Raw genomic sequence first — 115,343 nt, 5'->3', positions numbered from 1 at the left:
CGCTGAAATGCAGGGCGCCGTCAGTGTGCAGGTCCAGGACATCCCCGCCGGACGTCCGACCCGCATCAGGCAAGGCGCTGGTGAGGCGCATGAAAACACGCCGTCTCACTGCGACTTCAGCATAGCGTTTGCCGACCCGACGCTGACCGCCAGGCCGCTGCCCCCTGCCACTGCTCTGGATAACACGTTGATCCGCGAGCTGGGCGACCCGACCGCGATTGCCGAGGGTGAGCGCTGGGCGGGCGAGTACGGGTTCGTCCTTGACGAAAACCATACCTGGCTGCGCGTGGAAGCCGATGACTGGAGCGTTGACAGGCCGATGACGGCCATCCAGCAATCGCTGACCGATGCCACCTACGAAATGCCGCCGGATACCAGAACCACGCTGCATCGCCTGGCGAACTTCGAAAAGAAGGGGCTCGATATGGAGTATTTTTTTGAAGACATCGAACTCGACACTGTGCGCAATACGTTCGACCTGCGGCGCAAGAATCTGCAAAAGGACGCCGCCAGCATCAGTGCCGCGCAACTGCCGCCTCGCCCGACATTGCCAGCCATTGAACCCCAGACAAGCACTGCCGGGCTGCTTGAAACCCTGTATCGCCATACCGAAGGCCTCGTCATTGGCGAGTCACACTCTTCGGTCGCCAGCAAAAAGCTGATTATCGACAACCTGCCGTTGCTGTCGCAGCAGAACGTCAAAACGCTGTACATGGAGCACCTGCTGAGCGATCTGCATCAGGCGGACCTGGATCGTTTCCTCGAAACCGGGCAGATGAGCAAAACCCTGCTGCATGACCTGAAAACCCTGGACCGCGGGCATCACACCGACCCGAACGGCGTCTACACGTTCGAACAGCTGGTCATCAGGGCGCGGCAGCAGGGCCTGGAGATTCGCGCCATCGATTGCGCAAGCAGTTACCACCTCAAAGGCATCGCCGAGGACGAGCCCCTTATCCGCCAGCAAATGATGAATTACTTTGCCTCACGCACGATCCGCAGGCATCAGGACGTGATGGGCTCGCACAAGTGGATCGCGCTGGTTGGCAACAGCCATTCCAATACCTACCAGGGCGTCGTGCCTGGCATTGCCGAACTGGAAGGAGGAATCGGCCTGCGGGTCGTCGATGTGGCTCCGGGCCATTCGAGGGGTATAACGCTGGATCAGGGAGAGCTCGTCTCGGGTGGCATAGCGGATGACAAGGTCTACATCAAAGCTGATTATCGAGTGGAGATGGAGGTGCCGCGTCCACAGCCGGCCCGGCTGCCGAGCATCGAGAAACGCCTCTCCCGTCCGGGCATGTTTCTGGTGCAGGAGGGTGAAGGCAACCTGCAAACCATCGTCCATCGCGCGCGCGACACCTGGATTCACCGCACGCCAGTGCTGCGCAATGCCGAAGGCAAGCTGTACATCGAACGCCTGCGCTGGCCGCGCATCCACCTCAAACCCTTCGACGACATCGATGCACTGGTGGCGGCACTCGAAGCGATGAACCTCACGCGCGCTACCTGAGGATGCAGACGCTCCGCGTCACACAGAGGACGCGGAGCGTCCGGAACTGCATGCCAACGCAGAGCATTGGCACGAGAATCAGTCAACTGCATGCCAACGCGGAGCATTGGCACGAGAGTCAGCCACTACCGATGAGCGCTCCGCGCTGGCACGAGAGTCAGGTGGATTCAGTCTGACGCGAGCTTCGGCAAGCGCTGTTCCAGCAACTGGTGCAGCGCGCTGTGCGCGGGCCAGTTACGCATGAAGCGGGCCCGGTCACGGGCGTAGGCCGCCGCGAATGACGATTGCGAACTGTGCTGCTGCATGGCGTCCAGGTCGATCATCGCCCAGCGATCGACGTGCCAGAACAGGTTATGCCCCTTGAAATCGCCATGGCTGATGCGCGCCTGGATAAGCTGCACAAAAAGCCGATCCAGCGCCTGCAGTTCGACCTCTGGCGCATCACCGCTTTCAACATAGGGGGCGAAGCGTTCGATGATGTCCGGCCCATCGATGAATTCGGTCACCAGCCAGGCCTTGCTGCGCAAGCCGAGAAAGCGCTTTTCCTGCACGGCCAGCGGTTTGGGTGTGGCGATACCGAGGAACTTCAGCCGATTGCCTTCGCGCCACGAATGCCAGGCTCGGCTGGGGCGCCAGAAGCGCTTGAGCCAGTGGCTGAAATTCTTGATGTTGTAGCGCTTGATGACCAGCGGACGACCACTGACCTCAACCCGCCCGACACTCGCAGCGCCCCCGGTCTTGTACAGATGCCCCTGGTCGAGCAAGGCATCCGCCTGACTCAGCACCGGCAGCATTGCGGATTCTTCCTCGCGACGAATGGCGCGGAACACCGAAGCGCTGTCCTCGACGCTGAACAGACTGCAGTCGCGCACGGTCTTGCTCATGAAGTCCTTGAGCCGCCAGCTGCGAACCTTGTCAATCTGCTTTTGCAGCGCTTCCATCGGCAAACCATGTTCGGCATTGCTCAACAGGTAATGCACCAGCAGCTCTTCAGTAAACGGTTCGAAAGACCTGGGCAACTGGGCAAAGAACACGCCGAGGTTTTCCAGCACCTTTTGCCGGGACAACGGCGTACCGGCCTGTTCAGCACGAATCCCGGCGCCATCGATCAGGTACAGCTGCCCGTTGTGGCGCAGCAGGTTGTCCAGGTGCAGGTCTTCCTGCCACAGGCCTTTTGCGTGCTGCCGGGCAATGGCCGATAGCGCCTCGCCAAGCACCGCTTGCTGCTCGTCTGCCAGCGGTGGCAGGTGCTGAACGGCGTTCCAGGCATCGCCCAGGCTTGGCGCCTGTTCGAGAAACTCGAACAACAGCCAGCCACCCTCGCCGTCCTGTAAACCGTCGGCCAGCAGCAGCGGTGTGGTCAGGCCCTGTTCGGCAAGCAGCCTGACCCCGGCCAGCTCACGCTGAAAGTGTCGGGCCGCCTTGTCGCCCACCAGCAGTTTTGCCAGCACCGTTCGGCCTCGCCAGACACCGGCCCCGACATAGCGCTGCCCCGGCAATACACGCAGCAGGGTCAGCAATTGCAGTTCAGCCGATCCGGCAGCATCGGCCAGCGTCAGGCTCATCGGCAACTCGAGGGTACGGCCGGCGGTCTTGAGTTCAGACAGGCGCATCAACGGGTCTCTTTATCATCGCTGTGTTGAAGGTCTCGTTTGTGAGCGCCGCGTTTGCCAAGGCGCGCACTCCAGGCGTCGACCAGCAGGCTGTTTGGCGTGGCGTGCAGATAAGCCGCCAGCAGCTCGCGCCGATCGGCCTCATTCCACATCGGCGCGCGGCGCAGCAGCGGTTCGAGGTCGCGGGCAAGGTCACGCTTGCCAAAAATCACCGGGCGGGTCTTTTCCAGGTCGATCAGTTGCGCCTGATACCCGGTACCGGCTGCCTGAAGAAAAATATGTTTGGGGTAGAAGCAGCCATGTACCTGTCCGGCGCGGTGCAGCGTGCGCGCCAGCTGGCCGCAGGCGTGCAGTATTGCCTGACGCTGAGGGGCCTCCATCTGGTTCCACTGCTGCAACAGCTCGTCAAGATCGGTCCAGCCGTCCAGCGCACGCGTCATCAGGATCGCCCGGCGTTCGCCGTCGACCTTGCGCTCGCCATAGAACACCGCCTGCAACGCCGGAATCCCCAGCTTGCGATAGCGACTGATGTTACGAAACTCGCGCGAAAACGACGGTTCGCCAAACGGGTGATGCAACGTGTGCGTCAGGTAATTGCTCTGACGCTTGAGGTAAAAACCCTGACCGTCCAGGTCGAGGCGGAACACACTGCTCCAGCCGCCGCGCCCGGTATTGGGCTCATCGACCGCATCAAGCCTGATGTTCCAAAGCGATTCAAAATCAGCCAGGTTGTGACGCGCCAGTAAAGGCTGGTCGGCACTGGCAATAAAAACGCTCATTCACGGCCCTCGAAAAAGCTGACGATATGTCGAATACGTTTCTTGTCGGAGGCGTTCAAACGCGTTCGCTGGCGGTATTGCAGGTAGAAGCGCAGGCGCTGGGTGGCTGACAAATGATACTTGGCGACCTTGTCCAGGCAGGCCAGATCCTTGGTGATCCGATAGCGCAGCATGAAGCTCCACCAGAATGCACCATTGGGGCAATCGATGAAAAACAGCTTGCCCTCGTTATCGACCAACAGGTTGCGCCATTTCAAATCGTTATGCGTGAAATGGTTGTCGTGCATGATCCGGGTAAAGGCAGCCAGTTGGCGACTGACTGCATCGACCCAGTGGCGGTCGGCCAGTCGCGGGTCCTTGCGTTGCGCCAGTGCCGACAAGTCTTCGGTGTTCGGCAAGCCTCGCGTGATCAGTGCGCCGCGATCATACGCCGCGCCGTTGCGCTCCAGCCCCCAGGCCACGACTTCTGCGGTGGGAATGCCCCATTTGGCAAAGCGCTTGAGGTTCTGCCACTCGGACTTGACCCTCGGCTTGCCCATATAGCGACGCAGGCCCTTGCCCGCGCCCACGTAGCGTTTGACGTAGTAGTAAACCCCGCCGCGCTCGACGCGAATGACGTCGGACAGCGGGTCGCGGGTCAACTGCTGTCCCTGCAAGGCAAATACGGCATCCAGGCTACCGAATTCCTGTTCCAGGAACGCGTACTCGGGCTCGAGCTTCCAGCCCGCCATCAGAGAGCGTCTCCGTAGCGCACTTTGCGCTGATACAACTTGTCGGCTTTTTTGTCCAGCCAGGTCAGCAACGTCGCTTCCTTGAGCAGGATTTCGCGCAACGGCTTCTGGAAATAGCCCTGGAGAAAACGCAGTTTGTCGCGGCGGGTCAGGCCGATGTCCAGCGCGGAGAAATACAACGCGGCCAGGTCCTTGTTGCGCCAGCGCGGCGTGATCGCACGGCGGGTCTGGGCACGGTGCAGGTCGATGACCGACAGTTTGAAATCGTCAGCGGTCACTGGCTTGTCGGTGTGCAGCAGAAAATGGCAGATGTAGCAGTCGCGATGATTGACGCCTGCGCGGTGCATCATGCCGACCATGCGGGCGACTTCGGCAATGAAGGCTCTTTTCAGACGCGGCTCGGGCGGCTCGCTGCGCCAGTTGAGGCTGATGTCTTCAAGGCTGATGGTCGGTGCCAGTTCTTCAGTGACGATGAACGAGTGCTGCGCGGCAGGGTTGCTGCCACGCTCACCATAGGCCACGGCGGTCATGGTCGGGACGCCGACTTCATGCAGACGCTCGATGGCGTCCCATTCCTTGCCCGCGCCCAGTACCGGCAGCTTGGCGGTTGCCAGGTTCTTGGCGATCTCGCCCCAGCCGATGCCGCGGTGGATCTTGACGAAGTAACCGCGCCCGTCGACCTCGGTGCGCAGCGTGCGGCGCCCTTCCAGTTCGCGGTAGACCTCACCGCTCAGGCCTTCGACCTCGACGAACGCATCGCGCTCCGCCCACAGGCTCTTGAACGGCTCAGCAAGGAACAGCTTCATCAATAGTGCTCCGCCAGAATCACATCCGCAGCGTGTTGCGGCATGCTGTAAAGGTCTGCCGTGTCGGCAAAGGTCAGGCCATTGCGCGACCACGCGCTGCGTGCGGCGTTGTCCTGAAGCATCTCCGACAGGTAGCGATTGAGCTGCGCCTGATCGAACGGCTCATCCAGCACCCGCCCGCAATCGGCCTCGGCAATATAGTGAGCGTAACCACAGACCGCGCTGACCAAAACCGGCAAACCGGCAACCAGCGCTTCGAGCAGCACGGTCCCGGTGTTTTCGTTGTAGGCCGGATGAATCAGCAGGTCGGCACCCAGTAGAAAGCGCGGAATATCGCTGCGCCCTTTCATGAAGGTCACCTGATCACCCAGGCCGAGCGCCGCGCTCTGCAATTGGAATACTTTGGGGTCGTCCTGCCCGATTACAAACAGTCGCGTGCGCTTCTTCAGCTCGGCGGGCAGAGCCGCGAGCGCCTTCAGGCTGCGATCCACGCCCTTGGTCTTGAAACCGGAGCCTATCTGCACCAATAACAGGTCATCGTCGGCAAGGCCGAATTCCTTGCGAAAGCCCGCGCGGATCTCAGGGGCATCCGGCGGCGCGCGGCGATCCTGGGAAATACCCGGCGGCAGCAAATGGAAGCGCGACGGCGGGGTGTCGTAATGCTTGATGAACAGCGGCTGCTGCACTTCGGAAATCATCAACACCTGGGTTTTCGAGTCCCTGGCAAACACTGCGCGCTCGTAGTCGGCAAAGTGGCGGTAACGGCCCCACTTGCGATAGAGCGGGCTGCGCAGGTTCTGCGCCTTGTCCTCGAAGCAGCCGTCGGCGGCGTAATACACATCCAGACCGGGCATCTTGTTGAAACCGATCAGGCGGTCCACCGGGCGTTTGGCCAGGTCCGCCTCCATCCAGGCACTGAGCTTTTCGTTGCGCCGATGGTTGAAGAACGCCTTGACCGGCGCCACCAGCACCTCGAAACCGGGCGGCACATCGCCTTCCCAGATCAGGGTGTAAACGCGGATCTGATGACCGCGCTGCTGACACTCCAGCGCGATGCGCATGAAGTCGCGTTGCAGGCCACCGAACGGGAAGTATTTGTAGAGTACAAAAGCCAGTTGCATCAGCCAGGTTCCTTTGCCAGCAACAGCGCGCCCAATTGGCTCGCTACTCGCTCGGGATTCAAACGAGTGAAGCACATCGGCCACTCGCGCTTAAGGTCGAACCGGCGCTGATCGTCGGCGCTCGGTTGGTACGTGCATTTCTTTTGCAGGCACGGCGTGCAGCCCGGGTAGTCGCTGGCCAGATGCACCTGCGATTTGCCGTAGGCCCCGGTCAGGCCCGGATTGGTCGGGCCGAACAGGGAAATGGTCGGCACATCCAGTGCCGCGGCCAGGTGCCCGATGCCGGTGTCTACCGCAACGCACGCCTGCGCGCTGGCCAGCACCCGCGCAACCCCTGCCAGATTCAGCTTGGGCAGCACGTGCGCGCTGCTCAGACCCTCGGCAATGCGCTCGGCGCGGGCCTTCTCTGCCGGATTGCCCCACGGCAACTGCACCTGCAGGCCGCGCGCGGCCATCAATTCGGCCAGTTGCCGCCAGTACAGCTCGGGCCAGTGCTTGGTGTCCCAGGTCGTGCCATGCAAGAACAGCACGAACGGGGCCTGCAAACTGTCATCCAGCGTCGCCAGCGGCTTGAGACCGTAATCGCCCATGCCGGACGGCTGTGGATAGCCCAGTGCCTGAGCGAACAACTGACGCAGCCGCTCGACCGCATGCTGCCCGCGTGCCACTGGAAAAGCGCGATCATAAAAGCGACTGGCGACCGGCTCGCGTGCCGAATCGCGGTCCAGACCGGCCACCGGTGCCTCGACATAGCGCGTCAGCCAGGCACTTTTGAACAGGCCCTGCGCATCAATCACCAGATCATAACGCTGTTCGCGCACCTGCTGCTTGAAGCGCCGCCATTCGCCGGACCTGAAGGTCTGCCAGAGGTGCTTGCGCCAGCGGCGGATCGCCACCGGGATGACCCTGTCGACCGCCGGATGCCAGGCGGGAATTTCCGCGAAGCCTTCCTCGACCACCCAGTCGAAGCGAATACCGGGCAGCGCGCGCGCCGCATCGGTCAGCGCGGGCAAGGCATGAATCACATCACCCAGTGAAGACGTCTTGATCAGCAGTACCCGCAAAATCAGGCAACCTCCACCGGCGTGCTACTCAGACGGCTCAGCGCCTGAGTCACCGCGTCCGGCTCAAGCAGACGCATGCAGTTGTAATGGCCGAAACGGCAGGTGCGCTCAAAGCACGGGCTGCACTCGATGCCCAGTCGCACCACCTCCACTGCGTCGGCCAGCGGCGGCGTGAAGCCCGGCGAGGTCGAGCCGTAGACAGCCACCAGCGGACGGTTCAGCGCGGCGGCCACATGCATCAGGCCGGAATCGTTGGAGACCACCGCGTCGGCGCACGACAGCAGGTCAATGGCTTCGGCCAGCGAGGTCTCGCCACTGAGGTTGACGGACTCCTCACGCAGGCCGGGAATCAGCTCCTGGCGAATGCTCTCACCGACCGGATGATCCTTTTTCGAGCCAAACAGCCAGACCTGCCAGCCTTCGCGAATGCTCGCGTCAGCGACCTGTGCGTAATGTTCGGCAGGCCAGCGCTTGGACTCGCCGAACTCTGCGCCGGGGCACAGCGCCAGTACCGGGCGATCCAGGGTGAGGCCGAATTTGCTCAGTGCGGCATCGCGCGTGGCCGGGTCGATGCGCAGGCTCGGTCGCGGGTAAGGACGCGGCAACTCGGCGCCCTTGTCGAAGGCCAGGGCCATGAAACGTTCGATCATCAGCGGGTAACGCTGTTTGTCGAGGGTCCGCACGTCGTTGAGCAGGCCGTAGCGAAACTCGCCGCGCCAGCCGGTGCGCTTCGGGATACCGGCAAAAAACGGCACCAGCGCGGATTTCAGCGAATTGGGCAGCAGGATAGCCTGATCGTATTGGCCAGCCAGGGACTTGCCGATCCGGCGACGGGTCGCCAGTTCCAGGGCACCGTGCCCCAGCGGAAAACTCAGCGCAGCGCGAACCTGCGGCATGCGCTCCAGTATCGGACGGCTCCATTCAGGGGCCAACACGTCGATTTCGCACTCGGGATGACGCTGTTTCAGACACTGGAACAGCGTTTGTGCCATCACCATGTCACCGACCCAGCTAGGCCCAACGATCAGAATTTTCATGTTCTATCCAAAAACGACCAGAAACGATCAGGGAGGCCGATCAGACTGCGTGACGTTCCCACACAACCTGTCGCCTCCCTGTCATAGCTTTATAGAGTGTTGCAGCGGAATGTGGCGTTGCCGTGAGGCTCAGCTCAACCCCATCTGCGTCCAGATCCGCATCACCTCACGCCGCTGGGCATGAAACTGATCGCCGCTGACCACGCCCGCCTGCTTCTGCAAGGCCTGGCGATGTGCCGCCGAGCGATACGCCTTATAGGCTTCGCGCAACAGGCCGGCATCCGTATCCGGCAGCAGCCCTGCCTCTTCCAGCCCTTCGAGAATCCGGATGTTGTCGGTGTATTGCAGCAGCGCGGGATGCTCTCTGGACCACGCCAAGGCGGCGTATTGCACCATAAATTCGATATCGACGATACCTCCGGCGTCCTGCTTGAGGTCGAATGGCACCGCCGCCTCGAAGGCATTGGCCGCCCTGCCAGCCGCTGTCACGCGGGTCCCGAGGTTGTCACGCATCTTGGCGCGCATTTCGCTGACTTCGGCGCGCAGCTTGTGCAGATCACGTTCGCGCCCCAGCACATCGGCACGGACTTTCTCGAATTGCTCGCCGACATCCCGGCTGCCGGTCATCACCCGCGCCCGGACCAGTGCCTGATGCTCCCAGGTCCAGGCTTCACTGGCCTGATAACGGGCGAAAGCGCCCAGAGAGCTGACCAGCAGGCCGGACGCCCCCGAAGGTCGCAGGCGCATGTCGACCTCATACAGCTGACCGGAGTTGGTTTGCGTGGTCAGCAAATGGATCACCCGCTGCCCCAGTCGGGTGAAGAACTGCGCGGTGTCGATCGGTTTGGCACCGTCGGTCTCGGCTTCCAGATCGCCATCATGAATGAACACCAGATCCAGATCGGAGCCGTGCCCCAGTTCGATGCCGCCGACCTTGCCGTAACCGACGATCACGAAGCCCGGATCGCACAACGAGCCATCCGGGCGTAACGGCGTACCGTGGCGGGCCACGCTGTAGCGCCAGGCCAGCGCGAGCACCTGATCGAGAATCGCCTCGGCCAGCCAGGTCAGGTAATCACTGACTTTCATCAATGGCAGGCTGCCGGATATCTCGGATGCCGCGACCCGCAGGCTGTGCGCCAGCTTGAAATGCCGCAGGGCTTCCATCTGTTGCTCGAGATCGTCCTCGGGGATACGAATCAGCCGTTCGCGCAGCTCGGCGGCGAGTTCCGGGGCCAGCGGCGGATTGAACAGGCGTCCCTCGTTAAGCAATTCATCGAGCAGCAACGGGAAACGCGCGATCTGTTCGGCAATCCACGGGCTGGCGGCGCACAGGGTCAATAGTTGCCGCAGCGCGTCGGGGTTTTCAGTGAGCAGCACCAGGTACGCCGAGCGCCGGGCGACGGCTTCTACCAGCGGCAGCACGCGTTCCAGGACCAGGTCGGGCTTCTCATGCTCCACCGCCTGAGCCAGCAGACGGGGGATAAACGCGTCCAGCCGCTCACGGCTCAGACGCTGCATCGAACGCAGGTTGGGGCTGCTGCGCAGGTTGGCCAGATTTTTCAGCGCCCTCTCGGCATCGACGAAGCCGGCCTGCAACAGTTGGCGACCTGCGGCTTCTTCGTCCTGGGACTCTTCCCACAACGGCAGCCATTCGCCTCCAACCACCACTTCGCCATCTTCATCTTGCTCGTCATCCGGATCGGCGTCGGGGTCAGCAATGACCTGGCGGAAATGCCAGGCCACACGGCCACGCCAGTACATCAGCCGTTCATGAAAGGCAGCCCAGTCAGCGAAGCCCATGATCAAGGCAACACGCGCCTGATCCTGTTCGTTGTCCGGGAGCATCTGCGTCTGACGGTCGGCAATCGCCTGAATGGCATGCTCGGTGTAGCGCAGAAACTCGTAGCCCTCGCGCAACTCTTCGGTCACCGCCGAGGGCAGATAGCCCTGCCCCTCAAGGGTTTTCAGCACTTTGAACAGCGGTCGCTGCTGCAGACTCAGGTCGCGGCCGCCGTGAATCAGTTGAAAGGCCTGGGCGATGAACTCCACCTCGCGAATGCCGCCGGCACCCAGCTTGATGTTTTCCGCCATGCCCTTGCGCTTCACTTCCTGCTGAATGAGCTGCTTCATGGTGCGCAGCGCTTCGATGGCCGAGAAGTCCAGATAGCGGCGATAGACGAACGGACGCAGCATCGCCAGCAATTCGGCACCGGCCGCCTGATCGCCCCCGACCACGCGCGCCTTGATCATCGCGTAACGTTCCCAGTCACGACCCTGGTCCTGGTAATACTGCTCCAGCGCATTGAAGCTGAGCACCAGTGCCCCGGACGAACCGTAGGGGCGCAGACGCATGTCGACCCGGAACACGAACCCGTCGACGGTCACCGGGTCGAGCGCCTTGATCAGCCGCTGGCCCAGACGAATGAAAAACTCCTGATTGTCCAGGGCACGCTTGGTGCCGACGGTTTCGCCGCCCTCCGGGTAGCCGAAGATCAGGTCAATGTCCGAGGACAGGTTCAGTTCGACCGCGCCGAGCTTGCCCATACCCAGGATGACCATGTGCTGCGGCTTTCCGGAATGACGACCGGTCGGGGTGCCGAACTGCTGGCAATGCCGGGCGTACAACCATTGGTAAGCCAGATCGATCGACGCATCGGCCATGTCCGACAGGTCACGGCAGGTTTCGATCAGGTTTGCCTGACGGGTCAGGTCGCGCCAGATAATCCGTACTTGCTGGCGTGCGCGCTGCCGACGTAGATTACGCCCCAATTCATCCTCGCTGGCGACGCTCGACAGCGCGTCGGCAAGCTGACCGCGCAATTGGCCGGCAGAGAAGCTACGCTCCAGCTCGCCCGAATCGGCCAGCTGCAGAAGCATCTGCGGATCACGGCAGACTTGTTCGGTTACAAAATCACTGGCGGCACAGACCCGGTCGAAGGCTGCCTGTCGCGACTCGGGCCAGGCCTGGAAAGAAGCCAGCGCGTCCTCGGAGAGGGCAGTCAGCGCAGCCTGAAACATCTGGCGGGCGCGGCTGATCGATGGCAGCAGAATGGCCGGAAATTCGGCCAGTAAAGGTAGGCTCATGGTCTATCCTTGATCGGCGTGCAGACGCCCGTCCGTCGTTACGGCGAGACGCGTCTGCCAGCACCGCTTGTCGAACAAAGGTTATAAATTGCTGGAAAAATCAAATTAGAAGCATAAAAATCCGCTTTTTCCCTGCAAGATATTCAATAGCGATCAACAGTAACGTTTTAAGCTACACGACAACAGGAGCGATTGAGTCGCTTCTCTGTAGTTTTACTACTGGGTCCGATACTCGGAGGGCTGAAATCGTCGTCGATTTGTAGTAAAACTACACGCCGCCGGATCCCACCCTCCGGAAATCCAAGAATTTATGTCGTCTGCCCACAAGGCCAGTCGCAAACTCAGGCAACCGATTCTGGAAGCCTTTCCGCCCTGGAGCAAGCCATGCAAGACCTCGATCCCGTCGAAACCCAGGAATGGCTGGACGCCCTGGAATCGGTTCTCGACAAAGAAGGCGAAGACCGCGCTCACTACCTGATGACCCGTTTGGGCGAGCTGGCCACCCGTAGTGGTTCGCAGCTGCCGTACGCCATCACCACGCCATATCGCAACACCATTCCTGTCACCCACGAAGCACGCATGCCTGGCGACCTGTTCATGGAACGCCGCATTCGCTCGCTGGTGCGCTGGAACGCATTGGCCATGGTTGTCAAAACCAACATCGGCGACCCGGATCTGGGCGGCCACATCTCCAGCTTCGCCTCCAGCGCCACGCTGTACGACATCGGCTTCAACTACTTCTTCCAGGCCCCGACCGACGAACACGGCGGCGACCTGATCTACTTCCAGGGTCACGCATCGCCAGGCGTTTACGCCCGTGCGTTCATGGAAGGCCGCATCACCGAAGAGCAAATGACCAACTTCCGTCAGGAAGTCGACGGCAATGGCCTGTCGTCTTACCCACACCCGTGGCTGATGAAGGATTTCTGGCAGTTCCCGACTGTATCGATGGGCCTTGGCCCGATCCAGGCGATCTACCAGGCGCGCTTCATGAAGTACCTGGAGCACCGCGGTTACATCCCGGAAGGCAAGCAGAAAGTCTGGTGCTTCCTGGGTGACGGCGAGACCGACGAGCCGGAATCCCTGGGCGCCATCGCCCTGGCCGGTCGCGAGAAGCTCGACAACCTGATCTTCGTCGTCAACTGCAACCTGCAGCGCCTCGACGGCCCGGTTCGCGGCAACGCCAAGATCATCCAGGAACTCGAAGGCGTGTTCCGTGGCGCCCAGTGGAACGTCACCAAAGTCATCTGGGGCCGTTTCTGGGACCCACTGCTGGCCAAGGACGTCGACGGTATCCTGCAACGTCGCATGGACGAAGTCATCGACGGCGAATACCAGAACTACAAGGCCAAGGACGGCGCGTTCGTCCGCGAGCACTTCTTCAACTCGCCTGAACTCAAGGCCATGGTTGCCGATCTGTCCGACGACGAGATCTGGAAACTCAACCGTGGCGGCCACGACCCGTACAAGGTCTATGCGGCCTACCACGAAGCCGTCAACCACAAGGGTCAACCGACCGTGGTTCTGGCCAAGACCATCAAGGGTTATGGCACCGGCGCCGGTGAAGCGAAAAACACTGCGCACAACACCAAAAAGGTCGATGTCGACAGCCTGCGTCACTTCCGTGACCGCTTCGACATCCCGGTCAAGGACTCCGAACTCGAAGCCCTGCCGTTCTACAAGCCGGAAGAAGGCAGCGCCGAAGCCCGTTATCTGAGCGAGCGTCGTGCTGCGCTGGGTGGTTTCGTGCCGCAGCGTCGTGCGCAGAGCTTCAGCCTGCCGACCCCGCCACTCGAGACCCTCAAGGCCATCCTGGATGGCTCGGGCGATCGCGAAATCTCCACCACCATGGCTTTCGTGCGCATCCTGACGCAACTGGTCAAGGACAAGGAAATCGGTCAGCGCATCGTGCCGATCATCCCGGACGAAGCGCGTACCTTCGGTATGGAAGGCATGTTCCGCCAACTGGGCATCTACTCGTCGGTCGGCCAGCTCTACGAGCCAGTCGATAAAGAACAGGTGATGTTCTATCGCGAAGACAAGAAAGGCCAGATCCTCGAAGAAGGCATCAACGAAGCGGGCGCCATGTCCTCCTTCATCGCTGCCGGTACTTCGTATTCCAGCCACAACCAGCCGATGATTCCGTTCTACATCTTCTACTCGATGTTCGGTTTCCAGCGTATCGGCGACCTGGCCTGGGCCGCTGGCGACAGCCGTACCCGTGGCTTCCTGATTGGCGGCACCGCCGGCCGTACCACGCTGAACGGTGAAGGCCTGCAGCACGAAGACGGTCACAGCCACATCCTGGCATCGACCATCCCGAACTGCCGCACCTTCGACCCGACTTACGGTTACGAACTGGCAGTGATCATCCAGGACGGCATGCGCCGGATGTTCGAAGAGCAGCAGGACGTTTTCTACTACCTGACCGTGATGAACGAGTCCTATGCACAGCCAGCCATGCCGGCCGGTGTGGAAGAAGGCATCGTCAAGGGCATGTACCTGCTCGAAGAAGACACCAAGGAAGCGGCGCACCACGTCCAGTTGCTGGGCTCGGGCACCATCCTGCGTGAAGTTCGCGAAGCAGCGAAGATTCTCCGTGACGAGTTCAACATCGGCGCCGACGTGTGGAGCGTCACCAGCTTCAACGAGCTGCGTCGCGACGGTCTGGCTGCAGAGCGCAACAACCGCCTGCACCCTGGCCAGAAGCCGCAGCTGAGCTATGTCGAGGAATGCCTGAACGGTCGCAAAGGTCCGGTCATCGCATCGACGGATTACATGAAGCTGTTCGCTGATCAGATTCGTCAGTGGGTTCCAACCAAGGAATACAAAGTCCTGGGCACCGACGGTTTCGGCCGTAGCGACAGCCGCAAGAAGCTGCGTCACTTCTTTGAAGTCGATCGTCACTTCGTGGTGCTGGCAGCCCTGGAAGCCTTGGCTGATCGTGGCGATATCGAACCTAAAGTCGTGGCGGAAGCCATCGCCAAGTTCGGTATCGATCCTGAAAAACGCAATCCACTGGACTGCTAAGAGTCTGCTTCAAGAGCGCTGATCAGAGCGTAAACAGCCGAGGATGCGGAATTTACTCGACGTAAATGAGCATCCAACGCTGTTTCGTTGTAACTGAACCAGCGTATTCGTGAGTGAACAGGTTCTCCTAAGGAGAGACATAGTGAGTGAGTTAATTCGTGTACCCGACATCGGCAACGGTGAAGGCGAAGTCATTGAATTGATGGTCAAGGTCGGTGATCGCATCGAAGCCGACCAGAGCGTTCTGACGCTTGAGTCGGACAAGGCGAGCATGGAAATCCCTGCTCCCAAGGCTGGCGTCATCAAGACCATGAAGGTCAAGCTGGGCGACCGTCTGAAAGAAGGCGACGAGCTGTTCGAACTGGAAGTGGAAGGCGAAGCGGCTGCGGCCCCGGCACCTGCTGCCGAACCTGCCGCTGCCCCTGCCCCTGCTGCTGCCGAAAAGCCGGCTGAAGCGGCACCTGCACCTGCGGCCGCCGCCGAGCCTGCTCCGGCAGCCAGCGCCAGCGTTCAGGACATCCACGTACCGGACATCGGTTCGTCGGGCAAGGCCAAGATCATCGAACTGATGGTCAAGGTCGGTGACAGCATCCAGGCCGATCAGTCGCTGATCACCCTTGAATCCGACAAGGCCAGCATGGAGATCCCTTCTCCGGCAGCAGGCGTTGTCGAGAGCATCGAAGTCAAGCTGGACCAGGAAGTCGGTACCGGCGACCTGATCCTGAAACTGAAAGTCGAAGGCGCCGCGCCTGCCGCTGCTCCGGCGCCTGCCGCCAGCGCACCCGCCGCGGCCCCGGCCAAGGCTGAGGCCGCGGCTCCAGCTGCCCCTGCTCCCAAAGCAGAAGCAGCACCTGCGCCAGCGGCTCCAGCGGCTCCGGCCAAAGACGGTGCCAAGGTTCATGCCGGCCCGGCCGTTCGTCAGCTGGCCCGCGAATTTGGCGTCGAGCTGAACGCTGTCAGCGCCACCGGCCCGCACGGCCGTGTGCTGAAAGAAGACGTTCAGGCTTACGTCAAAACCATGATGCAGAAGGCCAAGGAAGCTCCAGCTGGCGGCGCAAGCGGCGGCTCGGGCATCCCGCCGATTCCGGAAGTCGATTTCAGCCGTTTCGGCGAGATCGAAGAAGTACCGATGACGCGCCTGATGCAACTCGGCGCTTCCGGCCTGCACCGCAGCTGGCTGAACATTCCGCACGTCACGCAGTTCGACCAGGCCGACATTACCGACCTGGAAGCTTTCCGTGTGGCGCAGAAAGGCGCTGCCGAGAAGGCTGGCGTCAAGCTGACGGTCCTGCCGCTGCTGCTCAAATCCTGCGCCCACCTGCTCAAGGAGCTGCCGGACTTCAACGCTTCGCTGGCGCCTAGCGGCAAGGCCGTGATTCGCAAGAAGTACGTGCACATCGGCTTTGCCGTGGACACCCCGGACGGCCTGCTGGTCCCGGTCATCCGCGACGTCGACCAGAAGAGCCTGTTGCAACTGGCCGCCGAAGCCGCCGCACTGGCGGAAAAGGCGCGCAACAAGAAACTGACGGCGAACGACATGCAGGGCGCGTGCTTCACCATCTCCAGCCTCGGCCACATTGGCGGCACCGGCTTCACGCCGATCGTCAACGCGCCGGAAGTGGCGATCCTCGGTGTTTCCAAGGCAACCATCCAGCCCGTCTGGGACGGCAAAGCCTTCCAGCCGAAACTGATGCTGCCGCTGTCGCTGTCCTATGATCACCGCGTGATCAACGGCGCAGCTGCTGCCCGCTTCACCAAGCGCTTGAGCGAATTGCTGGCGGACATCCGCACAATCCTGCTGTAAGCCCTGCCGGCCCGTCCCCGGACGGGCCTTGCTGTACACCCTTGCGAGCTGCCACGCTCGAACCTCAACCCCGCCCTCCAGCGGGGATTTTTTTGCCCTGGATATCGCGCCCATGCTCCGCGCTCATTGCTGGATCCTGTGGGAGTGACCGGGGCGGCGATCCGCATTGCTCACGAAGACCATGGTCCAGACGCCCCATCTTCTGGGACTGTAAGGGCCCCTTCGCGAGCAAGCTCGCTCCCACGACCTTTATCGTCGGTGCCAGGTCTCACTGGCGGGTGATACACTGCGCGACATTTTTGTTTTGCAGGTCCACCGTCGTGACTAACACCGCTTTCAATTCCCTGCCTCTGTCCGCTGCCATGCTGGCTAACCTGGAGTCGCTTGGTTATGCCGAAATGACACCGATTCAGGCGCAGAGCCTGCCGGTGATCCTCAAGGGCATGGACCTGATCGCGCAAGCCAAGACCGGCAGCGGCAAGACCGCTGCGTTCGGCATCGGCCTGCTCAACCCGATCAACCCGCGTTTCTTCGGTTGTCAGGCACTGGTCATGTGTCCGACCCGCGAACTGGCGGATCAGGTGGCCAAGGAAATCCGCCGTCTGGCGCGTTCCGAGGACAACATCAAGGTCCTGACCCTGTGTGGCGGCGTGTCCTTTGGCCCGCAGATCGGCTCGCTGGAACATGGCGCACACATCATCGTCGGCACTCCGGGTCGTATACAGCAGCACTTGCGCAAGGGCTCGCTGGTCCTGGACGGCCTGAACACGCTGATTCTCGATGAAGCCGACCGCATGCTGGACATGGGCTTCTACGACGCCATCGCCGACATCATCGAGCAGACTCCGCAGCGCCGTCAGACCCTGCTGTTCTCCGCCACCTACCCGGTCGGCATCAAGCAGTTGTCCTCGAAGTTCATGCGTGATCCGCAGACCGTCAAGGTCGAAGCGCTGCACGCCGACAGCCAGATCGAGCAGATTTTCTACGAGATCTCCCCGGAGCAGCGCCTGGAAGCGGTGGTCAAGGTACTCGGCCATTTCCGTCCGACGTCCTGCGTGGCGTTCTGCTTCACCAAGCAGCAGGTCCAGGAAGTGGTCGATCACCTGACCGCCAAGGGCATGTCTGCCGTCGGCCTGCATGGTGATCTGGAACAGCGTGACCGTGATCAGGTACTGGCGATGTTCGCCAACCGCAGTACCTCGGTACTGGTCGCCACGGACGTAGCCGCGCGCGGTCTGGATATCGACGCGCTGGACATGGTGATCAACGTCGAGCTGGCGCGTGATTCGGAAATCCACATCCACCGCGTCGGCCGCACCGGTCGTGCCGGCGAGAAAGGCATCGCGGTCAGCCTCGTGGCCCCGTCGGAAAGCCAGCGCGCCCGTGCCATCGAAGAATTGCAGAAAGCGCCGTTGAACTGGCAGCAATACGACAGACTGAGCATCAAGGAAGGCGGCAAGCTGCTGCCCGCCATGACCACGCTGTGCATCGGCTCGGGCCGCAAGGACAAGCTGCGTCCAGGCGACATCCTCGGCGCACTGACCGGCGAGGCAGGCATTGCGGGCACTCAGGTCGGCAAGATCGCGATTTTCGACTTCCAGGCCTACGTTGCCGTCGAGCGCAGCATGGCCAAACAGGCCCTGGAGCGTTTGAACAATGGCAAGATCAAGGGCAAGTCGCTGCGCGTGCGGATTTTGTAAAGTTTATCGTTGACCCTGATAGTCCCTACACGCCGCGCCGAGCGTCATATACAGGCCCCGAAGGTCCTGAAAACGCGGTTTTCAGGCTTCTGCGGCCAGAATCAAAAACAGGCTTGTGCATAGCTTGGCGCGGAGCATGGGAACGATCGTGACCTGAAGATCGAGGAACCACGCTGTGCCCGTTACTGACGTTGTAATCATTGGCGCCGGTGCTGCCGGTCTGATGTGTGCGTTCACCGCTGCCGCTCGCGGGCGCAAGGTGATGTTGATCGACCACGCCAACAAACCCGGCAAGAAGATCCTGATGTCCGGTGGCGGGCGGTGCAACTTCACCAATATGTACACCGAGCCGGCCAACTTCCTGTCGCAGAACCCGCATTTCTGCAAATCGGCCCTGGCCCGCTACACCCAATGGGATTTCATCGCGATGGTCGCCAAACATGGCGTGCCTTATCACGAGAAAAAGCTCGGCCAACTGTTTTGCGACAACAAGTCCAGCGACATTCTGGAAATGCTTCTGGAAGAATGCCGACAAGCCGGTGTCAGCCTGCACATGGACACCGCCGTGCAGCAGATCGAAAAAACCGACGACGGCTACAGCCTGCAGACCACGCTGGGCACCCTGAACTGCCAGTCGCTGGTGATTGCCACGGGCGGGCTGTCGATTCCGACGCTGGGCGCCACCGGTTTTGGCTATCAGGTCGGCAAGCAGTTCGGCCACACGCTGCTGCCGACCCGTGCCGGGCTGGTGCCGTTCACCATCACCGATCAGCTCAAGGAGCTGTGCACCGAGCTGTCAGGCACCTCGGTGGATTGCCTGGTGAGCTGCAACGACACCAGCTTCCGCGAAAACATCCTGTTCACCCACCGCGGCCTCAGTGGCCCGGCGATCCTGCAGATTTCCTCGTTCTGGCAGCCCGGCGACACCGTGGAAATCAACCTGCTGCCCGATCATGACGTGCCCGCCTGGCTCAACCAGCAGCAGGCCGAGCGCCCCAACAGTGAACTGAAAACCCTGCTGGGCGAGATTTTCACCAAGAAGATGGCCAACCTGATCGCCGAACACTGGTTCGTTTCCAGACCGATGAAGCAGTACACCCACGCCGAACTGGCCGAGATCGCCGAAAAGCTGGCGAGCTGGCAGGTGGTCCCGGCGGGCACCGAGGGTTATCGCACGGCCGAAGTGACGCTGGGCGGTATCGACACCCGCGAAGTGTCGTCCAAGACCATGGAATCGCTGAAATCCCCCGGTCTTTATTTCGTGGGCGAAGTGCTCGACGTGAGCGGTCATCTGGGCGGCTTCAACTTTCAGTGGGCGTGGGCGTCGGCCTATGCTGCCGCACACTACGTGTGACGTAGTCGCTGATACGCAACATCACGACACTACAAACCGGTATAAATTTTGCGAGGCGGATGTACAGCCAGTCATTTGGTCTGTACATATCCTCCTGCACGATCGATCAATTGCGAACAGGGCCGTCAAGCTAACCCATGGCATCGAAATCTCTCCGTCATACATTCCGTCGATTGTGGGCGCTGGATAAATTCAGCTATAGCGTTCGAGTCTTTATCGCACTGACCGGCAGCATGGCACTGTGCTGGTATCAAAATGAAATGGCGTTACTGATCCCGCTGTTTCTGGGGATTATCGCCTGCGCCCTGGCCGAGACCGACGACAGCTGGCAAGGCCGACTCAACGCACTGGCGGTGACGCTGGTGTGTTTCAGCATCGCCGCCCTTGCCGTCGAATTGCTCTTCCCCTACCCCATCCTGTTTGTCTGTTCACTGGCGCTGGCCAGCTTCTGCCTGACCATGCTCGGCGCACTGGGTGAACGCTATGGCGCGATTGCCTACGGCACGTTGATCCTTTCGGTCTACACCATGATCGGCGTCGATCAGCGTGGCGGTGAAGTACTGGACTTCTGGCATGAACCGATGCTGCTGGTGGCGGGCGCAGCCTGGTACGGCCTGCTGTCGGTGCTGTGGCAGATGCTGTTTTCCAACCAGCCGGTGCAACAGGCGCTGGCGCGACTGTTTCGTGAGCTGGGCCAGTACCTGAAGCTCAAGTCGACCCTGTTCGAACCGATTCGCACGCTCAACGTGGAGGCCCGTCGCCTGGAGCTGGCGCAGCAGAACGGCAAAGTCGTCGCCGCGCTGAACTCCACCAAGGAAATCATCCTGCACCGCGTCGGCAGCGGCCGCCCCGGCTCCAAAGTCAGCCGCTACCTGAAGCTGTACTTCATCGCCCAGGACATCCACGAGCGCGCCAGCTCGTCGCATTACCCCTACAACTCACTGGCCGATGCGTTTTTCCACAGCGACGTGCTGTTCCGCTGCCAGCGCCTGCTGCGTCAACAGGGCGTGGCCTGCCAGGCGCTGTCGGAATCCATCCAGTTACGTCAACCATTCGTGTATGACCCAAGCTTCGCCGAAGCCATGGAAGACCTGCACGCGTCCCTTGAACATCTGCGCATCCAGAGCAACCCTGCGTGGCGCGGCCTGCTGCGTTCGCTGCGCGCGCTGGCCGCCAACCTTGGCACCCTGGATCGCCTGATCAGCGACGCCAGCAACCCGGACGCCGTGGCCGATGCCACCGACAGCAGCCTGCTGGACCGCTCGCCGCGCAACCTCAAGGATGTCTGGACGCGCCTGCGCCTGCAGATGACCCCGACCTCGCTGCTGTTTCGTCACGCCCTGCGCCTGCCGCTGGCATTGACCATCGGTTACGCGATGGTGCACCTGATTCACCCGTCACAGGGCTACTGGATCATCCTGACCACGGTGTTCGTCTGCCAGCCCAGCTACGGCGCCACCCGGCTCAAGCTCGGCCAGCGGATCATCGGCACCGCGATCGGCCTGACGGTCGGCTGGGTGCTGTTCGATCTGGTTACCAGCCCGATTCTGCAATCGATGTGCGCCGTGCTGGCCGGGGTGGTGTTCTTCGTCAATCGGACCACCCGCTACACCCTGTCGACCGCCGCCATCACGGTGATGGTGCTGTTCTGCTTCAATCAGGTCGGTGATGGTTATGGCCTGTTCCTGCCGCGGCTGTTCGATACATTGCTGGGCAGCCTTATCGCCGGTCTCGCCGTGTTCCTGTTTTTGCCGGACTGGCAGGGACGACGCCTGAACAAGGTGCTGGCCAATACCCTGACCTGCAACAGCATCTACCTGCGGCAGATCATGCAACAGTACGCCAAGGGCAAGAGTGACGACCTGGCCTATCGACTGGCGCGGCGCAACGCCCACAACGCCGACGCCGCGCTGTCGACCACGCTGGCGAACATGCTCATGGAGCCCGGCCACTTTCGCAAGGAGGCCGACGTCGGCTTCCGCTTTCTGGTGCTGTCACACACGCTGCTGAGCTACCTTTCCGGCCTCGGCGCGCACCGTGATACGCAGTTGCCGAGTGATGTCCGCGAACACCTGATCGATAACGTCGGTGCCACACTGGCCGCCAGCATCGACGAAATCGCTGCAGGGCTAGCCGAGAAGAAGCCGGTTGCGGTGCAGAGCGATGCCGAGGAAGGGCTGGCCGCGCAACTGGAGCAACTGCCCGAAGACATGGACGAAAGTCAGCGACTGGTGCAAGCCCAGCTGGCGCTGATCTGCCGCCAGCTGGCTCCGCTGCGCACCCTCGCCGCGCACTTGATCAAAGCTCCGGAGGTTGCTGCAACCCATGCAGTCTGAGCAGCTCATCGTAGGTGCCGTCGGCTTTCATGGCGGCAATTTCGCGATCAAAGTCGGCGACGATCTTGTCGTGGTGGGGATTTTTCAGGCTGACCAGAATATGCAGGCTGTTCTCGCTCAACGAGCCCGGTAGAAACTCGACCCGGTCACGCACCTCATCCGGTTCCATCGCCAGGTTGTAACGGGCTACGTACTCATCTTCCAGGGTCAGGTCGACACGCTCGGCGGCGAGCATGCGTATGGCGGTGGAGAAGTTCTGCACAGGGACCTTCTGCAACTGGCTGTCGCTGTCAAACGCAGGGGCATAAGCATAACCCCTGACCACCGCGATCACGTATTGGTGGAGCTGCTCATGGGTCAGGGTGCCAATGGGCGACTCCTTGCGCTTGATGAAACGTATCCGGTTGAGCAGGTATTCCGCAGAAAACTGGCCAATTTTCGTACGTTCATCGCTGAACCACGCATTGATCAGCACATCATGACGCCCTTGGCTCAAGCCCAGCATCGCCCGTGCCCAGGGCACTTGCTCATACAGCGTGGTGTACCCGGCACGGCGCAGCGCCGTATTGACGATATCGGTTGCCAGCCCGCCGTTGAGCAGCAGCGCGTCGGTAAAAGGTGGCCAGGGATCGGCGACAAGACGCAACTTTTCAGCTGCGTTGACGTGCGCCATCAGCAGAAAGACCAGCACCCCCACCGCTCGAAGCAACTGCGACATGCTCAGGTTCCTGAAAGGGGCGGCATGCCCGATTTAATCCTATCGGCAGGAAAACGCTCGCCCGTGAGGGCGCCTGCAGTTCTAATTGAAGACCTCAAGCAGGCAGTAGACAAGCCGGGCAGGCAACATGCTCAACCGGCGCAGCATTCATATCGTTGACGGCGTTTATTGGGAATGTCGCCGGATACGTTTAGACTTCGCTTCTGGTTTCCCTGCGAGTCTGCGACATGTCTATCAAATGGATCTGCAAACATCACACCGAGCTGAGCATCGAGCAACTCTATGCCGTGCTGCAACTGCGTGCCGAGGTGTTTGTGGTCGAGCAGCAATGCGTGTACCTGGACGTCGACGGACAGGACCTGATGGGCGACACCTGCCACCTGATGGCCTGGCAGGAAGACAAGCTGGTCGCCTACCTGCGTTTGCTCGACCCGATCCAGCAAGGCGGCGACGTGACCATCGGCCGGGTGGTGACTGCGCCTTCGATCCGCAGCAGGGGCATCGGCCATGAACTGATGGAGCAGGCCCTGGAAAACGCCGAACGCAAATGGCCCGACCAGCCCATCTACCTATCGGCCCAGGCCCATCTGCAAGGCTATTACAGCCGCTACGGCTTCAATCCGGTGGGCGAGGTCTACCTGGAAGACGACATTCCGCATATCGGCATGCGTCGCGATCTGGACTGAAAGCCGCTCAGGGATACTCCAGCACGGCCTTGATACGCGGCAGATTGTCGGCAATCCAGCCCTTGTCAACGGCGCCCCAGTCACGGATCCGGTAGCTGCCGGCGTGATTGCGGCCGCCTTCGAGCTGCTCGAAATCACACACAATGTCCAGATCGGCAAGCGCACTGATAGTGTCCTGCGCGGTCCGACGCGGCATGCCGGTTGCCGCTATCAGCTCCGGAACACTGCTGGCGATCTGTGAATCGATCAGATACGCCACGTACAGGCGGCGATAGAAACTGCTTTTGGTCTTGCTGACCTGCATCGTCGAATCCTTTTTCAGTGCCTGGCTCAGCATGGCGCTCGCGCGGCCTGCAGATCGCGGTACGTCAGGTACACGCGCAAATCGAACTCCAATTGGTGATAACCGGGCAACATGTGCTCGCACAACTGGTAGAAGGCCTTGTTGTGATCCGACTCACGAAAGTGAGCCAGCTCGTGCACGACGATCATTTTCAGAAACTCTGGCGGCGCTTCCTTGAACAGCGCGGCCACACGGATCTCGTTACTGGCCTTGAGCTTGCCGCCCTGCACTCTGGATATCTTGGTGTGCAGGCCCAGCGCGCGGTGGGTCAGGTCGAGACGATTGTCGAAAAGAACCTTCTTGATGGCTGGCGCGTTGCGCAGGTGATCCTGCTTGAGCGCCAGCGCATAGGCGTAAAGGGCCTTGTCGCTCTGGACCTGATGCCGCGCGGGGTAGCGCTGCTCAAGGTAATCCGCCAGACGATCCTCGGCAATCAGCTGCTGCACCTGATCCTGCAGGGCCTGCGGATAGGCCTGCAGGTATTTGAGCGGAGCAGGGCTGGATGCAGTCATGGGGCCTTTGCATGAGATCGAAAAACGCCATTCTACAACAATCTGGTTTGCCTGAAGCCCGCCACATCAAAGTGCCCGGGAAAGCGCAACGCATCTTCTGGCAACATCGGATGAGCGATCAAAAAGCCCTGCATGACCTGACAGCCGTTGTCTGCCAGCCACTGGTATTGCTCGGCAGTCTCGACCCCTTCGGCAATAACCAGCATATCGAGGTTGCGGCTCAGGTCGATGATACTGCTGGCCATCGCCGCCTCGCGCTTTGACCCTGCAATATTGGCCACAAAACGCCTGTCCAGCTTCAAGGTGTCGAGTTGCAGATTGCGCAGGTGCGACAGCGAGCATTCGCCGGTACCAAAGTCGTCGAGCGCAATGCGCACACCGACCTCATGCAACAACTTCAGCTGTTTGTGGCTGTGCGTCAGGTTGTTGACCAGGGCGGTTTCAGTGATTTCCACCTCTATCTGCCCCGGTTTCAGCTCGAAGCGATCCATGGCGCGTTTCAATTCCGAGGCCAGATTGGGCAGGCAGAATTGTGTGGGGCTGACACAGACACTCAGCACCATGTCGGGCGCGAAGATGTGGCTCCATGCCTGACGCTGCTCGGCGCCCTGATCAAAGATCCAGCTGCCGAGCCGATTGATCAGTCTGGTCTCTTCCAGCAGCGGAATGAACAGCGCAGGCGGGACCTCTCCGACCGCTGGATGCTGCCAACGCAGCAAGGCCTCGAAACCACGCAAGCGACCATCCGCCACGTGAATCTGGGGCTGGTACACCACTGAAAAATCCCGACCGTCGATGGCCGTACGCACGCTTTCCTCAAGCATCAGTCGCGAGCGGGCGCGCCCGTTCATGTTCTGATCATAGAACCGGTATTGTTGCCGCCCTGCACGCTTGGCCTCGTACATGGCGATATCTGCCGCGCGCAGCAGACCGTCCAGATTCGAGCCGCAATCCGGAAAGGTCGCAATGCCGACGCTGGCACCCAGGGTGATCTCGACACCGTCGACCTGGCGTCTTCCGGATACCCGCTCGATGAGCTTTTCGGCGATCTTGGCCGCCTGTTCGGGGTAATCAAGCCCGTCGATTACGACGGTGAACTCGTCGCCGCCGATGCGTGCCAGCACATCATAGGGGCGCATGCTGTCCTTGAACTGCTCGGCGACCCAGAGCAATACCTGATCACCGGCCTCGTGGCCCAGCGTGTCGTTTATCTGCTTGAAACCATCCAGATCCATGAACAGCACGACCAGGTATTTATCCGCCCGCTCGTTGCGCAACAGCATGCTTTCAACGGCCTGATAAAGTCCCCGGCGATTGAGCAGGCCTGTCAATGCATCGGTGACGGCCTGTTTTTCCAGCTGCTGATAAAGATCACGAACCACCGACATATCGAGAACCGTCAGCACCATTGCCTTCTGTTCGGCAGGCAGCGCCGCACAGGACAACGCCACTGGCAGTTGCGTGCCTTGCGCCGTACGCAGAATGGCGTCGTGCACCCGATAGGTGTCGGACTTGCGATAGTGCTGGTAAAAGCCCGAATCCAGCCAGTGGCCTACCTTCGGTTCGATGATGTAGTCCAGCACCTGGGTGCCGCGCAGGTGATCGACGGAGGTGTTCAATAACTGACAGATAGCCGGGTTGGCAAAGCTGATGGTGCCTGCTTCGTCAACGACCAGAATGCCTTCGGCGACGTTGGCCAGCACCGATGCGTTGAACGCACGGGCCGACTCCAGCTCCAGTGACAGCTGTTGCAGCGCACGACGATTGCGCTGTTGCTCAAGCAGGGTCTGCACCTTGGGCTTGAGCACATTCGGGTCGAAGGGTTTGAACAGATAGTCCGTCGCACCATTCGCATAGCCCTTTTGCACCGCATCCTGGGTCTGCTCATTGGCGGTGAGAAAAATAATCGGCGTAAGGCGGGTGCGCTGACTGCCACGCATCAGTCGCGCGACCTCGAAGCCGTCCATACCCGGCATCTGCACATCCAGCAAAACCAGGTCGACTTCCTGCTCGAGAAGTACGGTCAATGCTTCTATTCCGGAACTTGCAGTCACAATGTGCCAGTCCGTTCTTTGCAGAACAGCGCACATCGTCACCAGATTTTCCGGGTAATCGTCTACAACAAGTAAAACTGAAGAGCCATCATCTGGCTGGTTTGGCACGCGTTCCATGCTGCTTCTCTGTGTGGGCATGACGCCTGAGACTCAGGACGACCGTCATACTTTGGAATAACTCTAGCCTCGTCTCGCCAAAAGCAGAAGCAAGGCGCCTCTTCCCTACTGTCAAAGTTCGATCTAGCCGACTAACGGTCATTCTCTGCACCCCTTACAGGCTCTGCCCTGCAGAAGAAGTGACAGCACTTTGACGCCATCCGTTCGACATTTTTTTATTAACAAATTGTCCTACAAGCCGTATAAAAGCTGGCTGAAGCCTCGTGCCAGAGGCTTTCTCTATGAGCGATACAAAGACATTTACGGACGGAGACAAAATGGTAGATCTTGGATCGTGGAATCTCAGCATCCCGGTGGGGTCGCCCCCCAAGACCATCGAAACCGCTCAGTTAGTAAAAGGCTACGACGGTAAATATTTCAAATCCAAAACCGACGCCATTGTGTTCTGGTCGCCCGTCACCGGCACTAAAACCGAGAACGCCAAATATTCCCGAAGCGAACTTCGGGAAACGTGGTCCGATGGTTCGCTGCATAATTGGGTGTACCCGGATGCCGACAACTTTCTGAATGCCAAACTGGAAGTCGACCAAGTACCTTCCTCAGGCAAGATTGTCATCGGACAAATACACGCATACGAGAGCACAGAGCCGCTCCTGAAAGTCGAGTTTCAATACAAGGAAGACACCAAGACCGGCGATATCGTTGCAAAAGTCCGCAACCGCTATGACGACGATGAAAGCAAGGTTTACACCATCGTAGAGGGTGTGAAGCTCAATGAGACATTCAATTACGTCATTCACCTGAGCAAGGGCGGAAAACTGTCCGTCAGCGCCAAGGATCAGGACTGGAGCACGCGCATCAGTGAGACCTGGCGCGACAAGCCTCTGTACTTCAAGGCGGGGGTGTATACCCAGGACAATACCGGGTACACCTCGGAGGGTGGCAAGGCGACGTTCTACAACCTCGACATCGATCACAACCAGAGCTGAGCGGCACGCAGCTCTCAGCCTGAATACACAACGGCCCGCGCTTCACTAAGAAGAACGGGCCGTTTGTGTTTCAGTCAGACCTGTCAGCGGTTGGCTTTGAAATCCTGTTCGGCGGCCAGGAAACGGGTCTGCATGGACGCAGAAGCAGGCTTGCCGATCAGGCTGAATACCACGATGGCGATGCTGGCCAGGATGAAACCGGGGATGATTTCATACAGCCCCATCGTACTGAATTGCTTCCAGAGCACCACGGTGGCCGCACCCATAATGACCCCGGCCAGAGCGCCGTTGCGAGTCATGCCCTTCCACAGTACCGAAATCAGTACCACAGGGCCGAAGGCTGCGCCGAAACCGGCCCAGGCGTAACTCACCAGGCCCAGCACGCGGTTTTCAGGATTGGCTGCCAGCAGAATGGCAATGATCGCGATCAGCAGCACCATTGCCCGACCTACCCAGACCAGCTCGACCTGCGAAGCGCCCTTGCGCAGATAAGCCTTGTAGAAGTCCTCGGTCAACGCGCTGGAGCACACCAGCAACTGGCAGCTCAGCGTACTCATCACCGCAGCCAGAATGGCCGACAACAGCACGCCGGCAATCCACGGATTGAACAGCAGCTTGGCCAGCTCGATGAACACCCGCTCCGGGTTCTCGGTAACCGGCCCGGCGACCTCAGGGTGCGCGGAAAAATAAGCGATGCCGAAGAAACCCACCGCCACGGTGCCGCCCAGGCACAGGATCATCCAGGCCATGGAGATGCGTCGGGCGCTGGCAATCGACTTGACCGAATCGGCCGCCATGAAGCGCGCCAGGATATGTGGCTGACCGAAATAACCCAGGCCCCAGCCGAGCAGGGAAATGATGCCGATGAATGTGGTGTTCTTGAACATGTCGAAGCTGGTCGGGTCTTTCGCTTCGATCGCCAGAAAGGTGGTGTCGACGCCGCCCGTTGCCAGCAGAACGATGACCGGCGTCAGGATAAGGGCGAAGATCATCAGCGTGGCCTGCACGGTGTCTGTCCAGCTCACCGCCAGAAAACCACCGACGAAGGTGTAGGCGATGGTCGCCGCAGCGCCGGCCCACAGGGCGGTTTCGTAGGACATGCCGAAGGTGCTTTCAAACAGACGCGCGCCCGCAACGATGCCAGAGGCGCAATAAATGGTGAAGAACACCAGAATCACGATGGCCGAAATGATGCGCAGCAGGCCACTGTTGTCTTCGAAACGGCTGCTGAAGTAATCCGGCAGCGTCAGTGCGTCACCGTTGTGCTCTGTCTGCACACGCAGACGGCCGGCCACGAACAGCCAGTTCAGGTAGGCGCCGATGATCAGACCGATGGCGATCCAGCTTTCCGACAGGCCGGACATATAGATGGCACCGGGCAACCCCATCAACAGCCAGCCGCTCATGTCCGAGGCTCCTGCTGAAAGAGCGGTGACCACGCTGCCGAGGCTGCGTCCGCCGAGAATGTAATCCGAAAGGTTGTTGGTAGAGCGATAGGCCATCAGGCCGATCAATACCATTGCCGCTATATAGATCACGAACGTGATCAAGGTAGGGTTGCTGACACTCATGAGTTCTGCCTTGGCATTGTTTTTATGTTGGCACCCGATGCCAAAGGGAATAGCGACCGATATTCGGCACATCCCTGCTTTTGCACCCGACACCGCGTTGACTGATCGCTCCGCAAGGATCGGCAATCAATGACTGGCGGTTGCACCGCGGGAACGAATCCTATTAAACAATCCAAACAAGGTGCAACCCATTTCATCCTGCAAGTTGCACCTGTTACAAAAAACTCGTGACACATGCATTTACGCGCCATTTTAGGGCGCTTTCAGCGCAATCTACAAAAAATCACGCACCAGCACCGAGCGTAGCGCCATTTTTATCAGCCGCTCACCCGGAACGTCACAAAATATTCTGCAAATCGGGTTGCACCCGGTTGCACCCCACCCTGTCCCGAGGCTAATCTGCGCCAAAGCCGATGCCACTTCCACGTGGCTATAAAGAGGACAACACATGGCCACCACCACTCTGGGCGTCAAACTTGACGACCCGACCCGCGAGCGTTTGAAAGCCGCAGCTCACTCCATCGACCGTACGCCGCACTGGTTGATCAAGCAGGCGATTTTCAATTACCTGGAAAAGCTCGAGAGTGGTGCAACCCTGCTGGAGCTCGACGGTGCTGCCGGCAAGGACAACGAAGACCGCGGCGAGCTGGCAGAAGAGGCGGGGCTGCAATGCTTTCTGGATTTTGCCGAGAGCATTCAACCGCAGTCCGTGTTACGTGCAGCCATCACCTCCGCTTACCGCCGCCCCGAGCCGGAAGTGGTGCCTATGCTGCTCGAGCAGGCGCGCCTGAGCGCCCCGGTTGCCGAAGCCACCAACAAGATGGCCGCGTCGATTGCGGAGAAACTGCGTAACCAGAAAAGCGCCGGCGGTCGCGCGGGCATCGTTCAAGGCCTGTTGCAGGAGTTTTCACTGTCGTCCCAGGAGGGCGTCGCGCTGATGTGCCTGGCCGAAGCGCTGCTGCGTATTCCGGACAAGGGCACCCGCGATGCCTTGATTCGCGACAAGATCAGCAACGGCAACTGGCAGCCGCACCTGGGCAACAGCCCGTCGCTGTTCGTCAACGCCGCCACCTGGGGCCTGCTGCTTACCGGCAGGCTGGTTGCCACTCACAATGAAGCGGGCCTTACATCCTCGCTGAGCCGCATCATCGGCAAAAGCGGCGAACCGATGATCCGCAAGGGCGTCGACATGGCCATGCGCCTGATGGGCGAGCAGTTCGTCACCGGCGAAACCATCGGTGAAGCATTGGCCAATGCCAGCCGTTTCGAAGCCAAGGGCTTTCGCTACTCCTACGACATGCTGGGTGAAGCGGCGCTGACCGAACATGACGCGCAGAAGTACCTGGCGTCCTACGAGCAGGCCATCCACTCCATCGGCAAAGCCTCGCACGGTCGCGGCATCTACGAAGGTCCGGGGATTTCCATCAAGCTGTCGGCGCTGCACCCGCGCTACAGCCGCGCCCAGTACGAGCGGGTGATGGATGAACTGTACCCGCGCCTGCTGTCGCTGACCCTGCTCGCCAAGCAGTACGACATCGGCCTGAACATCGACGCCGAAGAAGCCGATCGCCTGGAACTGTCGCTGGATCTGCTCGAGCGCCTGTGTTTCGAACCACAGCTCACCGGCTGGAATGGCATCGGCTTCGTGATTCAGGCGTATCAGAAGCGCTGCCCTTATGTGATCGATTACGTGATCGACCTGGCGCGCCGCAGCCGCCATCGTCTGATGATCCGTCTGGTCAAGGGCGCGTACTGGGACAGCGAGATCAAGCGCGCCCAGGTCGAAGGCCTGGAAGGCTATCCGGTGTACACGCGCAAGGTGTACACCGACGTGTCCTACATCGCCTGCGCCCGCAAGTTGCTCGCGGCACCGGAAGTCATCTATCCACAATTTGCCACACACAACGCCCACACCCTGGCGGCCATCTACCAGATCGCCGGGCAGAATTATTACCCTGGCCAGTATGAATTCCAGTGCCTGCACGGCATGGGCGAGCCGTTGTATGAGCAGGTTGTAGGCAAAGTCGCCGACGGCAAACTGAATCGTCCTTGCCGCGTGTACGCCCCGGTTGGCACCCATGAAACGCTGCTGGCCTATCTGGTGCGTCGCCTGCTCGAAAACGGCGCCAACACCTCGTTCGTCAACCGGATTGCCGACCACTCGATCTCGATTCAGGAACTGGTCGCCGATCCGGTCAGCCAGATCGAACGCATGGCGACCCAGGAAGGCGGTTTCGGCCTGCCGCATCCGCGCATTCCGCTGCCACGTGACCTGTACGGAACCGAACGCGCCAACTCCAGCGGCATCGACATGGCCAACGAACATCGTCTGGCTTCGCTGTCTTCGGCCCTGCTGGCTACCGCGCACAACGACTGGAAAGCCGCCCCGATGCTGGGCTGCCCGGCCAGCGCAGGCACGTTGAGTGCTGCCTTGAACCCATCGGACCTGCGTGACGTGGTCGGTCATGTACAGGAAGCGTCCCTGCAGGATGTCGATAACGCCATCCAGTGCGCCTTGAGCGCCGGTCCGATCTGGCAGGCCACTCCGCCTGTCGAGCGCGCTGCGATTCTGGAGCGTGCCGCTGACTTGATGGAGGCTGAAATCCAGCCGTTGATGGGCCTGCTGGTCCGTGAAGCGGGCAAGACCTTCGCCAACGCCATCGCCGAAGTGCGCGAAGCCGTGGACTTCCTGCGTTACTACGCCGTGCAGGCGCGCAACGACTTCACCAACGACGGCCACCGTCCGTTGGGGCCGGTGGTCTGCATCAGCCCGTGGAATTTCCCGCTGGCAATTTTCAGTGGTCAGGTAGCTGCTGCACTGGCTGCGGGTAACCCGGTGCTGGCCAAACCTGCCGAGCAGACGCCGTTGATCGCCGCACAGGCCGTGCGCCTGTTGCTTGAAGCGGGCATTCCGGAAGGCGTAGTGCAATTGCTGCCGGGTCGCGGCGAAACCGTAGGTGCAGGGTTGGTCGGCGACGAGCGTGTCAAAGGCGTCATGTTCACCGGCTCCACCGAGGTCGCCCGCCTGCTGCAGCGCAACGTCGCAGGTCGCCTCGACTCACAGGGTCGCCCCATTCCGCTGATCGCCGAAACCGGTGGCCAGAACGCGATGATCGTCGACTCTTCGGCGCTGACCGAACAGGTGGTGATCGACGTAGTGTCTTCGGCGTTCGACAGCGCCGGTCAGCGCTGCTCGGCACTGCGCGTGCTGTGCCTGCAGGAAGATTCTGCCGACCGCGTCATCGAAATGCTCAAGGGCGCGATGGCCGAGAACCGCCTCGGCAATCCGGAGCGCCTGTCGGTAGACATCGGCCCGGTGATCGACGCAGAGGCCAAGGCCGGTATCGAAAAACACATCCAGGCCATGCGCGACAAGGGCCGCACGGTCTATCAGGTGGCCATCGCCGACAGCACCGAACTCAAGCGTGGCACTTATGTGATGCCGACCTTGATCGAACTGGAAAGCTTCGATGAGCTGCAACGCGAAATATTCGGCCCAGTGCTGCACGTGGTGCGCTACAAGCGCAAGGAGCTTGGCCTGCTGATCGATCAGATCAATGCCTCCGGTTATGGCCTGACCCTGGGCGTGCACACGCGCATCGACGAGACCATCGCCAAGGTCATCGACAACGTCAATGCCGGCAACGTCTACGTCAACCGCAACATCGTCGGCGCCGTGGTGGGTGTTCAGCCATTCGGCGGCGAAGGCTTGTCCGGCACCGGCCCCAAAGCGGGTGGCCCGTTGTACCTGTATCGCCTGCTGTCGACGCGTCCGCAGGATGCTATCGAGAAATCGTTCGTCCGCAGCGACGCGCTGTCTGCGCCGGATACCCGCCTGCGTGAAGCCCTCGGCAAGCCGTTGCAGGCATTGAAGGCCTGGGCTGCCAGCAACCAGCAAAGCGACCTGGACGCGCTGTGCAGTCAATACGCCGAGCAATCGCAAAGCGGCATCACCCGCCAGTTGGCAGGCCCGACCGGCGAACGCAACAGCTACGCGATCCTGCCGCGTGAACACGTACTTTGCCTGGCTGACGACGAGAACGACCTGCTGATTCAACTGGCAGCCGTACTGGCGGTCGGCAGCTCTGCCGTGTGGCCGGAAACCGACATCAGCAAACCGCTCCGTGCTCGCCTGCCAAAGGACGTTCAGGCGCGCATCAAACTGATACCTGACTGGGCCAAGGACGAAGTCATCTTCGACGCCGTCCTGCACCATGGCGACTCCGATCAGCTACGTGCCATCTGCCAGCAGATCGCACAACGCAGCGGTGCCATCGTCGGCGTCAACGGCCTGTCCCACGGCGAAACCAACGTACCGCTGGAACGTCTGGTGATCGAGCGGGCATTGAGCGTCAACACTGCGGCGGCGGGTGGCAATGCGAGCCTGATGACGATCGGCTGATGCCGCTCGGTAACAGATGACGCAGAGCGTCACGACAGGCATTCCCACGCTGGAGCGTGCGGAACGAGAGGTGCCTGAAAGACACCGACCGTTCCCATGCTCTGGACGCTCTGCGTCCGCTCTCGATGCACCCTCACCCACGCTCGACCATCACCCGAATCAATCTTGCTACCCTCGCCCCTCAACCCGACCTAGACTTGAGCCATTCCAAGAACAGGTACGCCATCATGTCCGAGTCGCTGCTCAGTTCCCGAAATCTGGCTTTCGAGCTGTATGAAGTGCTGGACGCCGAAGGTCTGACGCGTCGCGAGCGCTTTGCCGAGCACTCGCGGGAAACCTTTGATGCGGCGCTGGGGACGGCGCGCGTCATTGCAGAAAAGTACTTTGCACCGCACAACCGCAAGGCTGACGAAAACGAGCCGCGCTATGAAAAGGGCGAGGCGATTCTGATCCCGGAGGTCAAGCCTGCGGTGGATGCGTTTATTGCGGCGGGCTTTCTCAACGCATCGCGTGATTTCGACGTGGGTGGCATGCAGTTGCCTACCCTGCTGTCGCAAGCCTGCTTTGCCCACTTCCAGGCCGCCAACGTCGGGACCACGTCCTATCCGTTTCTGACCATGGGCGCCGCAAACCTGATCGAAAGTTTTGGCAGTGACGAGCAGAAGCAACGCTTTCTGCAACCGATGATCGAGGGGCGCTTTTTTGGCACCATGGCGCTGACCGAGCCCCATGCGGGTTCATCATTGTCAGACATCCGCACACGCGCCGAACCGGCAGATAACGGTACGTATCGGCTGCGCGGCAACAAGATATTCATTTCCGGGGGCGATCATTCGCTGTCGGAAAATATCGTGCACCTGGTGCTGGCGAAACTGCCAGATGCGCCAGCCGGGGTCAAAGGTATCTCGCTGTTCATCGTGCCCAAGTTTCTGGTCCACGACGACGGCAGCCTCGGCAAACGCAATGATGTGCTGCTGGCAGGTCTGTTTCACAAGATGGGCTGGAAAGGTACGACCTCTACAGCGCTGAATTTCGGCGATAACGGCGAGTGCGTTGGCTATCTGGTCGGCAAGCCTCATCACGGTTTGAGTTACATGTTCCAGATGATGAACGAAGCGCGTATCGGCGTTGGCCTGGGCGCTGTCATGTTGGGCTACGCCGGTTATCTGTATTCGCTGGATTACGCCCGGGATCGACCTCAGGGTCGCCTGCCCGACAGCAAAAGCCCCGAGAGCACGCCCGTGCCGATCATTCAGCACGCTGACGTGCGGCGCATGCTGCTGACCCAGAAGGCTTACGTAGAGGGCGCGTTCGACCTGTGTCTGTATGCCTCACGGCTGTTCGACGACACCCAGACCGGAGAAACCGAAGACGTCCGCAAGCACGCCCATGAGCTGCTGGACCTGCTGACCCCCGTCGTCAAATCCTGGCCTTCGGAGTTCTGCCTGAAGGCCAATGAACTGGCGATTCAGGTGCTCGGCGGTCATGGTTACACCCGCGAGTACCCCGTTGAGCAGTACTACCGTGACAACCGGCTCAATCCGATTCATGAAGGCACTCACGGCATCCAGTCACTGGACCTGCTCGGGCGCAAGCTGGCGCAGAACGGTGGCACCGGCCTCAAGCAACTGCTGCGCCTGATCGCCAACACCTGCGAGCGCGCACAGGCTCACGAGTCACTCGTTGAACTGCGCCAGCCTCTGGAGCAATTGATTGCTCGCTTGCAGGCTGTCACTCTGGGGCTGCTGGGCGATCTGGCGCAAGGCAGGATCACCAGCACACTGGCCAACTCGGCGCTGTACCTCAAGGCATTCGGTCACACGGTAATCGGCTGGCGCTGGCTGGAACAGGCAATCCGCGCCGAGGAAGGCCTGGGCAAGGGCAATTCGGCCGACAGCGACTTCTACCACGGCAAACTGCAAGCTGCCCGGTATTTCCTGACGTGGGAAGTACCGGGCTGCCATCATGAACTGACGATTCTGGAAAACCGCGATGACACCTGTCTGGCAATGCGCGATGACTGGTTCTGATCAAAACCAGGCTGGCTGTTGATCAGCGCGGGCTGAACAGGTCTGTCATTGGATTCTGCGGAAAAAACCGGTCGACCAGTACCTTGGCATCTGTCCCCAGCTTAAGCGCGTACTGCTCTCGACTGAATGGCTCGCCCGTGCGCATATCGTAAAGCGCCCGCCCCTGGATTGGACGATCGACCTCCTGCATCTGGACTTTCATGATGCGATAAAACTCACCGCTCACTTCTTCGATGCTGTCGATCTGAAAGTAGCATCCGGGCAAGAAGATCGATTCGGCCTCATCGGGCGAGGCCGAGAATGGCGCAACAGGCGTGGCCCGCAGATAACGCCCTTTGGGCAAAACGAAGACCACCGAGGTGTCATCGAACGTGACCGGCCCAAGCATGGCGCTAGCGGGCGCACCGGCCCGACTGCTGGCAAAGGCGCTGACCACATAGGGGTTTTCGCTGAACGAGGTGACATCGGTATTGACCAGCACGTCGCCGACCTTGATCTGCCCGCTGCGGAACACGGCACCCGAGGTGCCCCGATCACCACTGCCGCCACGGTACAACTCGACATCATTGTTGTACCCCACCACATGGATGTCATCGGCCAGGCGTTCGATGGCTCTGACCTGGTTTCGGCCCAGGCTCTCACCGGTACGCAGGAACCTGTTGAATTGCGCATCATCCTGGGTATACAGCGTGATGTTGGCGGCGTAATAGTCGTCATCACCAAGCTTGAAAACCCGATGTTTGCCCTGCCAGGGGTCCCTGTATACCTCGTTGCCATCGGGCGAAGAATCGGACTCCAGGACATCCTCCGGGGTCGCGTCCCAGATTGACATGACCTGTTTCTGCCGGGCCAGAGCTGTTTCTGCAAAGTGCTGCTCATTGAAAATGTCAGTTTGCAAATACCGGTCCCAGAACGAGGAACCTACTGTCGCATAAGGTTTGCCAACCGGGGCAGATGCGCTGCCTGACGGAATCTGCACATCCATAGGAGAGCCGCCCTGCAAGCCGGGCGACGCCATCAGCGTCCATTTCCCTTCGGCGTTCAGACGAACCGGCTTGCTGCCGATGAACGCAAACGGGTTATCAGGATTGACGACCATCCAGCACTGCTGTTGCTCATTGAACATTACGCGATAAGGCAAGTGCGCCAGCTTGATCCAGGTTTCGCCGTTACCCAGCGTGTAGACGCCGCGCAACCTGCCCTCTTCGGCTGAGGGCGTGAGGGTGTCGAGCAGCAGGTTGCCTTCCATGTTATCCAGCGGGTCGGCAAGCACGCTGCCGCCCTCCAGGGCCTCACTGGAGATCGATGCGACGTCCGTTGTCGTTACCTGTAAAGGCTGGGGAGCGACACGTATGGACATCAGCAGAGGAAGATTGAAGAGTAGATAAAGCGTGTTGAGAATCGCGCCCAGCACACCAGCCTTGCGTTGCGCAGGGGTTTTGCCATTGACCGCCTGATCAATATTCAACCCGGTATTGGCAAGACTTGCCCCGACAAGCGTCAAAGCAACCGGCCAGCTCAGCGGCGCAAGCCCGCCAAACGCCCGCAGGAATGCGCTCAGATAGCCGATCCATATCTGCTTGAGCAGGTCGGTATTGGACGTCAGGATCTCGCGTGCATCGGCGCTCATTGCCTGCCGGGCAACGTCACGCAAGTAAATAAAGGGATCACCCGCAATAGGCGCTTGCGACTGGTTGATGAGTCGAACGTCAGCACGCCAATCGTGCGCGAGCAAATCGCTCACCGCGCGCGCAAACCTGGCGCCATCTTGTGTCCGGGACGCCTCACCACGCAGGAAATGGCCTGTCATCGCCTTGGCTGCCTGCTCGCCCATGAACTGTTCCTTGAGCCAGTGGTACAAGGCGCGCTCGCTGTCGAACGCCATAAAAGGCTGTTCGGCATCAGGCCAGTAAATCACCTCCCGCCCACCGGCAATGACGATACGCAGCAGGTCATGGGCCTTGATGCCGTCGATATCCAGCGTATGTACCGACACACCGGGCGGCAACGGCAGCGGCTCCTGCAACGCTTTCAGCGTAGGCGTTTGCAATGGATCGGCAATCACGATGCGGGTGACCTGTTTGAAATCGTCGGGTGACAGTTGGCCCTTGCGCAGGCAATGGCCGGCGGCAACCAGATATTGCGCCTTGGCCAGAATGCAAAAGTTGTCACTGTGGGTGTTCCAGAAACGCTCCATTCGGCGGCTGTACAACGAACTGAAATCAAGCGTCCACATGTCGTTGAGCACATCCTGAGGCAGCATGGGCACCTCATTGCGCTCGTCGAAAAACCCGTGGTCCGGGCCATCGGTATAAAAACCACCGTACAGGGAGAGCTCATCGCTGGCTTCCTGGTCGTGGGCGCTGAAGTGCTTCATGAGCAGCTCGATCAAAGTCATCGACTGCACAGGCTTTCCGGAATGCTGCCAGCCGGTGAAGGTACGCGGGCTGCTGCTGGCGGAACCGAAACGATGCCAGTACACCTTTTCAGGATTGAACATCCTGTGGGTGTGTTGAAGAATGATCTTGCTGGCTGCGATATAGGCCAGATCGTGCAGATCGGGATAGTCGAGAACAAACTGCTGCGCACGTTCGCGCAGCAGTTGCTGATCGGTTTTGGAGGCTTGCGAGGGTGGAGGTGACATGACGTCTTCCTGTGTGAGAGAGTTCATGCACGTAATCACCCATCGCAGTGTTCATGGCACTAACTATCTATGCCGTCACGCGCCTGTCGATGGTTCGGGCTCAGCCACTGGACTGTCCACTGAACGCTACCACTCGTTCGCAGAGCCTGGAGTAATCTTCGCCGTGGCCTTGAAGGGGAAATAGAAGTCCACGGTATCCTTCAGATAGGCCTCGTATATGACGGACAGGACTTGATCAGGCGGAAGATAGGAGCGCGCCAGCAAATCGAAGCAGTCAGGTCGCAGCCTTCGCAAAACATCTGACATCAGCTTGGGGCCGGTCAGGTCCGAAATACGTGTCATATAAGGCGTCATCCTGGCTTTTGATGCGGCTTTCGTGGCGTCGTCGGTACGGTCGATGTAGGGCCTGCGGGTGCTGAAGAACGCTTCGTTGGTCTGCTTCTCGCTGTCGAAACGTACCTTTATCTCCTTGAGCATCCGTTTTAAAACAGGATTGTTCGGGTGACTGCCGAAGTGACTGTTTCCCGGCCCTTTATAACCCAGATGCTCCGCCTGCAGTTCCCTTCCCAGCAGTACGTCATTCGGACCGGCTTTCAATGGAAATTTTGCGAAAGGGACGTTGATCGTGTCGTCGCAATCGACATAGATACCGCCATACTCGTCAATCAGCCGATAGCGCAAAATATCCGAGGCAGCGGCGTAATTACGGTTATCCGAGTGCCTGAAGTAATTGAATGCCTCGCCGTTTTCGCCGCTCAGGAAGTCTGGATAGAACGCTTCTTCCTTGAGGCGGGAAATATGCATTTGCGGCTGTTCAAAAAAGTAATCGAACAACTGCTGGTCAGCTGCCGGGTCATCGATATCTATGTGCAGTTGAAAGCGCAAATCCGGACTGGTGCGCATGTTGCTCAGCATCTTTTCCAGGAGGTCTGCACCCGGCGTTCGTTCCCCCATCCAGATGTGGTGAACGATGCGGCTTATGGGTTTGGCGTCTGCCGGCAGGCTCGGTACACGAGGAAAAGTATAGAACTCGAAACGCTGGCTCTGTGGCAGATTTGCCTCAAGTTTCTGGAATGTGTCTTTGGAACCGCGGTTCCACACCCCGTCGCGATCCAGCCACACCAAGCCGTCCCTGTCAGATGGGTCAGTTCGCCAGCAACGAATATCGGGGTCGTAATAGACATTCGTCTTTTCCCCCCTCACCTGAACGAAATACTTCTCTATGACGGTCCCTCTTGATTGACTCAGTACCTCCTCGATGCTGATACCGTCCATAGGCAATTCGACCTGCAACTTGGGGGCCCAGCGCTGGACTTCGATTTTCGGCTCGCCGGGCACCACCGGTACTACGACGCTTTCTGCTTCACTGGCAGGCGGCAACTGCGTACCGTCGAAACTTTCCCCGCCGCGCAGCCCCAGCTTGAGGTCCAGGTCCCAGTAGCCGGTGTCGACAGTCTTCACATAGGGCCCCCACACACGAGGATCCGCGGCGGAGCGAATTCGGTACTGTTTCTCCTGCGGCACCCACTCCACCCGGAACGCACGATCATGCAGTTCGATGTAGCGTTTGCCTTCGAGCGGATAGATACCCGCCACTTCGCCCGACGCAAGTCCCGGCAGTTCCTGAGGCGCCTCAAGCGCGCGCAACAGGCGGCGCATTTTCTTGTCAAGCGAGCGCAGTGCCGGGGGTTCCGGCCTGAAAACCGGGGCTGGCTCAATATCGATGACAGGGTCGATCTCAGTCGATGACCCTGGCACCTCATAGCCGCCACCCGTCTCGTCAACCAGCCCTGTTTCAACTCCGGCCTCGACCGCCTCACCCTCCTCGCCAAGAATCGGCAGCGCGTTCAAGACGCCGAAGGCAATCCGCCCAAGCCCAGCCTGACGCTCCTCCAGCGTGTGACCATTCACGGCGGCGTCAACACCCAACCCGACCAGCGCGAGAGACAGCCCTGCGACCACCGGCATCAGCTCGGGAAAGACGATGGCAACGCCACCCAGAACGGACACGCATTCGCTCAAACCGCTGCTGGCTTCCTCTTTCCAGTAGTCGCCATGGCTGCGGATTTTTTGCAGCGCATCGATTTCGGACTTTGCCCTGACCCGAGTCTTGAAGTGCGAGAACGGCCAAGGCTGCAGAGGTTCGCCAAACTGCACCAGCTTTCGGGGGTTCCATGCCCCCGTCGCGGAGTCCAGCAGCTTCGGGTAGACGGCAAAGCCTTTCAGGGCAGTGGCCACACCGCTGTAGAAAAAGCCATCCAGGTCATCGGCAGCACTGAAGTGCGCCTCCAAAGAACGGCGCTTGCCGGGGTCCCTGCACGTCAGCGCGACCCAGTCCTTGAGCTCGTCTGCGTTCTTGAAGGCATGAATGGGTGACGAATTACCGGGTATATAGAGCAGCACGGTCGGCGAATCGGCGCTGCGTATGACCATGATGTCGACGGCACTGTAACCGTGGACCAGCAGCTCGGAAATCGTCACACGGGTGGCAATCGGGGCAGCGACAAAATCGTCGAAACTCAGCGTTTTCCAGCCCTGATCGCCGGGCAGGCCAAGCGCCTCAAGTACCATGGCCTTGTGCTCGGCCTTGAGGGTATTTTCGTCGGCTTGCAGCCAGGCTGCCTTGAACAACCCGGCCTTTAGCATCAGGTTGTAGTCTTCGCCATGCGCGTGCCAGAACTGCTTCAGATAAGCGATATACCCTGATTGCAGATTGTGATCCCAGATGTATTGCTTGAATGCCTCGGCATTGATGCCAAGTTGTGTCGTTGCGTCATAGCGCTGCGGGCTGGTTTTTCGGTAGATGGCCTCGTAAGCGACGCAGTCGGAAGCGAGCAGCTTCTCGTCCACGACCTGGCAGTCGAAACCGCCATCACTGTGGGGTTGCAAATGCCCGAGGTGATCAAACCAGTTGCCATTGCCCTTTTGCTGCCAGTTACGCAGCAGCGCCTGGGTCAGTGTCATCGAGTGAACGACATTGGCGCGGTGAGGTGCGGGGTAGAGCCTCGGATCTTCGATATACAGAGTGGCGATCAGGGTGTCGTCCGGATCAATCTCGACGCCCCACCGCGACTGGCATTCCTGTGCCACATCACGCGCAGCCAGGGCGGCAGGTGACTGCAGGTTGATCGGGTTGAGCCGGAAGTAATCGCTGACCGAAAAGTCTTCGTCTACCCGTTTCCGGAACGCTGCGTCAGAGTCATCATCGCCAGCCCTGTCGGCATCGTCGAAGTCGTAATGTGCTGCAAACTCATCATCCATGATGAAAACCTTCTTGGTGGTAGGAGCCCCGACAGTAGTGAGCAAGAAGGTCTGGTCTGCGGTATATAGCTATGCGTCAGCCGCTGGATTGCAACCAATCGTGAGCCCGGGAGCGCCGCTCTGGGTCAATCGCCCTAAATTGATCTTTGACAGCCAAGCAATTCAACAGGTTAAATCGCTTGGCATGCGGACTGCATGGTCAGTTTTCGCCCCTCTCGTTGCAATTCAGTTTTCTACGGAGTACCGCCCTTGGACGCCACCACCATCAACAGCCTGTTCCTGATCGGCGCGTTGCTGGTAGCCGCAAGCATCCTGGTCAGTTCTCTTTCGTCGCGCCTGGGCATTCCGATTCTGGTCATTATTCTGGCCGTAGGCATGGTTGCAGGCGTCGATGGCGGCGGGATCATCTTCGACAACTACGCGACCGCCTACCTGGTCGGCAACCTTGCGCTGGCGGTGATCCTGCTCGACGGCGGGCTGCGAACGCGGGTGGCCAGTTTCCGGGTTGCACTGTGGCCGGCCTTGTCGCTGGCGACGGTGGGCGTGCTGATCACCACGGTACTGACCGGCATGATGGCTGCGTGGCTGTTCAATCTCAGCGTTATTCAGGGCCTGTTGATCGGCGCGATCGTCGGCTCCACAGACGCCGCGGCGGTGTTCTCCCTGCTGGGCGGCAAAGGTTTGAACGAGCGCGTTACCGCCAGCCTCGAGATCGAGTCGGGGAGCAACGACCCCATGGCGGTGTTCCTGACTGTCACCCTGATCGGCATGCTCGCCAGCGGTCAGACCGGCTTGCACTGGGGACTGCTGGGGCACCTGATCCAGGAATTCGGGATCGGCAGCTTCATCGGTCTGGGCGGCGGCTGGATCCTGCTGCAACTGGTCAACCGCATCAATCTGGCCGCCGGCCTCTACCCGATTCTGGTGATTGCCGGTGGCCTGGCAATCTTCGCCCTGACCAACGCCATCCACGGCAGCGGCTTTCTCGCGGTCTACCTGTGCGGTCTGGTGCTCGGCAACCGGCCGATTCGCAGTCGCCACGGCATCCTGCACATGCTCGACGGCATGGCCTGGCTGGCACAGATCGGCATGTTTCTGGTACTGGGCCTGCTGGTCACGCCGCACGATCTGCTGCCGATTGCGATACCAGCGCTGGGTCTGGCGCTGTGGATGATTCTGGTGGCACGTCCACTGTCGGTGATGGTCGGCCTGCTGCCGTTCAAGGCCTTCCATGATCGCGAAAAAGCCTTTATCGCCTGGGTCGGACTGCGTGGCGCGGTGCCGATCATCCTCGCGGTGTTCCCGCTGATGGCCGGCCTGCCCAATGCGCAGCTGTACTTCAACCTGGCGTTCTTTATCGTGCTGGTTTCGCTGTTGCTGCAAGGCACTAGCCTGCCGTGGATGGCCAAACTGCTGAAAGTGACGGTTCCGCCTGATCCCGCGCCGATTTCCCGGGCCGCGCTGGAGGTACACGTCACCAGCGAATGGGAGTTGTTCGTCTACCGCCTGGGCGCTGAAAAGTGGTGCATCGGCGCGGCGCTGCGTGAGCTGAAGATGCCGGAAGGCACGCGTATCGCGGCACTGTTCCGCGGCCAGCAACTGCTCCACCCGTCCGGCAGTACAACCCTGGAAGTCGGTGATCTGCTGTGCGTGATCGGCCACGAACACGACCTTCCAGCGCTGGGCAAATTGTTCAGCCAGGCGCCGCAGCGTGGGCTGGACCTGCGTTTCTTCGGCGACTTCGTGCTCGAAGGCGACGCAAGGCTGGGTGAAGTGGCGGCCCTGTATGGCCTGAAACTCGACGGCATCGACCCTGGAATGCCGCTCAGCCAGTTCATCGTGCAGAAGAACCGTGGCGAACCGGTGGTCGGCGACCAGGTTGAATGGAATGGAACTATTTGGACGGTTGCCGTCATGGACGGGAACAAGATCCAGAAAGTGGGCGTCAAATTCCCCGAAGGAACCCGCCCGGGCCCCGGACTGTTCCTTTAAACTGCCAACCCACACGTATCATCATGCGACCGGTGTCTATGTTTTCCCTGCGTTCCTTTTGTGCTGCCGCACTGTTTGCGCTCTGCCTGTCTTCTTTCCCGGCGCTCGCCGCCGACCCGCCCAGCAGCGCCGCTGTTCAGCAAAGCCTCGACAAGATTGCCGACCGCAAGCTGCCTGATGCCGAGCAAAAGGCACTGCAACAGGTCCTCGAACAGACACTGGCGTTTCTGAACAGCAAGCAGGACAGCGAACAGAAACTCGAAGCGCTCAAACAGCAGCTCGCCCAGGCGCCAAAACAGACTTCGGAGAACCAGCGTGAACTGGCCCGCCTGAAAGAAAGCAAAGTGGTACCTGTGGCCCAGCGCTATGGCGGCCTCGATGTGCCGCAGCTGGAGCAACTGCTCAGTCAGCGCAGCACCCAGCAGAGTGATCTGCAGAGCGAACTCAACGACGCCAACAGCCTGGCCATTACCGCACAAACGCGGCCGGAGCGTGCCCAGACTGAGATCAGCGCCAACCAGACGCGCATCCAGCAGATCAACGCCATCCTCAAGAATGGCAAGGACAACGGCAAGCCCCTGAGCGCCGACCAGCGCAACCTGCTCAATGCAGAGCTGGCCTCGATCAACGCCCTCAACCTGCTGCGCCGCCAGGAACTGGCCGGCAACAGCCAGTTGCAGGACCTGGGCAACAGCCAGCATGACTTGCTGACCGAGAAGGTCGCGCGCCAGGAGCAGGAAATTCAGGACCTGCAGACCCTGATCAACGACAAGCGTCGCGCCCAGTCGCAGAAAACGGTTGCCGACCTGTCCCTGGAAGCGCAGAAGTCAGGCGGCAGCAGCCTGCTGGCGACCGAAAGCGCTGCCAACCTCAAGCTCTCGGACTACCTGTTGCGCGGCACCGATCGCCTCAACGAACTGACCCAGCAGAACCTCAAGACCAAGCAGCAGCTCGACAACCTGACCCAGACCGATCAAGCCCTCAGCGAGCAGATCAACGTGCTGAGCGGTAGCCTGCTGCTGTCCAAGATTCTCTACAAACAGAAACAGGCGTTGCCGCACCTTGAGCTGGACAAGGGTCTGGCCGATGAAATCGCCAACATTCGCCTGTATCAGTTCGACATCAACCAGCAACGCGAACAGATGAGCACGCCGACCGCTTACGTCGAAAAGCTGCTCGCTACCCAGCCGCCTGAAAACGTCACCCCGCAACTGCGCCGGACGCTGCTGGACCTGGCCATCACCCGCAGTGACTTGCTGGAGCGCCTCAATCGCGAACTGAGCGCGTTGCTCAACGAATCCATCACCCTGCAACTGAACCAGAAGCAACTGACCAGCACTGCTCAGGGGCTGCGCGCCACACTCGACGAGCAAATGTTCTGGATCCCCAGCAACAAGCCGCTGGACGTGGAATGGTTTCAGAATATCTGGCCGCGTCTGCAAAAGCAGGTCGCCACCCTGCCGTGGACATCCAGCCTCAGCGAACTGTCAGACGGCCTGACCCAGCGGCCGCTGCTGTTCCTGCCCTTGCTGCTGTTGATCGGCATACTGACCTGGCGGCGCAAGGCGCTGTACCAGAAGCTCAATCGCCTGCACGCCGACATCGGTCACTTCAAGCGTGACAGCCAATGGAAGACGCCACTGGCGCTGCTGATCAACGTGCTGCTGGCCATGCCCGTCGCACTGGGGCTGGCGCTGTGCGGTTACGCGCTGCAGATCGACGCCCGCGGTCAAAACGCCAATCTGGGCGAGGCCTTGCTGCAGATCGCCCTGGCCTGGCTGGTGTTCTACACCGCCTATCGCGTGCTTGCGCCGTCTGGCGTTGCGCAGTTGCACTTCCGCTGGGAGACGGCGCAAGTCGAGTTCCTGCGTGGCTGGGTGCGGCGCCTGGGGCTGGTGGTCCTGGCCCTGGTGGCGGTAGTGGCCGTCGCCGAACACCAGCCTGCCGCACTGGCCGACGACGTGCTGGGAATCGGCGTGGTGCTGACCTGTTACGCCCTGATGACCTGGCTGCTTGGCCGCCTGCTGATCTCCAGCCCCACGCATCACAATGCCTCACTGTTCCGCAAAACCGTCGGCGTTTTGTTCACGGCGTTGCCCGTCGCGCTCTTCCTCGCAGTCTGCTTTGGCTACTACTACACCGCGCTCAAGCTCAGCGACCGTCTGATCGACACCCTGTACCTGATGATGATCTGGCTGATGGTCGAGGCGACCTTCGTCCGCGGGCTGAGCGTGGCCGCCCGGCGCCTGGCCTATCAGCGTGCGCTGGCCAAGCGTCAGGCAGCCAGAGAAAACGGCGACAGCGACATTCCGGTCGAAGAACCCAAGCTGGACATCGAACAGGTCAACCAGCAGTCGCTGCGTCTGATCCGTCTGGCCCTGCTGGCCGGTTTCGTCGGTGCGCTGTATCTGGTGTGGGCCGAGCTGATCACGGTGTTCGCCTACCTGGACAACATCATTCTCTACGAATACACCAGCGGCACCGGTGCCAACATGAGCATGGTGCCGATCAGCCTGAGCGACTTCCTCGGTGCGGGGGTGATCATCGTCATCACCTTCGTGCTCGCCGGCAACCTGCCCGGCCTGCTGGAAGTACTCGTGCTGTCACGCATGAACCTCGCGCAGGGCAGTGCCTACGCGACGACCACACTGCTGTCGTACACCATCGCCGGTGTCGGCTTCGTCACCACGTTGTCGACACTGGGCGTGAGCTGGGACAAATTGCAGTGGCTGGTCGCGGCGCTGTCGGTGGGACTGGGCTTCGGCATGCAGGAAATCTTCGCCAACTTCATTTCCGGCATCATGATCCTCTTCGAACGTCCGGTACGGATCGGCGACACCATCACCATCGGTGCCCTGTCGGGGACGGTCAGCAAGATCCGCATCCGCGCCACGACCATCACCGACTTCGACCGCAAGGACATCATCGTCCCGAACAAGACCTTCATCACCGGCCAGCTCATCAACTGGTCGCTGACCGACACCGTCACCCGCGTAACCCTCAAGCTGGGCGTGGATTACGGCTCGGACCTGGACCTGGTGCGCTCCCTGCTGCTACAAGCCGCCCGGGAAAACCCGCGGGTGCTCAAGGAGCCAGAACCGATTGTCTACTTCCTGAACTTCGGCGAAAGCACCCTCGACCACGAACTGCGCATGCACGTACGCGACCTGGGCGACCGCAACCCGGTACTCGACGAGATCAACCGCTTCATCAATCGCGAGTTCAAGAAGCAGCACATCAACATCTCGTTCCGCCAGATGGAGATCTACCTCAAGAATACCCAGGGCCTGGAATACAAACTGGTGCCCGCCGAACCAAGCGACAAGGGCAATGCGCCGACCGGAAAAACCACCCTGCAGCCGGTGAACACTACCGTAACCCCGGCGACCAAGGATGCGCCCGAGCCGCCTGAGTTGCGGCTGGATTGAGAAGACTGACAGTGTGCGTCAGCCGCCCCCACGCGGCTGACGCACATTAACGATCAAGTCAGGCCTCAACCCGCCCAATCACCACCTTCGCCTCCAGATACCCCCCAGGCTCCTTGCTGATCTGCACGGTTCCGGCACACGGTGCCAGTATCGATGTTTCCATCTTCATCGCCTCCATGATGGCGATCACCTGTCCCTTCTCTACCATCGCACCGTCTTCAACCGCCCAGGCATGCAAGTTGCCCGCGACCGGCGTCAGGACTGCGTGCGGGTCCGGGGTGTCGGCGACTGGCTGGCTGGCGTCAGCCGGGGCGGCAGCGTTCAGGCTCATGCCGGCCAGCAGCGCAGCAGGCAGGCCCAGTTCGTGGCGTTTGCCGTCGATTTCAACAAAGGTGCGCAGCACGCCCGGATCGACCGGCTCTGCGTTGCGTGGGGCGATGGTGACGTGCTCGGCGAAGTCGGTTTCGATCCAGCGGGTGTGGACGGCGAAGGTATCGGCCGCGGTGAAGTCGGCATGGTCCATGACCGCCCGGTGGAACGGCAGCACGGTGGCCACGCCTTCCACCTTGAACTCGGCCAGCGCACGGCGGGCGCGGCTGATGGCCTGTTCGCGGGTGGCGCCGGTGACGATCAGCTTGGCGATCATCGAGTCGAAGTTCGGTGAGACCCGTGAGCCTTCTGCCACGCCGGTGTCCAGACGCACGCCCGGACCGGACGGCGGCTGAAATAAAGTGATAGACCCTGGCGTCGGCAGAAAGCCGTTGCCCGCGTCTTCGGCATTGATGCGGAATTCAAAGCTGTGACCGCGCGGCACAGGCGTGCCATCGAACGACAGCGGCAGGCCGTCGGCGACGCGAAGTTGTTCGATGACCAGGTCCACACCGCTGGTTTCTTCCGTCACCGGGTGTTCGACCTGCAAGCGCGTGTTGACCTCCAGGAACGACAGGGTGCCATCGCCGCTGAGCAGGAACTCCACCGTACCGGCACCGACATAGCCCGCTTCGGCGCAGACCGCGCGGGCCGACTCGTGAATGCGCTGGCGCAGTTCGTCATTCAGATAAGGCGCTGGCGCTTCTTCGATCAGCTTCTGGTTGCGACGCTGCAACGAGCAGTCACGGGTGCCGACCACAACCACCCGGCCATGACGGTCGGCGATGATCTGCGCTTCGATGTGCCGTGGGCGATCCAGGAAGCGCTCGACGAAGCACTCGCCACGACCGAACGCGGTCACCGCCTCACGCACTGCAGATTCGTACAGCTCGCTGACTTCATCGAGCTTCCAGGCGACTTTCAGGCCGCGCCCACCGCCGCCAAAGGCAGCCTTGATGGCAATCGGCAGGCCGTGCTGCTCGGCAAATGCGACCACCTCAGAGGCATCGTTTACCGGGTCTTCCGTACCGGCCACCAGCGGTGCGCCGACTTTCAGGGCGATACGTCGGGCCTGGACCTTGTCGCCCAGTGCGTCGATGGTCGCAGGATCGGGGCCGATCCAGATCAGACCGGCGTCGATCACCGCGCGGGCGAATTCGGCGCGCTCCGAGAGGAAGCCGTAGCCCGGGTGAACCGCGTCGGCACCGGCACGCGCGGCAACCGCCAGCAGCTTTTCGATGTTCAGGTAAGTGTCGGTCGGGCGCTCGCCCTGCAGCCCGTAGGCTTCATCGGCCTGACGCACGTGCAGCGCGTCGATATCGGCATCAGCGTACACCGCCACCGAGGCGACTCCGTAGTCACGGCAGGCACGGGCAATACGAACGGCAATTTCGCCACGATTGGCTATCAGAACCTTTTTCATCTGTTCTTGGTCTCGTCTGAAGTGGCGGGGCGCACTGGCTCGAAGGCGCTCAGCGGGTTGAAGCGAATGCGGGCATTGACCGGAATCTGCCCGGCCTTGTCCAGGTGGTAGGTGGCGACTGCGCCGATGACCGGATAACCACCGGTCAACGGGTGATCGGCCAGAAACAGCACCGGCTGGCCACTGGGCGGCACTTGAATGGCGCCGACTGTGGTGCCCTCGCTGGGCAACTCGCCATCGACGGCACGTTGCAGCGATTGCTCGCCCGCCAGGCGAATGCCGATACGGTTGGATTGCGGCGTGACCAGCCAGGTCTGTTGCGCCAGCAGTTGCTGTGCTTCGGCGCTGAACCAGTCACTGCGCGGCCCCATGACCACATCCAGGGTGATGACCTCATCGCTACGCGGCATCTCGAAGGCCGGTTGTTCGGCAGTCGATACTGAAAGGCCGCCGGTTCTGCGCGTGAAGCCCAGCCGGTCACCCGCTGCCAACGCGGCGGGCCCGACCTGGGCCAGCGTGTCGGTGGACAGGCTGCCGAGCACCGGCTCATGAATGAAACCGCCACGAACCGCCAGATAATTGCGCAGGCCGGCAGTCGGGGAACCGATGCTGACCTGATCGCCGTTCTGTAGAGAAAAAGGCGCATAAAGCAGCGGCCGCAATTTTTGCCCTTCGGCGGTCAGCACCTCGACGCTGACCTGAGCCCCGGTAATCGCCACAACGGTCTGCCCCTGACAGGTAAACGTCAGGCCGCCCATGAGATTTTCCAGGCACGCTGTCGCCGGATCGTTACCCACCGCGCGGTTGGCGGCGCGCAAGGCGCCGCGATCCAGCGCGCCCGATGCGGAAACACCCTGCCCCGCGCGACCGGGACGCCCCAGATCCTGAAACAGGGTTTGCAGACCTGGCGTCTCGATCTGCAGATAGTCTTCGTTGACCGTCGTCGCCTGCGGCCGGACAGGTGCGGCAACCTGCACACCGGTCTCCGGGAGCGGACCGGCATCCTGGAAACGCACGCGATAGCCGGGCTGGAGCAAGGCGGGCTCGTCGCGGCCCAGATCCCACATGGTTGAGGTGGTCACCCCGATGATCTGCCAGCCGCCGGGGCTGGCCTGTGGATAAATGCCACTGAAACCACCGGCCAGTGCCACTGCGCCAGCCGGAATACGCGTGCGCGGCGTGCTGCGCCGTGGCACCACGAACCCGGCGCCGCCGCTGAGGTAGGCAAAACCGGGCGCAAAGCCGCAGAACGCAACGTTGTAGTCGCTGCTGGTGTGGCGCTTGATGACTTCCTCGACGCTGATGTCCAGCTCGCGGGCGACATCGGCCAGGTCTTCACCGTTGTAATGCACCGGTATTTCGATCAGCTTGCCCGCCTCGCGCGCCTTGCCACGAATGTCGCGCGAGGCGATCTGTGTGGCCAGTGCTTCGAAACCGATGGCTGACGGACGAAAATGCACCAGCAACGTTCGGGCGGCCGGGACGATTTCCTCCACGCCAGCGATGGGCATCTGCTGTAACGATTCGAACAGGGCCAGGGTCTCGTCCAGATTCGACAGTTCAACCAGGAGTGCATCCAGGTTGGCCGGGTAGAAACGCATGAGCCTCTCCTATACGTGGTAGTAGCTGTCCGGGATATCGGTAATGAACATGTGGCCCGGCGCGTGGGAAATCGCAAACGGCACACGGGACGCCATGACCACCGCCTGCGGGGTCACACCGCAAGCCCAGAACACCGGAATCTCGCCGGGCCTGATCGTCACCGCATCACCAAAATCAGGGGTCGCCAGGTCGTTGATGCCGAGCAGTCCAGGCTCGCCGACATGTACCGGCGCGCCGTGCACACCGGGGTAGCGACCGGTGATGCGCGCCGCTTCGGCAACCCGGTCCGCGGCGATCGGGCGCATCGACACCACCATGTTGCCCTGCAGGCGTCCGGCCGGGCGGCAGACGCGGTTGCTGCGGTACATCGGCACATTGCAGCCTTCGCTGATGTGGCGCACATCGATGCCGGCGTGCATCAGGTCGGTTTCGAAGGTGAAACTGCAGCCAATCAGAAAGCTGACCAGATCAGTGTGCTGCGCCCAGATGTGGCTCACGTCACTCAGTTCTTCGGCGAGTTGCCCGTCGCGCCAGACCCGGTACAGCGGCAGGTCGGTGCGCAGATCAGCCTGCTCGGCCAACAGCGTGGTGTGGCTGCCGGGCTCGGTCACATCCAGCACCGGGCAGGCTTGCGGGTTACGCTGCGCGAACAGCAGAAAGTCATACGCCCATTCACGCGGCAGCGTGATCATGTTGCACTGGGTCAGACCGGGCGCTTGGCCAGCGGTCGGCGCGACGAATCCCTGGCGATAACGGGCACGGGCGGCGCTGGCTGCCTCGCGGGCGAGTTGCAGTGAATTCATGATCAGCCTCGATTGAATGCGCGGACAGTGACGCCTGCGTCGTGCAAACGGTCTTTCAGAATACGCGCGATGTTCACCGCGCCCGGGCTGTCGCCATGCACGCAGATCGAATCGGCCTGCAGGCTGATTTCGCGGCCATCTTCAGCCTCGATGACGCCTTCGCGCACCAGGCGCAGCATGCGCTCGGCGATCCGTTCGGCGTCGTGCAGCACGGCACCGGGCCGCGAGCGCGAGACCAGCGTGCCTTCAGCGGTATAGGCGCGGTCGGCGAACGCTTCGGCGACGCAGGAAAGCCCGGCTTCGCGTGCCCAGTCGAGCAGCGGCGAGTTGGCCAGGCACACCAGCTTCAGTGCGGGATCAATGCGCAGCAGCGCCTGAATGACCGCCGCGGCCTGACGCTGATCACCGGCAATGGTGTTGTACAGCGCGCCGTGAGGCTTGACGTAGCTCACGCTCGTCCCGGCGCTGCGAGCCAGGCCCTGCAGTGCGCCGATCTGATAAATGACATCGGCGGTCAGCTGGTCGCTCGGGATGTCCATGTTGCGGCGGCCGAACCCTACCAGGTCCGGGTAGGCCACATGCGCGCCGATGGCAACGCCCCGGGCCGCAGCGGCCTCGAGGGTGCGCAGGATCCCGGCCGGGTCACCGGCATGGAAACCGCAGGCCACGTTGGCGCTGCTGACCACATCGAGAATCGCCTCGTCATCGCCCATGCTCCAGGCGCCGAAGCTTTCACCGAGGTCACTGTTGAGGTCTATCGCAGGCATTTTTTGTTCTCCGAAATCAGGCTGCATTGATGAAGGCAAAGATGGGACCGACTGATTTGAACGCCATGTACCACGACAGCAGACAGGTCAGCACGCCCAGCACTAATAGCCAGCGCGGGTAGTGGTAGCCGTCCATCATGTCGGACCGACGCCAGCCGACGTACATGAAAATGCTCAGGCCCAGTGGCAGGATCAAGCCGTTGAAGCCCCCGGCAAAGACCAGCAGCGCGGCCGGTGGTTTGCCCCACATGACGTATACGACCACGGTGATCAGGATAAAGCCGACAGTCGCGAGGTTGCGCGCGCGTTCGGTGATGCGCTTGGAAAACACCGTGATGAACGACATCGAAGTATAGGACGCGCCGATCACGCTGCTGATGCCGGCCGCCCAGAGCACCAGGCCGAACATGATCAGGCCGAAGTTGCCAGCGGCAGCGGTGAACGCCTGGGCTGCGGGGTTTGCACCCTTGCCGGACACATCGATGACGACGCCGCTGGCGACCACGCCGAGGATCGCCAGAAACAGTATGTAACGAACAACCCCGGTGACCAGAATACCGGTCAGCGCCGCCTTGGACACCACATCGATGTTCTCGACCCCGACGGTGCCGCGATCCAGCAATCGGTGAGCACCGGCGTAAGTGATATAGCCGCCGACCGTGCCACCGACAATGGTGGTGATGGCCGCGAAATCGACCATGTCCGGCAGGATGGTCTGGCGCAGCGCTTCACCCAGCGGCGGGTGCGAGGCAAAGGCAGCGAAGAGGATCAGGCAGACCTTCAGGGTGCCCAGCACCATCATGATGCGGTCCATGGCGATGCCGGCGCGGTGCGACGAGAAGATCGCAATGGCGATCAGCGCGCTCAAGGCGCCACCCCATTTGGGGTCAAGACCGGTCAACGCGTTCAAGCCCAGCCCCGCACCGGCGATGTTGCCCAGACTGAACACCAGGCCGCCGAAGATGACCAGTACCGCGAGCAGATAACCGCTGCCCGGAATCGCCGCGTTGGCCAGATCGGCCGCGCGCATTTTGGTCAACGTTACGATGCGCCAGACATTCAGCTGCACCACGAAGTCGATCAGGATCGAGGCCAGGATGCCGAAAGCGAACGCCGCCCCCAGCGTCGCAGTAAACGTAGCTGTCTGGGTCAGAAAGCCAGGACCGATGGCAGACGTCGCCATCATGAAGATCGCGGCGATCAATGAGGCGCGGCGCGCCTTGGTGAACTCATTGGCAGTCTGTGTCACGGCGGCATTCCTGAGATGAGAGGTAATCTGCTTGAGCAACGACCATGCCAAAGGTCATTCAAGCGCGCCAAGTTGTAGATACACAAAGATAATATTGTTGAACAATGTAGATGGTGTGGATCAACCATGTGCACCATGTTGTTACGCAGGGACTCAGGTGTGCTACCTGATGAAGCATCTGTTGACCTTCGTCCTTGCCAGCCAATCAGCTGTCGTGGAATATCGACCTGGCTTTTCTTTCTCTGGACCTTTTATGAACGACGCTGCTTCTACCCTCCCTCGCACCCTCGGAGAATCAATCACCACTGAGCTTCGCAGAATGCTGGTCGAGGGCGAGCTGGTGCCTGGTCAGCGCCTCTCGGAAGCCGCTCTGGCCGAGAGTCTGGATATTTCCCGTAATACCCTGAGAGAAGCCTTCAGAGTACTGACCCGCGAAGGACTGCTGACCCACGAGCCCAATCGCGGCGTCACCGTGGCCAAGCCTGATATGGCGTCGATCATCGATATCTACCGAATTCGGCGCTTCATCGAGTGCGGGGCGATTGCCCAGGCTTACCCACAGCATCCCGGTGTGCTGCACATGCGCAATGCGGTCGAGGCGGGCGTGCAGGCGCGTGAAGCGAAGGACTGGATTGCCGTGGGCACCGCCAACATGATGTTTCACAAGGCCATCGTCGAGCTGTCCGACAGCCCGCGACTGGTGGCGTTTTATGCGCAGATATCGGCAGAGTTGCGACTGGCCTTCGGCTTGCTCAACAATCCGGAACTGCTGCATTCGCCCTATCTGGACATGAATGCTGCGGTACTCGGGCGCCTGGACGCGGGCAAGACCGATGAGGCAACGCGCATGCTCGAGGATTATCTGGTGCAATCGGAACGAACGATTCTGGCCGCCTTCGAGCGAAGCCGGAACCGATAGTCCGGGCGCAGGCCTGATCACCAGAACTACCACCCTGGGACCCGGTCTACGGGTTCTGACCGTTGCAACACGCCCGACGAGCCAGGCAGGCCGCCGCTTCGTTGAAAGCCTGAAATTCCCCTCTGGAGGCGATACGCTTTGAAAGCACTCGACGAACTCATTTTCGACAACCGCTTTGCCCGTCTGGGCGATGCGTTTTCTACTTCCGTGCTGCCTGAGCCCATCGATGCGCCGCAGCTTGTGGTTGCCAGCCAGTCAGCACTGGCACTGCTGGACCTGGCCCCCGAACAGGCCGATCTGCCGTTGTTCGCGGAAATCTTCAGCGGCCACAAGCTGTGGTCCGAAGCAGAGCCTCGGGCGATGGTGTATTCCGGGCATCAGTTTGGCTCCTACAACCCGCGCCTGGGGGATGGCCGTGGCCTGCTGCTAGGCGAGGTGTACAACGACGCCGGCGAGCACTGGGACCTGCACCTCAAGGGCGCCGGCCGCACGCCGTATTCGCGGATGGGTGACGGGCGCGCCGTACTGCGCTCTTCGATCCGCGAGTTTCTGGCTTCCGAGGCTCTGCACGCACTGGGCATCCCCAGCAGCCGCGCGGGGTGTGTGGTCAGCTCCAGCACGCCGGTATGGCGCGAAACCCAGGAACATGCCGCTATGGTGCTGCGTCTGGCACAGAGTCATGTGCGCTTCGGCAGCCTGGAATACTTCTTCTACACCAAGCAGCCAGAGCAGTTGAAGACCCTCGCCGAGCATGTGCTGACGATGCATTACCCGCATTGCCAGGAGCAGCCGGAGCCGTATCTGGCGATGTTCCGGGAAATCGTCGAGCGCAACGCCGAGCTGATTGCCAAGTGGCAGGCCTACGGCTTCTGCCATGGTGTGATGAACACCGACAACATGTCGATTCTGGGCATTACCTTCGATTTCGGACCGTTCGCATTTCTGGACGATTTCGATGAGCACTTCATCTGCAACCACTCCGATCACGAAGGTCGCTACTCCTTCAGCAATCAGGTGCCTATCGCGCAATGGAACCTCAGCGCGCTGGCACAGGCGCTGACCCCGTTCATCAGCGTGGAAGCGCTGCGTGAGGCCATCGGTTTGTTCCTGCCGCTGTATCAGGCCCACTACCTGGACCTGATGCGCCGCCGACTGGGCCTGACCGTTGCTCAGGAGCAGGATGAACAACTGGTCAGCCAGTTGCTGAAATTGATGCAGAACAGCGGCGTGGATTACACCCTGTTCTTCCGCCGCCTGGGTGATCAGCCAGCCGCCGAGGCGTTGCGCACGTTGCGTGACGACTTTGTCGATATCAAGGGCTTCGATGGCTGGGCGCAAGCGTATCAAGCGCGTATTGCCCTTGAGGACAACGGCACCGAGCAGGAGCGTCAGACCCGCATGCATGCAGTCAATCCGCTGTACATCCTGCGCAACTACCTGGCGCAGAACGCCATCGCTGCTGCGGAAAAAGGCGACTACGAAGAAGTACGCCGCCTGCATCAGGTGCTCTGCACCCCCTTCACCGAACAGCCCGGCATGCAAGGCTACGCCCAACGCCCGCCGGACTGGGGCAAGCACCTGGAAATCAGCTGTTCGTCGTGAGGCATTTGACCCCTATCGTGGCCATGCTCCAGCGTAGGCATGCCGTTCTGGACGCTCTCCTGTAACTATCGTGCGGCGCTCCGCGTCGCATGCAGTTCTGGACGCTCCGCGTCCTGCCTTGAGTGTGCGGTGCGGCGCAGATCTGTGACGCAGAGCGTCACGAAAGGCATTCCCACGCTGGAGCGTGAGGAACGATAGGCGCCCGCAAGAACACCATCTAACTATCGTGCGGCGCTCCGCGTCGCATGCAGTTCTGGACGCTCCGCGTCCTCTTTAACTACGACAGCCCTGCATCCACCAGCCATTGCTCCAGCCCTTCGAGGTCGGGAATGCGGGCTATGGTTTCGCCGATCTGTACGGCGGCCAGTTCCAGTTCGGCCAGCGGGACGTCGACGTAGCTCAACTGGCTGTCGACCTTGCACGAGCGCGGGATGCCCTGGGTCAGCAGGGCGATGAACCTGACGTCGTTGCGTCCGCCCAGTGCGTTGAGCACCACGATCCGGGCTCGGCCGCCGACACGTGTGCGGCCTCCGCAGGCGGCTTCGAAGCTGAGCAGCGGCAAGGTCAGTTCGCGCCAGATGATCGGCCCCAGATACCACTCGGGGGCGCCCGGCTCTGCGCTGCAATCCTGGTAATCGATCAACTCTGCGACCGCGACGTTGGGCAGCAGCAGATGCCGGTCACTCAACGGCACCAGCAAGCCGGTCAGGCTGGTCAGACGACTGGTCTGGAACGTGCCTTCAGACATGCGCCTGACTCCAGTAAGCGATGCTCTCCAGCAACACGGTTTCCTGATACGGCTTGCTCAGGTACTCGTTGACGCCTACCGCCATCGCCCGATCGCGATGCTTCTGGCCCGATCGGGAGGTGATCATGATGATGGGCAGGTCCTTGAGCTGTTCGTCCTGGCGGATCTGACTGGCCACTTCAAAGCCGTCCATGCGCGGCATTTCGATATCGAGCAGCATGATGTCGGGGGTGTGCTCCTGCAACAGGGTCATGGCATCAACACCGTCCTTGGCGGTCAGCACGTGCATACCGTGGCGTTCCAGCAGACGGCTGGTAACTTTGCGCACCGTCACCGAATCGTCCACCACCATCACCAGCAACGGTCTGGCGTGCTCGACTTCGTGATAGGCAGGCGCCATAAGCCCTCGGAAAGGCAAGCCCTGCAAGTTACGAATCTGCGCCATCAGATCAAGAATCAGCACCACTTGGCCGTCACCCAGAATGGTCGCACCGGAAATGCCCTGCACCCTGGAGAACTGCGGGCCAAGACTCTTGACCACGATCTCGCGCGAGCCTGCCAGCGCATCGACCTGCACCGCCACCCACTGATCCTGCAGATGCACCAGCAACACCGGCAGCGGCTGCAATTGCCCGGCCAGCCTGGGCGGACTGCTGCCCAGCAACTCGCCCAGATAGCGCAACTCGTAACTGCGCCCGCCATATTGATAGCGCGGCGGGCTGGTCTGGTAATAGCCGTCCAGCTCATTGGCCATGACGCGCACGATGCCATCGACGGTATTGAGCGGCACCGCATACTGTTCTTCGCCGCACGTCACCATCAACGCCCGGTTGACGGACACCGAAATCGGCAGGCGAATACGGAAGCGCGTGCCCTTGCCCGGCACCGAGTCGATGACCATCGAACCGCCCAGTTGCTTGACCTCGGCGTGCACCACATCCATGCCCACGCCACGGCCGGAAATCTGGGTGATGATCTCGCTGGTGGAAAACCCCGCCTGCAGAATGAACGGCAACACTTCATGGTCGGACAGATCGGCATCCGGATGGATCATGCCGCGCTTGATGGCCTTGCGGCGTACCGCAGCGAGGTCGACACCGGAACCGTCATCGCTCAATTCGATGACCATATCGCCGCCTTCGTACATCAGTTCCAGACTGATATGGCCTTGTTCCGGCTTACCGGCGGCGATGCGTTTTTCAGTGCTTTCAAGCCCGTGATCAACGGCGTTGCGCAGCATGTGCTCGAGTGGCGCGACCATTCGTTCCAGCACGTTGCGGTCCATTTCACCGTCGGCGTTGCCCACCTCGAAATGGACCTTCTTGTGCAGTTCCGAGGCCACCTGGCGCACCACGCGACGCAGGCGCGGCACCAGTCGCTCGAACGGCACCATGCGCGTACGCATCAGGCCTTCCTGAAGCTGAGTGTTGACCCTGGCCTGTTGCGACAGCAGCGTTTCCGCGTCGCGGGCGCGCGCGCCGAGGGTTTCCTTGAGGTCCATCAGGTCGGACGCCGATTCGAACAGGGCGCGTGACAACTGCTGCAACTGCGAATGACGGTCCATTTCCAGCGGGTCGAACTCTTCATAGCCCAACCGCTCGGCCTGGACCTGCTCACGGCTGAGAATGCGCCCCTGGGTTTCCATGTCCAGACGACGCAACTGATCGCGCATCCGCTCGATGGTGGTTTCCATCTCTACCAGGGCGATCTGTGAATCAATGATCTGCTGTTCGATACGTCCGCGGAAAATGGAGGTTTCGCCGGCCAGGTTGACCAGGTCTTCCAGTTGCTCGGCAGGCACCTTGACCATTTCCGGGCCACTGCGCTCGACCTCGCCCTCGGCGACCGGGGCCACGGCTACGACAGACTCCGGATGGACTTCCGGGTCCTGCGCAGCCAGCTGTGCGCCCGACGGCTCGTCGGTGGCCAGTCTGCGAATGCTCTCAATCAGCAAGGTCGCGTCAGGCAGCGGCTTGTCACTGCGCACGGCATCGAGCATGTCGGCCAGCACATCCTGACCGCTCTGCAACAGCCCCATCATCAACGGCGCGGGCTGCAGGCTGCCGGCGGAAAGCCCCTCGTAAAGCGTCTCCAGCTCGTGGGCCAGATCGCCTATCGGAGCAATTTCCACCATCCGCGCGCCGCCCTTGAGGGTGTGCAGGTCGCGCAGCAGGTTTTCGACTTCCAGCATGTTGTGCGGATCGGCCTGCCAGCGCGCCAATGCTGCGCCCGAGCTTTCCATGATGTCGAAACCTTCCTCGAGGAAGACTTCACGCAGCTCGGTGTCATGCTCTGGAGGATCTTCACTGGCGGCAGGCGAGGCCTGCACCTCGGGCCCGGCGCTCTCGAGCGTGCGGCAGCTGCGCAGCGCCTCGATCAAAGCCGAAGGGTCGCTGAGCGCTTCCTGCCGATACAGCTGCTCAAGCAGAATGGCCAGATGGTCGTGGCTCTCGTGCAGCAGCTCGGCCAGCGTCGGCGAATGGTTGAAGCGCCGGTCGATCAATCCCTCGTAGAGGTTTTCCAGTTCGTGGGCCAGGTCGCCCACCTCGGCCACCTCAGCCATCCGAGCACCGCCCTTGAGGGTGTGCAGGTCGCGCTGCAAGGAGGCCAGCGGCGCAGGGTTTTCCGGATCGGCCAGCCAACGCTGCAAGGCTTGACCGGCGCTGTCGAGGATATCGACGGCCTCTTCCAGAAATATCTCGACGATTTCGTCGTCCGGCCCGGCAACTTCAGTCTCAGTGTGCCCGGCCTCGCTGGCCAGCTGCGCGGTGGCGGCGTTGAGCTCGGTAACGCTCAAGGTGCGGTGGCCGTCGCTCTTGACCAGCCCGGTCGCCGAAGGGTCAAGCGCCTGATCCAGCAACTGGTTCAAGGCACGCACGCATTCGGGACGTGGCTCGACATCCTGGCCAGCGGCCACCTGATCAAGCATGTTGATCAGCGCTTCGTGAGCATTTTCTGCCACATCGAAAAAGCGCTCGCTGACTGCCAGACTGCTTTCCTCAACCGCGCCGTAGAGGTCGAGCAAGGCTTCGCACAGCTCATCGACCTGCGGCAGGTCGGCCAGATGCGCGCCATGACCGAGGGTGGTCAGCTCGTCGAGCAGCGCGCTCAGTTCCTGGCGTTCGCCGGGGTGCTGCCGCCAGCCCCGCAGCAGGTTTTCCGCATCCAGCACGATGTCCATGCCTTCGGCCAGAAAACTGGCGAGCAGCGTGGGGTTGCGCTTGATACGCAGGCCGCTGTCCGACTCACGCAGCACCACGGTGAGGCGGTCGTTGAGCATCGCCAGGGCAGCCTCGATCAGCGGCGCGGCGCCCGGAATATCGGCCAGCGGCGTGCTGTCCAGTTGTTCGAGGCCCTTGTGCAGCAACGGTTCGGCGCTGCGCAGCAGGACGAGCTCCGGTGAACCGATATCGATCAGGTTAGCCTTGTATTCACGCACTAACTGGTCGAGCGGGCTGGCCAGTTCGGCAATCGGCAGCACCCCGGCCATGTGCGCGCTGCCCTTGAGCGTATGCAACGCACGCAGCACCGCGTCGCTGATCGCCGGCGACGCTGATTGTTCGGCATTGTCGAGGAAGCGGCCGAGGGTATTCAGATGGCCGAGCGCTTCCTGACGGAAAATCTCCAGCAACTGTGGATCGAGCGGTTCGTCGGCAACAGGTTTGCCTGGCGCAGGATCATCCACGGCCGGCAGCGTCGGTGGCTCCAGCCCATTGGCCAACGCATGGGCGCGAGCCGCCAACAGGTCGACATCGTCGCGCTGGCACTGCGCATCTTCGGCAAAATCGCGGATGACCGACGGCAGCAGCGCCTGCACTTCACTCATCAGTTGCTGCACTTCCAGGCCCGGCAGCACATCGCCTTCCAGCACCCGGTTGAGCAGGTTTTCCACCGACCAGGCCAGTTCGCTGAGGATCAGCGCACGCACCATCCGGCCGCTGCCCTTGAGGGTATGAAACGCACGACGCACTTCGGTCAGCGCCGTGCTGTCCCAATGGCCGTCGCGGCCGAGCGAGGTGAACCAGCGCGGCAGGTACTCGCGCAGCGCGTCGAGCACCTCGTCGGCCTCTTCGAGAAACACATCGCGCAACTCGTCGTCCACCGCCTCTTCCCCGGCCGAGGGCGGCAACAGGCTGGTGGGGACGTTACGGGCGGGCGGGTTAACGGCCGAGACCGGGCTGGCGAGGACCTGGGCAATGGTTTGCGTGGGGCTGACTAGCGCCTTGCGGTCATCCAGTTCCAGCAACTCGTCCTGAGTGATGATCTCTTCGAGCAACGGCACTTCGAGGGTGTCCGCAGCAGGCGTATAGCCCAGCCGTGCCAGGCTTTGCTGGGCCATGTCCAGCACTTGGTCGCCCGGCGCCTGATGGTCTTCGAGCATGCGCTCCAGGTAATACTCGATACCGGTGATGGTGTCGGCCAGGCAATCGAGCTGAACCCAGGTGGGACGGGTTTCGTCCACCAGCAGGTGTTCCTGAATGTATTCGTTGCAGGCAGCCAGCAGGCTGGCAGCACGGGCCAGCGGGATCATCGCCAGCGCGCCACGAACCTGGACGATCAGCGCGCACAGCGGATCGAGGCGCTGTCGGTCCCACGCGCCGTCGATGTAATCGAGGATCACGTCCTTGGCCTGCTGCAACACCGTGCGGGCTTCGCGAATCACCAGTTGATGAATCTGCGTCAGGTCGGTGGTCGGCAGGCGGCTTTCCTCGCGGCTGACCTGCTCGTGACTGCCCGCCATGCCGGCAAGGGTCGATTCGACGTAGAGCAAGGCCCCCGCGACATCCATCAGCGCCGCGTCGCTGGGCTCGCGCTGCCCCTGCGCCAGACCGAGGACGACGGAAAGCTGGTCGATGATCACCTTGCGCGGCTGGCCGAAACCCAGCACCGCCAGGGTATCGGCAATCTGCCGCAACGGCGGCAGCAACGCGTTCAGCTCGCTGACATGCTGACGGTCGCCGCGCACGAACACGTCGAGCCGCTCCTTGACCCTGACCAGCCCTTCGCACAAGGCCACGATCACCGAACGCATGGCGTCACGGTCCGGACCGGCCATGCGGGCGCGCTCTTCGTTGACCACGTCGTTGCCGGGCAAGGCGTCGGCCAGCGCGTACTGATCCTTGAGGTCGAGCATCTTCGGCGCCAGGCTGTCGGACTTGGCGATATAGAACAGCAGGCTTTTCAACAGCTCTTCGGGGGCGGGCTGATTGATGCCGGTGACGCCCTGCTCGGCCAGACGCTTGAGTTCCTTGTCGGCGTCCTTCAACAGGCTGCGCAGCGCCGGGCTGTTGGTGAAGTTGCCGTTGAGCATGGTTTCGACCAGTGCCGAGGCGATCCGCCAGAGCGCACCGAGCGGCGCGTCTTCGCACAACTGCTCAAGCCGGGCAAACACCTTGGCCATGTAGCCGAGCTGGGTCTGCACGCCCTGCTCGCGCATCAGGCCGGCCAGCGCCGCCTGCAGGGTCTGGCGCAGTTTGCGCAGCAGGTTGGGCAATTCCGGGGTATTGCGCCGCGCCAGCTCTTGTTCATCAAGCGCCGGCACGACGACCAGTTGCGGGGCGAACAGGCTGGTTTCCGAGAGCAGACTTTCGCCCCGCGCACTGCGCAGGTCATTGAGCAGTGGCAAGACCACCAGCGGCAGGTCGCGGCGCGCGGAATGAATGCGTTCCAGGTAAACCGGCAACTGACTCATGGCCTGAATCAGCAGTTGCTCGGACTCGATCGGATGGCTGACGCGGTTCTGCTGGACCGCCAACGCCAGTTGCTCGATTTCCTCGGCCAGCAACGCGGCGCCATAGAACTCGATCATCTGCAGACTGCCGTGAACCTGATGCACCAGGTTCAGGCACTCGGCCATCGCCGCAGCGTTGGCCGGGTCTTCGATGAACCCGTCCAGCGCCTGACGGGCCTGGCGCAGCGTTTCGGCGATTTCGCCCTTCAGCCATTCAAGAGCTACGTAATCGTGACGATCAGCCATGACGAGTACCGTCCGTTACCCAATCAAGGTTGTTCATGTGCGGTACATCATCCGGCTTTCTTCGATGACGGCAGGGCAAAACCCGATACCGAGCGGCGCATTTCGCTGGCCATTTTCGCCAGGTTGCCGATGCTTTCGGCGGTGGCCGATGTGCCCGAGGTGGTCTGCGAAGTGGTCTGCTGAATGACGGTCATGATCTGCGAAATCTGCCCGGCAGACTCGGCCTGCTGGTGGGCAGCGTCGGTGATACTTTCGATCAGTTCGGCCAGCACCCTGGACACCCCTTCGATTTCCCCCAGCGCCACACCGGCGTCCTGCGCCAGCCGGGCGCCGCGCACCACTTCGCTGGTGGTCTGCTCCATGGAGATAACCGCCTCGTTGGTGTCGTTCTGGATGGCCCGGACCAGCGTTTCGATCTGCTTGGTCGCAGACGACGAACGCTCGGCCAGGCGCTGCACTTCGTCAGCCACCACGGCAAACCCTCGTCCGGCATCACCGGCCATCGACGCCTGAATGGCGGCGTTCAAGGCCAGGATATTGGTCTGGTCGGCAATGTCGTCGATCAGGCTGACGATGTCGCCAATCTCCTGGGAGGACTCGCCCAGACGCTTGATGCGCTTGGAGGTGTCTTGAATCTGCTCGCGAATGTTGTCCATGCCGTGAATGGTGTTTTGCACGACCTCGTTGCCTTTATTGGCAATTGTCACGGAGCGCTCCGCAACGGCCGAGGACTCCGAGGCGTTGGTCGAAACCTGATCGATGGACGCGGCCATGTCGTTGATCGCCGTCGAAGCGGCACTGATCTGCAACGCCTGGTGCTCAGAGGCAGCCGACAATTGCATGGCCGTCGCCTGGGTTTCGGTCACCGCAGCCGCCACTTGCTCGGCGGTCAGGTTGATGGTCACCACCAGCTCGCGCAACTGGTCAATGGAATAATTGATGGAGTCGGCAATCGCCCCGGTGAAGTCCTCGGTCACCGAGGCGGTGACCGTCAGGTCGCCGTCGGCGAGGTTCTCGATCTCGTCCAGCAGGCGCATGATCGCTGTCTGGTTGCGCTCGCTTTTCTGCGCGGTTTCGCGCAGCTGGCGATTGGTCTCGCGCACCATGACCAGACCGATGAGGATGATCGACGCCAGTGCCAGCAAGCCCAGCACATAGCCGCCGACGGTGTTCACGGTGCGGCGCTTGGCGAGGTTTTCCAGGCTGTTGGCGAGTACCGAGGTTTCATCCAGCAGGGTCTGTGAGGTGTTGAAGATGTTGCCCGACGCCTCGCGCACCTGATACAGCTCGGGCGAAGTCTCGAGAATCTCGTCCACCGAGCCTGAGACGAATTCGAACAGTTCGGCGATCTCCGCCAGCCGCGCGCGCGCATCGCGGTCTTCGACCTGGGATATGCGCAGCGTGGCGTTGCCCTCCAGCATGCCGTTGAGCACACGACCGAACTGGCTGGCGTCGCGGCCAAAGGCATCGGCGGCCTGCACAGCCGTTTCATCACCGGCCAGCACGGTATTGACCGAGCCGAGAATCCGTTCTGCGAGCAGCGCTTGGCGCTGCGCAACCACCACCTGTGCGGCAGGAGCACGGCTTTGCAGCAGGCTCTCGACGACTTTTTCGTATTCGGCCTGCAATTGCGGAATGGTTTCGGCCAGCGTTGCCGCCACCTGATGCAACGACAGGACGGTCTGTTCACTGGCCAGAATCACGTCGGTGCTCTTGCGCAGCCCTTCCCAGTCACGTTGCACGGTGCGCAATTCGTCGCGTATCAGCTCGGGTGCCGCAGGCAGGCCGGTGGCCGGGTCGCCTTTTCTCAGGTAGCCCCAGCGCACGTCGAAATCGTTGCGCGCATCGGCCAGCAATTTGAACGCCTGGGTTTTGCCGGCAGCCGCTTCGGTGGCGTTTTTCGCGATGCGTTGCGACAGCACGCGCAGCTCACCGGCATGCCCGATGTACTGTTTGTCGTAGTTGGACTGAGTGTTGAGGTAGGCGAAGTTGGCGAACAGCAACATGATGAAAACGATAAGCGCCACGAACAGCAGAATAATCTGCGTCCGGCTTCTTGCGCCTTCCCTTGACCGGTCTGTACTACTCATTAATCAGGCCCCCGCCTGGATCAATTGTGAAACACACCAGGCCCGACATGCTAGGAAGCCAGGTCCATGAAATCCGCAGACTGCACCAGCGCCCACGGGCTGAAGATCAGCCACGCCTGCTCGCGGATAAACTGCCCGCGCAGGAACGGCACCATACGCTGATCCATGTCCTGCGGGGTCTGGGGTATGAGGCTCAACTGACTGAAACGTTGCATGCCGAACACTTCATCGACCAGCAGACCGGCAAATACATCATGGTGCTCGACCACCAGCACCCGTCGCTGTTTGCGCACCGGCACCAGTTCGTGGCCGAAAAACCCGCACAGATCCATGAGTGGCAACAACCGACCGCGCAAGTTGGCAATACCGGCCACCCAGAACTTCACACCGGGCATTACCGCATGATGGGGTTCGTGAAGGATCTCGGCGATCTCGCCAATCGGCGCGACAAACCGTTGCTCGCCCATACGAAAGCCGATGCCGACCCAGTCCTGCTGATGGGCTTCCTGCAGCGGCAGGCCCGCCGCCAGCGAACGACAGCGTCGATCCATATCCAGAAGCAGTTCAAAAGCGGTGCGCGGCTCGGCCATGGCGATTCCGGCGATCAGCCGGCCAGCACCGCATTCAGGGTTTTCATCAGGGTTTCTTCGTCCACCGGCTTGGTCAGGTAATCCCGCGCGCCCTGGCGTTTGCCCCAGACCTTGTCGGTTTCCTGATCCTTGGTGGTGATCATGATCACCGGAATATTGGTGGTGTCAGGATCCTTGGTCAGCTGGCGTGTGGCCTGAAAGCCGTTGAGCCCCGGCATGACGATGTCCATCAGCACGGCATCAGGCTTTTCCTGACGGGCCAGGGCCACGCCATCAGCGCCGTTTTCGGCCTTGAGCACTTCATGACCGTGCTTTTCCAGCATGCCGGTGAGTTTGTACATTTCAGTCGGCGAGTCATCGACGATCAATATTCGAGCCATGGGTGTTCCCCGTCAGATTACGAGCGCGCTACATCAGGCGCGGGCGTCATGATATGTGTTGTTCTGCTGCAACGAAGCCCGGCACATGAGCCTTGATCGCGCTGAGCAGTTCTTCCTTGCTGAAAGGCTTGGTCAAAAACTGATCGGACCCGACAATCCGCCCCTTGGCCTTGTCGAACAGGCCGTCCTTGGAGGACAGCATGATGACCGGCGTCGACTTGAATGCCCGGTTGTTCTTGATCAGCGCGCAGGTCTGATAACCGTCCAGACGCGGCATCATGATATCGACGAATATGATTCGCGGGTGGTTATCGGCAATCTTGGCCAGCGCGTCGAAACCGTCTATCGCAGTGATGACTTCACAGCCTGCGTTCTTGAGCAGTGTTTCGGCGGTGCGGCGGATGGTCTTCGAATCATCGATGACCATGACCTTCAGGGCGGAGGCGTGTTGTTCCATAGCTGCTCTTCCATCGCCGCAGCGAATTTTTGCGCATTCTGCGAGGCACTGGGAGCCTGACCGTATCGCTTCGTTGATCGACTGGGACCGAAGACCGGATGCCGAGCCTTTTTAGCACACTCTCCAGACGCAATCCATAAAGTGCACCCTGGTGCATCGCGGCAGGCCTGCCCCTTGACCGGGAGCAATCGGAGCGCCACCCTGATGCCAATTTTACGGCCGTTGCGGCCCTTACCGATCAGAGGATATTGCCCATGAGCGTTCGCCTAGGGATTGTCATGGACCCCATTGAGCGCATTTCCTATAAAAAGGACAGCTCGCTGGCCATGCTGCTTGCCGCCCAGGAACGCGGCTGGTCACTGTTCTATATGGAACAGAAAGACCTGTATCAGAACGCCGGCCAGGCCCGCGCACGCATGAAGCCGCTCAAGGTGTTTGCCGATCCGGCCAAGTGGTTCGAGTTCGAAGCCGAAGTCGACGCAGGTCTCGACGATCTGGACGTGATCCTGATGCGCAAGGATCCGCCGTTCGACATGGAGTTCGTCTACGCCACCTACCTGCTGGAGCAGGCCGAGCGTGCCGGCGTCCTGGTGGTCAACAAGCCGCAGAGCCTGCGCGACTGCAACGAGAAGCTGTTCGCCACGCTGTTTCCGCAGTGCACGCCGCCGACGCTTGTCAGCCGCCGCGCGGACATCATTCGCGAATTCGCCGAACAGCACGGCGACGTGATCCTCAAGCCGCTGGACGGCATGGGCGGCGCATCGATCTTCCGCCATCGTGCGGGCGATCCGAACCTGTCGGTGATCCTCGAAACCCTGACCGCCCATGGCACGCAGCAAATCATGGCACAGGGTTACCTGCCCGCCATCAAGGACGGCGACAAGCGCATTCTGATGGTCGATGGCGAACCGGTTCCGTATTGCCTGGCGCGCATCCCGGCAGCCGGCGAAACGCGTGGCAACCTCGCGGCAGGCGGACGTGGCGAGGCCCGTCCATTGAGCGACAAGGACCGCTGGATCGCCGAACAGATCGGCCCGACCCTGCGTGAAAAAGGCCTGCTGTTCGTCGGACTCGACGTGATCGGTGAGCACCTGACCGAAATCAACGTCACCAGCCCGACCTGCATCCGCGAGATCGACAACGCCTTCGGCACCAACATTGGTGGCCTGCTGATGGACGCGATCGAGAAGAAGCTGCAAGCGCGCAAGGGCTGATCTGCCGCTGACGCCGCTGGCCACGGGCAACACCGTGCGCCACGGCGTCGGATCGATTCCCTTCGTCCGATCCGCAGCAGAGCGGCGCGGTACATTGCGTTATCATGCGCCACCTGTAACACGACACGGATTTTGACATGCAGGCTGACGAGATGCTGAACCGCCAATGACATCCATGGCCAACAACGACCTCCCCCTGGAACTCGCCAACGCCGGTGTGCGCCCTGCCGATCGCCTGGGTTTTACCATGATGATCGCGGCGCTGATCCACCTCGCGGTGATCCTTGGCGTGGGGTTCACCTATGTAAAGCCGGAGCAGATCTCGCAGACGCTGGAAATCACCCTGGCCACCTTCAAAAGCGAAGAAAAGCCCAAACAGGCTGACTTTCTGGCGCAAGACGATCAGCAGGGCAGCGGCACCCTGGACAAGGCCGAAACGCTCAAGACCACTGAGCTGGCGCCCTATCAGGACACCAAGGTCAACAAGGTCACCCCGCCGCCAGCCAGCAAGCCGGTGGTCAAACAGGAAGCGCCAAAGACGGCCGTTGCGACCACCGCGCCCAGCCAGCAGAAAACCGTTGCCAAGCGCGATGAGGTCAAGCCCGAGCCCACCACCAAGGCCGCACCGACCTTCGACAGCTCGGAACTGAGCAACGAAATCGCCAGCCTCGAAGCCGAACTGTCGACCGAACAGCAGCTTTACGCCAAGCGCCCGAAGATCCATCGCCTCAATGCGGCCTCGACCATGCGCGACAAAGGTGCCTGGTACAAGGATGACTGGCGCAAGAAGGTCGAGCGGGTCGGAAACCTGAACTATCCTGAGGAAGCACGACGCAAGCAGATCTACGGTAATTTGCGACTTCTTGTGTCAATCAATCGGGACGGCTCGTTGTATGAAGTGCTGGTGCTCGAATCTTCAGGACAGCCTTTGCTGGATCAGGCCGCACAACGAATCGTGCGTCTGGCGGCGCCTTTTGCGCCGTTCACCGGTGATCTGGCGGATATCGATCGACTGGAGATCATTCGCACCTGGAAATTTGCACGCGGAGACAAGCTGTCAAGCAACTGAACTTTTTGCCAGCCGATGCTCGACACCCACACGTGTCAGTTGTCAGCCGGGCAAGGCAACGCCAAACTAGGGCTCATGAAAAAAGTCTCTCCGAGTTATCTCAAGCATCATTTCCTCATCGCCATGCCTCACATGCACGATGAGAACTTTGCTCAGACCTTGACCTACATTGTCGAGCACAACGCCAATGGCGCCATGGGGCTGGTGATCAACCGCCCGCAAAGCCTGACCCTGGCCGATGTGCTCGAACAACTGCGACCGGAACTGCCGGCGCCGAGACACTGCCAGGACATCGTCATTCATACCGGCGGGCCGGTGCAGACCGATCGGGGCTTTGTCCTGCATCCCAGCGGCCAGACCTTTCAGGCAACGGTCAATCTTCCGGGCGGGATTTCCTTGTCGACCTCGCAGGATGTGCTGTTCTCCATCGCCGATGGCTACGGGCCTGATCAAAATGTGATCACTCTGGGCTACGCGGGCTGGGATGCCGGTCAACTGGATGCTGAAATGGCCGACAACGCCTGGCTGACCTGCTCGTTCGACCCGGCCATCCTGTTCGATGTCGACAGCGACCAGCGTCTGGAGGCTGCCGCCAGACGCCTGGGTATCAATCTCAACCTGATCTCGACCCAGGCAGGGCACGCTTGATGGCCGCCTTACGGCTGCTGCTGGGCATTGATTACGGCACCAAACAGATCGGCGTTGCGGTCGGCCAGGCGATTACCGGTCAGGCGCGTGAACTCTGTACGCTCAAGGCGCAGAATGGCGTGCCGGACTGGGACAAGGTCCAGGCGCTGATCAACGAGTGGAAACCTGATGCGATCGTGGTCGGCCTGCCTTTGAACATGGACGGCACGCCCAGCGACATGAGCGCGCGCGCGGAAAAGTTTTCGCGCAAGCTCAACGGACGCTTTGGTGTAACGGTCTACACCCATGATGAACGCCTGACCACCTTCGAAGCCAAGGGCGAGCGCATGGCGCGCGGCGGCCAGAAAGGCAGCTATCGCGACAACCCGGTGGATGCCATTGCCGCTGCACTCTTGCTGCAAGGCTGGCTGGACGAGCACCCCGAACTGTTGAATGTGTGACTTTTTCTGCCTTTATCGCTTCGAGATACCCGGATTCCACGTTATCGCTTGAGCATCGCGCCACGGACCGACGCTGCCCGAGCCTCTAAGGAGCAACCATGAGCCTGCCCGATCCCGCCGAACTGATTCGTCAGATGGCCACTGACCTGAACGCTCACCTGAGCAAGCGCGGCATCAGCGACCCTCGTTTCATCGGCATCCGCACTGGCGGTGTCTGGGTTGCCCAGGCGCTGCTCAAGGCACTGAACAACCCCGCTCCGCTGGGCACCCTGGACGTTTCGTTCTATCGCGATGATTTCAGCCAGAACGGCCTGCATCCGCAAGTGCGCCCTTCTGAACTGCCGTTCGAGATCGAAGGCCAGCACCTGGTGCTGATCGATGACGTGCTGATGAGCGGCCGTACCGTCCGCGCTGCACTCAACGAACTGTTCGATTACGGCCGCCCGGCCAGTGTCACGCTGGTCTGCCTGCTGGACCTGGACGCCGGTGAACTGCCGGTACGTCCGAACGTGGTCGGCGCCACCCTGTCGCTGGCACCGAATGAACGCATCAAGCTGTCCGGCCCCGAGCCGCTGGCGCTCGAACTTCAAGACCTCTCCACCGCCCTTTAAGAGTCCATTGCGATGACGCCTCTCGACGCCAAGCGCCCGCTGCAGCTCAACCACCTGGGCCAGCTGCGCCATTTCCTGTCTCTGGACGGCTTGCCCCGCGAGCTGCTCACCGAAATTCTCGACACCGCCGACTCGTTCCTCGAAGTCGGCGCCCGGGCGGTCAAGAAAGTCCCGTTGTTGCGCGGCAAGACGGTGTGCAACGTGTTCTTCGAGAACTCCACGCGCACCCGGACCACCTTTGAACTGGCGGCCCAGCGCCTGTCAGCCGACGTGATCACGCTGAACGTCTCGACCTCGTCCACCAGCAAGGGTGAAACGCTGTTCGACACCTTGCGCAACCTCGAAGCGATGGCCGCCGACATGTTCGTCGTGCGCCACGCCGACTCGGGTGCGGCGCATTTCATTGCCGAGCACGTGTGCCCGGACGTCGCGATCATCAACGGCGGCGACGGCCGCCATGCTCACCCGACCCAGGGCATGCTCGACATGCTGACCATCCGCCGTCACAAGGGCGGTTTCGAGAACCTGTCGGTGGCCATCGTCGGTGACATCCTGCATTCACGGGTGGCACGCTCGAATATGCTGGCGCTCAAGGCGCTGGGCTGCCCGGATATCCGCGTGATCGGGCCGAAAACCCTGCTGCCGGTGGGCGTCGAACAATACGGGGTCAAGGTCTACACCGACCTCAACGAAGGTTTGAAGGACGTGGACGTGGTCATCATGCTGCGTCTGCAGCGTGAGCGCATGACCGGTGGCCTGCTGCCCAGCGAAGGCGAGTTCTACCGCCTGTTCGGCCTGACCACCGCCCGTTTGGCGGCGGCGAAGCCGGATGCGATTGTCATGCACCCCGGCCCGATCAACCGCGGCGTGGAAATCGAATCGGCAGTGGCCGACGGCGCGCATTCGGTGATTCTCAATCAAGTGACTTACGGTATCGCGATCCGCATGGCGGTGCTGTCCATGGCCATGAGCGGACAAAACGCACAACGCCAATTCGAACAGGAGAACGCCCAGTGAAGCTCAGCATCCTCGGCGCTCGCGTCATCGACCCGGTCAGCGGGCTGGATCAAATCACTGACCTGCACCTCGAAGCAGGCAAACTCAGCGCCATCGGTTCGGCCCCGGCGGGTTTCGAGCCCACGCAGACCATCGACGCTACCGGGCTGGTCGCAGCACCGGGCCTGGTCGACCTCAACGTATCCCTGCGCGAGCCTGGCTACAGTCGCAAGGGCAGCATCGCCAGCGAAACCCGCGCGGCGGTGGCAGGCGGCGTGACCAGCCTGTGCTGCCCGCCACGTACCAAACCGGTGCTCGACACCTCGGCGGTGGCCGAGCTGATCCTCGACCGCGCCCGTGAGGCCGGATTCAGCAAGGTGTTCCCCATCGGAGCGCTGAGCAAGGGCCTGGACGGCGAACAGCTGGCAGAGCTGATCGCCCTGCGCGACGCAGGTTGCGTAGCCTTCGGCAACGGTCTGAGCAGCTTCAGCAACACCCGCACGCTGTGCCGGGCGCTGGAATATGCGGCGACCTTTGACCTGACGGTGATTTTCAACTCGCAGGATCGTGATCTGGCCGAAGGCGGTCTGGCGCACGATGGTCCGACGGCCAGCTTCCTGGGCCTGGCGGGCATTCCCGAGACGGCCGAAACCGTGGCGCTGGCTCGCGACCTGTTGCTGGTCGAACAGAGCGGTGTACGCGCGCACTTCAGCCAGCTGACCAGTGCGCGTGGCGCGGCGCTGATCGCCCAGGCGCAGGCACGCGGTCTGCCGGTAACGGCGGATGTCGCGCTGTATCAGTTGATTCTGACTGACGAGGCGCTGATCGACTTCTCCAGCCTCTATCACGTCCAGCCGCCGCTGCGCACCCGCGCTGACCGCGATGGCCTGCGTGAAGCGGTGAAGAGCGGTGTCATCCAGGCGATTTCCAGCCATCACCAGCCGCACGAACGCGATGCCAAGCTGGCACCGTTTGGCGCTACGGAGCCGGGCATCAGCAGCGTCGAACTGCTGCTGCCGCTGGCCATGACGCTGGTGGATGACGGCCTGCTGGACCTGCCGACCCTGATCGCCCGCCTGAGCAGCGGCCCGGCCGCCGCGCTGCGCCTGCCGGCCGGCAAGCTGAGCGCAGGAGCGCCTGCCGACATCGTCCTGTTCGACCCGGCCGCCTCGACGGTTGCCGGCGAGACCTGGCTGTCAAAAGGCGAAAACTGCCCCTTCATCGGCCACTGCCTGCCCGGCTCGGTACGCTACACACTGGTGGATGGACGGATCAGCTACAGCCGCTGAGCCCGCTCCGGGCTCTCGCTCCCGCACAGAGCGCTCATCGTTATGCACAAGTCCGCTTTTGATTCTGGCCGAAGGCCGTGGGAGCGAACTTGTTCGCGAAGGGTTTCGACTACCGTGCGACGCTCCGCGTCGGCATGCCGTTCTGGACGCTCTGCGTCCGGTCTTGAGCATGCGGCGCGGCGCAGATTTGTGACGCGGAGCGTCACGACAGGCATTCCTAAGCAGAGCGTGAGGAACGATAGGTGTCCGGGCCGCGCTCTGCGTCAGCCCTTCGTCCCAGCCTCACCCGCGTCGGGCGTTCTTCATCGAGATCTGGTCATTCAATGTCCAGAAGTCATAAAGGATGCCGACCAGAAACAACCCGCCGGTAAACAGGTAGATGATCCCGGTAATCCACTTGCCCTGGTACATGCGGTGCACGCCGAACAGGCCGAGGAAGGTCAGCAGCACCCACGCCACGCTGTAGTCGGTGGAGCCGGGTGTGAAGCGCAGGTCGGCGTCACGGTCCATCGACGGGATCAGGAACAGGTCGATCAGCCAGCCGATGCCAAACAGACCGAACGTGAAGAACCAGAGGGTCCCGGTGACCGGTTTGCCGTAGTAGAAGCGATGCGCTCCCAGGACCCCGAAAATCCACATCAGGTAGCCCATGACCTTGCTGTGTGTGTCTGAACGATAGGCGTTCATTTTTGCCCTCTTTGCGCTGATAGAAAAAAATACATAACAAAATTGTGACTTGGTTTCCCTATTCCGACGTATGGCACATGAGGCGGTTTAATGCCGCCAAGCCCTTGTCGCTAAAGGGATTAGCCCGAAAAAAGAAAGAGTCTGTCGCATAAAACGCAATGATGCCACTGTGATGCGCTCGACAAATGGGGTCAGTTTTTTTGAAAAAGCTGTTATAAAGTTGCGCGCTGACCACCATGAGCCCTGCCGAATGCGTCCTTTTTTCAAGACATGGCTAACCATTTGCCTATTTATGCCTCTGGCCGCCCACGCCACCAATCGTGAGCAACAACTTCCTGCGAGCTTCTCGGGCTACACCGCCAAAAGCCACTCTTCACCGGCACTCGCGACTCGCAATGCCCCCCAGGAAGCCACCACCACCCGAACTCAGTACGGCGCCACCGCTGCCGTCCAGAAGCCGCTTTCACGCAAGAACGCCAAGAAAGTCGCGGCCTTGCAGGCTTCCGCCCCCGCCAAGCAAGGCAGCGCCGTTGTAAAGCGCGCCTTGCAGGCTGTGGGCACGCCTTATCGCTGGGGCGGCACCACGCCTGGCAAAGGCCTGGACTGCAGCGGACTGGTCAAATACGCCTACACGGATGTCCGTGAGGTCGACCTGCCGCGCACCTCCAATGCCATGGCCCAAGGTCATGGTCAGACCGTGGATCGCAAGGACCTGAAGCCCGGTGATCTGCTGTTCTTCAACATCAAGAGCCGCAACATCAACCACGTCGCCATTTACCTGGGCGACAACAAGTTCGTTCATGCGCCGCGCCGTGGCAAGGCCGTAACTGTCGATACGCTGAACAAACCGTATTGGAACAGCCACTACAAGATTGCCAAGCGTGTGCTGCCCAAGCAGGCAGGGCAGATGCGTGTGGTTCAGCGCTGATCCTGGCCTGAATCTGCGCTCTGCAGGCTGCATCTGAAAAAGGGGTCTTGAACGCGTTCAAGACCCCTTTTTCGTTCCTGCAGCATCCCTGTGATCAGAAGTTATCCGGCACCTTGGCGCGTTCGCGTGCGCTTTCGCGGGTGATCAGCCCCTTTTTCACCAGATCGGCCAGGCACATGTCCAGCGTCTGCATGCCCATCGAGCCGCCCGTCTGGATCGACGAATACATCTGCGCCACTTTGTCCTCGCGGATCAGGTTACGGATCGCCGGGGTGCCCATCATGATTTCGTGCGCCGCCACGCGTCCGCCGCCGACCTTCTTGAGCAACGCCTGCGAGACCACGGCGTGCAGCGATTCGGAGAGCATCGAGCGAATCATCGATTTTTCCTGAGCCGGAAACACGTCGACGATCCGGTCGATGGTCTTGGCGGCTGACGTGGTGTGCAGCGTGCCGAATACCAGGTGGCCAGTTTCAGCAGCGGTCAGCGCCAGGCGGATGGTCTCCAGGTCACGCATTTCACCGACCAGAATCACGTCCGGGTCTTCACGCAACGCCGAGCGCAGCGCCTCCGAGAAGCCCAGCGTGTCGCGGTGAACCTCACGCTGGTTGACCAGGCACTTCTTCGACTCGTGGACGAATTCGATCGGGTCCTCGATGGTCAGAATATGGTGATGCTTATTGTTATTGAGGTAGTCGATCATTGCCGCCAGGGTGGTCGACTTGCCTGAGCCGGTCGGCCCGGTAACCAGAATCAGGCCGCGCGCCACGTCGGTAATCTTGCGAAACACATTGCCCATGCCCAAGTCTTCCATGCTCAGGATTTTCGAGGGAATGGTCCGGAATACCGCGCCAGCACCGCGGTTCTGGTTGAAGGCGTTGACCCGAAACCGCGCCACGCCCGGCACTTCAAAGGAAAAGTCGGTTTCCAGCCGCTCTTCGAAATCCTGCCGTTGCTTGTCGTTCATGATGTCGTAGATCAGCGCCTTGACCTCCTTCGCGTCCAGCGGGGGCAGGTTGATACGCCGCACATCGCCGTCGACGCGGATCATCGGCGGCAGACCTGCAGAGAGGTGCAAGTCCGACGCGCCCTGTTTGGCACTGAAGGCCAACAGCTCGGTAATATCCATACAGCTCCTCAATCACATAGAATGCCGCAGACCTTAGCCTGACTGGCGCAAATCAATGTCCACGATAGCAGCTAACATTTCAACGCTCGAACAGCGAATTCGCGACGCAGCGCTTGCCGCCGAGCGCGATCCGGCGTCCGTCGGCCTGCTGGCGGTGAGTAAAACCAAGCCTGCCAGTGACCTGCGTGAAGCTTACAACGCAGGCTTGCGCGATTTTGGCGAAAATTATTTACAGGAAGCGCTGGGCAAACAGCTCGAACTGAGCGACCTGCCCTTGTGCTGGCACTTCATTGGCCCCATTCAATCGAACAAGACGCGAGCTATCGCCGAGAACTTCGACTGGGTACATTCCGTGGACCGCCTGAAAATCGCGCAACGCCTGTCCGAGCAACGCCCCGAAGCGCTTGAACCGCTGAACATCTGCATTCAGGTGAACGTCAGTGGCGAGGCCAGCAAGTCGGGCTGTACGCCTCAGGACCTGCCTGCGCTGGCCGCTGCCATCATCGCCCTGCCGCGACTCAGGTTGCGCGGCCTGATGGCCATCCCCGAGCCCACAGACGATCCTGCGGCGCAGGACGCATCCTTCGCCGCCGTACGCGCGCTGCAGGAGCAGTTGAACCTGGCGCTCGACACACTTTCCATGGGCATGAGCCACGACCTGGAAGCCGCCATTGCACAAGGCGCAACCTGGGTGCGCATCGGCACCGCTCTTTTTGGCGCCCGCGACTATGGCCAGCCATAACCTCTTCACAAGGACCCCTTCATGAGCAAGACCCGTATTGCCTTCGTCGGTGCCGGTAACATGGCCGCCAGCCTGATCGGCGGCCTGCGCGCCCAGGGCGTGGAGGCGGCACTGATCAGTGCCAGTGCGCCGGGTGCCGAAACCCGCGAACGCATTGCCAACGATCACGGCATCCAGGTATTCGCTGACAACGCTGACGCCATCAAGGGTGTCGACGTGGTGGTACTGGCAGTCAAGCCGCAGATGATGAAAACCGTCTGTCAGGCCTTGAAGTCCGGTCTCGAACCTCACCAGCTGATTGTTTCGGTCGCGGCCGGCATCACCTGCGCCAGCCTGACGCAATGGCTGGGCGAGCAGCCGGTGGTGCGCTGCATGCCCAATACGCCCTCGCTGCTGCGTCAGGGTGCCAGCGGGCTGTACGCGACCGACAACGTCACGCCCGAGCAGCGTGAGCAGGCCGAGGCGTTGCTGGCCGCGGTCGGCATCGCGGTCTGGGTCGAGCAGGAAAAACACATGGACGCTGTCACGGCCGTTTCCGGCAGTGGCCCGGCGTATTTCTTTCTGATGATGGAAGCGATGACAGCGGCAGGCGTGAAACTGGGTCTGCCGGAGGACATCGCTAAAAAGCTGACCCTGCAGACAGCGCTGGGCTCGGCCCTGATCGCGACTGGCAGTGATGCAGGCGCGGGCGAACTGCGTCGTCGCGTCACTTCGCCGGGCGGGACCACCGAGGCGGCTATCAAGGCATTTCAGGCGGGCGGCTTCGAGGCACTCGTGGAAACGGCACTGACCGCCGCAGACCATCGTGCAGCCGAGCTGGCTGAACAACTGGGCAAATAATTTTCGGGTTTTCTGGAGCAGATCGATGATCGGATTGAACACCGCTGCAATTTACGTCCTGCAGACGCTTGGCAGTCTTTACCTGCTGATCGTACTGTTGCGCTTTGTCCTGCAACTGGTACGGGCCAACTTCTACAACCCGCTGTGCCAGTTCATCGTGCGCGCCACCCAGCCGCTGCTCAAGCCGCTGCGGCGCATCATCCCCAGCCTGTTCGGGCTGGACATGTCGTCGCTGGTGCTGGCGATCATCGTGCAGATGATCCTGATGGCCCTGACCCTGCTGCTGATGTTCGGCACCACGGGCGACCCGCTGCACCTGCTGCTGTGGTCGATCATCGGCGTGACCGCGCTGTTCCTGAAGATCTTCTTCTTTGCCCTGATCATCAGCGTGATTCTGTCGTGGGTCGCACCGGGCAGCCACAACCCCGGCGCGGAACTGGTCAACCAGATCTGCGAACCGGCACTGGCACCGTTCCGCAAGATCGTCCCGAATCTGGGCGGCCTGGACATCTCGCCGATCCTCGCATTCCTGGTGCTCAAACTGCTGGACATGCTGGTCATCAACAACCTCGCCGCTATGAGCAACATGCCGGATGTGCTGCGGTTGTTGATGTAAGCACTCTTGTTCCAACGTTCCAATGCTCGACGTTACACACAAGTCCGCTTTTGATTCTGGCCGTAGGCCGTAGGAGCGAACTTGTTCGCGAAGGGGTAGGTACATCCAAAGAGGATATATCGACCCAAGCAACGCCTTCGCGAACAAGTTCGCTCCTACAACAGCCTTAACTATCGTGCCGTTGATTTGCGTCTCACAATATCCCTTATTGCCGCTGCACCCCGCGGTCTTTAGACTTACGCCTCATTTATGCGAGAGCAGGGTCGATGCCCACGGTATTCCCTCACGATTCTGTCGGACTGGTCACGCCGCAAACGGCGCATTTCAGCGAGCCTCTGGCGCTGGCCTGCGGGCGTTCGTTGCCAGCCTATGACCTGATTTACGAAACCTACGGTCAACTCAACGCCGCACGCAGCAATGCCGTGCTGATCTGTCATGCGCTGTCCGGGCATCACCATGCCGCAGGCTTCCACAGCGCTGACGACCGCAAACCCGGTTGGTGGGACAGCTGTATCGGTCCCGGCAAGCCGATCGACACCACTAAGTTTTTCGTCGTCAGCCTCAACAATCTGGGCGGTTGCAACGGCTCGACCGGGCCGAGCAGCATTGACCCGGACACCGGCAAGCCGTTCGGCGCCAATTTCCCGGTGGTGACCGTGGAAGACTGGGTCAACAGCCAGGCCCGGCTGGCCGATCTGCTCGGCATCGACACCTGGGCTGCGGTGATTGGCGGCAGCCTGGGCGGCATGCAGGCGCTGCAATGGACCATCAGTTATCCGAACCGCGTACGCCATTGCCTGGCAATTGCCTCGGCGCCCAAGCTGTCGGCACAGAACATCGCGTTCAACGAGGTGGCCCGCCAGGCCATTCTCACCGACCCGGAATTTCACGGTGGCTCGTTCCAGGAACGCGGCGTGATTCCCAAGCGCGGCCTGATGCTGGCGCGAATGGTCGGGCACATCACCTACCTGTCGGATGACTCGATGGGCGAGAAATTCGGCCGTGGCCTGAAGAGCGAAAAACTCAACTACGACTTTCACAGCGTCGAGTTCCAGGTCGAAAGCTACCTGCGCTATCAGGGCGAAGAGTTTTCCGGGCGTTTCGACGCCAATACCTACCTGTTGATGACCAAGGCACTGGATTACTTCGACCCTGCGGCAAACTTCAACGACGACCTGGCCAAGACCTTCGCCAACGCCACCGCCAGGTTCTGCGTGATGTCGTTCACCACCGACTGGCGCTTCTCGCCGGCCCGCTCGCGGGAACTGGTGGACGCGCTGATGGCCGCGCGCAAGGACGTCTGCTACCTGGAAATCGATGCACCGCAGGGCCACGACGCCTTTCTGATCCCGATTCCGCGCTACTTGCAGGCTTTCGGTAATTACATGAACCGAATTTCGTTGTGAGGACGCCATGAGAGCCGATCTGGAAATCATTCAGGAATGGATTCCCGCAGGCAGCCGCGTGCTCGACCTGGGCTGCGGTGACGGCGAATTGCTGACCTGGCTGCGTGACCACAAACAGGTCACCGGCTACGGGCTGGAAAACGACGCGGCCAACATTGCCGAGTGTGTTGCCAAGGGCATCAACGTTATCGAGCAGGACCTCGACAAGGGGCTGGGCAACTTTGCCAGCAACAGCTTCGATGTCGTGGTCATGACTCAGGCCCTGCAGGCGGTGCATTACCCGGACCGCATCCTCGACGAGATGCTGCGCGTCGGTCGCCAGTGCATCATCACCTTCCCGAATTTCGGTCACTGGCGCTGCCGCTGGTATCTGGCGAGCAAGGGCCGCATGCCGGTGTCCGAATTCCTGCCGTATACCTGGTACAACACGCCGAACATTCACTTCTGCACCTTCGGCGACTTCGAAGAGCTGTGCCGCGAGCGCGATGCGCAGGTGCTCGACAGGCTGGCGGTCGATCAGCAGCACCGTCACGGCTGGGCCAGCAAACTCTGGCCTAATCTGCTCGGCGAGATCGGCATCTATCGCGTCACAAGCCCCGGGCTGACGGACCACAGGATTGCCGTTTAATCGACCGTTTCCAAGCACCACGACAGGCCAACCATGAACCTCACACAACTCGTACTGGCCAGCCACAATGGCGGCAAACTCAAGGAACTCCAGGCCATGCTCGGCGACAGCGTAACGCTGCGCTCGGTCAGCGAGTTCAGTCTGGTGGAGCCGGAAGAAACCGGCCTGTCATTCGTCGAGAATGCGATCCTCAAGGCACGCAACGCCGCGCGCCTGTCCGGCCTGCCTGCGCTGGCCGACGACTCGGGGCTGGCGGTGGACTTTCTCGGCGGTGCGCCGGGTATCTATTCGGCACGTTACGCCGATGGTCAGGGCGATGCCGCCAACAACGCCAAGCTGCTGGAGGCGCTCAAAGACGTGCCGGACGACCAGCGTGGTGCGCAGTTCGTGTGCGTATTGGCACTGGTACGCCACGCCGACGACCCATTGCCGATCCTCTGTGAAGGGCTGTGGCACGGGCGCATCCTGCACGCTGCCAGCGGCGAACACGGCTTCGGCTATGACCCGCTGTTCTGGGTACCGGAGCGCAACTGCTCGAGCGCCGAACTGGGCCCGACCGAAAAAAACCAGCTCAGCCACCGCGCCCGCGCCATGGTCCTGTTGCGGCAACGCCTGGGTCTGCAATGACCCACGATTCGCCTGCGCAGCCGCTGTTTCTCGGCGAGAGCGGCTTCTCGTCAGAGAGCCCGCGCCCTGCGCTGCCGCACCTGCCGCCGTTGTCGCTATACATCCATATTCCGTGGTGCGTGCGCAAATGCCCGTACTGCGACTTCAACTCGCACACCGCCAGCCCGGTGCTGCCGGAACAGGAATATGTCGACGCCCTGCTCGCCGACCTCGACCTTGACCTGCCGCACGTCTACGGCCGCGAGCTGCAATCGATCTTCTTTGGTGGCGGTACGCCGAGCCTGTTCAGCGCCGATGCGCTGGGGCGCCTGCTGCAAGGCGTCGAACAGCGCATCCGCTTTGCCAGCGACATCGAGATCACCCTGGAAGCCAACCCCGGCACCTTCGAACAGGCCAAGTTCAGCGCCTATCGCGGCCTGGGCATCAATCGGTTGTCGATCGGCATTCAGAGCTTTCAGGAATCCAAACTCAAGGCGCTGGGCCGCATTCACAACGGCGACGAAGCGATTCGCGCCGCCGACATGGCGCGCCGGGCCGGTTTCGACAACTTCAACCTGGACCTGATGCACGGCCTGCCGGATCAATCCCAGGACGAAGCACTGGCCGATCTGCGCCAGGCCATTGCCCTCGCGCCGACCCACCTGTCCTGGTATCAACTGACCCTGGAGCCCAACACGGTGTTCTGGAATCAGCCACCGGTGCTGCCCGAAGACGACATTCTCTGGGACATTCAGGAAACCGGACAGCAGTTGCTGGCCACTCATGGCTACGCGCAGTACGAAGTGTCGGCTTATGCACAGCCCGGGAAACCGGCGCGGCATAACCTCAACTATTGGGCGTTCGGTGATTTCATCGGCATCGGCGCAGGCGCACACGGCAAGCTGAGCCACCCGGACGGGCGCATTGTCCGTACTTGGAAAACACGGCTGCCCAAGGATTACCTGAACCCGGACAAGCCGTTTCAGGCCGGTTCCAAGCTGTTGCCGCTCGATGAATTGCCGTTCGAATTCCTGATGAACGCACTGCGACTGACAAATGGTGTGGACGCTGCGTTATTTCGCGAAAGAACCGGTCTAAGCCTCGATTCGCTGGCCGAGGCGCGTCGACAGGCTGAACAAAAGGGCTTGCTGCACCAGGACCCGACACGCCTGATCGCCACGCCACAAGGCCAGCTGTTCCTCAATGACCTGCTGCAATACTTTCTGATCTAAGGACCCTGCATGGATTTCGTACTCGACTTGCTCGCCACCGTTTCGCGCTGGAGTCGCAGCAATCTCTCGGAAATCGCGCTCGCGCTGGTGGGCTGCCTGCTGGTGCTGTTCGGCTCGGACATCAAAGGCTGGCTGGAACAGCGAATCAGCGGCATTACCGGCGCCCTGCGCATCCCGCTCATCGCCCTGCTGTGCGCCGTGGGCAGCGGCGCGGCGCTGATCTACGCCACACCGTGGGTAGTGCGCGGCCTCAGCCAGTTCAACAACTACAGCCTGGCACCGGTGCTGTTGGTGGTGCTGGTGCTGATCGGGGTGATTGCCGACCGCAAGTAAGCGCTGCTTTTTCAAACGCAGCAAAAAGCCCGGCATCTCTGCCGGGCTTTTGCTTTTACCTTCTACCGATGCGGATCAAGGTACCAGTTTGTCCAGCAACGCCTTGTCACGCACCGCGCCCTTGTCGGCGCTGGTCGCCAGCAGGGCGTAGGCCTTGAGGGCGGTGGTCACTTTGCGCGGACGCGACTCGACAGGCTTCCAGCCTTTCTTGTCCTGTTCGGTGCGACGCTCGGCCATCTCGGCATCGTCGATCAGCAGGTTGATCGAGCGATTGGGGATGTCGATCAGCACCTTGTCACCGTCGCGCACCAGACCGATCGCGCCACCTGCCGCCGCTTCCGGCGAGGCGTGGCCGATGGACAGGCCGGACGTACCGCCCGAGAAACGGCCGTCAGTCAGCAGCGCGCAATCCTTGCCCAGCCCCTTGGACTTCAGGTAGGACGTCGGGTAGAGCATTTCCTGCATGCCCGGACCGCCTTTCGGGCCTTCGTAGCGGATGATGACAATGTCGCCCGCCTTGACTTCGTCAGCGAGAATCCCGCGCACCGCGCTGTCCTGGCTTTCGAAGATCTTCGCGTTGCCTTCGAAGACGTGGATCGACTCGTCGACACCGGCGGTTTTCACCACGCAGCCGTCCAGGGCGATGTTGCCGTATAGCACGGCCAGGCCACCTTCCTGCGAATAGGCGTGCTGGACGCTACGGATGCAGCCGTTTTCACGGTCGTCATCCAGGCTGTCCCAACGGGTCGACTGGCTGAACGCGGTCTGCGTCGGGATGCCCGCCGGGCCTGCCTTGAAGAAGGTGTGCACGGCTTCGTCGTCAGTCTGGGTGATGTCCCATTTGGCGATGCCTTCGGCCAGGGTCTTGCTGTGTACGGTCGGCAGGTCGGTGTGCAGCAGGCCGCCACGCGCCAGCTCGCCGAGGATGCTGAAGATCCCGCCCGCGCGGTGCACGTCTTCCATGTGGTACTTCTGGATGTTCGGCGCGACCTTGCACAGCTGCGGCACCTTGCGCGACAGACGGTCGATATGGCGCAGGTCGAAGTCGATCTCGGCTTCCTGGGCCGCTGCCAGCAAGTGCAGGATGGTGTTGGTCGAACCGCCCATGGCGATGTCCAGCGTCATGGCGTTCTCGAACGCCTTGAAGTTGGCGATGTTGCGCGGCAACACCGAATCATCGTTTTCCTTGTAGTACTGACGGCACAGGTCAACGATGGTGCGGCCGGCCTGCAGGAACAGTTGCTCGCGGTCGCTATGGGTGGCGAGTGCGGAACCGTTGCCCGGCAGGGCCAGGCCCAGTGCCTCGGTCAGGCAGTTCATCGAGTTGGCGGTGAACATGCCGGAACACGACCCGCAGGTCGGACAGGCGCTGCGCTCATACTCGGCGACTTTTTCGTCACTGGCTGTCGAGTCGGCGGCGATGACCATCGCATCGACCAGATCCAGGCCGTGGCTGGCCAGTTTGGTCTTGCCCGCTTCCATCGGCCCGCCGGAGACGAAGATCACCGGAATGTTCAGGCGCAACGACGCCATCAGCATGCCGGGGGTGATCTTGTCGCAGTTGGAAATGCACACGATGGCGTCGGCGCAATGCGCGTTGACCATGTACTCGACCGAGTCGGCAATGATCTCGCGGCTCGGCAGCGAATAGAGCATGCCGTCGTGGCCCATGGCGATGCCGTCGTCGACCGCAATGGTGTTGAATTCCTTGGCCACGCCACCGGCGCGTTCGACTTCACGCGCGACCAGCTGGCCCATGTCCTTGAGGTGGACGTGGCCCGGTACGAACTGGGTGAAGGAGTTGGCAATGGCAATGATCGGTTTCTTGAAATCTTCGTCCTTCATGCCCGTGGCGCGCCACAGGGCACGGGCGCCGGCCATGTTGCGGCCGTGGGTGGAGGTTTTCGAGCGGTAATCAGGCATTGGAGCACTCCGGCAAAAATAAGGCTGAATCAGGAAGGGAGTGAGCTTCTATTGACGTCGCGGACGAGCGGCAGTGACCGCAGGCAGCGAAGAAACCGAACACCACGGGATCACCGTGTACTCGGCCTGAGCTCATAAACCCGCCGGGGATGACTGGCGATGAATAGCGCCGATTCTACACCGCCGGGTGGTTTGGTGGGGTCCGAATATCGGTCTTGGCACGGCGTTGCAGATCCCGATGGACAAAAGGCTATCAGCCCATCTATCTTCCTCGCCAGGCCGCCTCATGTGGCCACGTCGCTCGGACGGTTCCGGGCGCTTACGTACGCGAGATACTCATGGCAGACCAAGGTTCGCCGCGCCGCTTTGCGCGCATCGATCGACTCCCCCCTTACGTGTTCAACATCACCGCCGAGCTGAAAATGGCTGCTCGTCGTCGCGGTGAGGACATTATCGACCTGAGCATGGGCAACCCCGACGGGGCCACACCGCCGCACATCGTCGACAAGCTGATCACCGTCGCCCAGCGCGAAGACACCCACGGCTACTCCACCTCGCGCGGCATTCCACGCCTGCGCCGGGCGATTTCCAACTGGTACAAGAAGCGCTACGAGGTCGACATCGACCCTGAAAGCGAAGCAATCGTGACCATTGGTTCCAAGGAAGGCCTGGCCCACCTGATGCTCGCCACACTGGACCAGGGCGACACGGTGCTGGTGCCCAACCCCAGTTACCCGATCCACATCTACGGTGCCGTGATTGCCGGCGCCCAGGTGCGATCGGTGCCGCTGGTGCCTGGCGTGGACTTCTTCGACGAGCTGGAAAAAGCCATTCGCGGCTCGATTCCCAAGCCGAAGATGATGATTCTGGGCTTTCCGTCCAACCCGACTGCGCAATGTGTGGAGCTGGACTTCTTCGAGCGCGTGGTGGCCCTGGCCAAACAGTACGACGTGCTGGTGGTGCATGACCTGGCGTACGCCGACATCGTCTACGATGGCTGGAAAGCCCCGTCGATCATGCAGGTGCCGGGTGCCAAGGACATTGCCGTGGAGTTCTTCACCCTGTCCAAGAGCTACAACATGGCCGGCTGGCGGATTGGTTTCATGGTCGGCAACCCCGAACTGGTGAATGCACTGGCGCGGATCAAGAGTTACCACGACTACGGTACCTTCACGCCACTGCAGGTGGCGGCGATTGCCGCGCTGGAAGGCGATCAGCAATGCGTGCTCGACATTGCCGAGCAGTATCGCCAACGCCGCAACGTACTGGTCAAGGGCTTGCACGAACTGGGCTGGATGGTCGAGAACCCCAAGGCCTCGATGTACGTCTGGGCGAAGATTCCACAGGCCTATGCGCACCTGGGTTCGCTGGAGTTCGCCAAGAAGCTGTTGGCCGAAGCCAAGGTGTGTGTCTCGCCGGGCATCGGTTTCGGTGAGTACGGCGACGATCATGTGCGCTTCGCCCTGATCGAGAACCAGGACCGCATCCGCCAGGCCGTTCGTGGCATCCGCAGCATGTTCAGGGCCGACGACAAGCTCAAGTCCTGAGCCCCCACTGAGACACCGCGCCTGCTGACCGACTGCGCTCGGCAGGCGCGGACGCTGCAGCCGACTGCCTCCCCACACCTGACCGACAGTCGCTTCGGCAATTTTTGATTTCTGCAAATCGCTGCAGACCGGTATGATCGCGCGCCCCGATACACCCGGAAGCCTGACCTGAAATGAAACCCACCTTGATCGCCGCCGCAGAACTCGATCGCATCGACACCTGGGCCAAATACTCCAGCCACATGTGCGGGGGCTGCGTGTCCAGTTGCTGCACGTTGCCGGTAGAAGTGAAGATCAAGGACCTGATCCGCATCGGCATCGTCGATGAGTTCGAACGCGGCGACCCGGCGAAGAACATCGCCAAGCGTCTGCAGAAAGAAGGCATCGTCGAGCGCTACAACCAGAAGTCCGAGATCTTCACCTTGCAGCGCATGAGCAACAACGACTGCCTGTACCTGGACCGCAAAAGCCGCCTGTGCACCATCTATGACAAGCGCCCGGACACCTGCCGCAACCACCCGAAAGTCGGGCCGCGCCCCGGTTATTGCGCGTACAAGCCCAAAGAAGTCGTGCGTCAGGAAAGCGGCTCACTGCGAAACGCCACCAGCGCGCCAGTGCCGAAATTCTGATTCGTGAAAGACGGCGCAGCACGCCGAACATCATGGTTTTCAATCAAGCCCCGCACAGGGGCTTTTTTGTGCGCGATGGAAAAAGCCTATCGATGTTAAATTTTGTGAAAAATAAAAATACTTCACATTATTTACTCATTGATTCACTATCCGATTCACAGATCAGAACAATAAAGTCCGAATGTCGGCTTCACAGGCATCGGCACTGACTTCGAGGATTACTGCATGACTGGCAAAAACGTTGGCGTTATCGGCCTGGGTGCGATGGGTCTGGGCATTGCTCGCTCGTTGCTGCGTAGCGGCTTCACTGTGCATGCCTGTGATGTGCGCACCAGCGTGACCGAAGCATTCGCCCAGGAAGGCGGGGTGGCCTGTGATTCTCCGGCCAGCATGGCCGCTGCCTGCGATGTGATCATCACAGTCGTAGTCAATGCCGAGCAGACCGAAACCGTGCTGTTTGGCGAAAACGGCGCCATTGCCGCGCTGCGTCCGGGCTGCCTGGTCATCGGTTGCGCCACCGTCGCGCCCACCTTCGCCGTCGAACTGGGCGAGCGTCTGGCTGCACAGAACCTGCTGTACCTCGATGCGCCGATCTCCGGCGGTGCCGCCAAGGCGGCCGCTGGCCAGATGACCATGATGACCTCCGGCCCGGCCGAGTCCTACGCCAAGGCAGAAGCCATCCTCAACGGCATGGCCGGTAAGGTCTATCGCCTGGGCGACGTCCACGGTCTGGGCTCGAAAGTCAAAATCATCAATCAACTGCTCGCGGGCGTACACATCGCCGCCAGCGCCGAAGCCATGGCTCTGGGCCTGCGCGAAGGTGTCGATGCTGACGCGCTGTATGAAGTGATCACCAACAGTGCCGGTAACTCGTGGATGTTCGAGAACCGCGTGCCGCACATCCTCAATGCCGATTACACGCCGCTGTCGGCCGTGGACATTTTCGTCAAGGACCTCGGCCTGGTGCTGGATACCGCACGCAGCAGCAAATTCCCGCTGCCACTCTCGGCCACCGCGCACCAGATGTTCATGCAGGCATCCAGCGCCGGCTTCGGTCGCGAGGATGACTCGGCCGTGATCAAGATTTTCCCGGGCATCGAGTTGCCGAAAGCCAAGCCAGAAAAAGCCTGAGGAGCGCCTGATGAGCCTGAATAACGCTCGCCCGCTGCTGGGCTGCATTGCCGATGACTTCACCGGCGCCACCGACCTGGCCAACATGCTGGTGCGGGGCGGCATGCGCACCGTGCAGAGCATTGGCATCCCCAGCGCCGAGATGGCGGCCGGTCTGGACGCCGACGCGATTGTCATCGCCCTGAAATCGCGTACCACGCCCAGCGCCGAGGCGGTGGCTGAATCCCTGGCGGCTCTGGAATGGCTGCGCGAGCGCGGCTGCGAGCAGATCTTCTTCAAGTACTGCTCGACCTTCGATTCCACTGCTGCAGGTAACATCGGTCAGGTCAGCGAAGCACTGCTGGAGCAACTGGGCAGCGATTTCACCCTCGCCTGCCCGGCCTTCCCGGAAAACGGCCGCACGATTTTCCGTGGTCACCTGTTCGTGCAGGACCAGTTGCTCAGCGAATCGGGCATGCAGAACCACCCGCTGACGCCCATGACCGACGCCAATCTGGTGCGTGTGCTGCAAGCGCAGACTAGCCACAAGGTCGGCCTGTTGCGCTATGACAGCATTGCCCAGGGCGTCGAAGGCGTGCGCAACAGAATTGCCGAGCTGCGCGCCGAAGGTGTGAGCATGGCGATTGCCGATGCCCTGTCGGATGCGGATCTGTACACCCTCGGCGAAGCCTGCGCCGACTTGCCGCTGCTGACCGGTGGCTCGGGGCTGGCGCTGGGCCTGCCGGGCAACTTCCGCAAGGCGGGCAAGCTGCGCGATATCGATGCGGCCAAACAGGTCGCCATCAGTGGCGGCGAAGTGGTACTGGCGGGTAGCGCATCGGTCGCCACCAATGGTCAGGTCGCGGCCTGGCTGGAAGCCGATCGCCCTGCGCTGCGCATCAATCCGCTGGAGCTGGCCGCTGGCAAGCCAGTGGTCGAGCAGGCGCTGGCCTTTGCCAGAGACGCCGGGCAGACCGTATTGATCTACGCCACCAGCACTCCGGACGAAGTCAAAGCCGTGCAGCAAGAACTGGGCGTCGAACGCTCCGGCGCTATGGTCGAAGCTGCACTTGGTGAAATCGCCAAAGGGCTGCTGGACGCAGGCGTGCGCCGTTTCGTGGTTGCCGGTGGCGAAACCTCCGGTGCCGTGGTTCAGGCACTGGGCGTGCAGTTGCTGCAAATCGGCGCGCAGATCGACCCGGGCGTTCCCGCCACAGTGAGCAGCGGCACACAACCGCTGGCCCTGGCCCTCAAATCCGGCAACTTCGGTGCGCGCGACTTCTTCGCCAAGGCGCTCAAGCAACTGGCGGGGGCTGCCTGATGATCGATGAAAACGCACTGCGTCAGGAAATCTGCGACGTCGGCCGTTTGCTGTATGGCCGCGGCTATACGGTTGGCAGCGCCGGCAACATCAGCGCACGACTCGACGACGGCTGGCTGATTACCCCGACCGACGCCTGCCTGGGGCGCATGGACCCGGCCGATATCGCCAAGGTCAATCTGGCCGGTGAATGGGTGTCCGGCAGCAAGCCGTCCAAAACCCTGGCCTTGCACCGCGAGGTCTACGACCGCAATCCGCAGGTCGGTGGTGTGGTGCACACGCACTCGACGCATCTGGTCGCCCTGACCCTGGCCGGGGTGTGGCAGGAAGACGACATTCTGCCGCCGCTGACGCCGTATCAGGTCATGAAGGTCGGGCATATCCCATTGATCCCTTACGAACGTCCAGGCTCGCCGAAAGTCGCCGAGCGCGTGGCGGAACTGGCCAACAGCGTGCGCGGCGTGATGCTCGAGCGCCTCGGCCCGGTGGTCTGGGAAAGCTCGGTGGCCAAGGCCTGCTATGCCCTTGAGGAACTGGAAGAGACTGCCCGTCTGTGGCTGATGAGCAACCCCAAACCTGCACCGCTGGCCCCGGCGGCGCTTGAAGAGCTGCGTCAGGTGTTCGACGCCAGGTGGTAACGGACACACGGTGATCGCGAGGCGCACTGCGCCTCCCGGTCGAAAACAATAACAACAGGAATCGAGAGCATGACTCATCCCTACCCCGCTGTTTCGTTGTCAGTCTTTACCGCCATTGACCGGAGTGCACGGGCATGACGCCGCTCATGTTGATGGTCGTGGCCGGTGCGGGCATCGCACTGCTGTTGTTTCTGGTGCTCAAGTACAAATTCCAGCCGTTTGTCGCCCTGATGCTGGTGAGCATTATCGTGGCGCTGGTCGCCGGTGTTAAACCGGCCGATCTGGTCGCCACCATTGAAGGCGGCATGGGCAAGACGCTCGGCCATATCGCGATCATCATCGCCCTGGGCGCAATGATCGGGCGCATTATCGAGCTGTCCGGCGGGGCCGAAGCACTGGCCAAGACCCTGATCAACCGCTTCGGCAACAGGCGCACGCCTCTGGCGCTGACCGTTGCCGGTTTCATGGTCGGCATTCCGGTGTTCTTCGAGGTCGGCGTGATCATTCTCATGCCGCTAGCCTATGGCGTGGCGCGTGCGGCACGCAAGCCGCTGCTGATTTTCGCGCTGCCGATGTGCGCCGCATTGCTTGCCGTGCATGCGTTTCTGCCGCCGCATCCTGGCGCTGTCGCCGCCGCCAGCCAGTTGGGCGCGGACCTGGGCCGGGTGCTGATGCTGGGCATCCCGATCGTTGCCGTGCTATGCATGATCGGCTACTTCGTCGCGGGGCGCATGACCCGCAAGACTTACCCGATGACCGATGACATCCGCGCCGAAGTCTATGGCCCGCACGTCACCAACGAAGACCTGGAAGCCTGGGCGCGCAACGATTACTCCGCGGTGCGCGAAGCGAGCGAAACCCGAACAATGGGCGTCGAAGAAAGCGCCAGCAGCCTGGCAAGCAAGCTGCCGCCCGCGCCCGCACCGGGTTTCGGACTGATCATCGCGCTGATCCTGCTGCCGATCGTGCTGATTCTGATGGGCACGCTGGCCACCACCATGTTGCCGGACACTTCCACGCTGCGCGCGGTGCTGACCGTGCTGGGCGCGCCTCTGGTTGCGCTGCTGATCGATACCCTGCTGTGCGCCTGGCTGCTGGGCTCGCGTCGCGGCTGGAGCCGTACCCAGGTGTCCGATGTGATCGGCTCGGCCTTGCCGGGTGTGGCGATGGTGATCCTGATTGCCGGCGCCGGTGGCGTATTCGGCAAGGTGCTGGTCGACACCGGCATTGGTGCCGTGGTCTCCGAGGCGCTGCGCAACACCGGTCTGCCGGTACTCGCGCTGGGCTTCCTGCTGACCCTGCTGCTGCGTGCCGTTCAGGGCTCGACCACCGTTGCACTGGTCACCACCGCAGGCATTCTCAGCCCGCTGATCGCCACACTGGACCTGAGCGCCAACCACCTGGCCCTGCTGTGTCTGGCCATGGGCGGTGGCGGCCTGGCCATGTCGCACATCAACGATGCCGGTTACTGGATGTTCACCAAGCTGGCGGGCCTCAACGTCGCCGACGGCTTGCGCACCTGGACCGTACTGGTCACGCTGCTCGGCACACTGGGCTTTGTGATCACCTTGCTGCTTTGGCCATTCGTCTGACCCTTTGAAGACTGGAGTTAACATGCCTCGTTTTGCCGCCAACCTCAGCATGCTGTACCCGCAGCATGATTTTCTTGAGCGCTTTGCCGCAGCCGCTGCCGACGGTTTCGGCGCGGTCGAGTACCTGTTTCCTTATGCTTACACGCCGCAGGAGCTCAAGCAGCGCCTGAGCGACAACGGTCTGGTGCAGGCGCTGTTCAACGCTCCACCGGGCGACTGGGACGCGTGCGAGCGAGGCATTGCCACCCTGCCGGGCCGTGAAGCGGAATTTCGCAGCGGTATCGAGCGGGCACTGGAGTATGCGCAGGTGCTGGGCAATGACCGTGTGCATGTCATGGCCGGTCTGCTGCCCAACGAAGGGTTGCGTGAGCGTCATCAGGCGGTCTATCTGGAGAATCTGGCGTTCGCGGCTGAGCAAGCCAAGAGCGCAGGCGTCACGATCCTGATCGAGCCGATCAACACCCGCGACATGCCGGGCTTCTTCCTCAACCGCCAGGATCAGGCGCAGGACATCTGCAAGCTGGTGGGCGCCGACAACCTGAAAGTGCAGTTCGACTGCTACCACTGCCAGATCGTCGAAGGCGACCTGACGACCAAGCTGCGTCGTGACTTTGCAGGCATCGGCCACATCCAGATCGCCGGGGTGCCGGATCGCAACGAACCGGACCTGGGCGAACTGAACTACGAGCACCTGTTCAACGTCATCGACGAACTGGGCTACAGCGGCTGGATCGGTTGCGAATATCGCCCGAAAGGCGATACCAGCGAAGGTCTGGCGTGGTTGCGCGAGTTGCAGGCCAAGGGCTGAACCCTGCTTTTATGGATGACGCGGAGCGTCATGAAAGGCATTCCCACGCGGAGCGTGAGGAACGATCACTCTGTAACTGTCGTGCCCAGGCACGGCAGGTTTGCGCAAGAACACTATCGTGCCCATGCTCCGCGTGTTCAGCGACCTGAGCATCAGTCCTCTACGTCGAACTGGTCCTTGATGTAGCGAATTTCAGTCCGGCCATGCGGCGCAGGCTGGCCGTCTTCGTCGAGGTTGACGAACACGATCTTCTCGACGGTCAAAATGCTTTTGCGGGTGATCTTGTTGCGTACCTGGCATTTGAGGGTGATCGAGGTGCGGCCGAACTCTGTAGCGGTGATGCCCAGTTCGATGATGTCGCCCTGACGCGAGGCACTGACGAAGTTGATTTCCGAGATGTACTTGGTGACCACCCGCTGATTACCCAGCTGAACAATCGCGTAGATCGCCGCCTCTTCATCGATCCAGCGCAGCAGGCTGCCACCGAATAACGTGCCGTTGGGGTTGAGGTCTTCGGGCTTTACCCATTTGCGGGTGTGGAAATTCATGGTCACTCCTGAGCGTCTGGCCGATGGATAGCTGCATGATGGCAGAGCCGGCGACCCGCGCCCATGCCTGCGTCATAGCGACTGTGCATCGACCCTATTACAGGCAGATGGCAATTGGATGGCCTTTAAACCGACAGAAAGTCTTGGGAAGAATCGCGAGCACCGCTATACTGCCAAACGTTTCAAAACGGTCATCTACACTTGATACCGTTCCCGCCACCTGTCCGAGGGGCGCTGCAGCAGGTTTTCCCTGTCAGGCTCGGATGGGGCGTTGTTTGCCAGGACGATCCTCGACCGGCAAACCTTAAACGCACAACGGCGCCCATTCGCATTTTTATGGAATGGAGACTCTCAATGAGTGCTGTAATGACGCCCGCAGAATTCAATGACTACAAGGTTGCCGATATTTCCCTGGCCGCCTGGGGTCGCCGCGAAACCATCATCGCCGAATCCGAAATGCCTGCCCTGATGGGTCTGCGTCGCAAATACGCCGGTGATCAGCCGCTGAAAGGCGCGAAGATTCTCGGTTGCATCCACATGACCATTCAGACCGCCGTACTGATCGAAACCCTGGTTGCCCTGGGTGCCGAAGTTCGCTGGTCGTCGTGCAACATTTTCTCGACTCAGGACCAGGCTGCTGCGGCCATCGCTGCTGCCGGCATTCCTGTGTTCGCCTGGAAAGGCGAAACCGAAGAAGAATACGAGTGGTGCATCGAGCAGACCATCCTCAAGGATGGCCAGCCATGGGATGCCAACATGATCCTCGACGACGGCGGCGACCTGACCGAGATCATCCACAAGAAATACCCGGCAATGCTGGACAAGATCCACGGCGTCACCGAAGAAACCACCACGGGCGTGCACCGCCTGCTGGACATGCTGGCCAAGGGCGAGCTGAAAATCCCGGCCATCAACGTCAACGACTCGGTGACCAAGAGCAAGAACGACAACAAGTACGGCTGCCGTCACAGCCTGAACGACGCCATCAAGCGCGGCACCGACCACTTGCTGTCCGGCAAGCAGGCGCTGGTGATCGGCTACGGCGACGTGGGCAAGGGCTCGGCCCAGTCCCTGCGTCAGGAAGGCATGATCGTCAAAGTGACCGAAGTCGACCCGATCTGCGCCATGCAGGCCTGCATGGACGGTTTCGAGCTGGTTTCGCCGTTCATCGACGGTGAGAACGACGGCACCGAAGCGAGCATCGACAAGGCACTGTTGGGCAAGATCGACCTGATCGTGACCACCACCGGTAACGTCAACGTTTGCGACTCCAACATGCTCAAGGCGCTGAAAAAGCGCGCTGTGGTGTGCAACATCGGTCACTTCGACAACGAAATCGACACCGCTTTCATGCGCAAGAACTGGGCATGGGAAGAAGTGAAGCCACAGGTTCACAAGATCCACCGTACCGGCCCAGGCTCGTTCGACGCACAGAACGACGACTACCTGATCCTGCTGGCCGAAGGCCGTCTGGTCAACCTGGGTAACGCCACTGGCCACCCAAGCCGCATCATGGATGGCTCGTTCGCCAACCAGGTTCTGGCGCAGATCTTCCTCTTCGAGCAGAAGTACGCCGACCTGGCACCCGCCAAGAAATCCGAGCGTCTGACCGTTGAAGTACTGCCGAAGAAACTCGACGAAGAAGTGGCCCTGGAAATGGTCCGCGGCTTCGGTGGCGTTGTGACCAAGCTGACCAAGACCCAGGCCGATTACATCGGCGTGACCGTCGAAGGTCCGTTCAAGCCAGACGCTTATCGCTATTGATAGATAGCTGCAAGCGATAAGCTTCAAGCTGCAAGCAAGTGCATTTCTCTTGTTTGCAGCTTGAGCTTGACGCTCGTTTCTTTATCGTTATTACACAGCCGTGAGCGGTAAGCATGAGGCTGCGGAGCCAGGCATACAGCCCTCTTGCAGCTTGTAGCTTGCAGCTAAAAGCTGGAGGCCTCCTCCCCCATGTCTCAAGAACGCCGCTTCAGCTTCGAGTTCTTTCCTACCAAGACCGACGCTGGACATGAAAAGCTGCTGACCGTTGCTCGTCAGCTCGCTACGTACAACCCCGATTTTTTCTCCTGCACCTATGGTGCCGGTGGCTCGACCCGCGACCGCACGCTCAATACCGTGCTGCAGCTGGAAAACGAGATCAAAGTCCCTGCTGCGCCGCATTTGTCCTGCGTAGGCGACAGCAAGGATGACCTGCGCAACCTGTTGGCGCAGTACAAGGATGCGGGCATCAAACGCATCGTGGCACTGCGCGGCGACCTGCCATCCGGCATGGGCATGGCCAGCGGTGAACTGCGTCACGCCAATGACCTGGTGAGCTTCATTCGCCAGGAAAGCGGCAGCCACTTCCACATCGAAGTCGCCGCCTACCCGGAAATGCATCCGCAGGCGCGCAATTTCGAAGACGACCTCAAGCACTTCGTCAACAAGGCCAATGCCGGCGCCGACAGTGCGATCACTCAGTACTTCTTCAACGCCGACAGCTATTTCAACTTTGTCGAGCGTGTCGAGAAGATGGGCGTCAGCATTCCGATCGTGCCGGGCATCATGCCGATCACCAACTACAGCAAGCTGGCGCGTTTCTCGGATGCCTGCGGTGCGGAAATCCCGCGCTGGATTCGCAAACAGCTGGAAGCCTACGGCGATGACGTGCAAAGCATCCAGGCGTTTGGCGAAGAAGTCATCACGCAGATGTGCGAACGACTGCTGCAAGGTGGCGCTCCCGGCCTGCACCTCTACACCCTGAACCAGGCGGAACCGAGCCTGGCGGTGTGGAACAACCTGCAACTGCCACGCTGAAAACGGCTGCGGCACCGCGATCCGACCGGCAGTTTCCGGGGGATCGCGGCCTCATACACCGTTGGGCAGCAGGAAAGCGGCGTATTGCGCTCGCTCTGTTATACTCCAGCCTTCCCGCCAGGCTTACGCCCGGACGCCCGGTCTTGCAATCGTCATCCGTTCACGCCAACAGCGCAATTTTCATCAAGCGCAGACGTCACGGAATGCACTGAAGACCCGGCAGGACCGGACGGGATCGCGTTGTCTTTACACGCCATTCGCGCCAGGCAAGACATCCCTTGAGCTTAAGCTCCAACAGAACAGGATTACTCATGTCCTTTGCTTCCCTCGGTCTCTCCGAGGCTTTAGTCCGCGCCATCGAGGCAGCCGGCTATACCCAGCCTACCCCCGTGCAACAGCGGGCCATTCCCGCCGTGTTGCAAGGTCGCGACCTGATGGTTGCGGCACAGACCGGTACTGGTAAAACCGGCGGTTTTGCCCTCCCTATTCTGGAGCGGCTGTTTCCCAATGGTGTTCCGGACAAATCCCAGCGTCACGGCCCGCGTCAACCGCGCGTTCTGGTCCTGACCCCGACCCGCGAACTGGCCGCACAGGTGCACGAGAGCTTCAAGCTCTATGCCCGCGACCTGAAGTTCGTCAGCGCCTGCATCTTCGGCGGCGTCGGCATGAACCCGCAGGTTCAGGCCATGTCCCGTGGTGTGGACGTCCTGGTGGCCTGCCCCGGCCGCCTGCTCGACCTGGCCGGCCAAGGCAGTGTCGACCTGTCCCACGTCGAAATCCTGGTGCTCGATGAAGCAGACCGGATGCTCGACATGGGCTTCGTGCATGACGTCAAGAAGGTCCTCGCGCGGCTGCCGGCCAAGCGTCAGAACCTGCTGTTCTCGGCCACCTTCTCCAATGACATCACGTCGTTGGCTGGCAAGCTGCTGCACAACCCCGAGCGCATCGAAGTCACGCCGCCGAACACCACGGTCGAGCGTATCGAGCAACGGGTTTTCCGCCTGGCAGCCAACCACAAGCGTTCGCTGCTGGCGCACCTGATTACCGTCGGTGCCTGGGAACAGGTGCTGGTCTTCACCCGCACCAAGCACGGCGCCAACCGTCTGGCCGAGTACCTGGACAAGCACGGCCTTGCGGCTGTCGCGATCCACGGCAACAAGAGCCAGAACGCCCGTACCAAGGCCCTGGCTGACTTCAAGGCAGGTGATGTACGCATCATGGTCGCGACCGATATCGCCGCACGCGGCCTGGATATCGATCAGTTGCCGCATGTCGTCAACTTCGAGCTGCCCAACGTCGACGAAGACTACGTGCACCGTATCGGTCGTACCGGCCGTGCCGGTCGCTCCGGTGAAGCCATTTCGCTGGTTGCGCCGGACGAAGAGAAGCTGCTCAAAAGCATCGAGCGCATGACCAAGCAGAAGATCGCCGACGGCGACCTGATGGGCTTCGACATCACCGCAGTCGAGGCTGAGAAGCCGGAAGTGCGTGAGCGTCCGGATGTTCGCAACTCGCGTGGCGCACGTCCTGCACGTGGCGATGGCGACAAGAACAACGGTGGTCGTCGCGACAAGGGCAAGGATAAAGGCAAGGAAAAACCTGCCGCTGCATCCGCCACTGGCGAACGCCCTGCAAGGCAGCCACGCGAAAAAAAACCTCGTGAGGGCACGCCTCGCAGCGAACAGCGTGCATCGCAACCCGCCACACCGCGTCCGGCAGCCGATCGTGCACCGGACGAGTTCCGTGACGACGAAGTAGACAACTTCGGCAACCGCGCTGACTACGTCAGTCCTTATCAGGGCAAAGGCCAGAACCGTGGTCGTCGCCCTGCCGCCGCGCCTGGCGCAGCCGCACCGGCCGCTGGCGGCGCAGCTCGCCCGGCCAATCCGGGTCGCCCTGCCGGTGGCGCTCGCAACGGCTCCGGCAGTGGCGCACCAAAGCGCAACGGCTCGGGCTCATCGGCACCACGCTCGCGCGATGGTCAGCCACGTGGCCGTCGCCCGGCACGTGAAGAGCAACCCTTGCCACGTGAAGGTCAGGAGCCGGTCGCACGCGCACCCCGCGACGGCCAGCCTCAGCCGAAGATCGTGCACAAGGAATCCAAGATCGACCGCTTCCCGTCTGCCGAGCAACTGGACCAGTTGCCAAGCCGCCCACGCGGTGAAAAACCGGCCCTGCTGACCCGCAACCGCGACAGCTGACAGCCACGCAACACTGAAAACGCCCCGACTTGCTCGGGGCGTTTTTGTTTGTTGTATCGATGATCGTCGTGCGAGATGATCGCTCCCGCACTCTGCGTATACGTAAATCTGTTTTTGATTCTGGCCGAAGGCCGTAGGAGCGAACTTGTTCGCGAAGGCTTCAGCTCAGACGATGCATTTTCGGTGAATATACAGGCCCTTTCGCGAACAAGTTCGCTCCCACGCCCTGCGGGCAGAAACCTGAAAGCGCCGTCCTCCGAGCTTTTCAGGGCTTGTATATGAAGATAAGCGCTCCGCGTAGTAGCGCAGCCTTGGACGCTCCGCGTTCGATCCTGGGCAGCACCAACAAAAACGCCGACCCAAGGGTCGGCGTTTTGTCGATCAAGCGTGCAATTACTTCTTCTGTACGCCTTCGAAGCTGATGTCCAGATCCAGCGTCTGCGACGTAGGGCCTGGGCCCTTGATGCCGAAGTCGTTCAGGTTCAGCGTCGAAGTACCGTTGAAGCCGGCACGGTAGCCGCCCCATGGATCCTTGCCTTCGCCGTTGAAGGTTGCCTTGATGACGATTGGCTTGGTTACGCCGTGCAGGGTCAGGTCACCAGTGACGTCAGCCGTTTTCTCGCCAGTCGATTTGACTGCGGTGGAAACGAATTTGGCTTCCGGGTATTTGGCAACGTCCAGGAAATCCTTGCTGGAGATGTGCTTGTCGCGCTCAGCGTGGTTGGTGAACAGGCTGGCGGTTTTCAGCTCGACATTGATCTTGCTGGCTTCAGGCTTGGCAGCATCGAAGCTGAACGTGCCGTCCCAGTCCTTGAAGGTACCGTGGATGAAGCTGTAGCCCAGGTGGCTGATCTTGAAGTCAACGAATGCGTGTTGACCTTCCTTGTCGATTACGTAGTCGGCAGCCATGGCCTGGCCAGCAGACAACAATGCGGTACCCAGAGCCAGAGCGGCGAGAGACTTCTTCAACATGCGTTTATTCCCGTTTTGGTTGAACAATCAATTACGACCCAGCATACGCTTGAGGGTCACATCGCGATCGATGAAGTGGTGTTTCAATGCAGCAAAACCATGGAGCCCCGCGAATATCACGATGACCCAGGCCAGATACAGGTGAATCCAGCCAGCCGTTTCTGCCTGATCAGGAAGGCCCGAAACCAGCGCGGGCACATCGAACAGGCCGAATATCGGAATCCCCACGCCGTCGGCGGTGGAGATGAGATACCCGGCGAACATCACGGCAAACAGTGCGACGTACAAAAACAGATGGCCGAATGCGGCACCGATGCGCGTCAACTTACTGTAGCTGGTCAACGGCGGTGGTGGCGGACTGAGCAGGCGCCAGACCACACGGATCAACATGACTGCAAACAACGTGATGCCGATGCTCTTGTGCAGATCAGGGCCCGCCTTGCGCCACGTATCGTAGTAATCCAGCCCGACCATCCACAGCCCCAGCGCAAACATTCCAAACACGACAGCAGCCACACCCCAGTGCAGCACCATGCTGACCAGACCGTAGCGAGAGGATGAATTACGTAGCTGCATTACCAGTACCTTGTCAGAAGTGTTACCAGACTAGCTTTTTATCTATCGAATGAAAGCGCAAAATTTCGCTCGGACGTATCGAACAATACGATAGGTCTGGTGGACAGCTCGTACTTCGATTCTGTTGCTTTCCCCAACACCTGAACCCCTGTTCAGCGGTGTCAGGCTGTCCTCGCTGCAGCAGCATCCCGATAATTGGCCGCCAGTAACACTTTGCAATGACCATCGGCGTTTCGATGCCGATGAACGGCACGCCGAGGCCCGACAAGGTCAACCCACAGGGATAGAACGAATCGAGCGTGCATAAAAAAAGGGATGCGGTATGAACCGCATCCCTTTCAGTCAGCCATCGGCTGGTCAGTTGTTGGCGTCTGCAGGCGCTGCGTCAGCAGGGGTCTTGGCTGGAGCCGGTTTGCTCTGAGCCTTTTTCGCGGCCTCTTTTTTGGCCGCTTCCTTCTTCGCAGCCTCTTTTTTAGCCGCTTCTTTCCTGGCCGCTTCCTTGCTCTGCACTTTCTTCGCAGGCTCAGCCTTGGTCGCTGGCTTCTTCGCTGGCTCGGCTTTTACCGGCGGTTTGGCAGGCTGAACAACCGGCGCAACCACGGGTGCCGGAGCGGCAGCCGGTGCAGGCGCTGGAGCCGGCTCTACCGCTTTCTCAACCGGAGCAGGTGCCGGCGCCGGTTGCTCACCACCGCCGAACATGCGCGAGAAGAAGCCTGGCTTGTCAGCCTGCGGCTTGGCAGGTTCGGCCGGTTTGTCGGAGGAACCGCCGAACAGATTGCTGAAGAAATTACCTTCGGATTTCTGCGCAGCCGGGGCCGGAGCTTTCGGCGGCGCAACCTTGACCGGTTCGAACGACTTGCCAGCGGCCAGATCCTGCACCTGACCGGCTGCACGCTGCCCACTGCGCAGGGCGCCTTCCAGGGTGCCGGGGTACAAGGTGTCGGTGTGCTCGCCAGCAAAGGCTACGCGCAGAATCGGCCGCTCCCACAGACGCCAGTACTTGCTGATCTGACCGGGGCCGAACGCCAGGTAAGAACCGCCAGTGGAGGGATCGACGCTGTAGCGGCGGATTTCATAGCCGGTGTACGCACCGCGAGCTTCAGGGTAGAACGCATGCAGACGGATCAACACCTGATCGACCATCTGCTTGTCACCGAAGGCCTGCATGATGCGCGCGTTGTCGCCCGACAGATTGATCACCACGTTGGCGCCACCCTTGAGCGCGGGCTCTACCCACAGCATGCCCAGACCGGTGTTACTGAACACTTCACCGGACATGCGCGCCTTGCTGTCCCAGACCGGGGTCTTGAACTTGAGCATGATCTGGTCGCGCCAGCCGTAGTTGGTGCTCTTGATCGCGCCCATGTGCTGAGCGTCCAGTGCAGGCGTCATCTGGATCTTGCCCAGCGAACGCAACGGCACGGCCATGACTGCGTAGTCGGCTGTATAGCTGGTCGCGCCAGCCTTGACGGTGACCTTGTCCTTTTCCTGAATGACTGCCGTCACCGGCGAGTTGGTCTTGACGGTCTTGAGTTGCTTGACGAACGCCTGGGTCAGCACCGCGCTGCCACCGGGCAGGCGCGCAGCACGCAAGTCACGCTCGTCGACCGAGCGATAAACCCGCGATTGCTGGGCGAGGTACAGCAGCGACAGGCGCGAAGGCTCGTCGTAGCGGGTACGGATCTGCTGATTGATCAACTGACGCGCCGTGACAGGCAGGTTCAGGCGGTCCAGCCAGTTGGCGACGTTGATCTGGTCCAGCGCAAACAGCGTGCTGTTGGACGCCGGGTTTTCCGGGTCGTCCACCGAACGCGCGAGGTTATCCAGCGTGTCGTTGTAGCGCTTGATGGCTTCGGCGGTCGCCGGCTGTTTGACGGCCAGGTCAGCCTGGGTGAAGTACACCCCGTCGATCAGGTAGCTGGGCGTGCGCACGAATTCAGGCGCAGGCACAGTAGGCAGCTTGAAGCTGTCCAGGTAGCGGTTCAGCACAGGCTGAGCCTTGGTGTTGCCGATCCACTCGCTGGTCGCCAGACCGGAGCGTCCGCCCAGGCTCGGCTTGGCTTCCAGCAGCGTCACCTGCCAGCCTTTGGCCTGCAGTTCATAGGCAGCAGTCAAACCTGCCAGACCACCACCGACGACAATGGCGGTTCGTTGTTTTTCATCGGCGAGCGTCGAAACGCTGACCAACCCTGCCACTATCAGCGCACAGGCGCGCAGCCAACCAGAAAGCATTCGGCGAACTCCAGAAAACATAGGGAAGATAGGGCAAGTCAGCCCGACACATCGACTCGCTGCGCAGGATACGCGAGCCATCAAATAGCCGCCAGCAATGTCCATCGGCCGTTAAAACTGCATCAAAGGTTGTTCCGCAGCCGGGCATTGCATAGGCTTGCGCGATTGTTCGTCCTCGCATCAGGCGAGTCGCTACCCGGAGATTGAAAATGGGCCTCAATGACCAGTGGATGCAACGTGACCTGAAGGTCCTGTGGCACCCCTGCACCCAGATGAAAGACCACGAAAATCTGCCGTTGATACCGATCAAGCGTGGTGAAGGCGTATGGCTTGAAGACTTCGAGGGCAAGCGCTATCTGGACGCTGTCAGCTCCTGGTGGGTCAACGTTTTCGGACACGCCAACCCGCGCATCAATCAGCGCATCAAGGATCAGGTTGACCAGCTGGAGCACGTGATCCTCGCCGGCTTCAGCCATCAGCCGGTGATCGAGCTGTCCGAACGGCTGGTCAAACTCACGCCTGACGGCCTGACCCGCTGCTTCTACGCCGATAACGGCTCGTCGTGCATCGAAGTCGCGCTGAAAATGAGCTTTCATTACTGGCTCAATCGCGGCCAGCCGGACAAGAAACGCTTCGTCACCCTGACCAACAGCTACCACGGCGAGACCATGGCGGCGATGTCGGTCGGTGATGTGCCGCTGTTCACCGAAACCTACAAGGCGCTGCTGCTCGATACCATCAAGGTGCCGAGCCCCGATTGCTACCATCGCCCGGACGGCATGAGCTGGGAAGAGCATTCGCGCAACATGTTCGCCGCCATGGAGCAGACCCTCGCCGAGCACCACGCCAGCGTTGCAGCGGTGATCGTCGAGCCGCTGATCCAGGGCGCGGGCGGCATGCGCATGTATCACCCGATCTACCTCAAGCTGCTGCGCGACGCCTGCGACCGCTATGGCGTGCACCTGATCCACGACGAAATCGCTGTCGGTTTCGGCCGTACCGGGACCATGTTCGCCTGCGAACAGGCCGGCATTCGTCCGGACTTCCTGTGCCTGTCCAAGGCGCTGACCGGTGGCTACCTGCCGCTGGCCGCCTGCCTGACCACCGATGATGTGTACGACGCGTTCTACGACGACTACCCGACCCTGCGTGCGTTTCTGCACTCGCACAGTTACACCGGCAACCCGCTGGCCTGTGCGGCGGCGCTGGCGACCCTGGATATCTTCGAGCAGGACAACGTCATCGAGAACAACAAGGCCTTGGCACAACGCATGGCGACGGCCACTGCGCATCTGGTCGATCACCCGCACGTCGCGGAAGTGCGTCAGACCGGCATGGCCATCGCCATCGAAATGGTTCAGGACAAGGCGACCAAGACCGCCTACCCGTGGCAGGAACGCCGCGGCATGAAGGTCTTCCAGCATGCGCTGGAACGTGGCGCACTGCTGCGCCCGCTGGGCAGTGTGGTGTATTTCCTGCCGCCGTACGTGATTACGCCGGAGCAGATCGACTTCCTCGCCGAGGTAGCCAGCGAAGGCATTGATATCGCGACGCGCAGCAGTGTCAGTGTTGCCGTGCGCGAGAACTTTCATCCGGACTTTCGCGATCCGGGTTAAGGGCTGAAATTGCGGCGTCATGACTGACGCCTTCGCGGACAAGTCCGCTCCTACAGGGGCCTGGCTGCACATGCGGGAGCGAGCCGGGTGACGACACCCTCACAGAATGAACACCGGAACCGAGACACACCATGAGACTGTCGCGCTTTTTTACTGAAACGCCGCTGAGTCTGGGCGAGCATGAACTGCCTGAGGCCCAGGCGCATTACATCAGCCGCGTGCTGCGCATGACCGAAGGTGACGCGCTGCAACTGTTCGACGGGTCGGGCCAGGAGTTTCGCGGCACGTTGCTGGAAGTCGGCAAGAAGCGCGTGCATGTGCAGCTCACCGAAAGCTTCGCGGGGCAGGTGGAGTCAGGCCTGCGCATTCATCTCGGTCAAGGCCTGTCGCGCGGCGAGCGGATGGACTGGGCCATTCAAAAAGCCACCGAGCTGGGCGTCAGCGAAATTACGCCGATTGTCAGCGAACGCTGCGAGGTGCGCCTCAAGGACGAACGTGCCGAGAAGCGCCAGGCACACTGGCAGCAGATCGCGATCAGCGCCTGTGAGCAATGTGGTCGCTCCGTGGTGCCGGTGATTCATGCACCGATGCCGCTGGCCGAGTGGATCAAGCACACCGAAGCCGACCTGAAACTGGTCCTGCACCCGGTGGCCGAACCCCTGACCAGCCATGACAAGCCCGCCAGTCTGGCCTTTCTGATTGGTCCGGAAGGCGGTCTGAACGATGCGGAAGTCACTCAGGCGCAAGACGCAGGCTTCCACGCCGCGCGCCTCGGCCCACGCGTGCTGCGCACTGAAACCGCTCCCGTGGTCGCGCTCAGCGTGGCACAACAGCTGTGGGGCGATTTTTGATCATTTGATGCGTCCTCAAACGCGCTGCACGCTCAGAGTCAGACACCGGCTCGCTCCCACAAGGATTTGCATTTACACAGCCATTGAGGCCTGAACCTGGCCACTTTCACAGCACATAAAAACAGATCGCCACAAAGTGCATCAAACTGCCGGCAATGACGAACAGGTGCCAGATGCCGTGAAAGTGGCGGATCTGGTCGTAGGCGAAGAACAGGATGCCGACGGTGTACAGCACGCCGCCTCCGGCCAGCCAGATGAAACCCGATACACCGAGCGCAGCCAGCAGTGGCTTGACGGCCACCAGCACGATCCAGCCCATCACCGCGTAAATCACGATGGACATGATTCGCGCTTCGGAGCGCGGTTTTATCTCTTGCAGGATGCCGATCAGCGCCAGCCCCCAGACAATTCCGAACAGGGTCCAGCCCCACGCGCCGCGCAATGTCACGAGACAGAACGGGGTGTAGCTGCCGGCAATCATCAGGTAGATCGAAAAGTGGTCGACCTTCTGCATGATCGATTTCGAGCGTCCCTTGACGCTGTGGTAGACCGTCGAGACGCTGTACAGCGTCACCAGACACACACCATAGATGGCCATGCTGACCACTTTCCAGACATCGCCATGCAGGCTGGCCATGACCAATAGCCAGATCGCACCGACGGCCGCCAGTACGGCGCCAACCAGGTGCGACCAGGCGTTGAATTTTTCTCCGTAGTACATCCGCTTATTGCCCTCGCCTAGAGAAAATACTGATGACAGACGCTCCCGGTTATTGAAACAAAGAGCAACGTATCTGTCATTACAGGGCACAATCAGCGCACCTCAACCATAAGCGCCACGACATGCAGATCGATGACGAACTGACGCTCAAGAAACTGGAAATATTTCTGGCCTTCATGCGCACCGGCAATCTGGCGCGGGCGGCGGAGGAGCTGCAGACCAGTAACGTCAGCGTGCACCGCGCCATTCATTCGCTGGAAAGCGCGCTGCGTTGCCCGCTGTTCAAGCACGAGGGACGCAACCTGACGCCGCTGGAAAGCGCGTATGTGCTGGAAGAACGTGCACAGAAACTGGTCCAGGATGTGCTCGCCACGGTGGAACTGACCCGTCAGGCAGCAGGCTTTTCAGCGGCGCGGTTCAGGCTGGGGGCGTTGTATTCGCTGACGGTCAAGACGGTGCCGCAGTTGATCATGGGCCTGAAGATCCGCCGCAGCGAGCTGAATATCGACCTGATTCTGGGCTCGAACATGGACTTGCTCTACAAGCTCAAGAACATGGAAGTCGATGCGATGCTGGTGTCGCTGGATGAAAGCACCCATGACCCGGACTGCGAGCATCTGGCGCTGTTTTCCGACGACATCTTTCTCGCCGTCCCCACCGACTCACCGTTCGCCGAACACCCTGAAGTGGACCTGAGCGACCTGCGCGAAGCGACGTTCATCACCCTGACCCAAGGCTTCGCCACGCACCGCGACGGGATCCGCGTATTCCAGCAGGCCGGTTTCGAGCCCAAGGTGGCGATGCAGGTCAATGACATCTTCACCCTGCTGAGCATGGTCAGCTCCGGCGTCGGCTATGCACTGCTGCCGGGAAGAATCGCCGCGGTCTATGAAAACCGCGTGCGCCTGATCCCGTTGCAGAGCCGCTACCGGATGCAACAACACATCGGCATTGTTTTTCTCAAATCCAAACAGCGCGATCCCAACCTGCTCGCGCTGTTGGCCGAGTGCCGGATGTACACCAACCGGCTGCTGGAACAGACGACCTGAGCTAGGCTCTGTACGAAAAGTCGGCGAGCGAAGGTCAGGCGAGGCAAAAACAGGCGAGGAACGGCCGGGGTCGCGTTCGACTCTACGTGTTGTAAATGAGCATTCCGATTGGACTCGCATCCGAGCCTGTTTTTAACGAAGCATCACCGAGCGCAGCCACTTTTAGTACAGAGCCTAGCCGACGATGGCGCGCACGATGAAATACAGCACCGATGGCCCGAGCAGGCAGCCCAGACCGGTGTGGAACGTGGCGGTCAGCGCGCCGTAGGGCACCAGACGCCGGTCGGTTGCTGCCAGCCCTGCGGTAACGCCGCTGACAGTCCCCGCCAGACCACCGAAAACCATCGCCGAGCGCGGATTGTCCAGCCCCATCCAGCGCGCCGCCATGGGCGTGCCGACCATCACCAGAATCGCCTTGATCAGGCCGGTGGCAATCGACAGCGCCATTACATCGGAGGTGGCGCCCAGCGCAGCACCGGTCACCGGGCCGACAATGTAGGTCACCGCCCCTGCACCGATGGTGGTCATGCTGATCGCATCGCGATAGCCAAACATCCAGGCGATGCTCGCGCCGACGATAAACGGCAGAATCGTGCCCAGTAGCAAGGCGATTACCCCGATCAGCCCGGCCTTGCGCGCTTCGGTGGCCTGCACTTCGAAGGCGGTGGCCACGATGGCAAAGTCACGCAGCATCGCCCCGCCCATCAGACCGATGCCGGAGAACAGCGTGATATCGGCCAGCCCTTTCTGGCCACCGGTCAAGGTACCGCCGACCCAGGCCAGAATCAGCCCGATGACAATCGCAATGGCCGAACCATGCACCCGGCCGAACGTCAGGCGCCTGGAAAGCACTACCGAGACCCACATGATGATGCCGACGAAGGCGAAGGCGGTGATCAGGCCGTTGTGTTCAAGTCCCTTTTCGATGAGGTCCCACATATCAGCGACCTCCGGCAGGGGCGATTTCAGGCGTCAGCAGCGGCTCTTCCTTGGGCAATGGCTCGCCCCGGTTGGTACGGCTGATCAAAGCAATGGTGCAGGCACACAACACCACCGAACCGACGGCGGCCAGAACGGCAACAGGCCCTCCTTTGAGCGCGGTGACGACATTCTGTTGCGCAGCCATCGCCACCACCACCGGGATGTACAGCGCGCCCCAGAAACCCACGCCCATTTCGCAGTCCTTGCTCATGCCGCCGTGTTTTTCCATCCACAGGCGCGCGCAGATCAACAGGATCATGGCGATCCCGACCCCGCCCACATTGGATTTCACACCCAGCAGAACGCCGAGCATGTCGCCGAGAATCACGCCCGCAAGCGTGCAGATGGCCAGTAGTGCAACACCGTAGATAATCATTGTTGTTATTCCTCTGTTTGCATTGCTGAAGTTGTTGTTTTTGTCCTTCGTAGCAGCTGCACGGCGGCTCTATGGGGTGCGGCGACCCTCCTCGCGCGACAGCGCGACCAGGCTGTCCAGGCGCGCAGCCTGAAAAGCCAGCGCGCTGCCCTGCTGGAATACCTTGCGTGCCAGCCCGGTCAGCACACTGCCGGGCGGCAATTCGATGTGCAGGCGCACGCCCCGCTCCCAGGCGGTTTCCACGGTGCTGCGCCAGTCGATGACCCGGCACATGTTGAAGGCCAGGTCGTCACGCAGCTTCTCGGCACTCAGCACCGGCCGCGCCGTGCTGCCGCTGAGGTAACGTAGCGTGGGTGCCTGCAGCGCGACCCTTGAAAAGGCCTCGGCCAGTTGTTGCGCGGGAGCGTCCAGCAAGGCGCAATGTGACGGTACGCTGACCGCAAGACGCTTGACCGCTGCCGCTCCGGCAGCCTTGGCCAACTGACCGACCTGATGCATCGCCTCGGCACTGCCGGAGATCACCATCTGGTTGTCGGCGTTGATATTGGCGAGAAATACCGGTGTCTTCGCGCTGTGTACCTGCCCGATCAGCGCTTCTACCTGTGTCTGGTCCAGGCCGATGAGCGCGGTCATGCCGTAACCCTGCGGCCAGGCGCTTTGCATCAGCTCGCCACGCAACGCGACCAGGCGCACGGCGTCGTCAAAGGCCAGCGCCCCCGAAACCACCGCTGCCGGATAAGCACCGATGGACAGCCCGGCCAGGTAGTCCGGCACACAATCACGCGCCTGCAGCACGCGTGCGCATGCGACGCCCGCGATCAACAGGCAAAGCTGAACGGCACGCGTGGCTTGCAGCGCCCCGGCGGTGTCCAGCGCCAGCACGTCTTCGCCCAGCGCATCGGCGGCTTCCTGCAGGCAGTCGCGCACCACGGCCTCGTCCGGCAACTGATGCAGCATGCCGGTTTGCTGCGAACCCTGGCCGGGAAACACCCACAGGCTGCTCATGCGCACACCTGACCCAGGTGCCACGGGTCTGCAACCAGCCGCGCGCCGGTGGCGGTCTTGAGCAGCACCCGCCCCGTTGGCCGCGCCCACTCACGCAGCGCCACGGCACCAGACTCAAGTTGCAGCTGGACGTCGACCCGACAGACCGAGGTTTCCAGCGCTTCGACCAGCTCGGCGGCACAGCGGCGATTCAAGCGTCCGGGGGTGCGCAGAATCAGATCCAGATCGCTGTCCTGATGCAACGCCGCAATACCGCTGGCCAGCTCGAATCCGGCACTGCCGCCGACGCCCCAGTCCAGCTCCAGCGCCTCCATGACCGGACGGATCTGGCGCAACGCCTGCAACGCCGGCCATTGCTGATGAATCTCGGTCGGGGCGTCGATCAACTGCTCGGGCATGACCCTTCGGCAGACCTCAGCCAGCGGCATGCTCGCGGCATAGCGCTGCTCCCGACCGCGACCGCGCAAGCCCACCGCCACCTGCCCGGCGGGCATTGCCTGACGCCGCACCACCACCGGTTGCCCGGCCAGCACGGCCTCGACCGCCCATTTGGGCGCATCGTCCGGCAACGCAGTCAGCGGCATGCCCCACAACAAATCATGGGGCAGCACTGCACCCGTGTTGCTGATCACCATTGCGCCCGCAGCAACTGGCGCACATTGACCGACGCCGCACGGTTGCTCGCGCCGAGGCGGCTGCTCAGATCGACGCCGCGGGCCTGTACGTCCTTGATCGCACTGCTCAGCACGTTGCGCACCTGAGTCAGGTCATCCGCAGCGGGCTGTTCGATCTGCTTGACCGTCAGGGTTTCCCACAACAGACCGAGGCTGGCGTAGCTGTCAATGTCGTAAGCCATCGGCGGAATGCTGGCGGCGAGCTTTTCCAGATCCTCGACGCTGCGCAGGGTTACGCGGGCTGCCGAAGCCTTGCCCATCGCATGCACCATCACGCCGGGATCACGCAGCGCGATCAATCGATTGGCCTGATAGCCGTGGGCCAGAAATGCGCCGGACATCGCTTTGCCGACCAACAGGCCGATCACCGGATGCCCGGCCAGACGTGCTCGCGCATAACTGTCCACAGCCCCGGCCAGTGCCTGATGGATACCGAGCGCTTCCTCGCGACGCCCGTAGGCCTGGCTCGGGACGTCGACGATGGCAATCAGTGCGCGCTTTTCGGCGCGGTCGCGATCCTGCTCGATAGCCTCGTCCACCGCTTTGGCCAGGCCCCAGCCTTCCAGCAGGCCGACTTCGCCCTGGCGCGCCCGGGGAAAGCGGTTGTCGGTATCGGCAATCACGGCCAGAAAGCGCACCGGCTGTTCGCCCAGTACGCCATCCGCCACCTTGAGTGAGGCAGGCAGGCCAGTGACTTCACGGGCACCTGCGCTCAAGGCGTTGAACCAGTTCAAACCCCGCTGTGAATGACTCATGACCGGGCTCCTTGATAGAGGGTGCGCACGCTTTGCGGATCGATTTGCGGTTCAGTGTCGAGGCTGGCCAGGCGTTGCAGGAACAGTGGGTACTGACTGCTGCGATGCGTGTCGGGCACGCCCTGCTTGAGCCAGCCGCTGACCTGCTGGCGCACATCGGCGACATCATCGGCAGCAAAGCCATCCACCAGCGCGCTGGCAAAGCGTTGCTCGCCACCGGTCAGGCTCCAGATGAACGGACGGTCGCGGGAGTCGTATTCTTCGATGCCGGCTTCCTGCTCGATCACCTGCGGACCGTTCAGGCCCAGACGTGCTTCCTGAGTCACCAGCAGGTAACTGCACAGCCCTGCGGCGATGGACATCCCGCCAAAGCAGCCGACGCTGCCGGCCACCACGCCAATCACGGGCTGGTACTGACGCAGGTCGACTATCGCGGCATGAATCTCGGCAATCGCGGCCAGGCCCAGATTGGCTTCCTGCAAACGCACGCCACCGGTTTCCAGCAGCACTATCGCGGCGGTAGGAATGCCGTTGCGGTTGTCTTCGGCGGCCAGTTCCAGCGCGCCGGCCATCTTCGCACCGCCGACCTCGCCCATGCTGCCGCCCTGAAAAGAACCTTCGATGGCGGCGATGACCACTGGCCGACCATCGACAGTACCTTTGCCGACCACCACGCCATCATCCGCCTGGGGCACCACGCCCTGCATGGCCAGCCACGGCGACATGACCCGATCGAACGGACCGAGCAGTTCGCGGAAACTGCCGGCATCCAGCAAGGCACGGGCGCGGTGTCGGGCACCCAGTTCGATGAAACTGTGCTGATTCAGCAAACGTGCGTTATCAGTCATGACCGATCTCCTCGAAGCCTTGCTCCAGGCGCAAACGCACAACGCCGGGCGTCGCGCCGAAGTCATGAATATCGATGCTCAGCGCAGGCGGGGTCTGGCCGTCGAACATGCGTTCGAACAGATGCTGCCAGCGCAGCGCGGCACCGTTGACCGACGTCACCACCTGAATCGACAAGGTGCCCGGCTTACCGGGCTCCAGCAGCACTTCCAGATCACCGGAGCCCACCACACCCACCAGCGCACGGCCCTTGGGCGGCTGTCCGGCAGGAAATTCAAAAGACAGGGTTTCCATTTCAGGCACTCCTCGAAACAGGGCCGAGCGCAGGCTCAAGGCCATCGATGAACAGGCAGGCAGCCAGCAGATCCGCCGCGCCACCGGGCGAAGCATTGAGGGCCAGCAGGTGCTGATCCAGCGCGTTCAGTGCACGGCGGCCGGCCAGACTGGCGCTGCCTCCAGCGTCCAGCACGCGCTGTGCCCCTTGCTGCATGGCATTCAGCCCTTCGATGCCGGCGCGATGCAGCACGCAGGTGTCGTCCAGCGTAGTCATGATTGCCAGCAGCGCATCCAGCCGGGCGTTCTGCTCGCCGCTGCCTGCCGCGCGGCTGCGTTGCAGTTGCGGCAAGGCAAACAGCCTGACCGCCGGAAAACCTTGCTGCGCCTGCTCCCTGGCGCCCATGACGCCGTAACGACGAACCACCTGATCACCGTGGCTGTTCTGCGTGAGCACCTGGCGGTCCTTGATCCGGGCCAGAGCGGCAGCGCGCGCGCAGACGGCTTCGGGCGCACACTCCTGAGCATCCAGCGCGGCAGCGGTCACCAGCAGGCCCAGCGCCCAGATCGCGCCGCGATGCGTATTCACTCCGCTGGTGGTGCGCAGCATCGTGGCCTCGCCTTCACGGCCAAGCCTGCCCAGTGCCTCACGCAATGGCTGACCCACGACACCGAACTGCGTGGCGGCGTCAGCCATCCACTTGAAGGTCGGCCACAACGACAGCGCCGAGGAATGCATCAGCCCCAGATGCAGATCGGTGTGCGCACCGCTGCCACGCCGGTCTACCAGAGCCGGTTTGGGTGACAGGTCGGCTTCGTCGATCAAGGCGTCGACCGCCAGATCGGCCAGTCGCTCGGCCAGCGAAGCAGGGTGCGGTGACCATTGAAGTGCGCTCATTACCAGCTCCTGAATTTGGCAGGCGGGTTGTAGAGACCACCGGACCACTGAACCAGGTCGGCAATGCTCTTGGCGGCCAGCAGTTCACGGCTGGCATCGGTGCGTCGGATCCCGAGGTCTTCGGGCAACGCGATCAGCCCTTCACGGCGCATGCGCGCGGTGTCCTTGGGGTTGTGGCGCAAACCGATCACGGTCACGCCCGCCACCGCCGCGATCATCGCCTGGCGTTCCTCAAGGCTGCGTGCCTTGTAGAGGTAGGCGATGCCTTCTTCGGTCAGCAGGTGGGTCACGTCGTCGCCGTAGATCATGATCGGCGCCAGCGGCATGCCGCTTTTCTTCGCCACCTCGACGGCGTCCAGGGTTTCGACGAAGGTCGGTTTGCCACCCTCCTGGAACGTCTCGACCATCTGCACCACCAGTTTCTTGCCGCGCTCCAGGTAGGCACCCGGGCCGTCATCGTGCTGCTGACGCATGTCGAGCCAGGCGGGCGTGGCATGACGCCGGCCGCGTGGGTCGTGGCCCATGTTCGGCGCGCCACCAAAGCCGGCCAGACGACCACGGGTGACTGTCGAGGAATGCCCGTCGCCATCGACCTGCAGGGTTGCGCCGATGAACAGGTCCACCGCGTACTGCCCGGCCAGTTGGCAGAGCTGGCGGTTGGAACGCAGCGAGCCGTCGCGTCCGGTGAAGAACACGTCCGGGCGGGCGGCGATGTAATTTTCCATGCCCAGCTCGGTGCCGAAACAATGCACGCTCTCGACCCAGCCGCTTTCGATGGCCGGGATCAGCGTCGGGTGCGGATTGAGTGTCCAGTTGCGGCAGATCTTGCCCTTCAGGCCCAGCGACTCGCCGTAGGTCGGCAGAATCAGCTCAATGGCGGCGGTATTGAAACCGATGCCGTGGTTCAACGACTGGACGTTGTGTTTCTCGTAGATGCCGCGAATCGCCATCATCGCCATCAACACATGCACCGGCTTGATATGGCGCGGGTCGCGGGTGAACAGCGGTTCGATATAGAACGGCTTGTCGGCGACCACCACAAAGTCGACCCACGAGGCCGGGATGTCCACGCGTGGCAGCTCGCTGACGTCATCGACCAGTTGATTGACCTGGACAATGACGATGCCGTCGCTGAATGCCGCCGGTTCGATGAGTGCGGGGGTGTCTTCGGTGCTGGGTCCGGTGTAGATGTTGCCGGCGCGGTCGGCCATGAAGCCTGCCGCCAGCACCACGTTGGGGATCAGGTCCACCACCAGCCGTGAATAGAGTTCGATGTAGGTGTGGATCGCACCGATTTCCAGCAGGCCGTCTTCCAGCAACTGACTGATGCGCAAGCTTTGCGTACCGGCGAACGAGAAGTCCAGCTTGCGCGCAATGCCCTGCTCGAACAGGTCCAGGTGCTCGGCGCGGCCGACGCTCGGCATGATCATGTGCAGGTCATGCACCTTGCCCGGATCGACTTTGGCCAGCGCGCGGGAGAGGAAGTCCGCCTGCTTCTGGTTGTTGCCTTCAAGCACCACGCGGTCGCCGGAAACCAGCAAGGCCTCCAGCGCCGCGACGATGTTGTCGGTCGGCAACACCACACCATCGGCCAACGCCCGCACTTGCTCCAGACGCCGCTGCTTCTCGCTGCGACGACGTGTCCAGCGTGCGTCGGGGGAAGTTGTTGTTGTCATGATCGCTCCACGATTTTGCTGTCGTCGGCCACCTTAGGAGCCAGGGTGTGTAAAAACGTCACGAGCGAAGGCAAGACAAGGCAAAAACAGGCGAAAAAGCGGAGTCTAGGTGTTCTAAATGAGCATTTTTCGCCTGTTTTTAACGCAGTATTGCCAAGCGCAGTAGTTTTTACACATCCTGGAGCGATAGCGGTCGGGCATCAATCAAGCAACGCGTCGAATCATTACGGCTGGAGTAACGATAGAGGAACGGGCGTTTCGCCAGGCGCGTCATTGCGCGTGCAACAGGCTCGAAATGCCCGGCTGGTAATTGCGTAGGACCGGTCTTTAAAGGGCCAGGGGAGCTATCGGAATCCGTATTTGCGCCTAGCCTTGAGGTTTTCCGTAACCCAGAGGCAGTAGCGCCATGTCATTTATAGTCAGGGAAGGCGATCTCACCACCACCGGCGGCTTCGTACTGGCCGCATCGGCAAGCGAAGTCATCGAGCGGCGTCGTGTAGCCCGCATGGGAGACCCGGTCTGGTGCCCGGCCTGCCGGGAGATTGGCTTCATCGCCCAGGGCAACCCCACCTACATCGACGAACTCGTGGCGGTCGCCACGCAGGGTCATGAGGTGCAGTGTGGCTGCGAGCCCGGCAGCAATACGCTGACCACCTCGCAGGAGCATGTCCAGGCCGACATGGACGCGACCATCACCATCCCCGAAGAACTGGCCAACACTGCCCGCCAGCATGCCGAACACCTGGCCCGTTCGATGAAGGATGGCAGCTTCACGCCTGATGTATTGAGGCCGCTGACGTAGCGAGAGTTGCGCGGTAGAACGCCCGTCAAAGGGCTTAGGAGCGAACCGGGAGTTTGCGGTGTCCTGTAGGAGCGGACTTGTCCGCGAAGAGGGCGTCATAGTCGATGGATTTTCTGCGTCAGGAATATAGCCTTCGCGAACAAGTTCGCTCCTACGGCCTTCGGCCAGAATCAAGAACGGACTTCTGCATGACGAGCCTTCGCGAACAAGGCGGATCGCCGCCCCGGTCGCTCCTACGGGTGTTTGCGATGCCCTGTAGGAGCGGACTTGTCCGCGAAGAGGGCGTCATAGTCGATGGATTTTCTGCGTCAGGAATATAGCCTTCGCGAACAAGTTCGCTCCTACGGCCTTCGGCCAGAATCAAGAGCGCACTTCTGCATGACGAGCCTTCGCGAACAAGGCGGATCGCCGCCCCGGTCGCTCCTACGGCCTTCGGCCAGAATCCAGAGCGGACTTCTGCATGACGAGCCTTCGCGAACAAAGCGGGTCGCCGCCCCGGTCGCTCCTGCGGCCTTCGGCCAGAATCAAGAGCGGACTTGCGTATGACGATTGCTCTCGCGGTGGCCCATCACGGATGGGCGTTGGTCTCGAGCAGGTGATGCAGTTCCATGAACTGCTGCGTCAGTTTGTGCCGTGGGTCGAGGTGGATCAGCGGCAGGTTGGCCTGATGCGACTCGCGCATTTTTACCGAGGCGTTGAGGTACACCGGCAGCACCGGCAAGCCTTCGGCAATCAGTTCGTCGAGCATCTGCTGCGGCAGGCTGGCCCTGGGCTGGAACTGGTTGACGATGATGCCTTCAACCTGAAGACCTTCGTTGTGATCCTCTTTCAATTCCTCGATCTCGCGCATCAGCCCGTACAGCGCCTGTCGCGAGAAACTGTCGCAGTCGAAAGGGATCAGCACCCGATCGGACGCGATCAACGCCGAAACTGCATAAAAATTCAGCGCGGGAGGCGTATCCAGGTAGATACGCTCGTAATCTTCGCTCAACTCGTCGAGCAGTTTGCGCAGCTTGTTGATCTTGTGCTTGGCCTCAAGCTTGGGCTGCAGGTCAGCAAGCTCTGCGGTCGCCGTGACCACATGCAGGTTGTCGAACGGTGTTTCGTAGATATCGACATGGTTCTTCTTGGCGACCGGTGAGCCGGACAGCGTGTTCTTGAAGAACTCGGCGATCCCCATCGGGATGTCCTGGCCGGTGAGGCCGGTGAGGTACTGAGTCGAATTGGCCTGGGCATCGAGATCGATCAATAACGTCCGATAGCCTTCGTGAGCGCTGACTGCAGCCAGATTGCAGGCGATGCTCGATTTGCCGACACCGCCCTTCTGATTGAATACCACGCGACGCATGCTTTGGATTCCTTGAAAGATGAAGAAACAGCAGCAGTGGCCGATAACGACCGTAAGAGGAGGTCGAGTCTAGACAGCGCATATGACAACGGTGAGCTTAACGCAAAAACAGTTGTCAGCCGGTTGTCATACAGAAAAACGACTTCAACCTTAAAATACACGCCTGTAAACGGTTTTTATGTAACAAATTTGCTAGTAATGAGCACCATCGGGATAATGCGCGCACTCGGTCAATTACCGCACCCAGGCTGATATCGACCTGATATCGATGTAGCGAGAAACAAGCCCGCAGGGGCGGGAAGAGAAGCCTTGATCACCTTCAACATTGCACGATGGCAAGCCTGGGCGCCGGGCCTGGCGAGCGCGGAAGACTGGCAGAGGTGGAGCCTCGATCCGACGTTGCTGGAAACCAGTGACGCAGCGCCAGACGTGTCTTTTCTTCCTGCGATGCAACGCCGCCGCCTGGGCCGTATGGCAAGAATGGCGTTTGCTGTCGGCTGGCCGTTGACTGAAGGGCTGGGGCGCGTCCCGCTGGTGTTTGTCTCGCGCCACGGAGAAACCCCGAGGACCTTTGAAATCCTGCGTGATCTGGCCGCCAACGAGCCGCTTTCACCGACCCAGTTCAGCCTTTCAGTGCATAACGCCGTCATTGGTCTGTGGTCGATCATGCGCGGTGAAACAAGTGAGATGACAGCCCTGGCCGCCACAGGCGACGGGCTGGAGTATGGAGCATTCGAGGCCGCAGCGTTGCTGGCCGAGGGAGCAGAAGCAGTATTGCTTGTGGTGACTGAAGAACAGCCACCGCAAGCCTATGCCCAATGGATTGATGACGTGCCCTTTCCCTACGCGGTCGGCTTGCTGCTGACGCCGGGGAATGAGTGGCAGCTGTCTCTGAACACCGATACGCAAGGCACAACGCGCACTCAGTGGCCTCACGCCCTGAACCTGCTGCGGGCCTTGCACACTGATCAATCCGTCTGCCTGCACCCTTGGAATAACCGGTTATGGAACTGGCAACGCAGTCACTGAAAAAAGGTCGGGACGCCTATTACTGGCGTCTGTTGGCAACAGGCATCAGCTTTGCCCTGTTCGGGTTGAGCGGTTTGTGTCTGCGGTTGTTCGTTTTTCCAGTATTGGGTTGCCTGCCTGGCAATGTGGCCAGCCATCAACGCCGCGCGCGGCGGACCATCAGCCGCCTGTTCTGGCTGTTCATCCGCATCATGGCGCGCATGCGGGTGCTGACCTATGACGTGCAAGGCGCCGAAAAGCTTGGCCGCCCCGGACAGATGATCATCGCCAACCACCCGTCACTGATCGATGTGGTGTTCCTGATCGGGCTGGTGCGGGACGCCAACTGCGTCGTCAAACGCAGCCTGTGGGAGAACCCGTTCACCCGCGGCCCTGTGCGCGCCACCGGTTACATCAGCAACGATGGCAGCATGGACATGCTCGACGCCGCCGTAG

The 115,343-nt window shown here is 61.2% G+C and carries 90 protein-coding genes, 1 pseudogene and 1 riboswitch (2 of these 92 cut by a window edge); of the genes and pseudogenes, 46 read left to right on the top strand and 45 right to left on the bottom strand.

Annotated features, from left to right (window positions below):
• A protein-coding gene (locus KBY02_RS14560) for a membrane-targeted effector domain-containing toxin (RefSeq protein WP_225650584.1) crosses the window boundary here: on the top strand, nt 1-1,513 show its end. Its footprint begins 4,625 nt before the window's first position; the window shows 1,513 of its 6,138 coding nt (coding positions 4,626-6,138); its start codon lies off the left edge, out of view; the stop codon is at nt 1,511-1,513.
• 167 nt (nt 1,514-1,680) lie between these two features.
• On the opposite strand, the gene KBY02_RS14555 is transcribed toward KBY02_RS14560, so the two are convergent.
• From KBY02_RS14555 to glnE, 8 genes are all read right to left on the bottom strand, one after another.
• Nucleotides 1,681-3,126: a lipopolysaccharide kinase InaA family protein gene (locus KBY02_RS14555; protein WP_024659677.1), complete on the bottom strand. Its 1,446-nt coding sequence runs from the start codon at nt 3,124-3,126 to the stop codon at nt 1,681-1,683.
• Nucleotides 3,126-3,905: a lipopolysaccharide kinase InaA family protein gene (locus KBY02_RS14550; protein WP_011266464.1), complete on the bottom strand. Its 780-nt coding sequence runs from the start codon at nt 3,903-3,905 to the stop codon at nt 3,126-3,128. Before KBY02_RS14550 ends, KBY02_RS14555 begins: the two co-directional genes overlap by 1 nt.
• Nucleotides 3,902-4,636 carry a lipopolysaccharide kinase InaA family protein gene (locus KBY02_RS14545; protein WP_024659676.1) on the bottom strand — a complete coding sequence of 245 codons (735 nt, stop codon included), beginning with the start codon at nt 4,634-4,636 and terminating at the stop codon, nt 3,902-3,904. The genes KBY02_RS14550 and KBY02_RS14545 overlap by 4 nt, the downstream gene beginning before the upstream one ends.
• The gene (rfaP, locus tag KBY02_RS14540; protein WP_024659675.1) at nt 4,636-5,442 is read right to left on the bottom strand and encodes a lipopolysaccharide core heptose(I) kinase RfaP; all 807 of its coding nucleotides are present in this window, start codon (nt 5,440-5,442) and stop codon (nt 4,636-4,638) included. The genes KBY02_RS14545 and rfaP overlap by 1 nt, the downstream gene beginning before the upstream one ends.
• Nucleotides 5,442-6,563: a glycosyltransferase family 4 protein gene (locus tag KBY02_RS14535; RefSeq protein ID WP_024659674.1), complete on the bottom strand. Its 1,122-nt coding sequence runs from the start codon at nt 6,561-6,563 to the stop codon at nt 5,442-5,444. The genes rfaP and KBY02_RS14535 overlap by 1 nt, the downstream gene beginning before the upstream one ends.
• On the bottom strand, nt 6,563-7,627 hold the full coding sequence (waaC, locus tag KBY02_RS14530; RefSeq protein WP_024640329.1) for a lipopolysaccharide heptosyltransferase I: 1,065 nt from the start codon (nt 7,625-7,627) through the stop codon (nt 6,563-6,565). Before waaC ends, KBY02_RS14535 begins: the two co-directional genes overlap by 1 nt.
• Before the next feature lie 2 nt (nt 7,628-7,629).
• The gene (gene waaF / locus KBY02_RS14525; RefSeq protein ID WP_024641054.1) at nt 7,630-8,664 is read right to left on the bottom strand and encodes a lipopolysaccharide heptosyltransferase II; all 1,035 of its coding nucleotides are present in this window, start codon (nt 8,662-8,664) and stop codon (nt 7,630-7,632) included.
• 129 nt (nt 8,665-8,793) lie between these two features.
• Nucleotides 8,794-11,751 (bottom strand): bifunctional [glutamate--ammonia ligase]-adenylyl-L-tyrosine phosphorylase/[glutamate--ammonia-ligase] adenylyltransferase, encoded by a 2,958-nt coding sequence (gene glnE, locus KBY02_RS14520; protein WP_116893381.1) that lies wholly within the window; start codon nt 11,749-11,751, stop codon nt 8,794-8,796.
• Nucleotides 11,752-12,135: 384 nt separating this feature from the next.
• Between glnE and aceE the strand changes: the two genes are divergently transcribed.
• The 5 genes from aceE to yccS all read left to right on the top strand — a co-directional run bounded on the left by aceE (nt 12,136) and on the right by yccS (nt 21,975).
• Nucleotides 12,136-14,781 carry a pyruvate dehydrogenase (acetyl-transferring), homodimeric type gene (aceE, locus tag KBY02_RS14515; RefSeq protein ID WP_003422379.1) on the top strand — a complete coding sequence of 882 codons (2,646 nt, stop codon included), beginning with the start codon at nt 12,136-12,138 and terminating at the stop codon, nt 14,779-14,781.
• 142 nt (nt 14,782-14,923) lie between these two features.
• Complete coding sequence (gene aceF / locus KBY02_RS14510; RefSeq protein ID WP_024640332.1) at nt 14,924-16,585, top strand: dihydrolipoyllysine-residue acetyltransferase; 1,662 nt, start codon at nt 14,924-14,926, stop codon at nt 16,583-16,585.
• 320 nt (nt 16,586-16,905) lie between these two features.
• Complete coding sequence (gene dbpA, locus KBY02_RS14505) at nt 16,906-18,285, top strand: ATP-dependent RNA helicase DbpA (protein WP_010440122.1); 1,380 nt, start codon at nt 16,906-16,908, stop codon at nt 18,283-18,285.
• A gap of 175 nt (nt 18,286-18,460) precedes the next feature.
• Complete coding sequence (locus tag KBY02_RS14500) at nt 18,461-19,639, top strand: NAD(P)/FAD-dependent oxidoreductase (protein ID WP_011266455.1); 1,179 nt, start codon at nt 18,461-18,463, stop codon at nt 19,637-19,639.
• Nucleotides 19,640-19,776: 137 nt separating this feature from the next.
• Nucleotides 19,777-21,975 (top strand): YccS family putative transporter, encoded by a 2,199-nt coding sequence (gene yccS, locus KBY02_RS14495; protein ID WP_011266454.1) that lies wholly within the window; start codon nt 19,777-19,779, stop codon nt 21,973-21,975.
• Here the strand turns inward: yccS and KBY02_RS14490 are convergent.
• Nucleotides 21,938-22,693, bottom strand: coding sequence for a substrate-binding periplasmic protein (locus KBY02_RS14490; protein ID WP_024640335.1), 756 nt, complete (start codon nt 22,691-22,693; stop codon nt 21,938-21,940). The two genes, yccS and KBY02_RS14490, sit on opposite strands and share 38 nt — an antisense overlap.
• Before the next feature lie 227 nt (nt 22,694-22,920).
• Here KBY02_RS14490 and KBY02_RS14485 point away from each other — a divergent pair, with 227 nt between their 5' ends.
• The gene (locus tag KBY02_RS14485; RefSeq protein WP_003404616.1) at nt 22,921-23,379 is read left to right on the top strand and encodes a GNAT family N-acetyltransferase; all 459 of its coding nucleotides are present in this window, start codon (nt 22,921-22,923) and stop codon (nt 23,377-23,379) included.
• 7 nt (nt 23,380-23,386) lie between these two features.
• Here the strand turns inward: KBY02_RS14485 and KBY02_RS14480 are convergent, their stop codons facing one another.
• The 3 genes from KBY02_RS14480 to KBY02_RS14470 are packed head-to-tail and all read right to left on the bottom strand — an operon-like array spanning nt 23,387 to nt 26,405.
• Nucleotides 23,387-23,683, bottom strand: a complete 297-nt coding sequence (locus KBY02_RS14480; protein WP_011266452.1) for a winged helix-turn-helix domain-containing protein — start codon at nt 23,681-23,683, stop codon at nt 23,387-23,389.
• 26 nt (nt 23,684-23,709) lie between these two features.
• Nucleotides 23,710-24,234 carry a M48 family metallopeptidase gene (locus tag KBY02_RS14475; protein WP_003404609.1) on the bottom strand — a complete coding sequence of 175 codons (525 nt, stop codon included), beginning with the start codon at nt 24,232-24,234 and terminating at the stop codon, nt 23,710-23,712.
• Between the two features lie 32 nt (nt 24,235-24,266).
• Nucleotides 24,267-26,405 (bottom strand): EAL domain-containing protein, encoded by a 2,139-nt coding sequence (locus KBY02_RS14470; protein ID WP_024640337.1) that lies wholly within the window; start codon nt 26,403-26,405, stop codon nt 24,267-24,269.
• 317 nt (nt 26,406-26,722) lie between these two features.
• On the opposite strand from KBY02_RS14470, the gene KBY02_RS14465 reads away from it, so the two are divergent.
• Nucleotides 26,723-27,394, top strand: coding sequence for a polysaccharide lyase family 7 protein (locus tag KBY02_RS14465; RefSeq protein WP_003404605.1), 672 nt, complete (start codon nt 26,723-26,725; stop codon nt 27,392-27,394).
• Between the two features lie 83 nt (nt 27,395-27,477).
• Here KBY02_RS14465 and putP read toward each other — a convergent pair whose 3' ends face one another.
• Entirely contained in the window at nt 27,478-28,965 is a 1,488-nt protein-coding gene (gene putP / locus KBY02_RS14460; RefSeq protein ID WP_024641089.1) for a sodium/proline symporter PutP, read from the bottom strand.
• A 448-nt stretch (nt 28,966-29,413) separates the two neighbouring features.
• Here putP and putA point away from each other — a divergent pair, with 448 nt between their 5' ends.
• Entirely contained in the window at nt 29,414-33,367 is a 3,954-nt protein-coding gene (gene putA, locus KBY02_RS14455; RefSeq protein ID WP_046722210.1) for a trifunctional transcriptional regulator/proline dehydrogenase/L-glutamate gamma-semialdehyde dehydrogenase, read from the top strand.
• Between the two features lie 227 nt (nt 33,368-33,594).
• Entirely contained in the window at nt 33,595-35,397 is a 1,803-nt protein-coding gene (locus tag KBY02_RS14450) for an acyl-CoA dehydrogenase (protein WP_032655155.1), read from the top strand.
• Between the two features lie 22 nt (nt 35,398-35,419).
• Here the strand turns inward: KBY02_RS14450 and KBY02_RS14445 are convergent, their stop codons facing one another.
• Both KBY02_RS14445 and KBY02_RS14440 read right to left on the bottom strand, forming a co-directional pair.
• Complete coding sequence (locus KBY02_RS14445; protein WP_412548787.1) at nt 35,420-38,068, bottom strand: dermonecrotic toxin domain-containing protein; 2,649 nt, start codon at nt 38,066-38,068, stop codon at nt 35,420-35,422.
• A gap of 99 nt (nt 38,069-38,167) precedes the next feature.
• Nucleotides 38,168-41,302 carry a dermonecrotic toxin domain-containing protein gene (locus KBY02_RS14440; protein WP_225650582.1) on the bottom strand — a complete coding sequence of 1,045 codons (3,135 nt, stop codon included), beginning with the start codon at nt 41,300-41,302 and terminating at the stop codon, nt 38,168-38,170.
• A gap of 249 nt (nt 41,303-41,551) precedes the next feature.
• On the opposite strand from KBY02_RS14440, the gene KBY02_RS14435 reads away from it, so the two are divergent.
• Together KBY02_RS14435 and mscK are read left to right on the top strand one after the other, a co-directional pair.
• A complete protein-coding gene (locus KBY02_RS14435) occupies nt 41,552-43,294 on the top strand; it encodes a potassium/proton antiporter (protein ID WP_003414375.1) in 1,743 nt (580 codons plus the stop codon).
• A 38-nt stretch (nt 43,295-43,332) separates the two neighbouring features.
• Entirely contained in the window at nt 43,333-46,722 is a 3,390-nt protein-coding gene (gene mscK / locus KBY02_RS14430; protein WP_024640343.1) for a mechanosensitive channel MscK, read from the top strand.
• Nucleotides 46,723-46,780: 58 nt separating this feature from the next.
• Here the strand turns inward: mscK and KBY02_RS14425 are convergent, their stop codons facing one another.
• Genes KBY02_RS14425 through KBY02_RS14405 form a run of 5 tightly spaced genes read right to left on the bottom strand, consistent with a single transcriptional unit; the run spans nt 46,781 to nt 52,935 of the window.
• Nucleotides 46,781-48,514 (bottom strand): acetyl/propionyl/methylcrotonyl-CoA carboxylase subunit alpha, encoded by a 1,734-nt coding sequence (locus tag KBY02_RS14425; protein ID WP_096136037.1) that lies wholly within the window; start codon nt 48,512-48,514, stop codon nt 46,781-46,783.
• Nucleotides 48,511-50,115: a 5-oxoprolinase/urea amidolyase family protein gene (locus KBY02_RS14420; protein WP_032655144.1), complete on the bottom strand. Its 1,605-nt coding sequence runs from the start codon at nt 50,113-50,115 to the stop codon at nt 48,511-48,513. The genes KBY02_RS14425 and KBY02_RS14420 overlap by 4 nt, the downstream gene beginning before the upstream one ends.
• A 9-nt stretch (nt 50,116-50,124) precedes the next feature.
• Nucleotides 50,125-50,919, bottom strand: coding sequence for a putative hydro-lyase (locus KBY02_RS14415; protein ID WP_024650004.1), 795 nt, complete (start codon nt 50,917-50,919; stop codon nt 50,125-50,127).
• 2 nt (nt 50,920-50,921) lie between these two features.
• Nucleotides 50,922-51,686: a LamB/YcsF family protein gene (locus KBY02_RS14410; protein WP_003422431.1), complete on the bottom strand. Its 765-nt coding sequence runs from the start codon at nt 51,684-51,686 to the stop codon at nt 50,922-50,924.
• A 16-nt stretch (nt 51,687-51,702) separates the two neighbouring features.
• Nucleotides 51,703-52,935, bottom strand: coding sequence for an NRAMP family divalent metal transporter (locus tag KBY02_RS14405; protein ID WP_003345192.1), 1,233 nt, complete (start codon nt 52,933-52,935; stop codon nt 51,703-51,705).
• A gap of 253 nt (nt 52,936-53,188) precedes the next feature.
• Between KBY02_RS14405 and KBY02_RS14400 the strand changes: the two genes are divergently transcribed.
• Complete coding sequence (locus KBY02_RS14400) at nt 53,189-53,854, top strand: GntR family transcriptional regulator (protein ID WP_080266962.1); 666 nt, start codon at nt 53,189-53,191, stop codon at nt 53,852-53,854.
• 138 nt (nt 53,855-53,992) lie between these two features.
• Nucleotides 53,993-55,456, top strand: a complete 1,464-nt coding sequence (gene selO / locus KBY02_RS14395; RefSeq protein WP_032655141.1) for a protein adenylyltransferase SelO — start codon at nt 53,993-53,995, stop codon at nt 55,454-55,456.
• Nucleotides 55,457-55,733: 277 nt separating this feature from the next.
• On the opposite strand, the gene KBY02_RS14390 is transcribed toward selO, so the two are convergent.
• From KBY02_RS14390 to pilG, 6 genes are read right to left on the bottom strand one after another with little or no spacing between them, the layout of a single operon-like run.
• Nucleotides 55,734-56,204: a chemotaxis protein CheW gene (locus KBY02_RS14390; RefSeq protein WP_003404582.1), complete on the bottom strand. Its 471-nt coding sequence runs from the start codon at nt 56,202-56,204 to the stop codon at nt 55,734-55,736.
• Nucleotides 56,197-62,181 carry an Hpt domain-containing protein gene (locus KBY02_RS14385; protein ID WP_060405937.1) on the bottom strand — a complete coding sequence of 1,995 codons (5,985 nt, stop codon included), beginning with the start codon at nt 62,179-62,181 and terminating at the stop codon, nt 56,197-56,199. Before KBY02_RS14385 ends, KBY02_RS14390 begins: the two co-directional genes overlap by 8 nt.
• A gap of 47 nt (nt 62,182-62,228) precedes the next feature.
• Nucleotides 62,229-64,271 (bottom strand): methyl-accepting chemotaxis protein, encoded by a 2,043-nt coding sequence (locus KBY02_RS14380; protein ID WP_011266434.1) that lies wholly within the window; start codon nt 64,269-64,271, stop codon nt 62,229-62,231.
• A 50-nt stretch (nt 64,272-64,321) separates the two neighbouring features.
• Nucleotides 64,322-64,861, bottom strand: coding sequence for a chemotaxis protein CheW (locus tag KBY02_RS14375; RefSeq protein ID WP_024641078.1), 540 nt, complete (start codon nt 64,859-64,861; stop codon nt 64,322-64,324).
• Nucleotides 64,862-64,875: 14 nt separating this feature from the next.
• Entirely contained in the window at nt 64,876-65,241 is a 366-nt protein-coding gene (gene pilH / locus KBY02_RS14370; RefSeq protein ID WP_003404569.1) for a twitching motility response regulator PilH, read from the bottom strand.
• Nucleotides 65,242-65,287: 46 nt separating this feature from the next.
• A complete protein-coding gene (gene pilG, locus KBY02_RS14365) occupies nt 65,288-65,698 on the bottom strand; it encodes a twitching motility response regulator PilG (RefSeq protein WP_002551738.1) in 411 nt (136 codons plus the stop codon).
• Nucleotides 65,699-65,952: 254 nt separating this feature from the next.
• Here pilG and gshB point away from each other — a divergent pair, with 254 nt between their 5' ends.
• The 7 genes from gshB (at nt 65,953) to KBY02_RS14330 (ending at nt 71,965) form a co-directional block, all read left to right on the top strand.
• A complete protein-coding gene (gene gshB, locus KBY02_RS14360; RefSeq protein ID WP_003316740.1) occupies nt 65,953-66,912 on the top strand; it encodes a glutathione synthase in 960 nt (319 codons plus the stop codon).
• 166 nt (nt 66,913-67,078) lie between these two features.
• Complete coding sequence (locus tag KBY02_RS14355; RefSeq protein WP_004414710.1) at nt 67,079-67,981, top strand: energy transducer TonB; 903 nt, start codon at nt 67,079-67,081, stop codon at nt 67,979-67,981.
• A 75-nt stretch (nt 67,982-68,056) separates the two neighbouring features.
• Nucleotides 68,057-68,629: a YqgE/AlgH family protein gene (locus KBY02_RS14350; RefSeq protein ID WP_011266431.1), complete on the top strand. Its 573-nt coding sequence runs from the start codon at nt 68,057-68,059 to the stop codon at nt 68,627-68,629.
• Nucleotides 68,629-69,069, top strand: coding sequence for a Holliday junction resolvase RuvX (ruvX, locus tag KBY02_RS14345; protein ID WP_002551734.1), 441 nt, complete (start codon nt 68,629-68,631; stop codon nt 69,067-69,069). Before KBY02_RS14350 ends, ruvX begins: the two co-directional genes overlap by 1 nt.
• A gap of 98 nt (nt 69,070-69,167) precedes the next feature.
• Nucleotides 69,168-69,680, top strand: coding sequence for a bifunctional pyr operon transcriptional regulator/uracil phosphoribosyltransferase PyrR (gene pyrR / locus KBY02_RS14340; RefSeq protein ID WP_003366144.1), 513 nt, complete (start codon nt 69,168-69,170; stop codon nt 69,678-69,680).
• Nucleotides 69,681-69,692: 12 nt separating this feature from the next.
• Nucleotides 69,693-70,697, top strand: a complete 1,005-nt coding sequence (locus KBY02_RS14335; RefSeq protein ID WP_003366142.1) for an aspartate carbamoyltransferase catalytic subunit — start codon at nt 69,693-69,695, stop codon at nt 70,695-70,697.
• Complete coding sequence (locus KBY02_RS14330; RefSeq protein ID WP_011266429.1) at nt 70,694-71,965, top strand: dihydroorotase; 1,272 nt, start codon at nt 70,694-70,696, stop codon at nt 71,963-71,965. Before KBY02_RS14335 ends, KBY02_RS14330 begins: the two co-directional genes overlap by 4 nt.
• 282 nt (nt 71,966-72,247) lie before the next feature.
• Here the strand turns inward: KBY02_RS14330 and KBY02_RS14325 are convergent, their stop codons facing one another.
• Nucleotides 72,248-72,652: an NINE protein gene (locus tag KBY02_RS14325; RefSeq protein ID WP_060405936.1), complete on the bottom strand. Its 405-nt coding sequence runs from the start codon at nt 72,650-72,652 to the stop codon at nt 72,248-72,250.
• A 250-nt stretch (nt 72,653-72,902) separates the two neighbouring features.
• Here KBY02_RS14325 and KBY02_RS14320 point away from each other — a divergent pair, with 250 nt between their 5' ends.
• The gene (locus KBY02_RS14320) at nt 72,903-73,580 is read left to right on the top strand and encodes a C40 family peptidase (protein WP_050427262.1); all 678 of its coding nucleotides are present in this window, start codon (nt 72,903-72,905) and stop codon (nt 73,578-73,580) included.
• Nucleotides 73,581-73,674: 94 nt separating this feature from the next.
• Here KBY02_RS14320 and KBY02_RS14315 read toward each other — a convergent pair whose 3' ends face one another.
• A complete protein-coding gene (locus tag KBY02_RS14315) occupies nt 73,675-74,709 on the bottom strand; it encodes a type IV pilus twitching motility protein PilT (protein ID WP_003404551.1) in 1,035 nt (344 codons plus the stop codon).
• Nucleotides 74,710-74,764: 55 nt separating this feature from the next.
• Here KBY02_RS14315 and KBY02_RS14310 point away from each other — a divergent pair, with 55 nt between their 5' ends.
• The 8 genes from KBY02_RS14310 to KBY02_RS14275 all read left to right on the top strand — a co-directional run bounded on the left by KBY02_RS14310 (nt 74,765) and on the right by KBY02_RS14275 (nt 81,112).
• Nucleotides 74,765-75,451, top strand: coding sequence for a YggS family pyridoxal phosphate-dependent enzyme (locus KBY02_RS14310; RefSeq protein WP_003404548.1), 687 nt, complete (start codon nt 74,765-74,767; stop codon nt 75,449-75,451).
• Between the two features lie 21 nt (nt 75,452-75,472).
• Nucleotides 75,473-76,291 carry a pyrroline-5-carboxylate reductase gene (gene proC, locus KBY02_RS14305; protein ID WP_011266426.1) on the top strand — a complete coding sequence of 273 codons (819 nt, stop codon included), beginning with the start codon at nt 75,473-75,475 and terminating at the stop codon, nt 76,289-76,291.
• Between the two features lie 25 nt (nt 76,292-76,316).
• Nucleotides 76,317-76,907 (top strand): YggT family protein, encoded by a 591-nt coding sequence (locus KBY02_RS14300; protein WP_003404543.1) that lies wholly within the window; start codon nt 76,317-76,319, stop codon nt 76,905-76,907.
• A 266-nt stretch (nt 76,908-77,173) separates the two neighbouring features.
• Nucleotides 77,174-78,313, top strand: a complete 1,140-nt coding sequence (metX, locus tag KBY02_RS14295; RefSeq protein ID WP_011266425.1) for a homoserine O-succinyltransferase MetX — start codon at nt 77,174-77,176, stop codon at nt 78,311-78,313.
• Nucleotides 78,314-78,320: 7 nt separating this feature from the next.
• Nucleotides 78,321-78,941: a methionine biosynthesis protein MetW gene (gene metW / locus KBY02_RS14290; protein WP_003316724.1), complete on the top strand. Its 621-nt coding sequence runs from the start codon at nt 78,321-78,323 to the stop codon at nt 78,939-78,941.
• A gap of 33 nt (nt 78,942-78,974) precedes the next feature.
• Complete coding sequence (rdgB, locus tag KBY02_RS14285; protein ID WP_024659469.1) at nt 78,975-79,568, top strand: RdgB/HAM1 family non-canonical purine NTP pyrophosphatase; 594 nt, start codon at nt 78,975-78,977, stop codon at nt 79,566-79,568.
• Nucleotides 79,565-80,779, top strand: coding sequence for a radical SAM family heme chaperone HemW (gene hemW, locus KBY02_RS14280; protein ID WP_024642018.1), 1,215 nt, complete (start codon nt 79,565-79,567; stop codon nt 80,777-80,779). The genes rdgB and hemW overlap by 4 nt, the downstream gene beginning before the upstream one ends.
• Nucleotides 80,780-80,788: 9 nt before the next feature.
• Entirely contained in the window at nt 80,789-81,112 is a 324-nt protein-coding gene (locus KBY02_RS14275; protein ID WP_002551720.1) for a DUF3392 domain-containing protein, read from the top strand.
• 75 nt (nt 81,113-81,187) lie between these two features.
• Here KBY02_RS14275 and ilvD read toward each other — a convergent pair whose 3' ends face one another.
• Nucleotides 81,188-83,035 (bottom strand): dihydroxy-acid dehydratase, encoded by a 1,848-nt coding sequence (ilvD, locus tag KBY02_RS14270; RefSeq protein WP_003432076.1) that lies wholly within the window; start codon nt 83,033-83,035, stop codon nt 81,188-81,190.
• Nucleotides 83,036-83,373: 338 nt separating this feature from the next.
• Between ilvD and alaC the strand changes: the two genes are divergently transcribed.
• The 7 genes from alaC to otnI all read left to right on the top strand — a co-directional run bounded on the left by alaC (nt 83,374) and on the right by otnI (nt 90,680).
• Complete coding sequence (gene alaC / locus KBY02_RS14265; RefSeq protein WP_003404530.1) at nt 83,374-84,582, top strand: alanine transaminase; 1,209 nt, start codon at nt 83,374-83,376, stop codon at nt 84,580-84,582.
• A 173-nt stretch (nt 84,583-84,755) separates the two neighbouring features.
• Nucleotides 84,756-85,211: a YkgJ family cysteine cluster protein gene (locus tag KBY02_RS14260; RefSeq protein WP_002551717.1), complete on the top strand. Its 456-nt coding sequence runs from the start codon at nt 84,756-84,758 to the stop codon at nt 85,209-85,211.
• Between the two features lie 225 nt (nt 85,212-85,436).
• A complete protein-coding gene (gene ltnD, locus KBY02_RS14255; protein WP_003316718.1) occupies nt 85,437-86,342 on the top strand; it encodes an L-threonate dehydrogenase in 906 nt (301 codons plus the stop codon).
• 10 nt (nt 86,343-86,352) lie between these two features.
• Entirely contained in the window at nt 86,353-87,642 is a 1,290-nt protein-coding gene (gene otnK / locus KBY02_RS14250; protein ID WP_024659465.1) for a 3-oxo-tetronate kinase, read from the top strand.
• Nucleotides 87,642-88,280 (top strand): aldolase, encoded by a 639-nt coding sequence (locus KBY02_RS14245; protein ID WP_011266420.1) that lies wholly within the window; start codon nt 87,642-87,644, stop codon nt 88,278-88,280. Before otnK ends, KBY02_RS14245 begins: the two co-directional genes overlap by 1 nt.
• 134 nt (nt 88,281-88,414) lie before the next feature.
• A complete protein-coding gene (locus tag KBY02_RS14240; RefSeq protein ID WP_024659464.1) occupies nt 88,415-89,872 on the top strand; it encodes an SLC13 family permease in 1,458 nt (485 codons plus the stop codon).
• A gap of 22 nt (nt 89,873-89,894) precedes the next feature.
• Entirely contained in the window at nt 89,895-90,680 is a 786-nt protein-coding gene (otnI, locus tag KBY02_RS14235) for a 2-oxo-tetronate isomerase (protein ID WP_057458005.1), read from the top strand.
• A 152-nt stretch (nt 90,681-90,832) separates the two neighbouring features.
• Here the strand turns inward: otnI and KBY02_RS14230 are convergent, their stop codons facing one another.
• The gene (locus tag KBY02_RS14230) at nt 90,833-91,228 is read right to left on the bottom strand and encodes an acyl-CoA thioesterase (RefSeq protein ID WP_002551711.1); all 396 of its coding nucleotides are present in this window, start codon (nt 91,226-91,228) and stop codon (nt 90,833-90,835) included.
• A gap of 220 nt (nt 91,229-91,448) precedes the next feature.
• Nucleotides 91,449-91,559: riboswitch (S-adenosyl-L-homocysteine riboswitch) on the top strand.
• 23 nt (nt 91,560-91,582) lie between these two features.
• Here KBY02_RS14230 and ahcY point away from each other — a divergent pair.
• The 3 genes from ahcY (at nt 91,583) to KBY02_RS14215 (ending at nt 96,228) form a co-directional block, all read left to right on the top strand.
• Entirely contained in the window at nt 91,583-92,992 is a 1,410-nt protein-coding gene (ahcY, locus tag KBY02_RS14225; RefSeq protein ID WP_011266417.1) for an adenosylhomocysteinase, read from the top strand.
• A 189-nt stretch (nt 92,993-93,181) separates the two neighbouring features.
• Nucleotides 93,182-94,027, top strand: coding sequence for a methylenetetrahydrofolate reductase [NAD(P)H] (gene metF, locus KBY02_RS14220; RefSeq protein WP_003404519.1), 846 nt, complete (start codon nt 93,182-93,184; stop codon nt 94,025-94,027).
• Nucleotides 94,028-94,338: 311 nt separating this feature from the next.
• Nucleotides 94,339-96,228 carry a DEAD/DEAH box helicase gene (locus tag KBY02_RS14215; RefSeq protein WP_003316710.1) on the top strand — a complete coding sequence of 630 codons (1,890 nt, stop codon included), beginning with the start codon at nt 94,339-94,341 and terminating at the stop codon, nt 96,226-96,228.
• 393 nt (nt 96,229-96,621) lie between these two features.
• Here KBY02_RS14215 and KBY02_RS14210 read toward each other — a convergent pair whose 3' ends face one another.
• The 3 genes from KBY02_RS14210 to KBY02_RS14200 form a co-directional block, all read right to left on the bottom strand.
• On the bottom strand, nt 96,622-97,200 hold the full coding sequence (locus tag KBY02_RS14210; protein ID WP_002551707.1) for a YceI family protein: 579 nt from the start codon (nt 97,198-97,200) through the stop codon (nt 96,622-96,624).
• A 27-nt stretch (nt 97,201-97,227) separates the two neighbouring features.
• Nucleotides 97,228-97,776 (bottom strand): cytochrome b, encoded by a 549-nt coding sequence (locus KBY02_RS14205; protein WP_103754331.1) that lies wholly within the window; start codon nt 97,774-97,776, stop codon nt 97,228-97,230.
• Between the two features lie 357 nt (nt 97,777-98,133).
• Nucleotides 98,134-100,008: a flavin monoamine oxidase family protein gene (locus tag KBY02_RS14200; protein ID WP_060400190.1), complete on the bottom strand. Its 1,875-nt coding sequence runs from the start codon at nt 100,006-100,008 to the stop codon at nt 98,134-98,136.
• Between the two features lie 209 nt (nt 100,009-100,217).
• Between KBY02_RS14200 and KBY02_RS14195 the strand changes: the two genes are divergently transcribed.
• Together KBY02_RS14195 and KBY02_RS14190 are read left to right on the top strand one after the other, a co-directional pair.
• Entirely contained in the window at nt 100,218-101,624 is a 1,407-nt protein-coding gene (locus tag KBY02_RS14195) for an adenosylmethionine--8-amino-7-oxononanoate transaminase (RefSeq protein ID WP_003402943.1), read from the top strand.
• Between the two features lie 131 nt (nt 101,625-101,755).
• The gene (locus tag KBY02_RS14190) at nt 101,756-102,475 is read left to right on the top strand and encodes a 16S rRNA (uracil(1498)-N(3))-methyltransferase (protein ID WP_003402944.1); all 720 of its coding nucleotides are present in this window, start codon (nt 101,756-101,758) and stop codon (nt 102,473-102,475) included.
• 106 nt (nt 102,476-102,581) lie between these two features.
• On the opposite strand, the gene trhA is transcribed toward KBY02_RS14190, so the two are convergent.
• A complete protein-coding gene (gene trhA / locus KBY02_RS14185; RefSeq protein ID WP_011266412.1) occupies nt 102,582-103,196 on the bottom strand; it encodes a PAQR family membrane homeostasis protein TrhA in 615 nt (204 codons plus the stop codon).
• A 122-nt stretch (nt 103,197-103,318) separates the two neighbouring features.
• On the opposite strand from trhA, the gene KBY02_RS14180 reads away from it, so the two are divergent.
• Nucleotides 103,319-104,245 (top strand): LysR substrate-binding domain-containing protein, encoded by a 927-nt coding sequence (locus KBY02_RS14180; RefSeq protein ID WP_003402946.1) that lies wholly within the window; start codon nt 103,319-103,321, stop codon nt 104,243-104,245.
• Between the two features lie 174 nt (nt 104,246-104,419).
• On the opposite strand, the gene madM is transcribed toward KBY02_RS14180, so the two are convergent.
• From madM to mdcA, 9 genes are all read right to left on the bottom strand, one after another.
• Nucleotides 104,420-105,184 (bottom strand): malonate transporter subunit MadM, encoded by a 765-nt coding sequence (madM, locus tag KBY02_RS14175; protein ID WP_003402947.1) that lies wholly within the window; start codon nt 105,182-105,184, stop codon nt 104,420-104,422.
• A 1-nt stretch (nt 105,185) separates the two neighbouring features.
• Nucleotides 105,186-105,602, bottom strand: a complete 417-nt coding sequence (madL, locus tag KBY02_RS14170) for a malonate transporter subunit MadL (protein ID WP_003402948.1) — start codon at nt 105,600-105,602, stop codon at nt 105,186-105,188.
• Nucleotides 105,603-105,671: 69 nt separating this feature from the next.
• The gene (gene mdcH / locus KBY02_RS14165) at nt 105,672-106,607 is read right to left on the bottom strand and encodes a malonate decarboxylase subunit epsilon (RefSeq protein WP_011266411.1); all 936 of its coding nucleotides are present in this window, start codon (nt 106,605-106,607) and stop codon (nt 105,672-105,674) included.
• Nucleotides 106,604-107,242 (bottom strand): malonate decarboxylase holo-ACP synthase, encoded by a 639-nt coding sequence (locus KBY02_RS14160; protein WP_024640819.1) that lies wholly within the window; start codon nt 107,240-107,242, stop codon nt 106,604-106,606. The genes mdcH and KBY02_RS14160 overlap by 4 nt, the downstream gene beginning before the upstream one ends.
• Nucleotides 107,236-108,036: a biotin-independent malonate decarboxylase subunit gamma gene (mdcE, locus tag KBY02_RS14155; protein WP_104652608.1), complete on the bottom strand. Its 801-nt coding sequence runs from the start codon at nt 108,034-108,036 to the stop codon at nt 107,236-107,238. The genes KBY02_RS14160 and mdcE overlap by 7 nt, the downstream gene beginning before the upstream one ends.
• Complete coding sequence (locus KBY02_RS14150; RefSeq protein WP_104652607.1) at nt 108,033-108,884, bottom strand: biotin-independent malonate decarboxylase subunit beta; 852 nt, start codon at nt 108,882-108,884, stop codon at nt 108,033-108,035. The genes mdcE and KBY02_RS14150 overlap by 4 nt, the downstream gene beginning before the upstream one ends.
• Nucleotides 108,877-109,176, bottom strand: a complete 300-nt coding sequence (locus tag KBY02_RS14145) for a malonate decarboxylase subunit delta (RefSeq protein WP_003346322.1) — start codon at nt 109,174-109,176, stop codon at nt 108,877-108,879. The genes KBY02_RS14150 and KBY02_RS14145 overlap by 8 nt, the downstream gene beginning before the upstream one ends.
• Nucleotide 109,177: 1 nt before the next feature.
• Complete coding sequence (locus KBY02_RS14140) at nt 109,178-110,053, bottom strand: triphosphoribosyl-dephospho-CoA synthase (RefSeq protein ID WP_103713767.1); 876 nt, start codon at nt 110,051-110,053, stop codon at nt 109,178-109,180.
• A complete protein-coding gene (gene mdcA / locus KBY02_RS14135) occupies nt 110,053-111,729 on the bottom strand; it encodes a malonate decarboxylase subunit alpha (RefSeq protein WP_104652606.1) in 1,677 nt (558 codons plus the stop codon). The genes KBY02_RS14140 and mdcA overlap by 1 nt, the downstream gene beginning before the upstream one ends.
• A gap of 406 nt (nt 111,730-112,135) precedes the next feature.
• On the opposite strand from mdcA, the gene KBY02_RS14130 reads away from it, so the two are divergent.
• Nucleotides 112,136-112,531, top strand: a complete 396-nt coding sequence (locus tag KBY02_RS14130) for a PAAR domain-containing protein (RefSeq protein ID WP_060405934.1) — start codon at nt 112,136-112,138, stop codon at nt 112,529-112,531.
• Nucleotides 112,532-112,576: 45 nt separating this feature from the next.
• Here the strand turns inward: KBY02_RS14130 and KBY02_RS26570 are convergent.
• Together KBY02_RS26570 and KBY02_RS14125 are read right to left on the bottom strand one after the other, a co-directional pair.
• Nucleotides 112,577-112,886: pseudogene (locus tag KBY02_RS26570) on the bottom strand (hypothetical protein); the annotation flags it as partial.
• A gap of 213 nt (nt 112,887-113,099) precedes the next feature.
• Nucleotides 113,100-113,879 carry a ParA family protein gene (locus KBY02_RS14125; protein ID WP_011266403.1) on the bottom strand — a complete coding sequence of 260 codons (780 nt, stop codon included), beginning with the start codon at nt 113,877-113,879 and terminating at the stop codon, nt 113,100-113,102.
• Between the two features lie 309 nt (nt 113,880-114,188).
• On the opposite strand from KBY02_RS14125, the gene KBY02_RS14120 reads away from it, so the two are divergent.
• Nucleotides 114,189-114,908, top strand: coding sequence for a beta-ketoacyl synthase chain length factor (locus tag KBY02_RS14120; protein ID WP_011266402.1), 720 nt, complete (start codon nt 114,189-114,191; stop codon nt 114,906-114,908).
• A protein-coding gene (locus tag KBY02_RS14115; RefSeq protein WP_003402969.1) for a lysophospholipid acyltransferase family protein crosses the window boundary here: on the top strand, nt 114,884-115,343 show its 5' portion. 353 nt of this gene lie beyond the right edge of the window; only the first 460 of its 813 coding nucleotides appear in the window; its start codon is at nt 114,884-114,886; the stop codon falls past the right edge of the window. Before KBY02_RS14120 ends, KBY02_RS14115 begins: the two co-directional genes overlap by 25 nt.

This window comes from Pseudomonas sp. P129, assembly GCF_020312195.1.
Taxonomy (GTDB): Bacteria; Pseudomonadota; Gammaproteobacteria; order Pseudomonadales; family Pseudomonadaceae; genus Aquipseudomonas; species Aquipseudomonas fragariae.
This window is presented reverse-complemented; position numbering and strand designations above follow the sequence as displayed.

Excerpts from the sequence above, each read along its gene's own strand:
- KBY02_RS14555 (WP_024659677.1), bottom strand. The coding sequence starts at position 3,126 with ATGCGCCTGTCTGAACTCAAGACCGCCGGCCGTACCCTCGAGTTGCCG.
- KBY02_RS14550 (WP_011266464.1), bottom strand. The coding sequence starts at position 3,905 with ATGAGCGTTTTTATTGCCAGTGCCGACCAGCCTTTACTGGCGCGTCAC.
- KBY02_RS14545 (WP_024659676.1), bottom strand. The coding sequence starts at position 4,636 with ATGGCGGGCTGGAAGCTCGAGCCCGAGTACGCGTTCCTGGAACAGGAA.
- rfaP (WP_024659675.1), bottom strand. The coding sequence starts at position 5,442 with ATGAAGCTGTTCCTTGCTGAGCCGTTCAAGAGCCTGTGGGCGGAGCGC.
- KBY02_RS14535 (WP_024659674.1), bottom strand. The coding sequence starts at position 6,563 with ATGCAACTGGCTTTTGTACTCTACAAATACTTCCCGTTCGGTGGCCTG.
- waaF (WP_024641054.1), bottom strand. The coding sequence starts at position 8,664 with ATGAAAATTCTGATCGTTGGGCCTAGCTGGGTCGGTGACATGGTGATG.
- glnE (WP_116893381.1), bottom strand. The coding sequence starts at position 11,751 with ATGAGCCTACCTTTACTGGCCGAATTTCCGGCCATTCTGCTGCCATCG.
- aceE (WP_003422379.1), top strand. The coding sequence starts at position 12,136 with ATGCAAGACCTCGATCCCGTCGAAACCCAGGAATGGCTGGACGCCCTG.
- yccS (WP_011266454.1), top strand. The coding sequence starts at position 19,777 with ATGGCATCGAAATCTCTCCGTCATACATTCCGTCGATTGTGGGCGCTG.
- KBY02_RS14490 (WP_024640335.1), bottom strand. The coding sequence starts at position 22,693 with ATGTCGCAGTTGCTTCGAGCGGTGGGGGTGCTGGTCTTTCTGCTGATG.
- KBY02_RS14485 (WP_003404616.1), top strand. The coding sequence starts at position 22,921 with ATGTCTATCAAATGGATCTGCAAACATCACACCGAGCTGAGCATCGAG.
- KBY02_RS14480 (WP_011266452.1), bottom strand. The coding sequence starts at position 23,683 with ATGCAGGTCAGCAAGACCAAAAGCAGTTTCTATCGCCGCCTGTACGTG.
- KBY02_RS14475 (WP_003404609.1), bottom strand. The coding sequence starts at position 24,234 with ATGACTGCATCCAGCCCTGCTCCGCTCAAATACCTGCAGGCCTATCCG.
- KBY02_RS14470 (WP_024640337.1), bottom strand. The coding sequence starts at position 26,405 with ATGGAACGCGTGCCAAACCAGCCAGATGATGGCTCTTCAGTTTTACTT.
- KBY02_RS14465 (WP_003404605.1), top strand. The coding sequence starts at position 26,723 with ATGGTAGATCTTGGATCGTGGAATCTCAGCATCCCGGTGGGGTCGCCC.
- putP (WP_024641089.1), bottom strand. The coding sequence starts at position 28,965 with ATGAGTGTCAGCAACCCTACCTTGATCACGTTCGTGATCTATATAGCG.
- putA (WP_046722210.1), top strand. The coding sequence starts at position 29,414 with ATGGCCACCACCACTCTGGGCGTCAAACTTGACGACCCGACCCGCGAG.
- KBY02_RS14450 (WP_032655155.1), top strand. The coding sequence starts at position 33,595 with ATGTCCGAGTCGCTGCTCAGTTCCCGAAATCTGGCTTTCGAGCTGTAT.
- KBY02_RS14445 (WP_412548787.1), bottom strand. The coding sequence starts at position 38,068 with ATGAACTCTCTCACACAGGAAGACGTCATGTCACCTCCACCCTCGCAA.
- KBY02_RS14440 (WP_225650582.1), bottom strand. The coding sequence starts at position 41,302 with ATGGATGATGAGTTTGCAGCACATTACGACTTCGACGATGCCGACAGG.
- mscK (WP_024640343.1), top strand. The coding sequence starts at position 43,333 with ATGTTTTCCCTGCGTTCCTTTTGTGCTGCCGCACTGTTTGCGCTCTGC.
- KBY02_RS14425 (WP_096136037.1), bottom strand. The coding sequence starts at position 48,514 with ATGAAAAAGGTTCTGATAGCCAATCGTGGCGAAATTGCCGTTCGTATT.
- KBY02_RS14420 (WP_032655144.1), bottom strand. The coding sequence starts at position 50,115 with ATGCGTTTCTACCCGGCCAACCTGGATGCACTCCTGGTTGAACTGTCG.
- KBY02_RS14415 (WP_024650004.1), bottom strand. The coding sequence starts at position 50,919 with ATGAATTCACTGCAACTCGCCCGCGAGGCAGCCAGCGCCGCCCGTGCC.
- KBY02_RS14410 (WP_003422431.1), bottom strand. The coding sequence starts at position 51,686 with ATGCCTGCGATAGACCTCAACAGTGACCTCGGTGAAAGCTTCGGCGCC.
- KBY02_RS14400 (WP_080266962.1), top strand. The coding sequence starts at position 53,189 with ATGAACGACGCTGCTTCTACCCTCCCTCGCACCCTCGGAGAATCAATC.
- KBY02_RS14390 (WP_003404582.1), bottom strand. The coding sequence starts at position 56,204 with ATGTCTGAAGGCACGTTCCAGACCAGTCGTCTGACCAGCCTGACCGGC.
- KBY02_RS14385 (WP_060405937.1), bottom strand. The coding sequence starts at position 62,181 with ATGGCTGATCGTCACGATTACGTAGCTCTTGAATGGCTGAAGGGCGAA.
- KBY02_RS14380 (WP_011266434.1), bottom strand. The coding sequence starts at position 64,271 with ATGAGTAGTACAGACCGGTCAAGGGAAGGCGCAAGAAGCCGGACGCAG.
- KBY02_RS14375 (WP_024641078.1), bottom strand. The coding sequence starts at position 64,861 with ATGGCCGAGCCGCGCACCGCTTTTGAACTGCTTCTGGATATGGATCGA.
- pilH (WP_003404569.1), bottom strand. The coding sequence starts at position 65,241 with ATGGCTCGAATATTGATCGTCGATGACTCGCCGACTGAAATGTACAAA.
- pilG (WP_002551738.1), bottom strand. The coding sequence starts at position 65,698 with ATGGAACAACACGCCTCCGCCCTGAAGGTCATGGTCATCGATGATTCG.
- gshB (WP_003316740.1), top strand. The coding sequence starts at position 65,953 with ATGAGCGTTCGCCTAGGGATTGTCATGGACCCCATTGAGCGCATTTCC.
- KBY02_RS14355 (WP_004414710.1), top strand. The coding sequence starts at position 67,079 with ATGACATCCATGGCCAACAACGACCTCCCCCTGGAACTCGCCAACGCC.
- KBY02_RS14350 (WP_011266431.1), top strand. The coding sequence starts at position 68,057 with ATGAAAAAAGTCTCTCCGAGTTATCTCAAGCATCATTTCCTCATCGCC.
- ruvX (WP_002551734.1), top strand. The coding sequence starts at position 68,629 with ATGGCCGCCTTACGGCTGCTGCTGGGCATTGATTACGGCACCAAACAG.
- pyrR (WP_003366144.1), top strand. The coding sequence starts at position 69,168 with ATGAGCCTGCCCGATCCCGCCGAACTGATTCGTCAGATGGCCACTGAC.
- KBY02_RS14335 (WP_003366142.1), top strand. The coding sequence starts at position 69,693 with ATGACGCCTCTCGACGCCAAGCGCCCGCTGCAGCTCAACCACCTGGGC.
- KBY02_RS14325 (WP_060405936.1), bottom strand. The coding sequence starts at position 72,652 with ATGAACGCCTATCGTTCAGACACACACAGCAAGGTCATGGGCTACCTG.
- KBY02_RS14320 (WP_050427262.1), top strand. The coding sequence starts at position 72,903 with ATGCGTCCTTTTTTCAAGACATGGCTAACCATTTGCCTATTTATGCCT.
- KBY02_RS14315 (WP_003404551.1), bottom strand. The coding sequence starts at position 74,709 with ATGGATATTACCGAGCTGTTGGCCTTCAGTGCCAAACAGGGCGCGTCG.
- KBY02_RS14310 (WP_003404548.1), top strand. The coding sequence starts at position 74,765 with ATGTCCACGATAGCAGCTAACATTTCAACGCTCGAACAGCGAATTCGC.
- proC (WP_011266426.1), top strand. The coding sequence starts at position 75,473 with ATGAGCAAGACCCGTATTGCCTTCGTCGGTGCCGGTAACATGGCCGCC.
- KBY02_RS14300 (WP_003404543.1), top strand. The coding sequence starts at position 76,317 with ATGATCGGATTGAACACCGCTGCAATTTACGTCCTGCAGACGCTTGGC.
- metX (WP_011266425.1), top strand. The coding sequence starts at position 77,174 with ATGCCCACGGTATTCCCTCACGATTCTGTCGGACTGGTCACGCCGCAA.
- metW (WP_003316724.1), top strand. The coding sequence starts at position 78,321 with ATGAGAGCCGATCTGGAAATCATTCAGGAATGGATTCCCGCAGGCAGC.
- rdgB (WP_024659469.1), top strand. The coding sequence starts at position 78,975 with ATGAACCTCACACAACTCGTACTGGCCAGCCACAATGGCGGCAAACTC.
- hemW (WP_024642018.1), top strand. The coding sequence starts at position 79,565 with ATGACCCACGATTCGCCTGCGCAGCCGCTGTTTCTCGGCGAGAGCGGC.
- KBY02_RS14275 (WP_002551720.1), top strand. The coding sequence starts at position 80,789 with ATGGATTTCGTACTCGACTTGCTCGCCACCGTTTCGCGCTGGAGTCGC.
- ilvD (WP_003432076.1), bottom strand. The coding sequence starts at position 83,035 with ATGCCTGATTACCGCTCGAAAACCTCCACCCACGGCCGCAACATGGCC.
- alaC (WP_003404530.1), top strand. The coding sequence starts at position 83,374 with ATGGCAGACCAAGGTTCGCCGCGCCGCTTTGCGCGCATCGATCGACTC.
- KBY02_RS14260 (WP_002551717.1), top strand. The coding sequence starts at position 84,756 with ATGAAACCCACCTTGATCGCCGCCGCAGAACTCGATCGCATCGACACC.
- ltnD (WP_003316718.1), top strand. The coding sequence starts at position 85,437 with ATGACTGGCAAAAACGTTGGCGTTATCGGCCTGGGTGCGATGGGTCTG.
- otnK (WP_024659465.1), top strand. The coding sequence starts at position 86,353 with ATGAGCCTGAATAACGCTCGCCCGCTGCTGGGCTGCATTGCCGATGAC.
- KBY02_RS14245 (WP_011266420.1), top strand. The coding sequence starts at position 87,642 with ATGATCGATGAAAACGCACTGCGTCAGGAAATCTGCGACGTCGGCCGT.
- KBY02_RS14240 (WP_024659464.1), top strand. The coding sequence starts at position 88,415 with ATGACGCCGCTCATGTTGATGGTCGTGGCCGGTGCGGGCATCGCACTG.
- otnI (WP_057458005.1), top strand. The coding sequence starts at position 89,895 with ATGCCTCGTTTTGCCGCCAACCTCAGCATGCTGTACCCGCAGCATGAT.
- KBY02_RS14230 (WP_002551711.1), bottom strand. The coding sequence starts at position 91,228 with ATGAATTTCCACACCCGCAAATGGGTAAAGCCCGAAGACCTCAACCCC.
- ahcY (WP_011266417.1), top strand. The coding sequence starts at position 91,583 with ATGAGTGCTGTAATGACGCCCGCAGAATTCAATGACTACAAGGTTGCC.
- metF (WP_003404519.1), top strand. The coding sequence starts at position 93,182 with ATGTCTCAAGAACGCCGCTTCAGCTTCGAGTTCTTTCCTACCAAGACC.
- KBY02_RS14215 (WP_003316710.1), top strand. The coding sequence starts at position 94,339 with ATGTCCTTTGCTTCCCTCGGTCTCTCCGAGGCTTTAGTCCGCGCCATC.
- KBY02_RS14210 (WP_002551707.1), bottom strand. The coding sequence starts at position 97,200 with ATGTTGAAGAAGTCTCTCGCCGCTCTGGCTCTGGGTACCGCATTGTTG.
- KBY02_RS14205 (WP_103754331.1), bottom strand. The coding sequence starts at position 97,776 with ATGCAGCTACGTAATTCATCCTCTCGCTACGGTCTGGTCAGCATGGTG.
- KBY02_RS14200 (WP_060400190.1), bottom strand. The coding sequence starts at position 100,008 with ATGCTTTCTGGTTGGCTGCGCGCCTGTGCGCTGATAGTGGCAGGGTTG.
- KBY02_RS14195 (WP_003402943.1), top strand. The coding sequence starts at position 100,218 with ATGGGCCTCAATGACCAGTGGATGCAACGTGACCTGAAGGTCCTGTGG.
- KBY02_RS14190 (WP_003402944.1), top strand. The coding sequence starts at position 101,756 with ATGAGACTGTCGCGCTTTTTTACTGAAACGCCGCTGAGTCTGGGCGAG.
- trhA (WP_011266412.1), bottom strand. The coding sequence starts at position 103,196 with ATGTACTACGGAGAAAAATTCAACGCCTGGTCGCACCTGGTTGGCGCC.
- KBY02_RS14180 (WP_003402946.1), top strand. The coding sequence starts at position 103,319 with ATGCAGATCGATGACGAACTGACGCTCAAGAAACTGGAAATATTTCTG.
- madM (WP_003402947.1), bottom strand. The coding sequence starts at position 105,184 with ATGTGGGACCTCATCGAAAAGGGACTTGAACACAACGGCCTGATCACC.
- madL (WP_003402948.1), bottom strand. The coding sequence starts at position 105,602 with ATGATTATCTACGGTGTTGCACTACTGGCCATCTGCACGCTTGCGGGC.
- mdcH (WP_011266411.1), bottom strand. The coding sequence starts at position 106,607 with ATGAGCAGCCTGTGGGTGTTTCCCGGCCAGGGTTCGCAGCAAACCGGC.
- KBY02_RS14160 (WP_024640819.1), bottom strand. The coding sequence starts at position 107,242 with ATGGTGATCAGCAACACGGGTGCAGTGCTGCCCCATGATTTGTTGTGG.
- mdcE (WP_104652608.1), bottom strand. The coding sequence starts at position 108,036 with ATGAGTCATTCACAGCGGGGTTTGAACTGGTTCAACGCCTTGAGCGCA.
- KBY02_RS14150 (WP_104652607.1), bottom strand. The coding sequence starts at position 108,884 with ATGACTGATAACGCACGTTTGCTGAATCAGCACAGTTTCATCGAACTG.
- KBY02_RS14145 (WP_003346322.1), bottom strand. The coding sequence starts at position 109,176 with ATGGAAACCCTGTCTTTTGAATTTCCTGCCGGACAGCCGCCCAAGGGC.
- KBY02_RS14140 (WP_103713767.1), bottom strand. The coding sequence starts at position 110,053 with ATGAGCGCACTTCAATGGTCACCGCACCCTGCTTCGCTGGCCGAGCGA.
- mdcA (WP_104652606.1), bottom strand. The coding sequence starts at position 111,729 with ATGACAACAACAACTTCCCCCGACGCACGCTGGACACGTCGTCGCAGC.
- KBY02_RS14130 (WP_060405934.1), top strand. The coding sequence starts at position 112,136 with ATGTCATTTATAGTCAGGGAAGGCGATCTCACCACCACCGGCGGCTTC.
- KBY02_RS14125 (WP_011266403.1), bottom strand. The coding sequence starts at position 113,879 with ATGCGTCGCGTGGTATTCAATCAGAAGGGCGGTGTCGGCAAATCGAGC.